Source organism: Marinomonas balearica (assembly GCF_004362145.1).
Taxonomy (GTDB): Bacteria; Pseudomonadota; Gammaproteobacteria; order Pseudomonadales; family Marinomonadaceae; genus Marinomonas; species Marinomonas balearica.
This window is the reverse complement of record NZ_SNXC01000013.1, coordinates 1-83,231: the sequence shown is the minus strand read 5'-3', so window position 1 is coordinate 83,231 and position 83,231 is coordinate 1. Positions and strand designations below refer to the sequence as shown.

Genomic DNA, 83,231 nt, shown 5'->3' with positions numbered 1-83,231 from the left:
CAATCTAGCGTCTTTGAATTTACGCGGGTGCGACTGGCTACAAAGCCTCGAGGGCTTATCACAGCTTAGCAATCTAGCGTCTTTGGGTTTAAGCGAGTGCCGCTCGCTACGAAGCCTCGAGGGCTTATCAGGACTTATATGGACGCTCCGGCTAGGTCAAGGCCGCACTTAACCGAATCACTCTTTTCAGGGTGATTTTTTACTCTCTTATTAACCGATCTTGATTTTTTTTAGCCAATCATCATGAATAAAGGGTCGTACTGACATATATCCGGCCTATTATGAAAACATCTTTTGGTTTGTTTTCTAGCCCTAATGAGATCCGTACTTAGCTGTCTTAAACACCCACTCGGCTTTAAAAACCTTGTCCTGACCAGACTATTGCTAAGTGCGGAAAACCCGCTTTTACATCATGTTTTCATCGACATAGGTAATATCATTTTCAGTTTATTAACTTCTATTTTCTTATCAGTGTTAAGCTGGGATCACTCGATAATCTTCATTTCTCTGAAGCAGTATCCATGCTAATCGAGCAAGACGATTAGCAATCGCCACGACGGCTTTGTTTTTTCCTCGACGCTCAACAATCTGTTGAATCCATACAGACAGTTTATCGGTTTTACCTTTTGTTCGGTGCAACAAGGTACGAGCACCGTGAATCAGTTGTTTTCGCAAATACCGGTTCCCTCGTTTCGTAATACCTCCAGTCTTAGATTTTTCTCCACTTGCATATTGCTTGGGTGTGATACCAAGCCAAACAGACAACTCTCTTGGAGTGCTGAACTGGCACGCGTTGCCTATGGCGGCAAACAAGGCTGTCGCATTGAGAACACCAATACCAGGTAGCGTCATTAATCGTTGGCACAAAGGATGATCTTGTGCGTAGTTTTTTAGTTCTTTTTCAATGGATAAACTTCGTCGACTCAGACTATCAAACTCCTCTTTAGCTTCCGCTAACTGTAATTTCATACGAGACGTTAATCGTGGTTCAGCGGGGTCAAGTAACTGGGAAGCATGCTGCTTAAATCCCGCTAATCCCATCGGAATAATGACGCCGTATTCGCTTAATAAGCCGCGTATCTGATTAACAACACTCGTACGACGAGCAATCAACTTATCTCGAATGCGATGTAAGGCTTGAATATCTTGTTGTTCGACCGTTTTTAGAGGAACGTATTTTAGATTAGGACGCCCCGAGGCTTCAGCAATCGCTAATGCATCATTACGATCATTTTTATTACCTCGTACAAAAGGTTTTACGTGTTGAGCCGGAATGAGGTGGACATTATGCCCCATGTCAGAAAAAACACGTGCCCAGTAATGGCTAGAATAACAGGCTTCCATAGCCACAACTGATGCTTGTTGATTGGCTAATAGACTTGATAACTTGGCGCGTGAGACTTGCTTGTTCTGAATAACGGTTCGATCAGGAGATAAAATGCACACCTGAAAAACATTTTTTGCTAGATCAATGGCAATGGTATTAAACTTGTTCATCTGGACGCTCCTTAGTATTAACTGTTGTTAGCACATACAGTTTGGCGCATTGACGCCGTAATGAGGAGCGTCCATCTCATCACCGCCTTAACGTATTTGGGTTTAAGCGGGTGCGACTCGTTACAAAGTCTTAGCCCAAAAAATACAAAAGATTTTCTTCTGGAATCACCACGCCTATCCATTCACGGTAATTTACCTGTAGAACAAATAACAAAAGAGTTAACTCAGTCTTTCGATCAGTATGCCGTTGAGAATTGGTATCACGACATTGCTACTCAAGGCCATTCCGCAGTAAAGTCTTTGAAAGTCATGTTGCTCGGTAACGGGCGAATAGGGAAAACACAGTTAGCAAGAAGGTTAAGAAACGAGCAATTTGACGAAAAGGTTCCCAGCACGCAGGGTATTCAACTGCATACTATCGACTGTACTAGCTTATTAGATCGCCCAGAACTGTCTATTCAAACATGGGACTTTGGTGGGCAAGATGTGTACCTAAGTACACACAACCTATTTATAGATAAACGAGCCGTTTATCTATTGTTATGGCACCCAGACACAGAAAATACCGAGCAAGTGACGTGCGAGCAGATTTTAATACGCAATAAGCCGCTGAGTTATTGGCTTGCTTACCTGAGATCCTTAGTCGGTAAAGATGCCAATATTTTACTTTGCCAAGCACAATGCGACACCCCCGATCTTGACTGCCAAGCGCCGATTCCATTTCCTAACCCTTTTACTCGTTTGCAAAGTACGCCCACTAGCGCAAAGACTGACGAGGGGCTAGAAACCTTCTTGCCATTATTTAAACGCCGGCTCGATTACCAAATACAACAAAATGGTGACGTTTGGCTACCGAACGGCTGGATTGCCGTTATAGATAAATTATCAGATCTAAGAGAGGGAGGCACAAAGCAGATAGCCTTTTCTGAATTTGAAACTCTGTGTAAAGATGACAAGATTTCTGTGCCACTCTCACTCGCCAATTATTTACACCAGTCTGGCTCCGTATTCTTTAAACAGGGTCACTTCAATAATGGAATTATTCTCGATCAAGAATGGGCGTTGCAAGGCGTGTATCTTTTACTGGATCGTAAAGAGGCATTACCCGATCTAAAAGATAGAAATGGAGAATTTTCGGCTTCAACATTGGAACGGTTACTTTGGAAAGATAACCAAGCCAAACAAGATCACTCATTGTTTTTAGACATGATGCAACAGTGTGACGTGTGTTTCGAAATCGATGAAGACCGTTATATTGCCCCCGATGCTTTACCAAATAAAAGCGATATAACCAATCAGATTAATGCAATTTGGCAAGATGCAGAGTCAGAAATCGAATTAGAAATACGCTACGACTTTCTTCATGACGCCACACAACGCAGTATATTAAGTAATATAGGCAGTAACGCGAAAAAGGGCGCTTGCTACTGGCGCTATGGTTGCTGTTACTACGACAGTGAACACAAAGTAAAAGTCGCTCTTGAATGCCACGAAGTGCCAGAATCGGGCTACACACAAGAAGACATAGATAATTTTCGACGCCCTGGACTTGTGAAAATATCCATTACTGGTGAGCACGCTCAAAAATATTTGAAACACCTTACAGAATCAATTATAGAAAGCCACCATTTTGGCAATAAACCGGAGGTAAAGTGGGTGAAAGGACATATATCTGAGGAACGCTCTGATACCGACTTCAAGTTGAGGGCGAACTCAAACGAAGAACCCTTTAGCCAGATAGGTTTGGCGGCTGAACCGCCAAAAACCAAACCAAGCGTTTACTTTTCATACGCTTGGGGCTCAGCAGGCGAAGAGCATCAGGATATTTGCGACGAGATTTACCAAAAGATAGACAGTGATCCTGCATTAGACGTTCATAGAGACAAAAACTCAATGAACCAAGGCGACAGTATTGATGCGTTTGAACGTTATATCGCTAGAGCTGATTTTATTGTGCTTTTGGTTAGCCATAAATCATTGTATTCCTCACACTGTATGAAAGAACTTGCTCATATGTATCATCAGTGTCAGCGACAGCAAAATGAATTTATCAGTAAAGTCATACCAGTGATTTTATCGGATGCAAAAATCGACACACTAAAAGAAAGGTTAACATTAGCCAAGCATTGGAAAAATGAATTCGACGAAACCAACGAACTTATTATGCAATTGGAAGCGTTATCGTCTGGCAAAGAGTCTGTTAGTGAGCTGGAAGAATTGAAACTTATTCAGACAAGTTGTGCGAATGTAACGGCATGGCTTAGCGATCTAGTGACTGAACGGCAAGCTGATTTACAGGTCGATAAAACGATTCAACTATTAGAGCGACGCATAAAAGAAGCGAATAAGACGTGAGTTTAGCCTCATAGAAAACAATAGCTCTCACAACAACAAAAATTATCGAAAATAAGAGCGTATTTTAAACAATCCCTGCTATAAGTAGCGTCGGGGCTGTCTTAACATAAGTGATAAATGCCTCTATGGACTAACAGTATGCTGAGTTGATAGACATATAGACTCTGAAACAAGTTCAGAGTGACAGGTATCACGCAGATGCTCACATTTCATTCAAGGGCTAATTGAAGGCCGTACAGGTCAAAGCGTTTAACGTATAGATACTTTTGACGCGTTTATAGCGTGATGACATATGCGGATTTAGAATGAGCTTGTGATGATCGGCTTGATAGCAAAGCAAGTGAATGAAAAAAGGTAAGACGACGCCAGACGTTAAGTTAAAGGAAGAGAGCATCAGCCAAATCATCTGCACGCTAATCTAGACGCAACAAACGACAGACTCTAGCACGCACACAGAGCAATAAACTCAAGTAGGCATCGTGACGTTGTTAACATTTGCCTAAGCAGACGTCAGCACATAAAAGACGACTAGATATCAATAAGTTAGTGAGAAACGAAGAAGATCATCCTATATATTGCTTATTACACTATTTCCGATAATCACATTTATCGGAAATAGTGTATGGAATTACGTGGCCTTCCTTTAGGCGTTCTATCCATCTTTTTCAATTCACTCAATCCAGTTGTCGAGTCTACTAAATGTGGATACCAAACGGTCACATTTCAATCAAATCTTCTAACTCATCTATCGATACAATCGCCTTTGATTTTTTCACAGCGCTTGTCGTTTTGATTACTCCCCGTAGTACCACGAAGTCTGTACATCCCCGTTTCTTCCAACACTCCGAAAAAGCGTTCTACCACTCCTCTAATTTCAGGAGTGCCTGAAGGACCGTCGTTAAACGCATAGTTTAGGTTTTGAATTAAGTTCTCCACCACAATTATAGATAAGTGTGGTGGAGCATTATCAAGAGAAATTTCATCAAAGACTGCCCAGCGTATCGACAATACCTGGTAGGAAAACCGCTCCAAATACATAATCGATTGGAAAGTCAGCTCCTTTGGAGCCCAAGGATGAATTTCATCCATATCTTCGTAAACAATAGACTTATCCAAAATAAGCGGGCTTTATAAAAGTCGCTTTGCATGTAGCGCATCACTGAACCACACCAGCTTCTTATCCAACAATCCACTTGTGAATTGCTGCTATGCCCTCCTCTGGCAGGACTGTTGTCACCACTTAAAATTTAACCAATTAGGGCGTTAAGGCTAATAATCATCTGATGATTCTAAGTTCACTAACTTAAAGGTTCGCAACATTATCACTAGACAATTTTCGTTAAGAATATTAAAACTTTAAATTGCACACCTAAATTGTATGCGTATAATTACGAACAAAGTTTGTTGATATCCACATACAAGGATAGTGCTAATGAGTTTTGAAAATGAATATACTCATAAATTCCCAGCTGTTAGAGGGATGCAATCTGGGAGACCCTGCTATATTGCAATGTGCCCTATGAGGTTAATTCCAAAACTGTTTCTCTTTGATGAGGATGTTGTCCCACCAGAGCTACGAGCACAGAGAAGATTGAACGACGCCCGAGTCCCTGATATTGCAAACTATCTTATTGATAATTCAGATAATTATACTTTATCAGCTATTACCGCTTCAGTGAATGGTGATACGCTGTTCGAGCCTATGGCAGATACAGGACCAGCAATAAATCTTGGATTATTATCTATCGATATGAATGCTCAAATTTTAGTCAATGATGGACAGCATCGAAGAGCGGCCATTGAAGTGGCTGTTAAAGAAGCTCATGAACTTGGCTACGATAATATCCCTGTTTTGTTCTTTATCGATGATGGTCTCAAACGTAGCCAACAAATGTTTGCAGATTTAAACAAACACGCTGTAAGGCCATCTGACTCCTTGAGCACGCTTTACGACCATCGAGAAGCGGCCTCAACTTTAGCACGCTACATTTATGACCACGTTCCATGTTTCAAAGCATTAACTGACCTAGAGCAGAACAGCCTCTCAAAACGAAGCAGTAAATTATTTACGCTTAGCGCTATTAAAATTGCATCGAAGACACTCCTTAAAAAAAGGTCAAAAGACAAGATAACAGCGGATGAAATGGTGTTAGCGGCTAGATATTGGGAGGCCGTATGCGTTAACATGCCCGACTGGAAAAGCGCCCTCAAAAAGTCCGTCACCACATGCGAACTGCGTGAGCAATATATCCATGCTCACGGTCTTGGTCTCGCTTCAATTGGGGCGGCCGGAGCTGACCTTTTACGGCAATATCCTGACAACTGGGAAGAGAAATTGGAAGCTCTTAAACATATAGATTGGAGCCGCTCAAATACCGCTATTTGGAAAGGCCGCGCAATGGACACTCGCGGAGTAATAAGCAAAACAAAAAACAATACCGTTTTGACAGCCAACATTATTCGACATGCGTTAGGAATTTCCTTAAACGCTGACGATCAACTGATAGAAGATCAATTCAACTCATGACACAACAGCGATCTACCATATTCTCCACTATTGATGAAATGCTGGAGTCCTCTGAATTTGCGGGTAGACCAGCTCTAGACCTTATCAGAGAAACCCAAGAACTGTATCTTGAAAATGATAAACCATGGGTCATCGGATACAGTGGTGGCAAAGACAGTACGACCGTACTTTCTTTAGTGTATGTTGCAGTAAGCAGGTTAGAAAAGTCCTTACGTACTAAACATATCTACGTAATTTCTTCTGACACCTTGGTCGAGACGCCGCTTGTGGTTGACATGGTCAATTCTTCTATACAAGCTATTAATGACAATGCTAAAGCACTCGACCTACCTTTTACTGGACATGTTGTATATCCAGATTGGGGAGAAACCTTCTGGGTGAATCTTTTAGGTAAAGGCTACCCAGCCCCAACACAAAATTTCCGTTGGTGTACTGAGCGAATGAAGATCGATCCTGTTAGTGATTTCATCACTGACAAGATTGCTAAATATGGTGAAGTCATCGTAGTACTGGGTGCTCGTAGTCAGGAAAGTGCTTCTCGTGCCCAGGTTATTGCTAAGCATAAAATTGATGGGTCTTCCCTATCTCGTCATAGTTCTTTGCCCGGCGCTTTTACCTATATGCCAATCGAAAACTGGACGTTTGACGAAGTGTGGATGTACTTGCTTAGTGCTCCAGCAGCATGGGGAGGTGATCATTATGAGCTGTTTGATTTATACAAAGACTCTAGTGCTGGCGAATGCCCTCTCGTTATCGATACTAATACACCGTCATGTGGTAACTCTCGATTTGGCTGTTGGACTTGTACAGTGGTAACCAAAGACCGTGCCATTGAGGGTCTAATTGAATCTGGTGAAACTTGGCTACAGAAGCTCAAAGATTTCCGCAATAAACTATATGTTACAACCAATCCTGCTGTTAAAGACCAGTATCGAAATTACAAACGTCGAACAGGTAAAGTTCAGTACGCTCGTGGATCAATCGACAACGAGAACATAACGGAACTGAAAACTATCCCTGGTCCTTATTGGTTAAGTGTTCGTAAAGAATGGATTGAGGAGCTTCTCACGATTGAGAAAAACCTTAACGATGAAGGCCACAAAATCGAACTTATCCGCCCAGAAGAATTGTTTGCCATTCGTAGGGAATGGATGTTCGATCCCAATGAGCCTGATTGGTCAGATGAGCTCCCCGCGATTTACCGAAGAGTATACGGTAAGGACCTAAACTGGCCTGATACTGACGGAGGATCATTCACTCAAGATGATGCAGAGCTACTCCAAAGCCTAAGTAAACAGTATAGAACGCCAGCTGAATTAGTCATGAAACTACTTGAGCTTGAAATGTCTATGGATGGCTTAGGTCGTCGTAAAGGCCTTTTCAATAAAATTGAAAGTATCTTGAAAAATGACTGGGGCACTCTAGAAGAAATACTAGCTCATAAAGAACAAGCAAAACCATCAACTTCCATTGCAAATGGAACAAGCTACGATGATCAATTAGATCAGCTCACTAAAGAATTAGAGGCACTCCAGTGATTTTTAAGAAGTTATATCTACAAGACTTTGGAGTGTTCGGCGGTGGTTTTGAGCGCAATACAATTGACTTACAACCACGAGAGAAAGACGGTTCTCTTCGCCCAATCATATTATTTGGCGGTCTTAATGGCGCAGGTAAGACAACAACACTAACAGCTGTACGTTTAGCGCTTTATGGCCGTCAAAGTCTTGGTAAAGCGATTACCACAACTCGCTATCATGATTTCCTAGCGGATTCTGTTCACAAATCACGCAATCAACTTCTAGCTCCTAATACAGCCGCAGTACAGCTGGACTTTGACTTTGGACGCCGCGGAGAAGTTATAGATTATACTATAAAACGTAGCTGGTCTAAAAATGGCAATAACATTATAGAGTTGTTAGAGATTTACCAAAATGGTGAACTGATAAAAGGCCTAACTGACGAGCAGAAACAAAGCTTTCTAAATGAGCTTATTCCGATTGGCGTAGCGGATCTGTTCTTCTTCGATGGTGAAAAAATTGCCGAGCTTGCTGAAGACGATAACAACGCTGTGCTGGCTGACGCGATCGACCGTCTTCTTGGCATTGATATCATTAACAGACTTAAAGCCGACCTTTCTGTTTACCTTCGTAACCAGAAAAAAGATAAGATGCCTGAAGATGTTCAAACTCAAATCAATGTCTTTGAAGCCATCTATAAAAAGCAGTACGGCTTGTATCAAGAAGCACTTTCAAATCTTGAGACCAAAAAGATTGTTCATACTGATTTAATGGCGAAAAAAGAACGCCAACTTCAAACAGTGAACGAGCTGGGTGGCGCTTGGGCAAGCTCCCGTCAGTCAGAGGAAGCTAAAGAAATTAAGCTAAGAGAAGAGAAGATCAACCTAATAAACCAAATTAAAGCGTTGTTAGCTGATGCGTCCCCTCTTAGTCTTGCTAAGGTACAAATCCAAGCTCTGATGCAACAGTTAAAAGCTGAGCAGCAGGCTAAGAAGGAGCGCCTAGTTGAAGACGAGCTTAACTCTCGAATTGAAGCAATCAAAAAATCTCTTTTGAGCAGCCTTGGTAATGACTACAAAGAAGAGATCGAAAGCTCATTTACAGCTCAAAAAATTCAACCCTCTTCTGCTGTAGAGATTATCCATGATATTTCTGATTCGGAGTTTAATCGCCTGCAGCATATCATTGATAATGTGGTACCAAAGCAGCAGGAAGAGCTAAAAACATTGAGCTCTCGCTTAGAAAAAATCGAAGGTGAGCTAGAAGCGATCGGTATCAATATTTCACGTGCTCCGGATGAGAAACGTATCGAAAGCTACGTTGCAGAGCTTAGCGAAACAAATAAGCAGATTGGCGCAATTGAAACAGAATTAGAACAGCATAAGAAAGAAGCAAAAAATGCTCTTAAGCTCGCAATGGACGCTCTTCGCAAACTTCGAGATCATGAGAAGCAATACAATGTAAGCTCTTCCGTTACTAAAGGTATATCACTGGCAGAAAATACAAGAGGCCTACTATCTCAATTTGCAGCGCAAACACGTAAACGTCGAATCGCAACATTAGAAAAAGAGTTCCTAAAGTCATTTAGCAAGCTTGCCCGCAAAGATGATTTACTAATTAAAGCTAGAATCAACTCAGAGACCTACTCAGTTACGCTACTGGACAATAATGGCAATGCCGTTGAGAAGCAAAAGCTGTCTGCAGGTGAAAAGCAGATTTTCGCCATCGCAATGCTAGAAGCCCTTGGCCGCACATCGGGTAAAGCCCTACCTATCATTATTGATACACCACTTGGACGATTAGACTCTAAGCACCGTAAGAACTTAGTAAGAAACTACTTCCCTACTGCCAGCCATCAAGTATTAATACTTTCGACGGATACTGAAGTAGACGAAGATTTCTATCAAGAGCTAGCACCGGATATTTCACACGCTTTTGAAGTTACATACGATCCTGAAGCAGGTTGTTCTTCATATAACGAAGGCTACTTTTGGCGCTCATAAGTGCCAAAAGTAAATCCACTTAGCCAATTAAGCATTACACTAGATAAAACGGAAACCAAGTCATGTTACCGCAGAAAATGAAAATCTCTGATAAAGCCTTTCGATCACTTAGTCGCCTACAAAACAACACAGGGCTAACAGTGAATATTGGCGCTCGCTTGGCCTTCTTCTCCTCTATTGAACGTGGCTATACCTGGCAAGGTGAAGAGATCGACGTAAAACAGCGTGAACTTGATAAGTACACGTGGCTTGGTGAGCATGTAAATCTTATTGAAATGCTACTAAAACAAAAATACCCAAACCTTGAAGAGAAAGACTACTACAAGGCTTGGGCGAGTCATATTGATGATGGAGCCATCACGATTGAGAATAAAACGAATATTTTTTCATTTTTTTAAAAAGCATCCTTGAAAAGCATATATTACGCACTATATGCTTTTCAAGCTTAATTATAGCAGTTTGGTAAATGAATGAACTATAAAACCTTAAAAATTAACTTTCATCACCCCAAATCTTAACAGCTATATCTTTATATATTTTCACACCTGTCTTAGTAGTTGCCTCAGCACTTTCAAAATAATCATCATTAAACTCTATACTACTTAGAATGGATATAAATCTCTGAGTATCAAAAGACAATATATCACCTCCTACCCTCAATTCATTTGATAATATTTTTTTCAAAAGTCTCATCATAGCAATAAGGCCTACTGTTTTATTCAAAACAGATACAGAGTTTTCCTTGCCCCAAGCCTTCGGCCATACATTATTAACAGCAGTAAAGAAGCAAAACACAATTCTCATTATATCCTTATCTTGACCATCAAAGAAAAGTTTTCTAAACGGAAAATTAACAAGGTCTTTCTCATCAAATCTATCTGGCTCATTTTTCTTGAAATTAAACATACTCCTTTCCTTACTCATAAGATAATTCCGATCATTTTGAGGAATAGGAGATATTAATTTCACTAAATTATCTACGAATGCAGCCTGAGTAAGGGGCTCACTTTCATTTCTTCTTGTTTTAACACCAAGTCTTTTGACTCTATGATAAAATGGACTATTATCTCTTAAATTTAAATAAACGGCAATCAAATGACTAGAGCGCCATGGGCTTCTTGATTTTGAAAGGGATTCCAAATCATAAACAAGACTTTTGTTAACCTTTGTCTGATTCTGATTAACCATTGCAAAGACTTTAGCTTGTAAAGACATGTCGGAGTTAACAAATATAGTTACAACTAATTCAAAAGGCTTTACTTCACCTTTGTAGTTTTCATAATTAAAATTATCATCATCAAATCCGGCCATCCTATGCTGACCATCTAATATGTTAGCAATATAGGGCTTTTTATCTTCAGGATATTCAATTTCTAATTTATTATTTGACCAAGTTACAGTGACTTTATCTTTATTATCTAGCTCTTTATCTAGCTCTTTATCTAGCTCTTTATCTAGCTCTTTATCTAGCTCTTCATCTAGCTCTTCATCATTAATAGAAACTATTATTGAGTTAGGAAAGGTTGCATCGACTGTAGAAATATAATCTTTTATTTCCTCAACACGAGAATCTTTAATTTTTCTCTGTATACCTAGGTATGACTCTATTCCATTCTCATCCACTTCCATCCTTCTAACATCAGCTTTAGAAATTTCGTATAATTTTTTCGCATCAATTTTACCTATATAAAAATCACCTATAGGCTGACTAACTTTAAAAGCATCTATTGATAAAATCATCTATCTAACTCCTCATCAAACTCTCTATAGGCTTCAAATTCATTTCTCTTGTAATTATCCATAGAGTCATTTGGAATATAGCTATCCGTAAAAATGCAGTAATACCATACAAAAAAAGTAGCGCAGATAATACTTATGTCTGCTGTTGTCGGATAATTAATTGAGCTTTCATGCAAATCAAGAGCAAACAGGTTTCTACCTAAAACCCCAGAATACATAAGTGCACCAGCTACCAAAATATAAAAGACAAGTAACAAAGATAAAAAATCAAAAAAATTCCCTTCAGGTTTTTTCGACCTAGATTTTTTGAAACTCATCATAAAAAAAGGAGCAATAAACGAAGAGCAATATAAAAACATAACCTCAGAGAAAACAAGGTTCGAAAACTCGTCAAAAAAACCTTTTTTATTCGCATATGCTGACACAGCGGAAGAGATTATCAGTGGAAGAAATGCAAAAAACAAACTTATAAATAAATTTACAATAACATCTAAGTGAGTTTTAAAAAAAGAAGAATATTTTTTGTGTTTTTTAATAAACTCTTTATAAAAATTAGCTTCTTTCATTTAATATTTCCCAAAACGCTAAATCTTTTATTTTTGAAACTTTCTTTTTACCATCAACGCACAAGCTATAGTGCTTCTCCAGCTTCTGGACCTCGGACATTATTCTGTCTTCATCATTCTTATGTTGAGTATTGAAGATCGCTTTAATTTCTTGTCCTTTTATCTTAGCTACATTATGTATCACCCAAGATAAGATCAGGGTTGAATAGTCATTGTCACCCGTCTTGAAATGCGTCAGCTCTTGCGTAGATAAAATAGTGCCTACACCAAACTCACGGCCTTCTTTAAGGATTTTCTTAAGACTGTCGAAGTCTTGAGACATAAAGTTGTCTGCCTCATCAACCAAGATCATTTTTGAAATTTGGCGATACTGACCATCGAGAATAGAGCTCCCCCGCTGATGCATCTGCGTGTAGAACAAGTCTAACGTGAGCGCCACGATTAGGTTTTGAATTTTCTCATCGTAACCCGATAAGTTGATGACTGTCACGCCGTCAACTAGATCGTATAAAGACTTTGTTTTGCTGCTATCTGACTCGAAGATTTCGAAGCTAACCAGGTCATCAAGCGCTGCGTAAAGAGAATCCTGCTCTACTTTTTCTTGGCTTTGAAATATTGACCAAACGTCCGCTAACGTAGGTGCCAGCTTATTCCAAGTGCTTTTGTCCCGCGCAATGATTCCTGCAGCTTCATACGCTTCATTGACAAGTGAACGCGCTTTGTTTTGCTGCTTTGGCCCTAAATTAAAGGCTTTAGATATGGTTGCTCGGAACAAGTTAGCTGTATGCATCGGTTGCATAGGGCTCTCGCCCACAATCGCAAACGGGTTAAAAGGCAGATGGAATAGATCGTATACCTTTGCTCCGGTCGCTTCGACAAAGTCATCTTTCACATAGTCCGCTTTGTAATCAAAAATAAGAATCCCAAATGGTTTACCGCCTACGTTCTTATGTTGATTCCGAACTAATTGTGTAATCAAAGACTTGGTGAATTGGGTTTTACCTGTTCCCATCGTACCGATGATACCAGTGTTGGTATTAAACAGTTTTGAGGTATCAGTTGGCTCCCAAATGACCTCTTGCTTGGTCGTGACATCAGTGCCAAAGATCACTTGTAATGGTCCGCTATTTTGCTCAGACTCTTCACTTTGGTCGATATCGCTTTCATCTTTTGAGCTATGGCTAGACTCATCTGAAGTACTTTCTAATGGGCTATTTTGAACAGGACTATCTGCTTCAATCTCCGTCTCGTATCCTGATGAGATCATATCTGGCTTGAGCAGATACTCATCAGGGATACATAGAGTTCCTTTAGTCGCGATCTGAGTTGCAAGCTCACTGTAAGGCTTATGTACAAGTCCATCCATCATCGACATAGGGATGTCGATTTCTAAGATGTTATCAATGACTTCGTATCGTTCAGAGAAACAGCTATCTGTATTCAGGTGGGCAACTACTAAACCGGCTGGGTAACCTGCAAGTTGGCCGATTTCATACTCACCTTGAAGCCATCTGACACGATCACCTTCGAAGGAATCAAAATAGTTTTCTTCAAAGACCTCATAAAGCTTGTATTTTTCAACTTGTAACAGCACTTGGCGAATAAAGAGACCTCGATATAGCTTACCCGCAAAGTTCTGCTGCCCAAGCATTTCTTCCATATAGCGCTTAAGTTCTGTTGCTTGGTTTCTTGCTTTAGAATAATCAGGACGGCTACCTGCTTTAGCTTCAACAGGAAGTAGATAGAGAGCCCCGTCTTTGAAACCTGCAAACAAGATATCATCTGAAATGGCGCCTTTTTTCAGGCCAAAGTTATGACGCGCAAAGTCAGAATCCGACATAGCTAAACCAATGTTACCCGCTACTCGAATCATTTCAGCGACTGACAATGGAACCCAGCAGATCTCAGACTGAGATAACATAACGCTAATGACTTTGTAGGAAGCAATGACACCTTTTTTACCCAGCTTTTCCGTTTCGCGATCATTGACCATTTGCAATAACCACTCACCATTAAATGCATTGAATTCGCGGATTAGGCTCTCACCCGCGGCACCCAAGACGTTTTTATAAAGCTGAGACTGCTTTGTTACGGTGATCGCATCGTAACCGGATGAACTCGTATATTGATCTGAATAGTGAATAAGGATGACATCCTGGCTCGCCTGAAAGAACTCAAGAGTAACTTTTGGATCAATAATCGTTGTCCAAACAGAACTATCATAAGAGCGCTCAAGCTGTGTCTTGACACTATCACTTACCGCGAGGCTAATTGCAGAACTATTACGGTAGCTATCATTACTTTTATGAGTAGGTTGCCACAACAGCCCAAAATAGCGCGCAATTTCTAAGTGGGATTTACCGACATAATCAACGCCCTCTAAACCAAAAGCAGTAAAGTAAGCTCCTTCATCAGAGCGAGAAGACTCACCATTTAATAAGCCGTCAGATGCGATACTGCTTACATGCTTATCAATGTTATTATCCCGCACATCCACTACCTGGTTATTCTTAAAGAATGTAAGGTGAGCGTAATGCTGTTCAGACACATTTTTATGCTGATACTTACTAAAAGATAAACGAGTTCGCAGTACATCAACGATCGTATCTGTATTACGTTTCGCCGCCCCTTTTTCTAAGGCATACCTTTCCTTGATGTCATCATAACTGCCCATCTCTGCAAAGATATCGAATTCAGTTTCTTGCTCTTCATCGTCATAGAGATTGACCTGAATGTAACGCCCATCCTCCAAGTACTCCATGTAGTACGTAAGAACGCCTTTAAAGAGCTCTTTGTTATCTGCATTATTAACAGAGTTAATTAATATAGGAGCCGTTGGGACGCTTTCAAATAGCTGTTTGAAGGTACACGTAAACTCTTCAATTTTGGTTTTGACCAGCTTATTGATGTAATCAAAACTGCTGTCTTCGCGAGGTACTATCTCAAGCCACAATGGGTTTTCATCGACTACCTGAGTGTAACTATAACCTTGGTGCTTATCGTAAAGGTGTGGCGCTAGGCCACGGGCATTAAGTCGCTTCAAGGTTACTTGAGGCAAGCCCTTAAAACTCAACTCTTCCCCATCTTTTAGAATGCTTTCAACAAGGTGTAATGTGTAAGACAAAACAAGCGGATGGAACGGCGTGAGATATTTCTTAACTCGGCTTCCTTGACTGTCACGAATGCTAGCTGTCCCTAAGCGCATTAAAAGCTTAGTTGCTTCGTTTAGGCTCTTATCAAACTCAAGGGAGCCTAAATACTGTTTGTAAGCCAATATAAAAGCTTTACCAAGCTGTAACGTTTTTGGCCCCCAACTGTCTAAGGATGGTAGAGTCTTTCGTTTGCCCTCTTTGAAGTTCTTCAGAAAATCCACATAGCTCAAATAAATCTCAGAAAGCTCACTAAACTCAGCTAACTCCGCTACAGAAGCTCCCTCTTTGCTGTCAGCATTCCAATCAATGGTTTCTTCTTCAATAATTGACCATTCAGTTCTTAAAAGCTGCTGACGTAAAAAGAGCTGTTTCGTCTCTTGGTTATCAAGAATCACTGAGTCTTTTGTTGGTTTGAATGTACCAAAGTACTCATCCTTGAATAGATTGCGTGTACGACTTACATCCATAAGTAAAGGCAGAATTAAAGACTCTTTAGCAGACTCACCTTCGACAATCACTTGAAGCTGCGTTGCACCACTCTTAAGAGTAAACTGAACTTCATCCGACTCATCATAGAGCTGCTGAAAGTCAATATCCCCTACGTCGGAGATATCAATTAGTTCACCGCTGTCTTTTAAAACATGCGTACTGGACAGCTCAGGGTTAGTAACTAACGTTTGCTGTTCCGCCTGAATAGTTAATGCTTGCTTTGAGCGATTCACCAAAAACACACTAAGCAGTTCGTCTAAGTAGAACGCAGCCTCAGGCAGAACCACACAGTGAAACTTATAACTCTCGCCACTCAGTTGACGCTTAAGACTAACTGTAAAAAACTGTGGGTGATCAGAACATTCACCAGTAATGGTAAGCGTTGTTTTCTTACCTTTTGGCTTATGAGTCAGAACCAGGGATTCATTCAACTTCTTAGGAAGAATATCAAACTCTTGTTTTTGAGTTGTATCCCCTTGAAAGCAGATATCAAATTCGTAATGGGGTTGATCCGCAGGTGTACGAATCAATAGATGTAAATCTCGAAGACCAGCACCACTATCTTTTTTTGAACGACTCTCTAAGTAGCAGCCTTTCGCTTTAAAGCGATCAAACTCTAAATTTTGTTTTTTTTGCTTTTCAATTTCTTTGTTATATTCATCAAAGGTCAGCTCTTTCCAAGCTTCTGAATCAATAAAATTCTTCTTGATAAAACTACTGCCAAATTGAGTTAATCGATCATCCAGTTCGGCTGAGTGATGTTCAATTTCGAATTCGATCTCAGACCTGAGCTTTTTATTCTCTTCAATACGTCGTTCAATTTGTCGAGCATTTGAAGAGCTGCTGTTCCCTTGCCAATCGTTCGTCAGCACCGGGTCATTGAACAAACCAAGTTCATCAAAACGCAGATCGCCATCCGTCATAGACTCATATAAGCTTCGATAACCAAAGATACTGGCGTTATCCGCTGCGATCATTTTAGACTGTATATCTAACAAGCACTTTGAAGTAACTTGATTGCCAACTTTGTCATCAATTAAAGTCGATAGCTGATTTTTGATCGACTCCGTCGACCAAATAGCACCTGGCTGTGCTAAGTCGTAGGTGCTGTTTGTGATCGTATCAAGTGCACTGTTGTGAATCATGATTAAAGCATATGAGTCTTCAACAACACTATCTCTTAACTTTGCTAAGTAGTTTTCGGAGTAACAGCCCTCTTCAACACTGCCTGATTCAGCGTGACCAGCTATGATAACTTTGACACCGTTTACTTCAAGGTAAGGCAGTAGTTGGTTGTCATCTGCTATTTGGTCATCAGAAACATCATTAAGAGCCTTCAAAAGCTTTTTAGTATTTTCTGGATCCATAGAACGAAATTGAAACCGCTCCCCTGATACAACCTTTCCATCCAGCCATGCCTTCAGGCTCTCAACTAAAAAGATCTCAAATTGTTTTTCTGACATAGACTGCATCTCCGCTGTCACTCATGCGATCGAGGTTTCCTACTCGCTCGTAAAACTCAATTAGGGCTTGTTGTGATTGCTGATCGAACCAAACACCACGCTTTTTAAATTCTTCAATTAATTTCTGAAACTGCAGCTTCTCTAAATTGCCAATAGCCAGATTCGTCAAAAGCAGCAAGTAATCCTGATTTATTATTAGAACCCGCCCACCACGACGACGGTTTTGTATAAAATGCCTAGCCACTTCATTTTCAAAAGCTAGGACAACCTTACGGTTAACGGTCAGCTGGCTTGAGCGCGGTTGAGTAAAAATCTCATCTGCTGTCTTTAGAATACTAGAGATAACATCTTCGATATCTGCTTGATCTAAGTTTAGAGGCTCTCTTTTTCTTGCATCCCTATACGCGTTTAAAAAGCTAGAGAAGCCAGCTAGATGCTCGGTTTTTAACTCATCATCACAAGAGTTCAAATACTCGTAATACATCCATAGTGGATAGCACATTGTTTCATCACTATCCTTCGCGTCAGGCTGATTGAAGTATTCAAGAGCAGAGAGATAAGGAAATAAATCCGCAACCCTATCAACTAAAGCGGGTAAGGCATCACGCACATGGGTACGCTCAGTACTTGCCCTTTCAGTATCCAAAATAAAAAATAGCGGCTTGCTAGAGGGCTGGACTCGCCAACTTTTAATATTAAGAGCCAATTGAGCACTGTATAGAAAGTTGTAGAGGTTTATAAAGCTCGACACATTTTGCATCAGATAATTTGGGTGATTACATAAGAATGTAAGATCGTCTGAGAATACTTCTGCAAGGAATGGTAAATAGTTGAAGACCTCATTCGATGGCTGTTGATCAATGACAAACGAAGAAAACTCTTCAACTAGCTCAGCTTCTAAAAAGTTATTACCTTTAGATTTGATGCTAGTTTGAGTCTGACGAGCATTGGCCATTCCACCAAGAACAGAACTAACGTGTTTAGTGTTGACTGAGCCTACCCCCTCTTTTTTTAGAAGCAGGAACTCTGGAGAAACCTGATACAAGCCTTTTACATCATTTTCAAAATACATTTCATGAAGCAAGGCCTCAAAATCAGAATCTCCAATCTTGTCACTAAGTCTTTGCTTAGAAGCATTTATAAATTTATCAATCGTCGCTTTGCTATCAACTCTCTTAGCTGTGATGATTGAAATTAAATGCCCAGCGATACACAAAGCATCAACATCAGACAGTCGATTACTTCTTTGCTGCCGAAACGTTAAGTAATGATTTACGAAATTTTTTTCTTTTATTTTCTGGCTTGCCAGCGCACTAAGATTTTCCTGAATTCCCATTAGTGTAAATCCTCTACTACAAACTCATCGTACTCTAGGCTAAGAGACCAATGGGTACTGTTATCTGCCTTATGAAAATTAAGTGAACTCGATTGCCCTGCAATGGCCGTGATGTCCTCGATTACTTCTTCTAATATCACCACCGAGTTTTTGTCATGGCGATTTGGACGGTATCCCCCCAGAACTCGCTCCGAAAGCTCAAGGAATGAAATGGTGACAGGAAAAGCCTGGATTTCTTCATCATCAATGCAAAGATATGCATTAAAAAAGTTGATTTTGTTTGATTGATCACCACTTATTCGTTTTGGATCCATCTTCAGGTCAACTTTAGATGAGATAACCACACCATTGCGCTCTGCAATGTAGATACCATCTTTGACTACCTTTGATACCAGTCGATTTGCAAACTTACGCAAGCTCTCGATTAGACTGTCTTTATAAAATTTACGTAGCATTTTCAGATCTGGCTTTTCAGCATGATGCATTTGCCAGATACGCACATACTCATCAAAAAGAGGCTGCTCAAAATCACTTTCAAACAAGCGATGGTAACCATTTCCGATATCAACTTTTCTCAATAGAAAGAATGCTCGGATCCAAGTCGAAGGCGTGTATTTATCAATCTCGATCTGGTACTGACCAACAAGTGATGCCTTAAAGCTTTCAAATGCTTCCTCTTTTACCGACAAAGATTGTTGCACTACAAATTCATCAATCCTCTTTGATCGGATTAAGCAAGGGTCAAACGAAGACAAGGAGCCAACTAACCCACCAGAATAAGCATTAAAGAGGTTATCAAAGATCGACTGACCACCTGCGATTAAGTGATAAATAAAATCAAGCAGTGAACGCGAGGAGAAGAACTGATCATACTTTAATCGTGCTTGAAGTAAGAGCTTAACAATTAGCTCTTGCACAGTACGTTCTTGGAGAACTCGGTAATTCTGATATTCGATCTTTGAGTGCTTTTTAGAATCGTTTACATAAGCCTGGTAAAGTGGGTTTTCAGCTGTAGACGATGTAACTCTTTCTAATAGCTGACTGATAAAGGAAGAGCCAACTTCACCTGCAGCTAAGCTAAATTTCGGATAGTCTTCAAAGCTAACAAATGAGAGGTGATTTACTTTTCGCTCACCATTGATAAATTTCTTTATCGCATCTTTTACAAGGTTATGCCGCCCTGCCCCAGAGTTAAGGTAATTAAACATCATACCAATGTTTATACCTATTACTAATGGCTTATCTGATACCGCATGACTGTCGAAGAGCTCATTTAATGCTTCGACAGCATTTTGATCCGGTTTGAAACTATGAGTTGCATCAAGGTGAAATTGATAGACCTTTGAATATTGATCGTAATATCGACGTAACAACTCGGATTTTCCATCTCCGCTCGAACCACAAAGAAAAACTATTCCTCGTCGTTCTTTTCCTTCCTCCAAGGCGTCTCGAAACTTTTGCTCTATTTCTGTTTCAATATGAAGGTAATCTTTAAACCTTTCAATGTTGGACGGCGCTTTTGACAACGTTATAACCGCAGATGCAGATGATCGAGATAGCGAACTTAATAATTCGTAGAACTCCATAAAAATCCTTCTTCTAATTGATTATTTTTGGCGTAATAGCATTAATTCAAGCGAACTAACTCACAAATCAACTACTGTAAGTATGCGTTTCCTTTGTTCGTCAGAGAGATTGTGGAAGGATTCAACTACCCTTGCTAGGTCATCATCTTCACAATATAGGAACGCGACAGGCACACCTAACGCATCACAAATTTTTTTCGCGGTATTGCCATCGGGCAAATGAGTTCCCTTTTCGTATTGATTCATCCGAGGACTGGCTACAGAGGGATCTAAGCCAGCCTCTATGCCAAGCTGTTTTTGGGACAATCCAATTTTGTTTCGCGCTTCTTTAAGCCTTTTAGTGAAAACGCTAATTTCCTTAGCCCTCTTCTAATAACATCGAGAACTAAGATTCTCTTAGCAAAGAAGCGATATGGATACTAAGGAGTTCTTAGTTAATTTCGCTTGTAGACAACCAAGTTCTTTAAACAAACGATTGACCTTGATGAAATGACGAAGCAAACGCAAAATAGATAAATTAAGTTTGAGTGTGGGAGATCAGAATTTGACAATCCCTACGCTATCAAATAAGTGACAATATAGGCAGATTTGGAGAATCTCTTAAAGACTGAAACTGATTGACGAAAAGTACAGGGGGCGAATATCTAACTTTCAATTAGTTCACGAATATTGTCTTGTCTACTAAAAACGCAACTTCGTACCATTTTTAGTGGGCAAACGTCGCTAGGTACCACATTTAGTGTAATTCTTAATGTGTTGTACCACATTTAGTGTAATTCTTAATGTGTTGTACCACATTTAGTGTAATTCTTAATGTGTTGTACCACATTTAGTGAAATTATTGTATCCACCTAATTTGGTACAAAATTAGGATCAATCGATTAAGATCAATAACTTAGGGATAAGAAGTTCGTACCACATTTAGTGGAACCGACATTTTTCAATTCACTCAAATCCAGTGCTTACTCAAACCCGCTAAGTCACATCCATTAAATTTTTTCTAAAATACTTTTGATGTTTGCTCAGGCCAACAAACAAGACAGACAAAGTACAACGAAGCCGCCCTTACGAAAACCAATGTTGTTCTTCGTACGAGCGTATCGTCCAGCCTCCCTCCTTTTTGTTGATCCTTAGCGGCTACGGACATATGCTTGAGAATCAAATCCTTGGACTGGATTGAACGGACTAAACTCGAATTTTGGCAATTAATAAGGAAAACGAATGGACTTACGCCAATATCAGCAATTTCTAAACGACCCTGTACGCCTACTAAGCCGTGGAAATGTTTCACAATTGCGTTTTAACGGTACTTTGTCGAATGTAAAAAACGCCGTCATGCGTGTTATCGATCAAGGCGGCACCTATCGAATACGCTACAAATACTCTAAAAGCCGTGTCACTCCTGTAACGATTAAATACGATGATACCGGCATCCCTCAAACCTCTGCCATTTGGGTCAGCCGAACGCCACCCAACGGTATCGGTGATTATCGTAAAGATCGTGCCTATTACCTCGAATGGGGTTCGAACAACGCTTACGCCATTGAATTAGGTGCTGAAGCGCAGCTTTTCTTTACCGCCGAATTGACTGGGTGTGGCATTCTTATCTTTTCCGCTGGCGAAAAATTAATTGTTGTTCATCAAAATATACAAGTTGACCCTATTCCACAGAATGCATTTCAAAAAATATTTGAATCCGATTCCGCTAAACAACAAAGAAACAGAGATCACTCCAATCTAGTACGAGTCCAGACACTCCATAAAGTCGCATTGGACATTGTCGATCAAATGCCATCTATCACACGCGGCGCACAAATAAGCGTAAAAGATTACGGAGACAAAGCACGCATTTTTGGAATCAAACGCCACGGCGCTTGGCGCTTGTACATCAACAAACCAAACGGGAATCGCGGTTACCAAACAGAATTAATTTACGAACAATAGTATGAAAGCATTGCGGCGAACAGACGTTTTTATTGGCATTCGCCGCAATAACCTACAAAGAGCATTATGGGGATCGATTCTAAAAAATACGTGGATGGCCTAAAGCGTAACTACATGCTGGTCTTCGTAGAAACTCACGCCTTTATTTACCAATTGAAACTTGTCTAGGTAGCGGTAAATTGTTGTAAAGGTCGTCGTCTGAACTTTTTCATCGTGGTCTCTTGTCGCTACGTCTTTAACAAACATAGAGCCAAGCGCCAGTTTTAATGGACTTACATCTAAAGGTTGAGGATCAAAATAGGCCTTCGCGTTTGCCTTAAGTTGATTTCGGTTCGTTGTTTGATAAATGGCGGCGTTAAGGAGATCCAGCGTGTATTCAGTACAGTTTTGTAATTCTGAATCAAATGGATTAGCAATGACTGAATAATTTTTGTTATGCAGCTTTTTGTCGTCGCCGTTGGCATACAGCTCGATCAGCCGTGTTTGAACTGTTTCATTAGGGATAATGATGCCAGCTTTTAGCGTATCTGCCCCCCAAAAAAAGTCGACAGGATAATCCATAACGAGCTGACTTTTATCTCTAGCGTTATCCAGTTGGTATAAGTTATGAATGGCATATCCCTGAACCGTTTCACCATCGTTCAATTTTATATCCGAATAAATTGCTACCGCCGTATGAGTGTAATTAATCCCCTTTGGCAGATCTTTTTCTGGGCGACCTACTCTTGCAATAATAAAAGCTCTTGCTTGCTGTGAGGCAGCATATTTTTCGACATTTTTTGCAAAGGTTACAACTCTATCAGCGGAAATCTGAGCGTTTTGATTTGATTGGCTTCCGGCCCATACCGTAACCGGCATAAAAGTAGACATCATGAGCGATGTAATAACAGCAATGACAAATTTCATATTCCATTCCCTAGGTTAATTATTGAACTGGAGTAGACCTAAAGATGTCAGGCGCTATTCCTTGGTGTTGTATCGACGATGTTGTATCAATGTTACTCTTGAATGGCTTGATCTGGCGAAGGCCCAGCAGTTATGGTTTTCTCGGTAATATTAAAAGCGCTGGGGATTTTATTATGTGCATTTAGAGTTGTTGCACCAACACGGGTGCTAGCCGCACCTACCGAACCTGCTACGGCTCCAGATACGAGTATTGGTGATGCCACCACCGCGCTAACTGGCTGCGCGACGGATGCAACACCATGGCTTGCACCAAGCGAAAGGTGTTTGCTTGCTTGAGTACTGTGATCGCTAGATGCATACGATGTCGAACAGACTACCGCGGTAAATAAAGCGACAATTGTAGAACGTTTAATTAACTTCATGATTGAAACTCCGTTTTTGTGTTTGGTGAGATAAAATCTAGAGCACAGTTGTGCGATGGTAAACTCAAACATGAAAAGTTGATAAATTTAAGACTAAAGGTATTATTTATCGATACTTTGCCAGCAGGAAGTGAAAATGAGCCAGATACATCAAATCAATCACACTTTGAAGTTGTTGCTTAAACAAAAGCAAATTACCTATAAGAACATTGCCGATCAATTGGAGATGAGTGAAGCCAGTATAAAGCGTATTTTTTCTACACAAAGTTTCACGTTAGATCGCTTAGAACAGATTTGCAGCATTCTTAAAATCACCCTTTCAGATCTCTTTATCTTGTCAGAAAAGCAAACTGAGAAAGTCAGTCAACTTACTCAAGAACAAGAGAATGAACTACTTGCCTCCCCTAAATTACTCGTGGCTGCAATTTGTGTGAGAGACAGTTGGTCTTTTCAGGAAATGATCGATTTTTACGACATATCGGAACACGAAGGGATTCAGCTCATGTCTAAACTGGACAAGCTGAAAGTCATTGAATTTCTCCCCAACAACCATTATCGCTCGCTCATAGCGCATGATTTTCGTTGGTTACCGGGTGGTCCGCTGGAAGCGTTTATCGAGCAAGAGATACTGTCGAGCTTCATGAAAGCAAAAAAAGGAGAAAAGTGGGATTATCGTTTGTATCTGAGTGGACGTTATTCAGAATCGTCTATCGAAATCATCAGACAAATGTTAGAAAAAGTCGCTTACAAAGCGTCGGCTCTAAATCAAGAAGACTCGGTTTTGCCTATGTCTAAAAGACAACGAACTGGCATGTTGTTCGCGATGAGACCGTGGGAGTCGGATTTTATTAAGTCGTTACAACGCGCTAAGCAATAGTTGATCAACTCACTTAATCGATGAATAATTTAGTAGTTTCTACTAAGGTCAAACTCAAAACTATATCTCATAAAAAAGTGCGGCAGTCCCTCAACACTTTCCCAATAGTAATGCCCGCTCTCCTAACTCAGTCGCATGGTTTTCTAAAAAAGGGTCGTCATTAATCGCCACACCATTAACGGTTTTAGTTGGTTTTACCATGCCTTTCATTTGCTGCACGATATGCCCTAACTCATGGGGCAAGTGGTGCTCTTGATTGGGGGCTAAATAAATATTCTCGCCCTGTGCATAGGCGTGGGCTTGCACACTTGCAGGCTCTGAAGCGTTATAAAATACCCGAACAGTAGACAGAGGTAAGCCGCTTAATCGCTCCATACCAATGCGTAAGCAGTAAGGCAAAGGGACGCCGTGATTCTCAGAATGATGACTTTCAAACTTAGGGTGGGCATTATTATGCAAGACATATTCATGCAGTTCTCTTTTTTGCGGCATTACCTTCATCTTGATTCCTTATTCCTATGAACTTGTATTTTTAAGTGTTCTCAATTTGTACTAATGATCATGCATTGAACTGTAATTGCGTTTATAGATAGAAACTCAGTTATTTGTAGTAAAAACACCGCTAATCACGCTAATTTTTATCAGATCGTTAATCCGTTTTTCATTCCACTTTTTGCTTCATTTTTCACTCTATTACTTACAGTCGAACTGCCTTTTATCTCTTCGTTTATTCCCCCGTGTCTTTCGTTTTTTTTGATGAGAAATGATTACCCCCTCCTCCGTATACTGCACGATATTAATTACGCCAATGACGAATAAAAAACAGCGAGCGATGCAATGGTCAATAACCATAGTGGAAGTAACAAAAACTTAGTCTCAGTGTTAGATAGGCAGTTTAGTTGTGAACATAATGATCAGCTTAGCGCTTTACCTAAGTATTTCCTTGTGGAACCGCAAAGCCCGTTGCGTCAGAAAAATATTCAAGGTGCCAGTGTTTCAGAGCTGACTGAGCAGGAAGAACATGAGGCGGGTGAGGCAAGCGTAGATAACATAAATCTAGATCGTAAAAACAGCGTTGCCACAGACAACCAGGCTCTTGTTTGTGAGGACACAAGTGATGAGGATCCACTTTGTGATGATATTTGCAATAAAAACAGCCCTACTGAGAAAAGTGAACCTTACGTTTCAAAAAATAAAACAAACAAAGTGCGCAGTCGACCCGGTGTAAGAAAGCGCTATCGACGTTGAGTCATAAAAGTAACGAACCCATCAAAAAACCACTGATAAAAGGAAAACAGAGAATGAATACACTGGATACCTTTTCACGGCCCTTGTATCGATACGGAGATTTTGTTCCTCGTACTTCGGCTGCGGATCAAATCGCCAACAATTCAGCACAGCCTTGCCAACGGATGGCGATAGACCAAACGGCGGTTGCAGAAACTCAAAATGGTTATGTTTTTGGTCGTTTGCGGGTGCAGTTTCCAACCGAATCCGTACAACGAGAATTTAACCGTATTGCCAGATTGCCTGGTGAAAAAGCGTTAGATGCTGCGAGCGCAAAGCAATTACTGTCAGATGACGTGAATTTTGATCTTGCTCATGATCTGGATTGGATATTAACCGTAGATGGAAAAGATTCATATTTAGTGCAAGCGCGCAGCGATATGGAACTTAAGCAAATGATACAAAGCTTGGTGATGACGCCGGGAGAAATTGCCTACCATGTTGTAACGGGGGTAATAGGTTCTGATGTAAGCCTTACAAATGGTCAAACACTGCCGACATTGCGCTGTGATTTTTTAATGGCATTTACCTTTAAAGAGTTCATTAATCGGATAGTTCAAGAAACAGGCATTGAAGAGACATTAGCGACGGATATGTTTGAAAAACTGCTGATCTTAAGCAATAACCCCGGACGGGAATTAACCGATATCGCGCTTAATTACAGCATGCTTAATTGCATGAGCGTGTATCAGTTTGCTGGCCAGTTAGCCGAGCACGGCAGTGACAGCAGTAAAAGTTATAACTTTATTGATGCCTTTGTCGTACCTGCGAAATTACAAGGTCAAAAGCAATTAGTGGATGTTATTTACAAATACAAGATGCGTGGTTCTGATCAAACGATATTACGAGCCTGTCAAATTGATGTGAGCCATGAGTATCCCTACTTAACGCGGCCTTTGGAACACTATTGCCCTAGTCCTTAAACAGCTCGCTGCTAATTATTAGTCTAAAAAGACACTCGTTCGAGTCGCTTGTTATTTAATAATGCTTCAACAGGAATAATTATGATTCAGGATCAAACAAACCCCAGCGATATAACTGTAGAGCCCAGTGAGATTGTGCATGTCGCTCAATCTGAAAGCTCTACCGCAACAAACAATACCGTGCAGAAAGTGCAAGATGGTGACACCGACAACCAGTCAGATCTACCAATTTCCACAGAAAAGACGACAGAGCAACATACTGAAGAAGCCCTCGAAGCTGAGCCCGAAACAGAGGCCATCGATACGCCCTCTTACCTTTACGCTTTGGGTCGTATTCAAGCACAGTTCCCTTCTTCCAGTGTGGAAAAGCTTTATAAGGAAGTGGCTTTCCAACAGTTTGGTCCTCATGCTGAGTCGAAAAGTCTATTTGAAGTATTGAGCATGCCAGAGCATCTTTTTCTAGCCAAAAAAATGTGTTGGGTGCTGAACATTGACGGTACAGATTGCTATGTATTGCATGCAAAAACGCCAGCATTATTAAACGCATTTATTAAAGCCTTGCAGCCGAATTCTACACAACAATTTGAGTATGTTATCGCTCAGTTAGGCGGTTATGCTTCCGACCATTTATGTGGCGGCCGCATCATGAGAATGGCCTATGTACATCAAATTCAAAGCTCGACAGTAGACGATTATTGTCAGGTCTTGAGCCAGCAAACTGATGTTGAATTGAGCAAAATAAAACCACTTTTTAACAGTATGTTGAAGTTTTGTCGGAACGAAGGCAATTTGCCTGCGCAGAGAGCACTCAATTACTTAAGCTTAAAATGCACCAGTTTATACAAGGTGTTTACTGCCCCAATGTTAGCGCACAACAAAGAAGGCATTGAGTTTGAACAAATCGAGGCGATCAGTGATGTGAGTAGCGGCGAACGACAGGTTATGACGTTGATTTTTTCTTACCTAAATCCTGATAGTAAACGTGTCGAAAAGCAGCACATCAATATTGATGTGACGGAACTCTACCCTTTTAGCTGTTCTGAATTAATTTTTGGTGAGCCTCAAAATTAGCAACGTTAAGCAGGAATCATATTATGTCGAATTTACAAAACACGATCTCTCAAAAAAGTATGCCAACTTCACCAAATAATACACTGCAATTAACGGCTCAAAGTGCGCCCAGTAATGAGCATAATCAAGCTGTAGCGCAGAGGATGAGCAGCGAGCCAGTGTATTGTTATGTCGCGGGTCTTATAAACCCTAAAGTCGAGAGTGACAGCATTGCACATGCGTTTAGGCAGTTAATCCAAGGGGGAAAAAGTACTCACTTAAGTAAAAATTTAAATGAGCCTCTGGAACTTACAGCAGAAAACCTCTACCCATTACTGTGTTTAAGTGAGAATCGTCATTTAGCACGCGAAATTGAATGGTTTTTGGACATAGATGGCGCAGATACGTACCAGCTCGTGCCTGCATCCGAAGCTTGTTTAAATGAATTGATTTCGAGCCTATCGCCAAAATCAGATCCATTAGATTTACACATCGCTGTAGGGAAATTAAGTGAAGAGCTTGTCGGGTTTCAAAAGCAGCCTAAATTACTCTGCGAACATATTATGTATAAACCGCGTAAGTTCTTAATGTCTGGTATCAATGAAGCTCTTAAAAAATATGCGCCTAATGATCCGTTTGAACCCAGTTTATTAACCCATAACGTAGTAGAGCCCATTTTATCCCATACCCATAATTTGGGAATTAATGATGCAGAACGAGCACTAAATTACGCATGTTGGAATTACCCTGACATTTACGCCGTCGCCTATAAAATGCTTAACGGTGGGTTTGATCATGATAGCCACGACCCACTAGGTTTTACGATTGAAGACGTTTTCTATGAGCCATATAAACTGCAAGGCCAACAACAAATCTATCAGATTGTTTTTGAGTTTAAAGGAAACTCAAGTGAGTTGCGCAGCCGTTGGTTTTGCCGCGTCGACGTAAGCATTGAATACCCGACCTTACAACAGGGAATGACGCGCTACTTTGGTTAGCAATCGATAGCATGAACAAAACATATCAGTATTGGAGTACGCATGGTCAATTTTAATGTAACACCTATCAAAAAGCCGTCTGTCGCGTTAAGCGATTTGCAATGGAATGCGAAAGATCTAACGACAGACATCGCTTGGTGTGAACAGATTATTAACGTGCGTTTAAACCTCTATTTTAATCAAGAAACCTCCTACAGCGGTGTTTCAGAAGTAATCGCCCCGAACGTTGCGTCATACAACTCCCCTTATGGGCTTTATTTGCAACAAGCCAACCTAACCTTTGTTGAGCGTCTTGCTCTTGTGTTGGCTTTATTGCCCGCTGTAAAACCCAGTGTGTTGGATGTATTTTTATATAAAAATGAGGCAACAGAACGCCCATATACTGAGTTTGGCTGTCAGGAGTTAGGTGGCTGTATTTATGCGACCGGTGAAACATTGGCATTTTTGATTGGTTGCGATGCGTTAGAAGATCGCTTCAATATTCAAAAGCAATTGTATCAGCAAGCTCAATCGGCCGCTTTTAAACTGTTGCAACTAAAAGGCGAATCTGACGATGTCTCATTGATGAAAATACCTTTTCAGGTAAAAGATGAATATTTGCATCTATTTACCATTTCAGAGCCTTATCGCCCTGATTTATCGCAAGACTTTCCTGCGAAACGGGTTGTATCAGGTAAACGATGGCAAGATCTTAACTTGCCCGACGCAACCATGGAGCAATTGGAAGATATTAGAGGTTGGATTAAACACGGTCATAAATTGAAACAAGATTGGGGGTTTGGCAATAAAATTCGTCCCGGCTATCGAGCTTTGTTTCACGGTCAGCCTGGAACGGGAAAAACCATGGCGGCGTGCTTGTTAGGGGAATCTACAGGGTCTGATGTTTACCAAGTCGATTTATCCTTAATCACCTCTAAGTACATTGGTGAAACCGAGAAAAACCTTGAAAAAGTATTCTCAATGGCTGAGGACAAATCATGGATTTTATTTTTTGATGAAGCCGATGCTTTGTTTGGTAAGCGAACTGAAAGCAACAGCGCAAATGACCAATTTGCAAACCAAAACGTTGCCTACTTGTTGCAACGAATAGAAGCTTTTAATGGTGTGGTCATCTTGGCTTCTAATTATAAGAACAACCTCGATGAAGCCTTTTTTCGGCGGTTTGAAGCGGTTGTTTATTTTAAACTGCCCGATGCAGCACAGCGTTTATCCCTTTGGAAATCCGGCTTTTCGGATAAATCATCGCTAGAAAGCTCCATAGACTTATCGCATATCGCTAAGGCTCATGAACTTTCTGCTGCCGCTATTATGAATGTGATTCGCTATACGTCGTTAAAGGCAGTCTGTGATGATCGCACTGTGATATTAGCGAAAGACATCAATGCCGGCATTCAGCAGCAGTTAGGGAATGATGAGCGAAATAATGCACTCAGCCGATTTTAAATAATTTGTATGCACTCTCTAAAGTAGCTCGTGTTCGTGTTCGTGTTCGTGTTGGATTACTTTACGACGTGAATTATTTTATGGAAGAAAAGCAAACTCTTTTAGTTCAACCTCAGTTTCCTTCTTGTCTCTCAAGGTTTTCCCCAGAGTAAGAAAATGTCTGCGTATAAGCAGCTTAAAATAATATCTAATGAGTTAACTCAGCCAATATATTTATAATAATTTATGACCTCTAAATATTGGATAAAATTTTTGCAATTCTAGAAACGTTATATTGCTTATTATCTGAAAGAGTTTTCATCCAAATCTGTAGCCTATTTATTCGTTCAGATTGTAAAACTCTTCTTTGATATAGCTTCGAATTCTGTATTAACTGCAATGGAGAGACGCCACACCCGGCCAAAAACCGAAGCGCCATTATTACACTAAAATTGCTCTGCTTGTCATTTTCATAACGACCTATAGTTCGATATTCCACTCCTAATAGCTCTGAAAGTTCTTGTTGTGAAATCTTATTTTCGGAGCGAAAGTGTTTCAACCCCTGTCCTACAATAGAATAATAGTAAGGAAGTTCTTGCCAAATTTGGCTATCTGTCGGCCAACTATCTATTTCTTCGTATTCTATAGGATTATCGGAATATTTTTGATTTAGCAAAGAAATAAACATTGCAAACTCTGCGCTTTGGCTTCGAGAAGAATATATTTGAATATCTAGCCATTTTCTTAAAGTGTTAGCAGGTGGGCAAAGATCACTATAACATCCTCCGGTAAATAATGCAGTAAAAGGAATTCCATAAATAAGAGTGAGTCGCATAGCTGCATGCATTCTCATCCAATCTTTTCCTTCTTCGTATTTTCGATATTGATGTATAGAGACACCTAGTTCAGATGCCATTTTTTCTCTTGTTAATCTTAATGATTGACGACAAGACCTTAAATTACTCGCAAAGTTCTTTTTTTCATCAACTTCCATCGTTGGAAAATCAAGGATAATTGGACGGAAGTCGAAGTGTGCTCCTTGACTACTATTCTTTTTCGCCATAACGATTCCTGAGGTCTCCATCCCATGTCTATACGCTATTAATACTACAGCCTATAAGAAGTGCCTGACAATAGAAATTTTAAATTTGGCCCTCACACCCCTCACCTCAAAACAAAACAAATGTCAACTCGATAAAGTTTATAAATTATATAGAAAAAGGATACTTTTTATTATTTCAATAGTTTTTAGTAGTAAGATAATGAAATAGTCGACTCTAAATTGAGTTGTCACCTAGATTGAGACGTTTTCATTAAAACAAGGAGCACACTATGAAATTAGATTATTCAAAGCTACTTAGAACAAAAAGCATTTCTATGACAGCGGTCACAGTAAATGATCAATTATAAATAAAAATAGAGGTGGCTTGAATAAAGCTACCTCTATTAATTTGGGGGTAAATATGATAGATCTTAGTTCAGAAAATTATAATATAGCGGAAAGAGTAGCCAGCCATCATGCTTTATTAAACCGATCTCTCGACTATTTAATTTCTGAAACAGGTCTTGATAAAAAAGTTGATACATCAAAAAAACCAAGCTGGTTGTCGTATGGTTACTATAACAAATGCATATATTCATTAGAACTAAATGATATAAAATTAGGAAAGAAATTCTTGGTAGATTCATTAGAAAATTACAAAGAATTTAAAAGTCTATCCATAAGCGAATTGAATTTTGACATTTCGTCAAAAAATAAAATTGAGTTAATTGAAAACGAACTGTTTTTGCATAAAGATAAAAGTATAGAAGTAGGGACGGTTCGTGAAAATCAAAAAGAAGAAAGAAAAAAGCTCTCGAGAGCTTTAATGATAATTGAAGAAATATCACCTAAGCTCCGCTTTGAATTAGAAAGCTATATAGATGAAATAATATTAACAGGTCATAGTGAGGGGAACTATATCAGATCAGCTGCAAGTTTTAATTTATTTGGTCTTATCTTGATTAATGCGAATAGAAAAAACTCAATCCTCTTCTATATTGAACATATTATTCATGAACTTTCTCATGTTGTTTTATATACTGCACAATCTTATGATGAGCTAACTCTAAACCCTGCTGAAGAGAAATATAAAGCCCCATATCGTGCCGATCTCAGACCTATGGATGGTCTGTATCATGCTTATTTTGTGATGTGTAGAATTATAAGCATTCTTTCAAAACTAGGTAAAGCAAATTTTTCACTTGATTTTGAAGAAGAACGAGAAAATAGGCTGCAATCTACTATTGATAAGTTTTATCAAACTCATAATATAATGAAAAAAAATGCAGTATTTACCCACTATGGAGAATTTCTTTTTAATCAATGTGCCAAACAAGTGCGTAACATCACTTAAAAAAGAGTTTTTATTATGAAAAACGGATTTTGGATCTTAAGGATAAGCGAAACATTATCCACTACGGCTAATAAAATGCTTATTAGCATTTTTATATGGTTTTCTATAAGTTACGTTTCTTCTCCTGATGAAGCTTCATCTATCTATGCTACATATTTCTTATCTAAGATAGTATTCGGTACAATATTGTCTCCGTTAGGCGACCGATTTGAAAAAAGAAAGTTGATTTTTTATGCCAACTCACTGGCTTTAGTCGGTTTTTTTATAGCCGTATACATGATTAATCAAAAAAATATCTATGTACCATTGTTCTATGCCATTGTGATATTTTTAGGGTGCTGCGATGCTATTTACCCACCACTTGCAAATGCGATACTTCCAGATATTGTTGAAAAAAAGAACTTGGATTTAGCATATCAATATACTTTTTTTTTACAATCTATAGGGTCTCTAATTGGTATTTCTGTAGGTATCATCTCATTAGATATGCTTGGTTTATACGTAGCGGTAGTTTTAGCAACCACTTTGTCCATCGTCTCTCAATTGATATTGTTATTTTTAAATGTAGCCAAAGAAAAGCCCATAATTAGGTCAGAATCTTTAACATATATGAGAGAAATAAAAGAGAGTTTTATTTTAACCTATAAATATAAATCTGAATTTTACTGGAACCTCGCGGCTTCTTTAGCAAATTTCATTGTCGCCCCTATTATCAGTATTGCCATTCCGTTTTTCGTCTCTCACATTCTTATGAAAGACGGGGGATATGTCGTTTTCTATGAGGTTTGTATCTCTTTTGGCGTAATCTTGGGGGCTTTATATGTACAAAAAAAATTAATTTATATTGGCGTTAAAAAAATGACTTTGGTGAAAAGCTCATTCTCATTTATGGGAATATCCATTTTGTTACTTGCATTATTTGATAACTATATTGTTTGGGGCGGAGCATTATTATTTTTGGGACTCTCTATTATTGTCTGTAATATTTGTGTCGAGTCTGTTCGTTCAATTGCTATCCCTAAACAATACCGTAGTCGATTACAAACGATCCATATACTGACAATACTGTCTTCTACTCCATTGGGTTTCTTATTAATGGGAAATTGGATTGAATCCTATTCATTGCAAAGCCTCCTTTTTGCTTTTGGCCTTATTTTATTAGTCGTCTCACAGTTCATTATTCATATACCCAAAATGGAACATCTATTATCCATGGAAGAAGACGAGCTTGAGGGGGCTTACGCAAGCTTATTTTGCCTTCCTAATGAAGCAGACAAAAGCATTAACTTGAAAGAAACCTAAGCTTGTTCTTGTGGTGAAGACCAGTGTCGCACTTATTATCTGAATTTAGGAATAATTAGCTTAATAACGATAATATTTATCTCACTATAGACTAAAGGCTAAGTTGACTGTAGTGAAGATGTACATAATGATAGCAATCGTATCGAAAGGATACATCTGTGTAGGACAATAAAAATAATACTGAGAAAATTCTCGGACACTTACAAGGAAACCAGTCATGCTCCGCATTCAAACGTTGGTTAAACAAACCTGTGTTGCCGCTGCCGTGTCAACACTTCTCGCTACCACTGCCACCTCCACTTTCGCTGCTGAAGATAAAATTCGTTGGAAAGTCCAAGCTGTATTTGGAACGCATCTCCCAGGATTAGGGGATCCCATCGTACATGTTGCTAAACAACTCAAAGCCGCGACCGACGGCCAAATACAATTTAAGGTCTATGAGCCGGGAAAAATTGTTCCTCCTTTTAGCATCACCGAGGCTGTCAGAAACCACCAACTCGATGCGGGTTATGCATGGCTAGGTTACGATCAAGGTCGAATTCCTGCTTCTGCTCTGTTATCCGCTGTCCCGTTTGGCATGGAACCTTGGGAATATTCCGCATGGTGGTATGAGGGTGAAGGTAAAAATTTAGCCGAAAACTTGTACGCCAAACACAATGTACACCCCGTATTGTGTAGCATTATTGGACCCGAGACTGCTGGCTGGTTCAAAAAAGAAGTCAATGCCATGGAAGACCTTCAAGGTCTTAAAATTCGCTTTGCGGGTTTAGGGGGGAAAGTCCTTCAAAAAGCAGGTGCGTCCGTAACCGTTCTGCCAAGCGGCGAAATTTTTCCTGCACTTGAAAAAGGCGCGATCGATGCAACGGAATTTTCCATGCCTGCGATAGATAAGATCATGGGCTTCGATAAAGTTGCGAAAAACAACTATTTCCCCGGTTGGCATCAAACCTTTACAGCCTCCCATTTAGTCATTAACAAAGATGTTTGGGATGACCTTGCCAGTTCCACTAAAGCAACCATTGATATGGCTTGCACAGCAAGTACATTCCGCGCGCTGACTCACGGCGAAGCGATCCAAGGTAAAGTCCTCACTGAGTTAAAAGAAAAAGGAATTAAAACTCAGACACTGAACTCAGAAATGCTTACCGGTCTGAAGAACATCACGAATCAAGTCATGTCAGAGCTTTCTGCACAAGACGAAGATTTTAAAAAGATCTACGATTCTCAACAGAGCTTTAGAGCAGAATATAAAGCGTGGCGTAAACTCGCGTACCTTCCTTTAGATCTTTAGTTTTCAAATCACTGGTTCCATTTCCATAAACGGCCTAGTTAACCGCTAGTAAACAACGAATAAGTTAAAGGGTAGTCATTAGAGGCGGGATTTTTCTTTCTCTAATGACCTAACTTCTGCGTTTTCTAACATGCCTAACGCCCTTGATGCTTATCCTAGCCGAGTGAAGTGATCTCTTTTCGTCACTTTGCACAGGAAATGGGCGAGGGAATATCAGTGTTATTTGGCCGTAATAATTCAGGAGGATATTATGCAACTCACCCCTAACGACAAGGCTGAAAATCTCAGCTCTAATAATGATTCAGACTCTCAGCCTTCTAGCTCTCTGTCATCAAACGCTCAATTGCCGGAAACTGCCCTTTCCAAGCAAATAGACGGCGTATTGAAAGCCATCGGCAATGCCGCTTCTTGGATTTGGATCCTACTTATGGGAATCATCATCCTCAATGTGTTTATGCGTTATGCCTTGGGTGAAGGCCGTATTGAATTTGAGGAACTTCAATGGCATTTCTACGCAGTTGGATGGCTTATTGGCCTGTCCTATTGTTTTGCTTATGATCAACACGTTCGAGTGGATTTGATACACGGTCATTTAAGTTTGCGAACCAAATCGTGGATTGAGCTGTTCGGAATATTACTTCTTCTCTTGCCGTTTACCTGTACGGTGATTTGGTATTCGGTTCCCTTTATTAGTTATTCATGGGAAATGCATGAAATTTCCTCCGCGCCCGGCGGTTTGCCTTACCGATGGGTGATCAAATCGAGTCTCTTAGTGGGCTTCGTTTTATTAGCACTGGCGACCATATCCCGTCTCTCTCGTGTGCTTGCTTTGCTTTTTCATCGTAAGCGATCTGACATTCAACCTACTTCAACCCATCCCTAGGAGAGATCATGGAAATCAACGAAGTTCTCGCTATCTCAATGTTTGCGACTTTTATTGTTTGTCTATTCAGCGGCTTTCCGGTTGCTTGGGTATTGGGCGGCATTGCGATCGTGTTCGCTGTTATCTCTATGGCAGCCGATTATTGGTTAGACGCTTTTATCGGTGTGGATTGGAATTATGTATCAATTACGGTTCAACGCATTTGGGCCGTGATGACAAACTGGGTGTTGGTTGCGTTACCCATGTTCGTCTTCATGGGATTGATGTTGGATCGATCCGGTGTTGCTGAAGATCTTATGGGCAATTTGGCGAGATTGTTTGGTAGAGTGCGCGGCGGCCTTGCCGTTACCGTAACCTTTGTTGGTCTTCTTTTAGCAGCATCAACCGGAATTATCGGTGCATCTGTCGTTTTGTTGGCGGTGCTCGGCATTCCAATGATGTTACGTGAAGGCTACAGTAAAGAACTCGCCTGTGGCACCGTTTGTTCAACGGGGACTCTAGGGATTTTAATTCCACCCAGCATTATGTTGGTAATGATGGGAGATCGTGTAGGCATTCCCGTCGGCGACTTGTTCCTCGGTGCCTTATTACCGGGGCTTTTACTGGCGGCAATGTATGTTGCTTATATCATGATCTATGCGTGGCTGAAGCCACATGCAGCGCCTGCGCCAAAAGACAGTGAAAGAGTAACATACGCTATTCTTTGGAACGTTTTTAAAGCCGTATTGCCTACTGCTGGTCTTATTCTTGCTGTGCTTGGTTCCATTTTCTTCGGTATTGCTACCCCTACAGAAGCATCTGGTGTCGGTGCATTTGGTGCAACGCTTTTAGCATTGAGCAAGAAACGGCTAAATGTAAAAGTGCTTCGTGAAGTCGGACGTGAAACTACTAAGACGACGGCCTTTATATTTGCCCTACTTCTCGGTGCAACCGCGTTTTCGTTGGTATTTCGGGGCTTAGGTGGGGATGAAATAATCGAAGGCGCTTTAACCAGCTTGCCGTTTGGCCCAACAGGTATCGTGATCACCATATTGTTTGTGACCTTTATTCTTGGATTTTTCTTAGATTGGATCGAGCTTACCTTAATAATCTTGCCATTAGTTGCTCCAGTCGTGTCAGGGTTAGGGTTTGATCTCGTGTGGTTTACGATATTGTTTGCCGTGTGTCTGCAAACCTCTTTCTTAACACCTCCGGTCGGCTTTGCGCTCTTTTATCTAAAAGGAGTTGCTCCTATCGGAATTCGCCTTGGCCATATTTACCGCGGTGTAATTCCGTTTATTTTAATTCAGCTACTTGGGCTCGCTATCGTTTTTTATTGGGAAGGCATTGTGACTTGGTTGCCTAAAATTGCTTATTAGGTATTAACCAAAAAGGCGACTCTAAGACAAAACTCAGGAGTCGCCCTTGTTGTATGTTCATTCGGCATTTATTCTTTTAATTTATAAAATGCAGTTATATAAGGTTTATTTATGAGCACGCAACGTCGGGAAAAAGGTTCAAATATTGCTCGTGTACTTGAGATCATTGAAGCCATTTCTAAGGCTGAACACCCTCTTAGCGCGGCGGATTTGTCCGTATTATTAAATATTCCTAAACCAAGCGTACACAGGCTGTTGCAACAGCTCGAATCCGAAGGTTTTCTACAAACCAATATGCGAGGTTTATTAGTACCTGCTGATCGCCTACATGACATTGCATTGGGGATTATCTATTCCAGTCGTTTTAAGGCTCAACGGCAAGCTATTTTACAACATTTGGCTGAGAAAATTGGCGAAACGTGCGGCCTTGCGATTCCAAGCGGCACCGATATGATTTACTACGACCGCGCACAAACCAACTGGCCGTTACAAATCCACTTACCCGTTGGTATTCACACGCCAATTTGCTGCACTGCCAGCGGTAAGCTTTATTTGAGCTCGCTCAGTAAAGAGCGTCGGCAGCGGATTCTTGGTTCGATTCCCATGAAACAGTACACTCGAAATACCAAAACGGATCCCGCTCGTCTAGAAAACGAATTGCTCTATATTCAAAAAACCGACATAGGAACCGATGACGAAGAGTTTATCGATGGCATGGTGGCGATCTCCGTTCCCGTAAAGGACAGTCAAGGACGTTTGATTGCATGTCTGTTCTGTCACGCTCCCGTTATACGCAAAAACCTCGACGAGCTGATGCATTTTATCCCTGAATTGCGTGCGGCTGCGGTTGAAGTAGGAAACCTTGCCGAAGAAGAAGACTAAAGCAAAAAACCTGCTGATGAATGCGTCACTTTCTCATGGCAAATTGTAGAGATTACTTTTGGAGTACTCTTTTGGGATTTGCATACATAATCCATCAAAGATTCCCCATCACTTCAGTAAAATGCTTCGTGAAGACAGATCAAGACATACCGGTTGCTTTACCCAGTGTTTCAATACTCCACTTATTGCCGGGGTCCCGGTGAACACAAGTCAGTGCTTTGGCTATCCTTGGATCAGAAAAGCCCTATAACCAGCCTTCTCTATCACTTTCGTAAGTTACGGCAAAGGTTCTAATAGCTTGAATTAGAGATAATTGTGCGGTTTGAGCGACGAGAGAATCAAAGCCCGATTGCTTTGGGTGCGCCTCTTTGAACAGAAAACTCACTATGAGATTTTGCAAAGTCGTGCCTGCAGTTAGAAGAGCCATTCGGGTATAAACCGGAATGGCTCTTTAGTTCGGTACAGCCCAGCAGTAAAGGGCTTAGGCGGTTTCGCGTTCGAACTTAAACCCTTTCATAATCTCTTTAAGGCTTTCTACTTCATCAATAAGGTCTTCACCCGATTTTGCGGTATAGATGGAGGTTTCTACATTCTGCTGAACCACTTGATCGATTTCTGTCACTTGACGATACGCGTCATTGACACCTGATGCTTGTTGCTCACTTGATTCTGCAATCCTTGAAACCAGCGATGAGGTTGATTCAATGCTTTTAATAATAGATTGAAGTGACTCGGAGGTCTTTTCAGCGATGCTTGCGCCATTTTCGGAATGTGCCTGAGCGGTGTTAATTAGCCTTGTCGTTTCTTCTGCTGCTTGCGTACTTCTAGAGGCTAACGTGCGCACCTCATCAGCGACGACAGCGAAACCACGACCTTGCTCCCCTGCTCGTGCGGCCTCGATTGCTGCGTTAAGCGCTAATAAATTCGTTTGCTCGGCAATTTCATCGATGTTGCGGATGAACTCAACAATGCTTTCGCTGGACTGTCGAATATCTCGCATTGCAGTTGTCATTTCTGCCATGTGCTTTTGACCTTCAGAAATCGCTGTTTCAGCGTCGATCACCAGTCGGTTTGCGTCTTTAGCGTCTGATGCATTCGAAGCTGTTTGTCGTGATACGTTATCTAAAAGCATGGATATGGATTCAACGCTGTCCTTTTGATGATGAGCACCTTTCGACAGAGATTGACTGGCACCAGACACTTGGTTGATCCCTAAAGCCAAGGTATCTCCCGCTTGCTGAACGTTTCTCAAAATACCCGTTAGTTGAATGTTCATATCCGACAGCGCTTTCCCCAGAACATCGTTCTCGGACGCTAATACTATGCTTGAGGATAAATCTCCGTTCGCAATTTTCTGAGCAAAAGCCGCTTTTTCTTTTAATGCGTCAACCATATCTTTTACGGAAGCATACAGGCTGTCGTCTCCTTCAGTTAAGTCACTCCATTCAAAGTCTAATTCTCCTCGAGAGACTTTTTGAACTATCTCGGTTACTTCGGTCGGGTCGCCTCCCAATCGACGCTGCGTTCGTCTAGTAATAACAAACGCGACCGCTAAACCTAATACGATAGCAGATACGACAAATGAACTAATCAGTATTTTTGCAATAGCGCTTTGCTGTTCAAGCACAGGGCCCATCGAGATTTGATCGTTGCGTAACGAGGCTTTTATTGCCGCGATAGCATCCGCTAAGAGAGGGTCAATACGCTCAAGTGTTTCTTTCACAACGCTATTACGAGCGATAATGACCTGCTCTAATCGACCAACATTTTCTCGGTAAACCTCCAGCTCCTTTCGTAGTTTTACGGTTTCTTCGATACGATTATCGTTATAGAGGTAATCTAAAAAATCAAAAAGAGTAACGTTTACGTCACCAAAGTCTTTTTTTCCTCGTTCGATGTCGTCTTGAACGCTGGTTTCTAAAAACTTAGATAAGTTTAAGCGCCCTGACATGAAGCTTTTCAGCGCTAAGGAAGCCAATCCAGACGCTTCGGAGTTCCCATTGATTTCCGTTTCTTGAATTAAAGAAGAAAGTGTTTCTTCAATATGAGAACCTGTTTTAGAGATTTCCCCATTTAACAATGAGTTACGTTCTTCAATTAATTGAGCGATACGATCAAACCCTGTTTCGTACTCTGATATGTGCGCATTTAAAGAATCAATAATGGCTAAACGTTCAGAATCCGTCATAACAGATTGTGCTTGAGACAGAACGGAGTTAGTTTCGTCGAGATACGTTTGAAAAGCTTCTTTGTCTTCATCATTGGAGCGAATAATGAAGTTTTTCATCTTCATCTGCATCATGAGGATATCGGCTTGTAACTGGCCTGTAATGGACGTCGTAGACGCTAACTGTTTGTAATCGTTAAACCCATCTTCCGCTTTTTCCATCGTAACGAATGATGTAACACCAACAATCACCAACAAAACTAGGACTATGCCAAACCCAAAATACAGAGAATTCTTAAAACTCATCGTTGCTCCTTAACCTAACTCGTGAGGAAGATTGCACTTTTTGCATTAAATTAATGCTATTAGCTCTATGTTACGTTCATGTAACTGACTATAAGTTATGTAATATTAGGTAAGATCGCAAGCCTTTTGGTATATACCAATAACTTAAATTTGGCTAAAGAATATGCGTACTTCCACGAACTGAGAATTATTGCTAACGCAATCCTATATTTATTGCGTATAACACGATAAAGCGAATCACTGTGCGATATGGAGTGATCGATAGGGAGTGAACGTGAAAGTAAAAGTAAGAAGGCTTAAGAGAGATATAAGCTTAAACTTAGCTCAAAATGGTGTCTAAGACTACAGCCCCCTCAAATAAAGGGCGAAGGGGCTGTATATAAGAATTACGCCGTAACAGCGTTGGTAGATGTTGAGACTCGTGGAGACCCAATAGGCAAAACAGCACGTCCGTATTCAGCGTTTAATATCTGAGCCATGGCAAAGTACATTGCACTCGCCCCGCAGAAAATCCCTTCAAATCCAGCAATCACACCGATTGTTTCGTTGCCAGTAAAATCTCGAATAGCAAGCAAAGCAAACAATACTGTTAAAGAGCCAAATACCACTTGTTTTGCAAAAGGATAGCGAAGCGAGCCGATGAACATAAACCCGGTAAAAATACCCCAAAGCAAAAGGTACCACCCCATGAACGATGCCGGGCTAGGAGCAAATCCCATTTTAGGCAATGCAATGAGGCCGACTAGTGTTAACCAGAAGAGTCCATATGAAGTAAATGCCGTCGTGCCAAAGGAATCACCACGCTTAAAACACATGATTCCCGCGATTACTTGGCTGATCCCGCCATAGAAAATACCCATGGCGAGTATCATAGAGTCTAAAGGAAAAAAACCTGCATTATGGATATTAAGCAAGACTGTAGTCATACCAAAACCCATTAATCCTAGTGGGGCTGGGTTGGCTAATTGCGTCGACATTTTAAGCACTACCTATTTAATAGAAGAATGATTGAAAAACGTGCGCAGTATAGAGACCCACACACCCTCAAACCAGCACTATTTAATTACAAAACGCCAACAGTAAAAGTCCTTTTTAGTCCGAGCAAGAATAAGCTCAAGGGCAAGCTCTAGAATTGGTGTTATCTTGTTATCAGCCTTGGGGGAAACATCCACTTTCAGGAATGGATTATTTGTCGGTAAAAGCCCGGCATTCAGAACTCCGCTCTCAACATAGAAACCAACATAGAAACAGACACCCACTTTATAAAATCAAGAAACACTTTCCAACCCTACAATCAAATCTATCGATTTAAACCCAGAAGCAAAACTGCCTTCCTTGGAAGTTCACGGTGAGCCGGAGACTATTCCCAATTTTCACGCAAGGAATGACCTCATACCGCTCACATTGCATGATCTTAGATCCTTTTAGGAGATGATGAAGCTTAAATTACGCGAGTAGCCTTGCGCACCGGCGGTTTGGTCTGGCTTTAGGATTAGAATATGAATATTCCTTTAAGCTCGCTTCCGCTCCTACGCTACTGCTTGAGTTTGATTCGAACTGAGTTGCAATCATCATCCAGTTTTCGTCAGAAATGCCTACTCTTTGTAAAATGGGCGAGAGTGATAAATCAATTGAACCTCTTTTATCCTCCCGAACAACGCGTCCGGCGACATATACCAAAGACATCCCTAGTTTAATCGCCTCATTTTGTACAGCTTATCGCTGAGACAGCTCTATAGCTGTCGTCAGCGTTAGGAGGGTTACACCTTTTTAAAGTGCGCATTACCAGGACGAGAGCCAAACCACCATGTTACCGCTGTCGTGGTTAAAAACATGACTTTATCTAACATATCGCGATACATAGACACCATGTCTTCTTTTTGGAGAAACATCGCTATGTCGCCGAGATAAGCACTGATGTGCAAGGCAATGTAGGTAGCAATAGTCAATAAATACAATGTGATCACGGGCCGCATCAGTCCACGAATTAACTCAGCGAACCGATTAGTTAATGGCTGATTCAGTCGCTGACTGGTTTCAAATGCACTTAATTCTTTTAGTTCAACCTCAGTGTCGTTTTTTTCTCTCTGAATTTCCAAGCCTTGTTCAGCCAACTTTAGCTGTATTTCGGATTCATGTCGCTGCAGCGTACTTTTTAGATGATACATTTCCTTTTCATGAGATAACGAAATTTCCATATTGCGTCGCTCTTCTTTTTTTGTTAACCAACTGCCGACTAAACCAACAATGGCGCCAATTCCAGAAGAAGAAAATACCCCAATGATCATATCTAACATAACGATTCCTAACGGTTGATGATTTTACTTAAAGACGCTGCTCTTCGCGATTTGTGACGCTTTAGTATGGCCAATCTACCGAGATCACGAAGCCATCATCCAGCCAAGGCAACGTAATCATCCCAACGCCCCAAGGCATTTTTTGCATCAACACATCCAGAGTGTGTTTTTCGACCGTAATTAGCGCTCCTGTTTCAGAAGTACTTACAATGCACTCGCGCCTTAAAAAGAGGCTTTGAAAAGACGCGATCGGCATGTTTTTTAGAACGTCCCATTGTGAAATAGCGGCTGTCAGTAGCCCCGTCAATTGCGCCTCATCATCCTCTGTTAACGTAAGGGGGGCTTCTACTACAGTATCCATTTCGTATCCGACAAGTAGGTTGGCGACACCAGAGTAACCTTCACATTCTTCTTGTTCACCTAGCAACCCTCGAAGAAGCGCATAGGCTTTATCTTGAGCCTCTGCGGAGGTAAATTGGAGTGTGTTTTTACTCGTCTCCTCCGCACTAGGCATAAGTAAATCCATTCGTTTAAAGAGCGTGGACAAAAACGGCCAAAGAATCAGTAATCCGGCATCATAACTTACCTGATCTTCCTCAATGATAGATGCCGATAACGTCTCGATCTTTTTATCTATGTGGCTGATGACTTCATTTATTTGCTTAGTATTTACTTTTAATAGCGCATCATTGTTGCTGGCGTTTTTGTCGTACTGAATAGACGTTGGTTTTTTTTCATTGGCCGACTCAGCATCTTGCATTCCACAGCTCGATTCCCCTCTCCTCTGCCCTGTCGGTTTCGGAAGTGGTAAAACAAATTGGGCCGGGTCAAATGCAAATCCTGTATCTAATGTTTCAATCTGTGTTGCTGTATTTGAATCTAGTGAATCTGCTGCAGTATTGGACACACTTCGTGAGGGTTCAGACAAAGTAGCAGAGTTATATGTGAGTTCAGGTAATACGTTGTTAATGGGGCCATAGTGTGAAATCCAATCTGACAACAAAGCAACCAGTGCATCAGACTTGTCGCTGCGCTGTATTTTTTCCCGCATAACTTGCTCCAACTGACACCAATTCATCACAAGCGCTTGTAAATAAACGCCCTTTGTCGACTCAGGTTGCAAGCAAAGTAGTCGATTAAATTGTACGTCCAAGCCAGCATACGTCGCGATCTCCAATAGCGCCGCCGAGGCAGCTTGTATGTCCATGCTTGACTCTCGCGTTGTGCCTAATCTAGCCTCTCTTTGAAACTCAACGCCGGAAATCTCTCCAATTGGATGGTACAGTTCATCACCTCTTTCTAACTGTTGGGCGATTAGATCAAAAAAGTACGCATCTTCGTCTATTTTTTGCATTAAATCGAGGAGATCAGTAGAGGTGTGAGTTGATACGCTCGTAACAGCGGTGTTGGAAAGGTTTACAGTGTCGGTAATACACTTGATCTCGCCCTGGTCGACTTTTTTAAGATCCACTTCTTCAGTAAAGGCTTTATCTGTACTGGCTGTCTCTAAGTCACCGAATTCTAAGCCACCTAATTGTAAATCAGTGCTCTTTTTTGCTTTCACAATTGTTTTACGCTGGCGTCGAGCGCTTTCAATAGATCGACGGACGGAAATCAAACTTTCGGTTAGATTGGTCGTTTCGCAGCTGTCTAACAGTCTTCTGAGTGAATCACAAAAAGCCAGGCGTTCTTCAATTTTTAAGGCGGGCAACAAAAACAGAATGTGACGGCCTAAATCAACACTTCCAAGCAATGGCGCGACGCCACTCTCTATATGCTTACATGCTTTTTCGAATTCATCGAATATTGCCAAAACATGGGCGGATTCATCTTCTTGAACCGAATTCCACTGCACCTCCAATTCTCCATAACGGCTTTTCAGTACGTCGATTACGGATGGAAGCAACAATGCGTCAGGGGCTTCCTTGAATTTATCAAGCATGTTTGTAGGTAAACGACGACCTTCTTTTTGACGTTCTAATACTTCCGGGAGGGAGTCAGTGTTACGCCCTTCCGCTTGCTCTAATATCGACTGACAGGCAGATTGAAATGTCTGATGTGCTTCGTCTAGCGTGTCGTCTCTCATCTGTTTGTCTTGTTGTTTTAGATCGACAAGCCCTTGATCGCCATCAAAACGACTCGATGTGAAAGCAAGCTTTAGTGCAGACAGTATGACAAATGAACGATAGCAATACTCTGATCGTGTCAAAGGCCATATGCTGCTTTGCCAATGCAACCTAAGCAGTGAAACTTGATATTTAAACGAATCCAGTTCACTGCTTAGTCGATCCTCGTTTGTTAAAAGTTGCTTTTCTATCGCGCAGAGAACTTTTAACCAGTTAGACGAATTACCCTGTTGTAACAAGGCATTCATGTTGACTCTGAGTGTTTTCCAAAAGGTGACTTGAGCAAGCACACTTTGCTTATGATCAAGGGAGAATTCGAGCTGAGGCTCGTTAGATAACCGCTGTCGCTCCTGTTTAATATCCGTGCCATCATGTTGAAGATCAATGGCATTTGTCTTTGAATATGTATCGTTTACGATTTTTTCGAGCACTAGATCCTCTTTCTGACGCGGCGTCTGGACTTGAGCCAAGGCCAACCAGGTTTGAGCAGCCCTTACAATCGTGTCAGACGGGCTTTTAAGAAACAAATAAGTAAGCTTCAAATTCTGCTCAGCCGTTATCGCGTTGCAACTTTTGGCGGTCATTAACGCAGCAAGACGTTTGCCTTTTTTAGTCACGTTTTCTCTATATAACAAAATCGTGTAGTGAACCGCGTATTTAATCCGGTCCACACTGCGCAACGCCTGTCGAATTAATTCATGGTCTCTCCCGTCAACAGGCTCACTTGTTACCAGCCGCCATAATGTCATAACAACTTTATCTTTATTTGACGCTTTGGTAAGTAATGCAATGAAACGCTGCCTCGCTAATGCATTATCAAGTATAGAAAACAGTCGACGCTTAAAAGCAGTATCATCGACAAAATCATGGGCTAATGCACCACTCGGCGTTCTAGCATGGTTGCCAATACTCGCGTGGGTAGTAACTGAATTTTCAGATTTTTTTTGCCAAGGATTGTTTTCTTGTAGGCGTTCAGACGGCCTACGCTGCATTAAATTATTAAGCAGAACTGTCATCATAGAATTCGCTAACTGTCCCGAATAAAGCGTTCCGTTCCAAAAACCTGAAGCAAGATACTCGAGGATCTGCTCTGGTAGTGTTGTGCCTGTTGATACCCTCTTTACATTACGTCTAATCATATCGTCACTCCTTTGTCGATTCTGAGAAAGCGGGCGCATCATTTCTCCAGTGGTTTGGAGACTTAATGCTGTTAACACACTAGAGGGCAGCTGTCCTTCATACATAGATTTAAACAGCGATACTGCGACACTCTGCGCAAAAAGCCGTGGTTCTTGTATCACTTCATCCACGTCCATATCAGGCATCGAGATTGCTCTCACCTGTACCGGACTTAATGGACGATCACTCATTGCCCCCACTTCGTTTTCTAACTGTTGAAACGCTTCTCGAACCAGTGTAGGAAGAAGTTCTAAAATGCTTTTAACCTCATTAACATGTTGCTGGTTACGCAGTGGCGCGACATTCAAATTTAAAGTGAGCGTATCAATTGACCTTGTCATCCTTTATTCCAGATCCCGTTTATATGTTCATTTCATACGAGACGTACCAATCGTTTTTTTGTGACAAAAAAAACGAAAAAGCCCAACCAGTTTGAAACTGATTGGGCTTTTATTGATCTAATAGATCAAGCTACATCAAAATAGCTGCGGGTATGCCATGCATTACTCGTTATTGTTGTGCCACACCGCGCTTCCATCGTCGATCCGACGGCCAACATAATCGCCTTTCCAATAGTATGACTCTCGTTGCGAGCCTGTAAGGTGATTAGACGCATAAATATGCGGCCCCTCTGCAGCAACGTTATTCAACCATTGCCCCTCGCACATCAAGTCTTCACAGAAGTAAGCACCACCGCCTTGACCTTGGTAGTCGTCCACAGAGCAATCAACAGCGGTCATACGAAGCAAAGGTGAGCGGTAAGCAGCTCCCCCTTTTAAGCTTGCACTACAGCCTTCCGCCAACACTTGAGAACCTCTAACGTAGGCCACGGCACCGCCGTGTTCCGCCTTACAATAGAATGCATGAATAGTAGAGCGTTCGACACCGTAAACCGCACCGCCCTCACTGCGATCAAAATCGCTTCCGCCACTTTGGGCTAACGCCTGGCAATGGTGAATATTGGTTGCTTCAATGTGGCTTGCCGTATAATTACTGCCCGACATAACCGCATAAATAGCGCCGCCTTTACCCCAAGTACGGTGGTTTTCTAAGCGACAATAGAATTTACAAAATTGTGCGTATTCTAGGTAGATGGCACCGCCATTACGCCCCATTTCCATGTTTCCACCATCGAAGGTGAAGCGCTCGAAGTGAACGTTCTCAACGGGTGTGTTAGCGTTGCCTTTCAACTCAAAACGACAGTTCGCATTGAGTTTGGCAATGATTGTCGAGTCTTCATTAAACCCGACAATGGACACACCACTTCTAACGCGCACTGAGTTTTTCAGAACATAAGGCTCAGTATTAAAGTTTTGGTTACCTAACGGCAAAAGCAAAACGGTCGTATTGGTATCAATAATGGTATTTTCACCACGGTTAAAAACATCATCAAAGTCCGCTTGCGAGCTTATCGTATACGTTTTTCCGCCTTGGCCAAACGGCACAACGACATTATCAATATACGCTTTAACAGCAGCCTGAGTCGGCACGAGGACATTGGCGGAATAATCACCTCCCATGCGCTCATCATCAGAGAACCCGGTAATTTTTGGTCCATTAGCAAGTTGAATACTGCTGTTTATAACCAGATCATTCCCCGAGATAGCTCCATTCGCCATCAATTCCGTTGCTCTCACGTCACTGCCAGCCATTAGGCTACCGCTGATCAACGCATCACCTGAAACATCGAGCTTCGCATCGGCGGAAGACTTACCTAGCGCCATGCTGCCGTTTCGATCAAGCGTCAGCAAAGGTTGACTAACGCCATTTCGACCCGACTTCTCAAAAATCATCGCGTCTAAGTCAGCGGGAACCTGAATGTGCTGCTTAGCCTTAGCAACGGTTACGCCAGAACTAATAGAACCTGCAATGAAAAGCGAACTATCCGTTTGGAGCGTTCCGCTAACCGCGACACCACCCTGAATATCGGCATCACCTTGCACACTCAGTGTACTTTCTAGTGTCGATGGTCCGGTAACATTAAGGGCTGCTGCGAGCGCAGTGTCGCCCGTTACACCAAGGCTGTTTTGCAATTTCGTCGCACCAAGAACAGTCAACTCTTCTTCGATGTCTGTTTTGTCTTCAATGTGTAAATCGCCACGAATCAGAACGTCAGAACCAAAGGTCGCTTTCTGGCTAACATCCAATTTACCGTGACCGTCGATGTTATTGTAGGCGACTAAGTTTCCTTCAACATACAATTCATTGTTGAGTTGGGTTTTGCCACTTATTTTTACTTCGCCATCAACATCCAATGTCGTTCTTGGTGTTGAGTTGCCAAGCCCAAGTTTACCATCGGTAAAAATTAAGCTTGGACTGGTCGCAGAATCAATGCGCAATGCTTCCTTGTAATTTGTGTCTGCAATATAGAGCTGTGCATTAGGCGTTAGTTCGGCATTAATGTCACTGGCACGACCAATAATCGTTTGATCTTTTAGTTTGGCTTTTTCTTTAACAACGAGGTCGGAATCAAACACAGCGTCCTGCGCGACATTCAAATAATTGTCGAGTGTTGTCGTTCCGAATACATATAAGTCGCCATTAAGCTCAGTGTCGCCTTTCACATCCAACGGCGCATTAGGTGAGACTGTACCAATACCTAATTTTCCCTGTCGCGCAACTAAGCTAGTGGTGTCTTCCCCAACAACATAATCCACTTGAAATGCCACTGTATCTTGCTTGTCCTCACTGATATGAATACGAGCCATAGGATCCGCAACGGAAAACGCAGCACTTTGAGAGAAATGAGCATGATCAACAAACTCACTCATCGTATGTGCGGTAAGCCTACCCTGCACATCCAGTGTTTTCGTAACCTTTGCGTCCCCATGCACATCGAGTGCCGCAGTGGGTGTATCTGAATTAATCGCAATCTGACCAGATTTAACGACAAGCGATGGTAAGCCTTTTTCCGACTGATCCACCCTAAAGGCCGTATGACCTTGTTCACTTTGACGGATATGGACATCTGTGGTCTGACTTTCTACCGGCGTATTAATGCTAACTTTACCGTTAACCGAACTGTCAGTCAGGTTCGACGTACCTGTGACGGTAAGAGATTCGCGCACTTTGACATGCTGTGCAGTGGTGATGCCATCTAGTTTTGTATCACCATCTACATGGAGCGCACCTTGCGGCTCTGTAACGTTAACCCCTATTTTGTCGTGGTGAAGGACTATCTGGCCTTCTTCGTCCACCTTTGAAACCGTAATCGCTGCGTCCGTCGATTGCTGCGAGACTAAAACCTTTGTATCCGTCGCCGTGAATACTTGATTAACACTCAGCGCACCGCTGATACTCGCGTCCCCTTTTACATCTAATCTGCATTCTGGTGACTCTACCCCTAGACCGAGTTTGCCGTCTTTTACCAACAGTGCTGGCATCGCGGCAGTTTGCCCATCTACTCGCAAACTAGCTTTCTCTGCATCATGAGCAAGGTGAACTTGAGCCTTAGGCTCATCGCCAGGCTCTATATTGATGCGGATATTTCCGTCTAGCTCAGCATCGTCAGCAACGCAAAGCGTACCACTGATTGACACACTCTCGTTAAATTGAGCACGATCATCAAATATACTTTCTGATGCGACATGTAAAGGCGCTTCAGGCTGATCTGTATGAATACCCACCCGCTCTGACGTTGCAATAATCAAAGTATGGCTGTCTTTCTCATTGTCATGTTTAACGTGTAAAGCGCTGCCATTGCCTTGTGTCGTCACATCAAGCGCAGTGGTGTCTGTTACATCTCCGGATTGGTGAACACGCAAGCTTTTCTCAACACTCGCGCCATCGTTTAGGCTTGTATTTGCATCAACGTCTAGCGTACCTTTGGCTGTCACCATGCCGTTTAGAGTCGTATCGCCATGCACTTTAAAGTCAATATTGGTTCTTTCGTACTCACCTATTGTGACTTTGTCATTCGTAACGAACAGCTGACGTTCTTGGAGTTTCGTTTCTAGTTTTAATGAAGGTTGCGCATCACTTTCACGAATATGCAGGCTGGCACTTGGGTTATGGTTGTCTTCTACCCCCAAGCCGATGCCAACCGAGGCACCATGTTTGGTGTCGCCTTTAACGACCAGAACTCGATCTAGCGTTGCAACACCCGATGTATTGAGTGTGTTCAGTTGAGTGTGATCCGTCGAGTTTAAAAGCCCGGATACTTCCGCTCCCGCCAACATGGTGGCCTTGTTTGACAGAGTCGATTCACCTGTTACATGCAGAGCTTGATTGACGTTCGTATTTTCAAGCGTAGACACCCCATTTACGTTCAAATCAACGTCAGTATTCACACCATTGCGACTGACGTCCAGAAGCTTACTATCGCCATCTCGAATAATCGTCGCAGTCTCTCCACTCAACGTGTGAATATCCAAACGCGCCATTGGACTTGCCGTTCCCACACCGACACGATTCTCAACCGATAGACTGTTTTCTGGAGACACCAGTGCCGACTGCCCGATGCTAACCGAACCGTCCACGTCCAAGGTGTTAAATGGCGACCCTGTTCCTATCCCCATATTGCCATCCGATGTAATCGCTATGGGGGTGTTATCGTTAGCTCGGTTATCCACTCGAAGCAAAGTGTCACTGTCGCCTTTATGATGGCGTATATGCAGCTTAGCCGTAGACTGCTCGCCAGATAGACCCAACGAGAGTTGACCCTTATCATCAAGGGCAAACTGAGTCACATCGTCCTTTTTAACCCGAATAGCGTCATCACCTTCTGCACACTCAATCAATAACTGAGCGTCACTTTCACCAATCACAACCCCCGCATTAATATGCATAGTATCGGCCTTTATCCCACCTTCAACCGTCAAAGCTGCGTCTTCGCTCGTCGCGTCTTTGGTGATGTTGGCAGCTCCCGTTAGGGTAGCTTTACCTTCAATGTGAGTAGACTTACTAAGAGTCAGCAGATCAGCACCTACATCAAGTGTATCGCCCACTTTAAGGGCTTCTGCGGTTAAATAAGAATCCCCAACACTGATATTGCCATCAACACTTACATTTGCTGCTGAGACAAGATCGGTAAAATTCGTCTTAGTCGCAACTTCAATACCCTCATCAACAGGATAACGAATAGGACCATCCATCTTATTAAATGAGGCATCAATCAGATTGGCAAAATCATTACCGGTAGGAGATTGATTATCAGCAAAACTGACTTTCAACTTGGCTGAAGTTTGGTTTTCTGTGGCGACACTGGTCGCAATTTCAGATTGCGCTTCATTATTGTTTTTTGGATTTTGATCATTCATGCTTATTCCTTAATGATGTTAGGGCTTTGGATTTGGATATTAAAGGTGCTCAAGCCGTCATTCGGCTTAATGACAGCAGTGCCAATCACTGATTTGGATTTTAGGAAGTCCAGTGGCTGGTAATGCACTCGAAAATTGTATTGCTCGGTTTCAGGGCTAGTCGGATTAATCACTGCACCACCAATCGGTGCAAGATATGAGTCGGGAGTGATATCAGTGTCTGCAGGAGAGACTAGAAAACAACGTAATGTATTTGATAAGGCGGCCAACCATTGTGTCGAATAAAGGTCATCAACACTGATTTCTTGCTCCCCATTTTTTACCGTAAAAGGGCACTTCATCATGGCGTTTAACCAAGCATAATAAAGTTGCTCAAAGTAATTCATTGTTTGCCGATCAAGGTAAATTACCTCAGCAGTGCAATGAACTGGTGTCTCTCGGGCAATGGCTCCTTCTAATAGGGTTTGAAAGTGCGAATTACGAAACCGTGTTGGCCAATCAGGAAGCACAAAAAAGACACTGCGTTTGACATCCGTCTCAGATACATCGCTGTCTAATAAGTTAGCTGCCCACAAAAGTGTCCCTTCTAGTACATACATGCCCTCCTTATTATTAATAGACAAGGGTAATACATTGGTTTTATTCACCCCTAAAAAGCGCAAAATTCGATGACCTAAAGCGGTCATATGGTTTTCTTTAGGGTTGGCTTTTAAGTAATTAAAACCACCACTTCTATAACGGCTTAATCTTGGGTAATCCAATAACAAGGAGGCCTTATCAACCACTTTCTTTAACTGAATCATACGCTTCAAAAAAGCCTTATCAGTCAATGTTGGCACTGCTAAGCCATGCTGTTCAGCACTGTTTTTTAACCTTGTCAGGTAAAAGCTCAAGACATCTTCATACTGGAGAAGGTTGGCATCGAGAGAGGTTTGGGCATAGCGTGCTAGCAAATGCGCCATGCCACGATTTAAACGCTCCAATAACGGCAGACTAAATGCACCTTCTGCAATCGGTTGGAAACCCGATTGAGAGTAATTGTGCCAATAATCACCTAATAGGTTTTCCATACCACTAATATCAGAAACGGGTTGACTCACATAGGTATTAGGTAGATGCGTAACAGCCTGCCAAAAAACTGATAACTCTTGCTCTTTCAGGGGTTCACTGGCTAGCATCTTGTCAAAAATACAGGCCAATGATTCAAATTGGCCTTGGGTAGGCAGGGCTAACAAGGTTTTTAAAACTTCTAGTTGCGCAAATTGATCCGCTAAGATTTGATCAAAAAGACTGAGAAAGCCCTTAAACTGCATTATTTTTGCCATTTCCTCTGTATCAATATTCCCATTAAGTCGTTCATCTACCAATTTATAGACGCTGGGAAATTCGTGCTGTAATGACACATAAGCACTCAACTCACGATACTTACCTTGCTGATAAAGCGTGAGATCCTTTAATTCAGACGCAGTAACCGCTTCATCACTGATTACAGCGGTCGTTAGGCCATCAAGAATGTCATCAATTTGAGCCTGATTAAGCGGATAAACCTGCCCATCTATCTCAATTTCAAGAGTGGTAAGTGTGGAAACTAAATCCAATGAAAACGACTTTGCAGACTCAGTTTCATCTAATACATATAGCCAATGCACACCGTTATCCTGAGTGTTTTCGTCCTCACTCGATTCAACTGAAGGCACAAATGTTAAGGTTTTAATTTCCTCAAGAGGCGTTATATCTGCAAGTGCAGCAATCAGATCTGAGGTAAACAAGGTATCAGGAAAATCCGCATTATCCAGTTCATGATTTGCGATAAAGCCTTGGTGCACTAAAGGGCCCTGCATAATCTCATCTGGAGTTAATCCCTGATCCATTAGTGCTTGTAAAGATTGCCTATTAACCCCGAGAGAGATGGCATCAGACAAACGGCGAAAAATGTCGACTAACGTTTCAACAGGGTCTTCTATGGGGGAGAATGCAAAAGCTAATTTAAGGGTAACCGGGTGTTTTTCGATAAAGTTCAGTTCAGCAATATCATCATTAACATTACGCTCTTGCAAAAAACGCTGTCGTATTTTGGCCGCTAAAGCAAGGCGCTTAGTATCTGTTGATATGTCATAACTATCATCTGTATCAATCGTTACACTGTATCGTCCTTGATCGTTTTGTTTTAGCGACGCTGAGCGAACCCCAGCAACATCCAGAATAAGGCGTTGATAATCCGCTAGGGTAACCGCATTGCTCGGTAAGATGTCTGGCGCCAACCAGAAAGGAGTTGCCTTTTTAATTTGCTGCTCATCAGGCCATGACATTAAATCCCGTATGGGAAACCCAAGTCGATAACTGAGATCAGAAATAACAAAGGCCAGTATCTCGAGCAAAGTGATACCTGGGTCTGTCGAATTATGATCCGTCCAAGTCTCTGGGGCATAAGCTTGAATGGCAGCGAGCGCTTGTTCCTGTAATAAAGAAAGGTTTTGCCCATCCTGCTCTCTGGGCGAACGGGAAATATAGGTCGTCGAGTTTGTCATAAGGCAATATCACCAAGGAGATAAAAAAGGAAAGAGATGGAAAAGTTTAAAAATCAAAGGCCTAACTTTCGGTTCTGAAGATTTCCGTTAAAAAATTTCTTATATAAAGAGAGTTAAGGCGTAGTCATTAAAGACACCCTGCCCCTTCTTCAAGGGGAGAGTGAAATAAAATCAGCATTTGAAACAAAGGAGGCAGCTCCTAGTTCACGGTAAAATCAAGCTCAATGCGCCATTTACCAACACCAGTCATAATCGCGACATCCTGATCTACCAGAATGATTTTTTGTGTTCTAGACGGTACTAGAATGGCACTCTCGCTCGAGGGTGTTATCACATTATTATCGCTATCGTATCGGGTTGTTATATCTCCCTTAGTAACCGCTGCTTTGAGGTAATGCACCACATCTACTGCATCGTCTTGCTCCAACATAGCTGCCAGAGCGGTTAGATGAATACTTTGCCTAAATTGCACAAGGTTGTTGCCCGCAACGTTTTGCCAAGGGGTGAGATAGTCAATCAACTTTTGGCTCAGACTAGAAACAACCGAATCAATATCAAACCCCGAATATATTTTCAGCGCCACATCAAAGGTGACTTCTTCATAAATCGGATCTCGAACCTTGATGTCTAAGTCAGGGGGACACACAGAAGCAATAAAAGTTTGAATACGATCATGCATATACAAGGGTAATTTCGGCTGTAAAATGCTGCTATCGTAATTAACCGGCACCAGCATTAATTCAATATCCGCAGCCCCTTTATCACTAGCCTGAGGTACATAACACCTAGCCAAATAGACTTCGGGAAATTGGTTTAACACCAAGTGTTCATAGTCCCATATGGTCAATGCACGTTGTTTATGCCTTAAGCGCTCGCTGGCCCGTATTGACAATTGCGTATCCGTCTCCTTAGCACTAGCACCAAAACTTGGCCAAGGCTGTAACACCTCACTGATTTGTGGATCAGCGGTTACTAAGTCCGAAATAGAAAGTGCAGGAAGAGGCTGAGTGAAGTGTGAGGCATCAATACCATCATCCACCAGCTCTGCTAATACCCCTTGGCAATAAACCCCTCTGATTTTGGAATAGGAAACGGGCTCATCATTACCGTTATAAATGGATAACTGTAACCAAAGCAGACCATCATCCAAGCCAGATAGAGTCGGCTCTAATTCAGGTAACTCAATCGACACTACTCCCGAATTTAATAATTGCTGAGTCGAATCCTCAAGGATGCGTGCTTCGCCAGATTTTGCGCCTAAAGCGCTACTGGGAATACCTTGAAAACCCTTTGTACTTAAATAGCGCCAATCGGCAAAATAATCATCACTGATGTTGGTTGCGTCAACCGGGTCAATTTGAAAGTACAACCTCACCTGAGATGGGGTAGATACATTCTTCAGTCCTAAATAAAGATAAGCGCTTTCTGCAATGGTAGGTAAAAAGGCAACATAGGAACCTTGAGGTATCGCAGGGCGACCAATGGGGTGTATTTGTTGCAATAACGGTGGCTCATGGGTTGATAATGCACTCATACTGATGGATGTCGAACTATGGTAAGACACCTTAATACTGTCGAGTTGAGGCGTATAAGGCGGCATTATCTGAGTTGTTTTTTGCTCACTATCACCCTGTAATATCTTGGCATTTTCATAGGCAATATATTGACTGACCTGACTATAATCCCCGTGACCAAAATCATTTTCAGACAGGGTCAAACCATAATATTTGGGCCATAAACTGGCTTTTTCTTGGGTAAAAGGTAAATCTTCCCACTCATAAAGGGCGCCATTTGCATAAGCCTCGGCATCATCCTTTATAAAGGTCATGGTACGCGAATCAAGGTTATTGACTATGTTACTATCGGTCTCAAAAATGGCCACGCTCGCTAATGCATCAATACTGTCTGAACGGCTTTGTAGCAGCAAAGGCATCACCCAGTTAGAGTTTTCATCCTCAAGCCGATTAACCCGATAGTCCTGATAAGCTTTATAATAATCAGCTAAAGGCTGAGGACGCCCTAACCAATTTAATGTCAAACAGGCCTTCGAAATTTGCTTAACTAATAACTCAGGATGAGTAAAAGTAAAACGATTACCAATCAAGGGCTGAAAGCCAAATGGCTCTATGGGCCCAGTGGTATCCAAAGCACCATTATGATTATCAGCAATGACGCCCTCCAATTCAGAAACCTCAATATCTATATGTAACTGATTAAAGATACGCTTGGATAACACATTTGCTTGGGTGTGTTTTTGAGCTTTGAGCATAAAGCGCAAATGAGGTAGAGGGCTAACACCCGAATCCAAATCCCCCTCTAAACCCGTAATAGCAGGAAACTGATCACTAAAAGTAAGCACTAAATCATAGTGTCTCCCCTGATCATCAACATTTGCTTGCATAGACCAAGCTGGTGCTTCCGGTGTCTCAAGACTGCTATCTAGAGCTTGTATATTCGTCCCAGTAGAGACAGCAATATCAAACCACTCATCCAAAAGCAACGGGGTAACTTCAGCATTTTCAGATCGTTCAAAAGCCAGTTTGATCACCCTTTTCCCACCAGATAAATACAAACAAGGGGACGCTAAGGTAAAGCCCACCTGACTAAAGCTTTGCTGTTCAGTTAACCCCTCGTTAACCTTTAGTTTATCACCAAAGGTTAAAGCCCCCTCCTCTGACAACGCCAAGCCATCATCTAAATGAATATGTCGAGTCAACACTCTTTGATCACTTTGAATGCCAGATAAAGTATCCATGCGCGCAACTTGGGCATGATTTATCACGGCATTGGCAAGTGTTTGGTATATAAGAGGTTCATCATTAACATCACTGCCCCCATTAAACCGAGTTCCAGCCGGCAATGTCATAGACTTTACGCTGTCACTTAAGCTCAGTACCAAATTCACCTGATCTAATGAAGCACCATTGGGTTTAAAACCTAAAACATCCTGGTAATAGTGCTGTTTGTGCAACTCGGTAAAATCAGTAAACTGCTGTTTTGGATAAGCCATCAAGGTAAAAAAGGCTAATAAAACCGCAATATCAGGACGACTGGCTAATTCAGTAATCGCATCGGTAACCCTATCCCCCTTTAATAAGGCTTCTAGTCCTAACGCTTCTATTTCAGTAGGAAGCGAACTAGACCAGTGATCCGTAACGAGATGTGTTTGTGTATCATAATATTGCACCTGCTTACTGGCTTCTCGTAGATAGCTCATCCACTGACTAAAGCTGCGTTCCTCAATAGCATAGTAGGACGCCGCCATGGCATCTAACTGACGCTTTGATTGAGTAACGCCAGCAGTGGCTCTTGAGAGCGTTTTTTTGGTAAAAATGTTGGCAATAGTCTCTGACATAATAGGTTCCTGATAGATGCCACTTACTTTGATAGGGTGTTAATGAATTGCTAAACTGGCCGATTGCCCTCCCATCACAATCGATAGGCATCACCAAATAGGTCGCATAATTGAGTAAAGAGGTGGCGCTGCTTTTAACGTTTACTTTCAAGGAGTGGGTAAAGAAAAGTCGTAGTTCTTTAAAAAAGGCTTAGAGCATTGTTTTAAATTTTTGACGGTTAAATTGAGACCTTTTTACAAAGTCGCGAGCAAAGCCAAGACGAGGAAAAAATAGACGAAAAAGCAGAGTTTATAAGTAATAAATGAGTATTGTGAGCCTATTTTAAACACTGTATTGACGGGCACAGCAGTTGTACAAAGGTCTTAAATCGACTTTTCAGCCAAATAGAAGGGGTACACCATATTATTACGGGCATTGGTTTGTTTTACTGTATAGACCAATGAAATATTGATCAGGCCGTCATATAAATCACTTAGATCATACTCAATATCATCAAGTCTGATTCTCGGCTCGAATTCCAAAATAGAAGAGGCAATTTCCTCTTTTAATTCCGTTAACATTAAGGGTGTTGCCTCGCCAAAAACAAAGCTAGCCAAACCGCTGCCCAATGTGGGGTTCATCGCCCGCTCACCCACTAGAGTATTAAGCAGGATATACACAGCTTGCTGTAATAACTCAGTATCATCCGTCATTTCTGGGCCGAGTTTTAAATTTGTAAACTGGGGCGGGAACTTCCACCCTAGACCCACCACTTCTTTTGCTGCCATTATTTAATCTCCGTTAACTTCGCTGTGATAGTGACATTACCGTCTTTGGCTATAATCGCTAAGTCTTCCTCCGCTTTCAAAACGGTTTCTTTTCCTAACAACACACTGCCTTCAGCAAGAGTAAGCATGTCTTTGTCTTTGTCTTTGTCTTTACTTTTTACAATAATCCCCTTGGCAGATGCGTTAAGCGAATAGGTCTCACCTAACGCCTTCAATTGAAGGCTTTCTTCACCCTTTGTCGTATCTGCAATCAGCGACATTTGCTTGTCATCCACCTTGACAAATAAACCACGTTTAAGGTTCGTTTCTCCATAATCAAAAGGGGGTTTATTAACCTTATTATGACAAGCTCCCATGATCATGGGGTAAGACGGGTTACCGTCAAGAAACGTCACCATGACTTCTGCACCTTTATCAGGTGGGAAAAAGAATCCTTCCTTTTCTCCTGCAAAAGGCGTTACTAGTCGTGCATTCAATGTATTTTTCCTATCAATAGCGGGGATAATCACTGACAAGGTATGAGGTAACTTTTCGTTCTTTTTTAATTTAGCGACTTTTGCCATAGTCGCAGGCATTTTTGGCACGCTTGCATTGTCATTGTATAGGGTCTTAGCTAGGGGCAAGCCAAACTCGATATCAATAAACCAATTCGAGCTGGTAAAACGATGCCGTATCCCGGTCACAAGGTTTTTATCAGCAAATTTTGTCCCGACGCCCTTCACCTTGAGTGAGCTCAACAATTTTAAATCAGCCACCTTCTTCATACTTTGTACGGAAGATAACGTCAACCAACCTTGGCTTTGATCAAGCAAACGAAAGTTAGCTTCGGCGTTGGCTCTGGCTTTTATCTGCTTCTTACTAAGGGGTGCTGCCATCGAAAGACTAAGAGCCTTGTGACTGTATAACGAGTCTGATTTTGCCCAAGCTTTTAGGTTTGCATTCGAAACTGCCTTGACATTATCTTCTGCCTTGACATTATCTTCTGCCTTGACATTATCTTCTGCCTTGACATTATCTTCTGCCTTTATATCTTCTGCCTCTATAGACTTTGACATATCTAAAAAATGACTAGAAATCAGTTCTACTCTAGACTGGGCATCAAATTGCATTTGGCAATCTATCACTTCGCGCAGAGCGAACGGCTCGGGCTCGGGCTCTGAATTAAATTTCAAAGTGGCTAGGTTGATCAGACTGTCTCCTTCTGGGGTCGGGCAAAAAACCGCACCATTTTCTATCATTCTGGCAAAGATAATTTGCCAAGGGGTTTGCTGAAATGCCGCAAATTGCGGGTGTGTAATTTCATTTTTATTAAGGTCGACGATATCGTTAAAAGCATATTGACTACCTAAGTCTGCCACGTCTTTAATAAGCTTGCCATCGTCTATTTCGGTGCTACTAATGAAATTTACGGGCCGCTCAAGTAATTTTACCGCCTCTCCTTTAGCCACAACGATTAATAGGGTATTACCCTTATTAATGACCACTTGGGTTTCTATCACTAAACCTGAAAAAATTAAATTTTTAGTATCATCAACACCCGCATATAAAGTGATCGTTTCTCCGGGAGAAAAATCATCCGAATCGGACATCGCAAAACTTTCTTTTGCACTGTCACCGTCGCGAATGGCAATGGTTAAATAAGGGATTTCATTTATCTGGTAGGCGCATTCAAAGTGATGCACTTCGTGCTCAAGGATCACCCTCTTTGCTTCGTGCTCAGGCGTCTCCCTCTCCCCTACCTTCAGTTTCAATCTCGCCATTATGGTCTCCTTGTTTCATGCAGGTTAAACAGCGATTACCTATCTAAAGGAGGGAATTCTACTGAGCCACCCACTTTAAGATGACGCACCGTATTTAGCCCGTTCGCTTCGGCGACCGAATGCACATAATCCGGCTCACCATAGGTTTTATTGACTTTATTCACCAATTTGTCGCCACCAAAAGTCTGATAAATATGGGTTAAATCCGGTGATGAGTAGCTAATTTGTTTATCAGATTGTGAAGCGCTTTTGCACTCCATGAACTTCAAATCAACCGTTGCTTTAATACGGTTACCTCGAGAGTCAACTATATCGTTGCTAATTTCCATGCTAGAGAGAAAACCACTAAACCCCGTATGAGGACCTTTGACCATGGGCATTTGCAATGGGGTAACACGAATGAAGCGTGGGCTATGCAGCTCGCCATCGATAGCAAACATGACTAACAGCTTTTTTATGATGCTATCCACGCTATCGGGGATAAGATTAGCGGGCAAAGCAAAGGCAGCTTCATTAGAGTAAGTCGTATCATCTAATAACAGTTTTATGTTCATTTGGGACGGCTCAGAATAATTGAACTTTACTATCGATCCACTCCCATTTGACGTTTTTAGTTGTTTTACGCAGTGTGAATAAGTACTTTTTAATGATTTCATATCATAAGGCACTTCCACGCTCCCTATTTCATGAGCGCGAGTGCAGACCTTGTCATCGTAGGATGTGATCTTCACTCGGGGGGATAATAATCGGGTCGGGTCATTCACAAAGGACATAGTTAGGGCCTCTTTTTCAAGCGGTCGTGCTCAATGGCACGATCTACATAACGTCGTATGGCATCAAATTCGCCGTGAATTTTACAATCCATCTCAGTATTCACACTTTTCAACTCACTTTCTAACTGAGTAATTCTTTGCATAGCACTTTCAAGCTTGGCTCCACTATCCAAATTCTCTGTCTTTTTATTCTGCTCATCACCTTGCACTTCATCCTTTGTGGTAAGTTTTGCATTCACTTCGACACGAGTTTCAGCGTCATCACTCATCAGTGACCTCCTTCTCATTCCTTCAATTAAAAGCCTTGGTTAGTTGCAAAGAGGTCCGGTAACAGGCTTTTTTACTTAATTATTTTTTAGTATCTTCTACCGCGGAATCGATGCACCTTCCACCGCACCCTCTATTTCTTCCTCAATCACATCACTAACTTCCTCAATCACATCACTAACTTCATCAATGACCTCATCTACTTCATCCTCTATGACCTCAACCCCCTCCTTGACCTTACTTACGACTGTCTCTTTAACCGTTTTCACCGCTTTTGATGCCTTGGCAGCCAGGTCATCAACAAAGGCAGGCTTGTCAACTGGCATATAAATGAGGCTGCTATAACTAAACTCCATGGTTTCAATCAAGACATCCTTCGCATCCCCATTCACACCGTCCCAGCTCCAACTACTCAAATAAGCATTATTAATCATCCAGCTGTTAATCGGTGTATCTTGCTCATCCAGCACAGAAACCAACAAATCTTTACTTAACATACGCGTGCCCCACACGCCACTTTGCACAAGTTGACTAATGACTAACGGGCTCGCATTTAACATCACACCTCGTTTTAAGGTTAAGGTTTGCTGAGGTAACTCAGATGCTAATGTGGTCATTTGACCTTCCCGGCTAATGGTACGTGACATTTTTAAGCCACTGACTTCTTTAAATCGAATATCAATAGGGTTAGGTACACCGGTGGAAAAAATCACTACCATAAAGCGGTAACCCACGATGGGGTAATCATTACTGGTACTCATGTGATCCCTCAAACATAACACTCTAAGATAGCCGCTTCGAATAAGATCAAAGCGGCTTGTAGTCTAAAAACTTAGTCTACCTTTTATTAATGAAAAACGACTTTCACATCGTCAGCCATTAGCTCAAGAGACTCAACACTGGCTTCATTCGAACCACCATTGATACTCGGTGCCGTCAACTTTTTCGGAAACGCATTAATAATGTTCCATGTCACCAACAAGGTATCACCGGTTTCATCGGTAAGGGAGACACTTAAATCACGTTTATCCACCATGTTTAGGCTAATAGAAGCAATCCAGTCATAAAACTGACTGCCTTTACGCACCAAGCCACGCTTCATCGTTATATTCACATCGGTTGGTTGACCAGGCATGTGCTTCTTACCTTTACCATCTTTATAGGTGATGGTTTCAACACCGACATCCAAACCTGAGACTTCTGTAAAAGGAATACTCTCTTCTCCAAAATCCACAATAAATCGGTAAACCGGAATAGGATACGTATCTGCAATCGTCTGAGCTGAATCAGCCATATAAAAACTCCAAAATTATATAAAAAATAAGTCACTAAAGAGCACCTCCTGTTCATAGAGGTGCATGGGGTAGGATCTAAAAATTAACCGTCTTGAGATTTATGCTGGAACGTCAGTTCAATGAACTCGGCAGGACGTGAAGGCGAAATACCAATTTTGATCTTCATCAAACCTTCCAAAATATCTTGCTGGGTCATACTTTCGCCCAAACCTACATTGACGAAGAAGGCCTCGGATTCAGAAGCGCCAGTTAATGCACCCTGCTGCCATAAACTACGCAGGTAGTTTTCTGTCATGGATTTAAGCTTTAACCAGGTAATGGGCGTATTTGGCTCAAAAACAGCAAAGGCGGTGGCCTTCATCAAGGTTTCTTCAACCATATTGAATAAGCGACGCACGTTAATATAACGCCATTCAAGGTCGTTACCCGCTAAGGTACGCGCCCCCCAGATCAGGTTACCTTTACCTGTAAAAGCACGAATTGCATTGATGGACTTACCCGCCGTGGCATCAACGTTAAGCGGCTCTTGCTGGCTATCATCAATTTTGATCATAGGTTCAAGCACTTGTTTTAATGCCACATTCGCTGGGGCTTTCCATACACCCCGCGAACCATCGACAGAAGCAATACAACCCGCTACCGCAGCACAAGGAGGTAGGATCAAATAGTTGCTACGCAATACCCCTTTGACGCTATTATAGGTGGCTGTATTCGACGCTTTAAGACTCGCTAAGGAAACAAGGTTACCTGCACCATCATTGACCATAGTCGTTGATTCATCATAACTGCGGGCAATAGCAGTGCGTAGATAAGGGTAATATGAGGCACCATACTTGAGGTCACCGACCACGTTACTGCGCATAGCAAGCGCATCACCCGCCTGGTTTGGCTCCAACAAACTGCCTTGCTGCACATCAATCAAGGCAAAACGATCTTTCAAATCACTCGCTTGCTGTAACGCGGTCGTGTGTATACCATAATGCTCCACCGCAGTTAATGTTACCGCTTCTGGAATCACAAATAAGGTCACTTCATCAATTTGAGCGATGGCTGCTAAACCATCTTCTAAATCACCTTTCTCGATGACTGTAGGTGTAAAAGTAACAGAGCCATCAGTTGCGGTAGTAGATGTTTCATAACCACCACAACTTACGACCCAGCAGGCACCGCCACCGTTAGCGAAATAATGCTGTATAGACTGATACAAAAAGAAGCTCGGCAAAGCATTACTATTGGCATCACTAATAAAGTATTCATCAGGCTCACCAACAACAGTGCTAACCTTGTTCTCGACTAGCAGTGATTCATAATACAGATCACCAAAAATCTCCTCATATTCCGCTAAGGTAGTAATACGGTAAGGCTTATTAATAATGCTTTTTGTTTCATCTTTTTTATCTGTAGTGATTTGGGTGTAACCAATAAACGCGGGAATAGACGTCGCCACTTCGGCTGCCGAGGTCGGTAATACTGACTCTTCTCGCATATAAACATTGGGGGTTTTGTATTGCGCCATTTTTAATACCTATTGTTAATAAAATGAAATGTGTAACCGCTCAAATTTCAATGTTCAGTTTTTAGTTTCTAAACAGACAGAATGTCATGGCTTCAAATGAAGATATGTGCCCGTTGGCAGTCCTGCTAAAGAATAAAATATGATGTGAAATGAGAAGGATTAGACGGTGCTAGATCACCTGAAACCGATTGACATCGCCTTCTACAACGGCTCCGCCAGGTCAGTCCCATGAACCAACCAGATTAAATATCGCTTATGCCACTAAGACGTTGCAGCCTAAGACTTTGTGAAAAGAATACGTGATTATCTTTCCTATCACTTCGTTAAACTATCTCATTGGAGGTAAGGAGTGAGAGATAAAAAGTAAGTAGTAAGGGAAAAAAGTAAGACAAAAACTAAGCCGAATAACTGAAAGCCGATGCCGAAAAGCAGCCAACTGAGGTATTCAGTGTGCCCTTTTCATTACGCACTTGGGCATAAAGGTAATAGTCACCCGGCTCCACCAAGCGCGGTACTCGCCTTAAGAACTTCACCATGTCATCATGTTCATAACCGGTTAAATGAAAATTTTGATTTTCCTTATATCCTATAGGGAAAGTAATCGAGACTGGCAGCTCGCCCACCCGTGTAAAAGCCGTTGCACGTTGTATCGGCGTATTCGAAGCCACCAAATAAAAATCTAACCAGACCCAACTACTAGGGTAGGTATTATTAGGATAATCCTCTGCAGCCAAATTTTCCAAAGCTATAGAACACTCTGTGAACAAGGAATTAGAACTATCATATATTACCTTCATCTCAGACACTCTAAGATTACCCGGCCCCTCATGATTAACTGGGAATTTTGAGAAATCGATGGTATCCCCTTCTTTACCCGCATAAACGTATTGCGCCTCATCAATCGTCGCCACGACCGCAAAGCCCTTGCCTGAACGCCTAGCAGGGTCACCAAAACTCGTATTATCAAAGGTGACTTGAGTGTCACCACTTTTAATTCTTGCTTGCACCGATTGGGTCACGTCTCGCGCTAAGCAGAGCTCATCATTGCCACCATAAATGGCAGAGTTTATCGTGATAGTCACGCTCATTAATTTCTCCTTTTAAATGGATTAAGAATCGATTAAGTCCTTTCTTAGGTAGTAAACTCAAAAAGTGATGAGACAAATAACGTTGATTGTTTAATTTATACGGATCGGTCGTGTCCATATGGTAGAGCCCTACATCCGCCCCCCATCGTTGACACTGTCAGGATTTGAGTTTCGTTTGTGTCGGTGTCAGGGTTATGGTAGCCCTCTCCGGTACGTGTTTGTCAGCCCCCACATTTGGGTATATCGCCGGCATAACGTCCACTTCACAAACTATTTTCCCTGCTAACACAGCAAACTCATTTCCCTTTTTAAGGGTTTTTGAAAGGGGGAGAGCCTCTATACTATATGATATAATCGCCCCATTTAGAAACGTACCATTCGTATATTTCGCACCTATCAACTTCTTATCCAGGAACTCCTTCACATCACTTTCAAACGCGATAGCATTTTTAGACTTAAGTTTGTTAGATGCCACAGGCAGCTTACCTAATAAAGGCGGATTCAGCTGTCCCTTATCAAGTTCCACCATTATTTGTACATTTGCTTCTACAGCCAGTTCCGACATTGTCTTTCCTTTTAATTGAGGTTGTTCAACTTTATCTAGTTAGAATGATGACTTAGGCAATTACTAGACAAAAGAGTTTTAGGAATTGGTCAACTCGCTAAATTCGCAATATTCTTAAGAATGACCTGCATGTCTTGTGAAATCGCTTTATCCTCTGCCATTCTTTCCCTCCAGTGTTGTGTAATAACACTCGCTGACCCACCATGACTGAGGTTAAAATAACGAGCAATCTCAATCACCTGTCCTACCACCTACTTCTGTCAAAATCCCATTTCATTTTCACGCCCACTAAACTCTTTTTTGGCCCCTTTATCACACGTGTTATTTCCGACTCTTCACAGTCATAATATGCCGCCACGCCACGCACCACACTTTTTATTCTCAACTCCGGTTGTAGCAGCCTTCCATTTTCAGAGGAAGGTAGACTTTGAAGCACGTGTCATACACCCTGAATTTAAAATCTATGCTGGCAAGTACCGCTGCGGTATTCCCCTTGTTATAAAAATCAACCAACTCACTTGTATGTCCTTGTAACACAAACAACTTATACTTCCTGGTATTTGTGCCTATGGTTCAGCATTTGGTAAGTATGATTAGTTTCTAGCCCAGCATCCCATTCGCGGTTATTGATAAAGGCAGGATAACTAGACCAAATATAATCAGCCAAATCATTCACCAGAGGGTGTTCATTTCTATTGGATTACACTGGATATGGCGACTTAGCTGAAGCAGATACCCATTCTTTACAACCAAAATAGCCTTATAACGACCACGAAATAGCGGCCCATCCCTGTGCTTGAGTTTGTTGTACCTTTGGGTATACACGCCATTAATAGACCGCATGATCCGCCCTAAATTAGCTTTAGGGGTTTCTATGAGTAGACAGTAATGGTTCACCATCAAACAGTAAGCATGAATGATGCAAGCTATCCAAAGCTTCACATTGGACCGTCTAGAACAAATCTGTGGCCTTCTTAAAATTACGCTTTCAGACCTATTTATTCTCTCTGAAAAGCAAACTGAAAAAGTCAGTCAGCTTACGCAAGAGCAAGAAAACGAGCTTCTCGCTTCTCCGAAGCTTCTAGTGGCAGCAATTTGTATAAGAGACAGCTGGTCGTTCCAAGAAATGATCGACTTCTATGACATCTCGGAACACGAAGGGATTCAGCTTATGTCCAAACTCGACAAGCTCAAAGTCATCGAATTTTTACCCAACAATCATTATCGCTCGCTCATAGCCCACGATTTTCGTTGGTTACCCGGTGGGCCGTTAGAAACCTTTATTGAGCACGAAGTGCTATCGAGCTTTATGAAGGCGAAAAAAGGAGAAGAATGGGATTATCGACTGTACTTAAGTGGTCGCTATTCAGAATCATCTATCGAAATTATCAGGCAAATGCTAGAAAAAGTCGCCTTTAAAGCATCGGCTCTAAACCAAGAAGACTCGGTTTTACCTATGTCTAAACGACAACGGACGGGCATGTTGTTCGCAATGAGACCATTGGACTCTGTCTTTATTAAATCACTGGAGCGTAAGAAGGGTTAAAGACGGGGCGCGGTTTCAGTTGCATTAGGTGTCTGTTATTCTGCTTCACTCAAAACAACGTATGAGAGAAGGATACTCCATGCCACGTCGACCTAGGATTTTTATTCCGGGAATGCCGGAACACATTATTCAGCGCGGCAATAACCGCCAACCGATTTTTGCCAGGGATGAAGTCTTTCGAGCTTATGCTCATTGGCTCAAAGAATACTCAGTGAAATTTGAAGTATCTATCTATGCTTCGGTATTTATGACCAATCATATACACCTATTATGTGCTGGAAGTTCAGAATACAGTATTTCAAAAATGATGCAGCCGCTAAGACGTCAATATTTATGTTCCTTCTTTGTCAGATACCAACGTACAGGTAATCTATGGGAAGGGCGATTTATGTCCTGCTTAGTTCAGGACGAAGGTTACCCGTTTCAGCTTTATCGATATATAGACCCCAACATCGTCAGGGCTGATATGGTAAATGATCCTGCGGATTGCTCCTGGTCGAGCTACCGCTGTAATTCATTTTGTATCGAAACTGGGTTTCGTACGCCGCATCCGTGTTAGACCGCCCTAGCCAGTTCAAAAGAGCGACGTCAGGAGAACTATGGAAGTCTTTTTAAGCATCATGTTTCCGGATCACTGCTTGCTGAAGTGCGCCTACTCCCCACCAAGGGCTTTCCTTTAGGAAACGACAGAGTCATAGATCAATACGATGCCCTCAGTGGTCTGTGCCAACGAAATGGCAAACGGGGACGGAAAAAGGCTGGTGCAAAACTTAGGTAGTCCCGCCAGGGTCTAGGCGGCCCCCATTCCGGTGCTAACCTTGTCCCGTTGTTATCTCCGTCTCCTCTTATTTACACCCGATATGTTTATTTATGTACGCAATCATAGGGTCCATTGTCCGTTGCATCGCTGCTAAGTTTGTAGTAATTGTTCTTGCAGTGGTGTGGAGTTCGTCGATAGTTGTTGTTTCTAAATCCGATTGTTCTATCATTTTATAGGTTTCAGTTAAGGTTACGAGCAGGTTTCCTACGCCTTCCAATTGCTTCAAATGTTGTGCTGCGGCTTTGGTACTCTTATAGGCCGCATATATTTTGCTAAGTCTAGTAAGTCTGCTGTCGTTCCCCTCCCCGATCGGAGTAAGTATTCCAATCGTTTGAATTAAGCCTTCCAGTCCGCGTGCTAGTTTTCCTACCTGGGATGTCGTCTTACACATTGTGCTAAGCACATCCTCTATGTCCGATCCCACATACTTAGAGTCGGTGATACTATAGATACTTTCCAGTAAAACAACTGCGCTAGAGGTTCCATGGAGCGAGGCCATTATCATCCTTGAACGTCTTTGTTTACTCAAAGCTTCTTCTATCGATGATAGGCTTTTTTCCAACTTTCTTTCGTTGGTCATTACTTTTGGCTTATTAATCTTGTTTAGAATTGTATCCCAGTCCTTATCATTTTGTTGGTCCTTCCAACATGCCATCAGGTGCGCCACCCCCGCATTAGCGGCAAGCCGGCCCATTTTACTTAGCCAAATCGTTTGGGCTTGGCCGCCAATATCGTACGCCCCTTGGAATGTCACTATTTGGTCTATAAATAATTTGCTTAGCTTCCCCGCTAGGGCACTCACCGAATTGATCTGCTGTTTTTTTTCAATTTCATATAGGTTTCGGTACATTGTTATTTGAGCCACCGTCTCGGTTTCATTTCCAAACCCTGCACGGCCCACTATGTGCCGAACGTTCCTGTTCGCTTGTGCCCCCACTCCAACTTCGTTCTTTTCTAAGTCGGGTCGTTCTATTTTCACCTCTATAGGAATTTTGTCTGTTATTCGCTCTATTGCATCATAGTGATGTAGATCGCCCGCTGAGCTAGTACTGTAAGCGGTAGTGGTCGTTTCGATATATGCATCCGCCATTTGAGTTGTCTTGTACACGGTTGCATCAAAATTTGGAGTAGTAAACTTACATAGTTTCAAATTAGTTAAGACACTAGATGTGAAGATTGGATTAGCTCCTAAATTTGCGTGTTCCTCGCGTAACACATTCGTGTCTTCACGCTTCATCCATACGTATTGATAGGTGTTGGGCTGCCTGCGTTCCTCCTTCGCAATCAATGATATTAGCGGGTGGTCGCCTTCCCTGTATTTAAGTGAATATTCTGTTAACTGACTTACTATTCTGGGTTTAACCTCAGCGTCACATATTCGTCTGGTGGCTGCTAATACGCCGTCGCCCCATTCAGATTCCGCGTCAATAATACCGAGTTTTTTAGCTAGTTTCGGTGTAGGTTTCAGGTCATCGTGTAAAAATGCTGAATAAGAAAGAGGTGGTAATGCGTCCGCGCGTATCACTGTTGTATTTGTTCGTTTTTTCGTTCCGGCAAGCAGGGGTGTTCTTCCAGGTTGTTGAACTCCGAGATTGACCTGTTGTTGGTGGAGAGGCTGTTCTTTGCTTCCGTTTATTTCATTCATGCGTAAAATCCATTGTTATTTAGTGTTTATATATGTGTTGATAACAAAGGTGATATAACTACAGGATCAAGTTGATCGTGTTAGTTACTTTTATCTAAAGTAAAGCGTATCCACCCGATATTTTCGGGTTAACACCTGTCCTATCTGACTAGCTAACCTGCGTTTTATAACGCTTGTTAGAATAATAGGGGTCAGAGTTAAATTAACCGCATTTCCCCAAGCGCCAGGCCATAGATCTCCTCCAGCCACTTAGTGCCATTTATTCGCTTAGCCATTTCGCTGGTAATCCCTTCTCGAATTACCTTAATTAAATCGATTTCTACCCCGCCTCTCGCCCAAGACAACCAACGTTTTATATACTCCGCGATACCCTCAGAAGGCGTACCTTGCTCATAAAGCTGCTGAAGTTTTGTAAGATGGTTACTTAAGCTCTTCCAAGATAGGGTGAGTTTTGTTTTTTGATTATTTGCTGACTGTTTTATTACCCGGTATCCAAGAAAATCGAATCCATCATCTTTGATTCTTCCTATATAGGTTTTAAAAGGATGCTTAGTTTGCTTCGCCAGCGTTAAGCATTGATTCATTAGTTTCACTGTCGTTCGCAGTTGGTTACGGGTTTTACATAGAATCAACCAGTCATCCATGTATCGGTAATATTTCAGCCCATGACGTTGAGTATATTCCCCAAGGGTTTTATCCATCTCTAACAGATAAATTGCGCCTAGTAGTGGTGACAGGGAGCTGCCTTTATTAATACCTGTGGTTACGGTATAGAGGTGTCCATTCACATCGTCTAAGCGGTTAAGCAGCGTTTCAATTAAATCAATGACTCGTGAATCGGCGATTAACTCTCTGAGTTGCTTAAGCAATACGCCGTGGTCAATGGTTGCATAGTAAGAGTCCACATCACTGCGGCAGACATACTGATAGTCGCTTACGTCGTCTTTTACCTGATTGACACACGCCTTTTGTCCTTTGCCTGCTAAGTGGTAGCAGTGAGGGCTAAGTTTTGGGCTAATCTTTTCCGTTAAAACAAGGGCGATGGCTTTTATGACCATCGCATCTTGGGCGTTCCACTGGCCGACACTTTCCCCTGCAACACTGAATGCTTTGCAGGGTGAAAACTGGTACTCGCCGTTGAGTAGCGCACTTTGAATGACTGGCTTAAGGCGCTGCCAATGAAAACGTAAATGCCATACGTCGTTGTTAGCATGTGTATGCTGGCGACGATGGCAAAGCCATTGGTAGGCTTTGTCGAGTACGGATGAAGATGCAATGAGTTCAAGCATATTATTTGATTACCGTAAGGTCATATGAGCCTCCCAGACTCTTCTTTGTAAGAAGGAGGCAAAGCGAAGCGATAAAACATTTCCTGTTCGACGCCTTCGCCTTTTGTTTCATTTGTCTGTATAAAGCCGTTGCGTTCAAGCACTTTTCTCGATGGGGTATTATGCACCCACGCGGAGGTGATTAGGTATGTTTTTCCTCGTTGCAGTAGATACTCGATGGCGAGTTTTACGGCGTGGGTTGCGAAACCTTGTTGTTGATAATCACAGCCAATCCAAAAAGACAGGTGGGCGCTTTGCTCTGGGAAGTCATCGGTCTCATTTTGTGATGCATCATCCTGACTAAAGTCGAACACCACAGCACCAACAAAACCCAGCTCTGGGTGTACTAGGGCAAAATGGGCTTTTGCCTGCTTGTTTACTTTTTTACAGTCGCCTTCTTTGCCTCCCTCTTCTTTACAGCCACCTTCTTGCTGCCAGTTAGGCCAAATGTGGTCCCTGAGTTCTGCTAACGAATCGAAGGTAATACCTCGCAAACGCTGGGCGATGTCTGTTCGGCGATACTGTAAATAGAATTCTGATAAATGATGTTCCCCTAAAGGTTGCAGGGTTAATCGCTTGGTATCATTTGCTTGGTTCAAGTGTGTCTCTTGGTCGTTATCAAACCCTCTATTATCAAAATCTCTATTGTCAAAACCTCTGTTATCAAAGCATGTGAGCGAAGAACAACGTGCTTGATAGGCACAAATATCGTCATTCAGGGTTTTAGCTTGTTCGTCTTCTGAGCTGAGTTCAAGGGCCAATTGAGTACAAGTTAAAGCCATCTTGATTTGCCCTGTAGCAAACTCAGCTAAGGCTAAATTATGCAAACAAGGGGTGTTGGGACCATCTATTTTCATAAGCGCGATAAAACAGGCTTTGGCTAATGGCCAATGGCCAAGGTCGATTGCTAATATACCTAATTTGAAAGTGAACTCATCACCCCGTCCTAATGGGGTATGTTGCATCCAAACCTTTGATAGAGCTTCACACCAGGGCAGACGTAGGTTGACTAACACGCCCGTTTCCAACAAACGCGGTAAAAAGAGTGCGCATAATGCGGGTTCGTACTGATGCGTACTTAAATAGGCCAGAATCTGCCTGTCATCAAGCACCTTAGTGGCACCCTGTAGACTGTTAATAATACGTTCTTGCTGACGATTCGTTTGCTCCAGTAACGGGGCAGCAATAAGGTTAAAATGCTGTTGATCCGTTTCATTTAGGCCACCCTCTTCTGTTAGTGCTCTGTTTGAGATACTGACCCAGGATGATACTGAGTTTATCTGATCTGTTTTTTGCACGGCGACTTGGGTATTTTTCAACGCGGCTATTATAGGCGCTAAAGCCAGTGGCATTGCCAGATTAGCATTTGGCTCATGCTTTAAAAGCTCGGTATCTTGAGCATCATTTACCCCATGCTGCTCTACTACTTCCTCTGTGATCAAGCAAAGTAACCCTTTATCGCAGCGATCCGCTAATTGATTCAGCAAGTTGCTCGCTTGAACAGGCAGATACAGTACTTGGCTGATTCCCTGACTCAATTGGTAATTTAGATAATCAAGATAAGGGGCGTGTAACGCATTTGAGGCTAACTGGCTTTCAACAAATTCATCAGGATTAATGTGATGCCAACGATAAGCTAAGGGTATTTGCGCTTGTGCTACAGCACTTCCTCGCTCACTTTCTTGCATTTCTTCTTTTGGCTTTTCCCTTCCCTTCTCTTTTAACTTCTGCTCTAGTACGCGCTCCTGCCAAGAGATCGGCAAGTTTGTGTGGGGGCTTGTTAATGAGCCTTGAGCCAAGCCCAGTTGTGCACTTTCTTCAGTAGGTTTAAGGCTAGCAACCTCAGCAAAGTACAGTTGATTGTAATGACAATGAACAAGCTGCTGGGGCAAACTCGATAGGACATGATGGGCAATAAGCGCAACGGGGTTAGCCGTAAAGTCAATGGCTAAGTCAGACTCGTTTTGTTCAATTAAGGCATTGACCTCATCAAAGCAAAGCCAATTTACTTTGCCTGATTCCTTATACGCTTGATAACTCGGGTGTGCCTGCATCAGGGTTATGTCATCTTGGTTATCACAGACAATGAGCAAACACAGGGGCATTTCATCAAACACCTCTTGCCCTAATTCCTGCTGTAACTGCGCTAACAATTTTAGACCAAATGCCCCTTTGTCTTGCATCATTTGCAGTATATGAATCGGGCTATTCAGGTCGAAACGCTCTTCTTCTAAACCAAGCAATAACCAGTTTATTAGAGATTCGCTATAGCTTTGCACCCAGGCATTTATCATGGCTGGTGGTGTTGGTTTCGGATTTTGCCAAAATGGAGCTTGCTCAAAGGGCACAAACTCAGATTCAAGCCGTTGTAAATCCGTTAATGGCGTATCAATCGGGCCGGTGGCTAAAGAAGCGATCGTTGAAGGAGGTACTTCTTTTATCGGAAAAGAACTGTTTTCAATAGCATTTTTCATCAAAGCCTCCTTATAATGTCAAATCAAACAAGCGATAGGCAACGACCTGATATTGGATAAAGGCACTGGTGCCATTATCATTGCCAATGGCACTAATTCGCCCTACCGTACCATCTGCAAAAACAACCGTTCCGCCGATAAAGTCGATACTCGATAAGTCAATCGATTGATTTGAGAACCAGTTTTTAGTGCCTATATTATTTGAGCCAAGTGTGATTGAATCATGGATATGAGATGACGTCGTTTGAACACTAACAAGGTCTTTCAGGTAGTTTTTTTCCTCCTGATTAGAGGCATACAAGGCCAATAAGGTAGTCCCTGTAATCGCACCATTTTGTGCTAGATCCTCTTGTTGCAAGACATATTGGCTCTGATTAAGCAGTTTTTCATTTGACCAATTTACTGAGTCAACTAAATGCCCAAGCCAAGAGGTTTGTGACTCGCTGATCAGGTAACGCTCTTGCGTTTCTGGGTTAAGCACTTTTCGGATATAGCCTAAATGGCTTTGAATCGAGCCAGAAGTAAGTGCCCAAGCATCATCTTGATAGGACCAGACCGCATTATTTTCTATATCGTAAATTTTATTCGTATCCAAGCCGCCCTTAAAAGACACATCTAAATAAGTGGAGTTAGGCTGAGAGTTAGTAATATAGCCGTACGCTTGTGCGCCTTTAAAGCGATGTAAATCTGGATCCGCATCCAAATCAACTTGAATTTTACTCGCAGGTAAGTAGCTGTCTATTTGATTCCAATGACTCACATAAAAAGTAACTATATTTTCTTGTCGCTGAACTTTCGCTCTGACTTTTCTATTATTCCAACCAGTTCCTACACCAACCGTATCCCCTACTCCAATATCAAATTCGCCTAGTAACTTATCTCCAGTACCAACTCCTATGTATCCAAAGTACACTCCGCAGCCAGTGCTATGTGGCGCTGTTCCCCCTGTATTCAAAACTAAAGTAAGGACATGGTTAGTCGAGCCTTCTCGAACAAATGCAGCCACCAAACCTATGGTGTCGTTATCACCATTGTCAGACGTCAAAGTTGCTTCAAAGGTATAGTTTTCAACTTTCTCTTCGGAGACAAAACCATTTGAAGGCGACACATTAAGAGGCATAACAACACTGTTTAAGCTTTCATCAAATGTCCAAGCTGTCGCATTGCTACTACTCTGATTGATAGCATCTTGCTTGTTCACGTAATATTCGTTGCCGTTAAAGCGACCCCAGGTATTAAACACATTCTGCATGGTTGGTGGGCTATAACTCGTCATTGCGGCGTTTGCATCAGCTTGGGTGCTGTATACAAAGGCTTCTAATTCAGGCAAAGGAGTGATATTGATATAAACAACACCTGTTTGCTGGCTTCCTACACCGCTTTGTACTTGATAATTAAATTCAGCTGGTTCGCTCGCTAGCCCTGTTGAGATAAAAGAAACAGACTGATTAGCGGCATCATAACTGACACTACCACCAACTGAATTACTGACTGAAGAAAAGGTAAGTCCGGTATTTGACGCATCTTCATCATTGAGCATCAGTTGATCCACACTTAATAAGAGGGTCTCCCCTTGCTGTAAACTAAAAGTATCAGGGTTACATACAACATCCGGCACAGAAACAACCTTCATGGTGACAAAAGCCGTTACCTGAAAGCCGATGCTATTTTCGACCAGTATGTCAAACCCTGTCGCAACCCCCACTTCCCCCGTGGAGGTGAATAAGATATTTACGCCGTCGATCAATACGGTTCCATTTTGAGGGTTTTGCACGGTAATCAGTTTTAGCGGCTGCGTTCCATTACTGTATTCATCAATACCACCAGCTAACAGGTTTGCTATAGGTATAAGTGTTTCGCGCTTGCTATAAACCTCAAAGGTTTTGTCCTCAAGAAGAATTGTCATGGCAGATAGACCATAAAACTCACTGATTGACAGTGATTCTGCCACTTCTTTGTCTAATTTATCGCTGAAATCACTGAGTGAGTAAGGTGATGTTCCACTGTATTCTAAAGCAATATCTTTAAGTGAAATCGCACCCTGTGTTGGCAATGTCATACTCGCCTCCTGTTATTTTTCAGTTGACGTCGTAAGCTCTGCTAACTGGTCTTGCAGATGCTCCACTTTGTTATTGAGCGCTTTGATGCTCTCTATCAATAGAGCTACCATATTGCCGTATGCTACGGACAGATAATCATCATTTTGATAAACGACTTCAGGAAAAGCCTGCTGTACTTGTTGAGCGATAACCCCTGCGAATCTTTGCTCTGTGTTCAGGTCTTTACGGGTAAAAGTCACACCTTCTAGTTGTAAAGTTCGCTCAAGAGCCTGATCTATGGGTTGGATATTTTCCTTCAATCGTTCGTCAGAAAACGCGGTAATATCATCGCTAGCAGTAATCGCACCCGTCACTTGTAGACCACTTTGTAAAAGCGTCGCGCCATCAACGGTCAAAGCCCCGCCAATTGATCCACCACTACTTTGTAGATAACGGGCATCACTCTCTACCTTGCTAAAACGTGCGTCATCACCACTGATTCTTGATGCTATTTCTGTCGCTAAATCTGATTCAATCTGGGTACTTCTATCATTATTTGAAATGACGTAGCTACCAAAGACTTGATCAGATTCGGTATCCACTTCATTGATTAGGGTAACGATTTCTGCAAAGGAGTCTTTATCGGCACTACTTGAATCTAAAATGGCATCGATACGATCTTTTTGTTCTGCAATAGCTTGATCAATGTTAGTTTCACTTTGTTTTAGCAACTCAGCAGTAACAGCCCTGTCATCGCGTGCATCAACAACATCTTGCGTTGTTGCTAAGCGTAAAATACCTCTGGCATTCACCGTACCATCAGGTAAGTTATTGACTGAAATTTTACCCTCTTTAAAAGCCTTTGGGTCTAGGTTATGGATGCTTTCACCATCACCTTCCAATGTTGCCGCTTTTAAATGGCCAGTTAAGGTTGAGCTCTGGCCAATAAAGCGAGAAGCATTAACATCTGCCGTGGCATTAAGGGTTTCAGCGTCCAATGTAACCAGGGTGGCTTGCGTTACTTTAAAACTTGATTGCGTTGGGACTTCTTGGTCTTCATCTAATATGGCATCTAAATCAATAAGCTTAGGAAGACGAGCATTGTCCAAGGTGCCATCGCTGATATTATCGGCATTGAGTTTATTTAACTGGGCGCCTTCCCCTATAAACTCGCCAGAGAATTGATTAGCTTCAACGGTGTCAGCCAGTAAATTATTATCTAGAATACCTGTCACCAAGGTACTGGCATTAGTAGCGGCATCAATCAGTTCTTCAAAGTCATTTGCGGTTGGTGTCATGCCTAATTTAAATTTGTTGTAGAGGATATCTCTAATACTGTTATCTGAGCTCATTTTGCTACCTTTTAAAAAGTTAAGTGAAGAAATGGATAGTTAGTTAGCCAATATTTAGGGGCTACAGGGCCAAGGTTCCCGAGTACCGCCTTCGTAAGGTTGGGCAAGTTTTTGGTGGATCATGTACAGTCCATAATTCACTGCCGTGCCGTGTTTTTCGTAGAGTGGCACAAACCAAAGTTTGCCGTTTATTCTTCCTGCGTATTTGGATTTTGCCGGGTCTAAGTCAGTCACTTTAAGCAATGGGCTGTTACTGAGTAGCTTCTGCGCGTGGGACTTGGCTTTTTGGCCTAACGTAATTTCACAGTCGGTAATTGTTTTCCCCGCTTTTTTTCCACGTCGTGATTCTGGAGTATCTATGCCTTCAATACGAAGATTGACTTCTTTAAACAGACCAGGATAAATCTCAAGACGGAGTTTCATTGTGTCACCATCAATCACCCTAATCAGGGTGGCCTTATATACGGTGGCTAGAGGTTTGGCCTCAGCAGGGCTGGTAAGGACCCATAATGAAAAAATCGCAATAAAGAAAATTGAAATAGGCTGTAGTCTGAACATATTTACTCCTTATAAAGGTCAGGCAGGCTTCGCCGGGTCTGTCACATGTTGTTTACAAACGGTTTAATTAGAAGACGCAGCTAGGTCTAGTTTGTGAAAGAAAAAGTGGTTACAAAAAACAATGGGGAAATTTGATAGAAAAATGCGATTCGCTTTGTGAAGAAAGGCAGCTTGGTACACAGCGCGGTACTTTAGCGGTATGAGTCTCGGCTTTGTATGGGGCTTGAGTTTAGTAGGCTTATTTTTTCTTAGCAGCTGGATGAGACCAATGTTCTAGTTTTTCTATACGCGTTTCAAAAGACGTATGTTGATGAGTGAGTATATGAACTTTCTCTTGTAGCTCTGACACCTCAATTGAGCTCGCTCCCCCCCCACCTATTTGTCTGGATTCCGCTTCTATCCGAACTGCATGAGCGGACATAATCCGGTTTATGGGGGTGGTGATGTCTAGACCAATTTGCCGTATTGCGAAGCTCATCACTAATATCACTGCACACACGGCTAACGCCCATCTTGGGACGGCTTCCATTGAGCGCTTTTGGATGTCATTGTTAAGGTTTGAAGTGCGTGTACTACGACGCTTTGGGGTAGTTTTCTTTTCCATGGGAGTATCCTCCATAGGTTTCTAACATGTTGAGAGTTGGGTATAACGTTGAGGGGAGTCGATTAACTGTGAGTTAAATAACTAGAAGTTAGATAACAGGAAGGCATCTTAAAGAGTCTCTTTAGGAATACGTCCCCATTATTCTGACGAAAACGATCAGGTGCCTTCGGGATTTGGCGCTGTATTCGAGGTCGCTCGTTCAATTTCGGTGACAATCGGTAAAGTGCGTTCGTTACGAACATCAATGGGAACGGACAAAGAAAGCATGATACAAGGCTTAGGCGTTGCTCCCATTGCTTGCCACACTTGGCCGCTGACCTTATCTGCATATTCGCTCCCAAAGAGTGTCATTCTCACGCCGTAAAGCGCTGCTTCATAGCGAGGACTGTCAAGCTCCACACCTGGGAAGAAGTCACTTGCTCCGAGCCCACTTAGTAAATACCCTAACATAAGGTGTTCAATCTCGGCGCCGTTCGTTTTGTCCCGACTCCATACGGTTAGCATGTAGCTGATATCAACAAATCGAGGCTCATACTGACGAATACGTTGCGTTTTTTCTTTGTTTAGCTGAGATCGAGGTGGCTCACTTTGTCGACGTTTTTTATCCTCATCTACGCCGATTAGGTAGCAATTGACCATAGGAGAGGCGCCAAGTGATGCGATGAAATCTTTGTCCGGCGCAAGGAAACTTACGCCGATGTCGTCCTCTTCTTCTGCTTGTAATATGTGATTAATAAGCAGGTTTTTTAAGTCCTGCTGAATGTTGCTGAGCGCTAGCGCGTCCATAAAATGCTCCCGTAGTTTCGTTTATTCTGTGGCTATTTCAACCAGTCTGATATACGTTTTGAGGTCAAGAATCCGGCGCTTTGTTTGTCAAACTCTCGACGTAGTGCTTTTGCGAGAATGACCTGATCAATCTCTGTTTTTTGATCCATTAATGCCAGTAAACAAGCCCGTTCGGCGACGTTTCGAATTTGCGACGGGGACAACTCAAAGTCCGCAGATAATGAATTCAAGTCTATTGCGTTAGTGAGCTTCAATGAGCCTTGCCACACGTTATTCCATAAGGTTTTTCGTGTCGCCTTATCAGGGAGTGAAAATTCCGTAACGGTCGTAAATCGTCTTAAAAATGCGTCGTCTATATTGGCTTTGAAGTTGGTGCTGAGTAGCAAAATACCATGATAGCTTTCCATTCTTTGAAGTAAGTAACTGACGCCCATATTTGCGTTTTTATCTTGACTCGATTCGACTTCACTGCGCTTTGCGAAGATGGCGTCGGCTTCATCAAATAGAAGCACGGCTTGTTGACGCTCCGCTTGATCAAAAAGTTTTGATAAATGCTTTTCTGTCTCGCCAATCCATTTGCTGGCTACGTTTGATAGATTCACTTTATAGAGGGGTAACCCAAGCTCTCCTGCTATTGCTTCCGCTGCCATGGTTTTCCCTGTCCCCGGAGGGCCCCAAAACAGTGCTTGAGTACCGGAAAGAAACGTGACGGATTCTTTTGTCATTTCTTTACGAAAGCGCATCCTAGCCATTATTTCGTCAAGCTGTTCGGTCACCTCTTTTTTCAGAACCATGTCTTTCATGGTTATTCTAGGAAGTGAAAAACGGGCTAAGCCTTTTGTTTTAGAGTCGACGCTGTAAAGACAAGTCTGTTGAAGACTTTTGTAGCTTATTCCATCAGTACTTTCCTTTTGTACTTTTTCGAAAGCGCTCAGCATTTGATAGCTCACAAGCGGATAACGTTCTACTAATTGTGAAATTTCGCTTTCGGTCAGAGCATTCGGACAACCTTCTGCAACACACAACTCACGCCATGCAGCCATTTTTCTCTCTTGGTTTGGAAGTGGTCGATAATAGTATGCGTGTTTCGATTCCCATTCTTTAACCCAAAGAGTCTGTTCGCTGCTTTCACTTTCCTCTAGAGGATTACAAAATACGATAATATGAAGTGTTTTAATCAGGTATTCTGCCAAGCTTCGTAACGACGAGGATGTTACACAGTCTGAAATCAACGAAGGCCAAAAAACCGCTTGGATAGCGGGCATGTTTTCAAGCTGCGCCTTTAAAATCGCTTTTTGCAGCTGCGCCGCAGCGTCAGGGTTCGTTATTGGGGTACGTACGAGCCATAAATCCCCCAGCTGCAAGCCTTGTTGCTTTAGATTCAAGGTTAGATTATGAACGAACGCTAGTGTCTCTTCTTGTTGATCTATTTCTACAATATTGAGCAAGGCAGAAGGCACGACGAATTCACCTTCATACATTGCTGCCGTAGCCGGAGAAGCTGCATCAATAACTCGATTTAAATAGCCATCTATTACATTTTCTCTAGCAAAATGATCTACGTTTCGCTGTGTCGTTATGTATTCAAACAGTGGTTCAGAGACCATTAACGACTGCACCATTGGTGTCACTGGGTTAGCACAAATTAATAGCTGCGCTTTTACTAGTTCGCTGGAAGGCATAACCAACATAGGGAAATCGGAGGGCGTTTCATCACTGTATTCATCGACTGATAAATAGAGCGCTCGCTTCGCACTGATTCCCCCTCCCTGCTCGTACCAACTCAGCTTTGAATAAACCGCGAGCAAATCGGGCTCAAGTTGAAATAAATACACAATTGCCAATAAAGACACCGCATGATTCGATAAGGCAAAACTTTCCTGCAACAATTGCCATTTAGTTTGATCGGTTAACGCATCTAAGCGATCGAAATGCGTATCTCTGGCACTCAGTACATCGGTTTTAGTCGCTTGCGCATCGTTTAGGGTCTCTCCTAATCGATAACAGGCGGCGGCCAACGCCTGCTCCGCTTCCATCTGAGCTATCTCCATGGACATAATTCTATGACTCCCTCATTTGTGCGGCTAACTCATCCGCGCGATGCCCCACTTGCTCTGCCCATAATGAATCAAGCATTTCGTGCTCGACAAGCTCTAGGTCGTGCCTCTTTAATGCTGCTAACATATTTTTAAACGTTAACAAACCTCCTACACCAAGGTTAAAAGCCATATTGATCAGAACCATTTTGCGATTTTCTGGTAGGTCTGATATCCAAGGCAAGTGGTTCTCTAGCTGGCTCTGCACTTCGTCAATGTCGTTACTAAGCAGATAAAGTGCCTCGTCGACATTGATTCCGTTATCCATTAAGTTTCGACCCACACCAATGGTCAATTTTCCTGCAGAACACAAATATGGCGTGGTTTTCATTCCTTCATGGCGTATTAGTTGTTCGCTTAATTCGAGTTTCGCGTTTTCAGATAGCAAGCTCATCAGTATGCTCCAGTTTCATTAAGTAGGCTTCGGGAAGGGTAATCAGCATGGACTGATTGAGATGGTTCACTTCAATGGCAACACGGTTCTTACCATTGATTTGGGTCAAGGTTCCTTGCATGCCTGCTAGCGGCCCAGCGATAATATCGACCCGCTCTCCAACGATAAACCGAGTCGCGACCGACTTGGCATCGGAGTGGAATGCGATAATGGACTTGATCATACCGATTTGCTTTTCGGGGATAACTGCAGGGTATCCACCAAAGCTCACAAAGTGAGAAAAACCATACACCGTTTTAATTTTGTGAAGTTCGTCTATTGAGCAACGAACAAACACATAAGACTTAAACAGCGGCTCCTGAATGGTTTTTTTTCGATCACTCCAAATTCGAGTCTCTGTTGCGAGCGGCAAAAAAACGTCATTTTGCCGATCAAGTAGACGCTGGGCAACTTTTTTCTCAGCATTAGGTTTAGTGTAAATTACATACCAATTGTACTCATTCATAGGAAATCTCTTAGATATAGCTCCACTGTGTGACCCACACAATTTTTTAATTTATATAATCTTAAGACGTAGAAAAAATATATTTGTGAAAACTTATGCAGCCATTAGCCGTAATTCTTTCCGGGCAAGCTGTACTCGTTTTCTGATATTCTCGGGCGTGGTTTCTAAGATATTGGCTATTTCTGAATACTCCATTTCATCGATAAACCGGTATTTAATTGCAAGTTTAAATTCGGTCTTCATTCCATCAAGTGCTTTATATAAACACTCAAGTTGGCTTTCCCTTTCTATTTGTTCTTCTAATTCCTCCGACTCGTATTCGGAGAAGTAATATTGATTAGGATCTTCTGTTATTTGCGTATATAAATTATTCTGTTTTTTGTGCTCCCTATGTATATCGATACAAATATTATGAGTTACCTTGCAGAACCACGAGAAAGGGCTGCGTATCTCGCTATGCTGCTTGAGATAGTAGTTGTGAGTTTTCTCAACAGCCTGAGATAAAGCGTCATCCACCAGAGCATGATTGCCGTTTAGCCATCTTAAGCAACAACTTCTTAATCGAGGTTGATGCTCGAACCATAACGCCCAAAATTGATTACTCTCTGTATTTTTTGAGTTATAAACACTGTACTTATTAAGCATGGCTTTTTCTTCCTTGTGACGATACAAGAAAGACGAAAACCAACCTAATTTGTGAAAACTATTTAAATTAAAAAAACAATCAACCAGGTTATTTAAGAATAGACTTATATTAATACAGTAATTCATACGTATAATAAGGGGTGTGAAAAAATCTCTTCGACACTCCAGTTTTATACAATATTTCATGCGAATAAATACCTGCGAAAACCAATTCACATAGGCATACATAATATAAAGATGAGAAATATGAAATTCTTAAAAAACCTACCACTGGTATAAAACATCCTAATCTACGAGGACAGTCTATGATACGGGGCGCTAAATGCCTATTACAGTTTGTTACACGAACAGCGTAAGTTAGAATTAAGAGGAGAGAAACGCGTCGAGCTGGTCCCTATTTTATAAACTTAACCCTAAATTCAGATAATAAGTGCGACACTGCAAGACAGGTGTAGAAGAAGCCAACTGCTGAAGTTGGTACACTTCTTTTCACCACAAAAACAAGCAGTACAAACATGAAGTATCAGCAGTTGACCGAAGGGAAACGATACCAGATTTCCGCTCTTTTAGAACAACAAATGTCAGTGTCAGATATCGCTAATGCCATTAAGTGTCATAAAGCCACGGTTTATCGTGAATTAAAGCGTAACAGGCAAGCAAAACACTATTGCCCTAAGGAACCTGCGAATAAGTCGGCAACATGAGACAATCACACCAACTTAAGCCGACTAAGATTCCTAATCAACCATGAACCAACTCTCCTTCGCAGATACCGAATTTACCAGCAAACGCCGTAAAACCCGTAAAGAACTTTTTCTGGGTCGAATGGATGAGTTGATTCCATGGCAAAAACTCGAAGCTCAAATAGAGCCCTTTTACCCGAAAGCAGGTAACGGGCGACGTCCTTACCCGCTTGCGACTATGTTACGCATTCACTTTATGCAAAACTGGTACAACATGAGTGATCCCGCGATGGAAGATGCTCTGTATGAGATAACCTCTATGCGTTTATTTGC

At 41.9% G+C, this 83,231-nt stretch carries 63 protein-coding genes and 1 pseudogene; 22 read left to right on the top strand and 42 right to left on the bottom strand.

Features of this window, described 5'->3' with window-relative positions; translation table 11 throughout:
* Positions 1-474: 474 nt before the first annotated feature.
* Positions 475-1,497, bottom strand: a complete 1,023-nt coding sequence (locus tag DFP79_RS12300) for an IS110 family RNA-guided transposase (RefSeq protein WP_133504242.1) — start codon at positions 1,495-1,497, stop codon at positions 475-477.
* Positions 1,498-1,557: 60 nt separating this feature from the next.
* Here DFP79_RS12300 and DFP79_RS12295 point away from each other — a divergent pair, with 60 nt between their 5' ends.
* Entirely contained in the window at positions 1,558-3,852 is a 2,295-nt protein-coding gene (locus DFP79_RS12295; RefSeq protein ID WP_133504241.1) for a COR domain-containing protein, read from the top strand.
* Positions 3,853-4,593: 741 nt separating this feature from the next.
* Here the strand turns inward: DFP79_RS12295 and DFP79_RS12290 are convergent.
* Entirely contained in the window at positions 4,594-4,968 is a 375-nt protein-coding gene (locus DFP79_RS12290) for a hypothetical protein (protein WP_133504240.1), read from the bottom strand.
* 316 nt (positions 4,969-5,284) lie between these two features.
* Between DFP79_RS12290 and dndB the strand changes: the two genes are divergently transcribed.
* The 4 genes from dndB to dndE all read left to right on the top strand — a co-directional run bounded on the left by dndB (position 5,285) and on the right by dndE (position 10,300).
* Entirely contained in the window at positions 5,285-6,379 is a 1,095-nt protein-coding gene (gene dndB, locus DFP79_RS12285) for a DNA sulfur modification protein DndB (protein WP_133504239.1), read from the top strand.
* Positions 6,376-7,917 (top strand): DNA phosphorothioation system sulfurtransferase DndC, encoded by a 1,542-nt coding sequence (gene dndC, locus DFP79_RS12280; RefSeq protein ID WP_133504238.1) that lies wholly within the window; start codon positions 6,376-6,378, stop codon positions 7,915-7,917. Before dndB ends, dndC begins: the two co-directional genes overlap by 4 nt.
* Positions 7,914-9,902, top strand: a complete 1,989-nt coding sequence (gene dndD, locus DFP79_RS12275) for a DNA sulfur modification protein DndD (RefSeq protein WP_133504237.1) — start codon at positions 7,914-7,916, stop codon at positions 9,900-9,902. Before dndC ends, dndD begins: the two co-directional genes overlap by 4 nt.
* Before the next feature lie 62 nt (positions 9,903-9,964).
* Positions 9,965-10,300, top strand: a complete 336-nt coding sequence (gene dndE, locus DFP79_RS12270; protein ID WP_133504236.1) for a DNA sulfur modification protein DndE — start codon at positions 9,965-9,967, stop codon at positions 10,298-10,300.
* A 94-nt stretch (positions 10,301-10,394) separates the two neighbouring features.
* Here dndE and DFP79_RS12265 read toward each other — a convergent pair whose 3' ends face one another.
* From DFP79_RS12265 to DFP79_RS18195, 6 genes are read right to left on the bottom strand one after another with little or no spacing between them, the layout of a single operon-like run.
* Positions 10,395-11,642, bottom strand: coding sequence for a DGQHR domain-containing protein (locus DFP79_RS12265; protein WP_133504235.1), 1,248 nt, complete (start codon positions 11,640-11,642; stop codon positions 10,395-10,397).
* Positions 11,639-12,208, bottom strand: a complete 570-nt coding sequence (locus DFP79_RS12260) for a hypothetical protein (protein ID WP_133504234.1) — start codon at positions 12,206-12,208, stop codon at positions 11,639-11,641. Before DFP79_RS12260 ends, DFP79_RS12265 begins: the two co-directional genes overlap by 4 nt.
* Complete coding sequence (gene dptH / locus DFP79_RS12255) at positions 12,195-17,312, bottom strand: DNA phosphorothioation-dependent restriction protein DptH (RefSeq protein WP_133504233.1); 5,118 nt, start codon at positions 17,310-17,312, stop codon at positions 12,195-12,197. Before dptH ends, DFP79_RS12260 begins: the two co-directional genes overlap by 14 nt.
* The gene (gene dptG / locus DFP79_RS12250; protein ID WP_133504232.1) at positions 17,293-18,648 is read right to left on the bottom strand and encodes a DNA phosphorothioation-dependent restriction protein DptG; all 1,356 of its coding nucleotides are present in this window, start codon (positions 18,646-18,648) and stop codon (positions 17,293-17,295) included. The genes dptH and dptG overlap by 20 nt, the downstream gene beginning before the upstream one ends.
* Complete coding sequence (gene dptF, locus DFP79_RS12245; RefSeq protein ID WP_133504231.1) at positions 18,648-20,234, bottom strand: DNA phosphorothioation-dependent restriction protein DptF; 1,587 nt, start codon at positions 20,232-20,234, stop codon at positions 18,648-18,650. The genes dptG and dptF overlap by 1 nt, the downstream gene beginning before the upstream one ends.
* A 60-nt stretch (positions 20,235-20,294) precedes the next feature.
* Positions 20,295-20,588 (bottom strand): helix-turn-helix domain-containing protein, encoded by a 294-nt coding sequence (locus DFP79_RS18195; protein ID WP_133504473.1) that lies wholly within the window; start codon positions 20,586-20,588, stop codon positions 20,295-20,297.
* 867 nt (positions 20,589-21,455) lie between these two features.
* Between DFP79_RS18195 and DFP79_RS12235 the strand changes: the two genes are divergently transcribed.
* Positions 21,456-22,178, top strand: coding sequence for a hypothetical protein (locus DFP79_RS12235; RefSeq protein WP_133504230.1), 723 nt, complete (start codon positions 21,456-21,458; stop codon positions 22,176-22,178).
* Between the two features lie 99 nt (positions 22,179-22,277).
* Here the strand turns inward: DFP79_RS12235 and DFP79_RS12230 are convergent, their stop codons facing one another.
* Complete coding sequence (locus DFP79_RS12230) at positions 22,278-23,084, bottom strand: DUF2145 domain-containing protein (RefSeq protein WP_133504229.1); 807 nt, start codon at positions 23,082-23,084, stop codon at positions 22,278-22,280.
* Positions 23,085-23,176: 92 nt separating this feature from the next.
* Positions 23,177-23,506: a hypothetical protein gene (locus DFP79_RS12225; RefSeq protein ID WP_133504228.1), complete on the bottom strand. Its 330-nt coding sequence runs from the start codon at positions 23,504-23,506 to the stop codon at positions 23,177-23,179.
* 136 nt (positions 23,507-23,642) lie between these two features.
* On the opposite strand from DFP79_RS12225, the gene DFP79_RS12220 reads away from it, so the two are divergent.
* Positions 23,643-24,383, top strand: a complete 741-nt coding sequence (locus DFP79_RS12220) for a helix-turn-helix domain-containing protein (protein ID WP_133504227.1) — start codon at positions 23,643-23,645, stop codon at positions 24,381-24,383.
* A gap of 90 nt (positions 24,384-24,473) precedes the next feature.
* Here the strand turns inward: DFP79_RS12220 and DFP79_RS12215 are convergent, their stop codons facing one another.
* Positions 24,474-24,884 carry an eCIS core domain-containing protein gene (locus DFP79_RS12215; protein WP_133504226.1) on the bottom strand — a complete coding sequence of 137 codons (411 nt, stop codon included), beginning with the start codon at positions 24,882-24,884 and terminating at the stop codon, positions 24,474-24,476.
* A 336-nt stretch (positions 24,885-25,220) separates the two neighbouring features.
* Between DFP79_RS12215 and DFP79_RS12210 the strand changes: the two genes are divergently transcribed.
* From DFP79_RS12210 to DFP79_RS12190, 5 genes are all read left to right on the top strand, one after another.
* Positions 25,221-25,631 carry a hypothetical protein gene (locus DFP79_RS12210; RefSeq protein ID WP_133504225.1) on the top strand — a complete coding sequence of 137 codons (411 nt, stop codon included), beginning with the start codon at positions 25,221-25,223 and terminating at the stop codon, positions 25,629-25,631.
* A 53-nt stretch (positions 25,632-25,684) separates the two neighbouring features.
* The gene (locus DFP79_RS12205) at positions 25,685-26,593 is read left to right on the top strand and encodes a cyanobactin maturation protease PatG family protein (protein ID WP_133504224.1); all 909 of its coding nucleotides are present in this window, start codon (positions 25,685-25,687) and stop codon (positions 26,591-26,593) included.
* Between the two features lie 81 nt (positions 26,594-26,674).
* Positions 26,675-27,664: a cyanobactin maturation protease PatG family protein gene (locus tag DFP79_RS12200; RefSeq protein ID WP_133504223.1), complete on the top strand. Its 990-nt coding sequence runs from the start codon at positions 26,675-26,677 to the stop codon at positions 27,662-27,664.
* Positions 27,665-27,687: 23 nt separating this feature from the next.
* Positions 27,688-28,641: a cyanobactin maturation protease PatG family protein gene (locus DFP79_RS12195; RefSeq protein WP_133504222.1), complete on the top strand. Its 954-nt coding sequence runs from the start codon at positions 27,688-27,690 to the stop codon at positions 28,639-28,641.
* A gap of 42 nt (positions 28,642-28,683) precedes the next feature.
* Positions 28,684-30,084 carry an ATP-binding protein gene (locus DFP79_RS12190; protein ID WP_133504221.1) on the top strand — a complete coding sequence of 467 codons (1,401 nt, stop codon included), beginning with the start codon at positions 28,684-28,686 and terminating at the stop codon, positions 30,082-30,084.
* Between the two features lie 232 nt (positions 30,085-30,316).
* Here the strand turns inward: DFP79_RS12190 and DFP79_RS12185 are convergent, their stop codons facing one another.
* The gene (locus tag DFP79_RS12185; RefSeq protein WP_166637700.1) at positions 30,317-31,126 is read right to left on the bottom strand and encodes a helix-turn-helix transcriptional regulator; all 810 of its coding nucleotides are present in this window, start codon (positions 31,124-31,126) and stop codon (positions 30,317-30,319) included.
* Between the two features lie 400 nt (positions 31,127-31,526).
* Between DFP79_RS12185 and DFP79_RS12180 the strand changes: the two genes are divergently transcribed.
* The 6 genes from DFP79_RS12180 (at position 31,527) to DFP79_RS12155 (ending at position 38,175) form a co-directional block, all read left to right on the top strand.
* Positions 31,527-32,459, top strand: a complete 933-nt coding sequence (locus DFP79_RS12180; RefSeq protein ID WP_166637699.1) for an aKG-HExxH-type peptide beta-hydroxylase — start codon at positions 31,527-31,529, stop codon at positions 32,457-32,459.
* 15 nt (positions 32,460-32,474) lie between these two features.
* Positions 32,475-33,761, top strand: coding sequence for an MFS transporter (locus DFP79_RS12175; protein ID WP_133504218.1), 1,287 nt, complete (start codon positions 32,475-32,477; stop codon positions 33,759-33,761).
* 217 nt (positions 33,762-33,978) lie between these two features.
* On the top strand, positions 33,979-35,052 hold the full coding sequence (locus DFP79_RS12170) for a TRAP transporter substrate-binding protein (RefSeq protein WP_133504217.1): 1,074 nt from the start codon (positions 33,979-33,981) through the stop codon (positions 35,050-35,052).
* Positions 35,053-35,302: 250 nt separating this feature from the next.
* Positions 35,303-35,935 (top strand): TRAP transporter small permease subunit, encoded by a 633-nt coding sequence (locus DFP79_RS12165; protein ID WP_133504216.1) that lies wholly within the window; start codon positions 35,303-35,305, stop codon positions 35,933-35,935.
* Between the two features lie 8 nt (positions 35,936-35,943).
* On the top strand, positions 35,944-37,293 hold the full coding sequence (locus DFP79_RS12160; RefSeq protein ID WP_133504215.1) for a TRAP transporter large permease: 1,350 nt from the start codon (positions 35,944-35,946) through the stop codon (positions 37,291-37,293).
* 111 nt (positions 37,294-37,404) lie between these two features.
* Positions 37,405-38,175, top strand: a complete 771-nt coding sequence (locus tag DFP79_RS12155; protein ID WP_133504214.1) for an IclR family transcriptional regulator — start codon at positions 37,405-37,407, stop codon at positions 38,173-38,175.
* Between the two features lie 244 nt (positions 38,176-38,419).
* Here DFP79_RS12155 and DFP79_RS18080 read toward each other — a convergent pair whose 3' ends face one another.
* From DFP79_RS18080 to DFP79_RS12065, 18 genes are all read right to left on the bottom strand, one after another.
* Positions 38,420-38,602, bottom strand: coding sequence for a hypothetical protein (locus DFP79_RS18080; RefSeq protein ID WP_243730266.1), 183 nt, complete (start codon positions 38,600-38,602; stop codon positions 38,420-38,422).
* Between the two features lie 54 nt (positions 38,603-38,656).
* Positions 38,657-40,648 (bottom strand): methyl-accepting chemotaxis protein, encoded by a 1,992-nt coding sequence (locus DFP79_RS12145; protein WP_133504213.1) that lies wholly within the window; start codon positions 40,646-40,648, stop codon positions 38,657-38,659.
* A 386-nt stretch (positions 40,649-41,034) separates the two neighbouring features.
* Positions 41,035-41,625, bottom strand: coding sequence for an acetate uptake transporter (locus DFP79_RS12140; RefSeq protein WP_133504212.1), 591 nt, complete (start codon positions 41,623-41,625; stop codon positions 41,035-41,037).
* A gap of 469 nt (positions 41,626-42,094) precedes the next feature.
* Entirely contained in the window at positions 42,095-42,334 is a 240-nt protein-coding gene (locus tag DFP79_RS12135; protein ID WP_243730265.1) for a hypothetical protein, read from the bottom strand.
* 74 nt (positions 42,335-42,408) lie between these two features.
* Complete coding sequence (locus DFP79_RS18075; RefSeq protein WP_243730264.1) at positions 42,409-42,945, bottom strand: hypothetical protein; 537 nt, start codon at positions 42,943-42,945, stop codon at positions 42,409-42,411.
* Positions 42,946-43,006: 61 nt separating this feature from the next.
* A complete protein-coding gene (locus tag DFP79_RS12125) occupies positions 43,007-46,591 on the bottom strand; it encodes a contractile injection system tape measure protein (protein WP_133504211.1) in 3,585 nt (1,194 codons plus the stop codon).
* A gap of 162 nt (positions 46,592-46,753) precedes the next feature.
* Complete coding sequence (locus DFP79_RS12120; protein ID WP_133504210.1) at positions 46,754-51,508, bottom strand: hypothetical protein; 4,755 nt, start codon at positions 51,506-51,508, stop codon at positions 46,754-46,756.
* A 2-nt stretch (positions 51,509-51,510) separates the two neighbouring features.
* Positions 51,511-54,036, bottom strand: a complete 2,526-nt coding sequence (locus DFP79_RS12115) for a hypothetical protein (protein WP_133504209.1) — start codon at positions 54,034-54,036, stop codon at positions 51,511-51,513.
* Positions 54,037-54,235: 199 nt separating this feature from the next.
* Complete coding sequence (locus DFP79_RS12110) at positions 54,236-57,391, bottom strand: baseplate J/gp47 family protein (RefSeq protein ID WP_133504208.1); 3,156 nt, start codon at positions 57,389-57,391, stop codon at positions 54,236-54,238.
* A gap of 363 nt (positions 57,392-57,754) precedes the next feature.
* On the bottom strand, positions 57,755-58,159 hold the full coding sequence (locus DFP79_RS12105; RefSeq protein WP_133504207.1) for a GPW/gp25 family protein: 405 nt from the start codon (positions 58,157-58,159) through the stop codon (positions 57,755-57,757).
* Positions 58,159-59,919: a phage baseplate assembly protein V gene (locus DFP79_RS12100; protein ID WP_133504206.1), complete on the bottom strand. Its 1,761-nt coding sequence runs from the start codon at positions 59,917-59,919 to the stop codon at positions 58,159-58,161. The genes DFP79_RS12105 and DFP79_RS12100 overlap by 1 nt, the downstream gene beginning before the upstream one ends.
* A gap of 35 nt (positions 59,920-59,954) precedes the next feature.
* Complete coding sequence (locus DFP79_RS12095) at positions 59,955-60,692, bottom strand: CIS tube protein (protein ID WP_243730263.1); 738 nt, start codon at positions 60,690-60,692, stop codon at positions 59,955-59,957.
* A gap of 2 nt (positions 60,693-60,694) precedes the next feature.
* Positions 60,695-60,961, bottom strand: a complete 267-nt coding sequence (locus DFP79_RS12090) for a hypothetical protein (protein WP_133504204.1) — start codon at positions 60,959-60,961, stop codon at positions 60,695-60,697.
* Positions 60,962-61,057: 96 nt separating this feature from the next.
* The gene (locus tag DFP79_RS12085) at positions 61,058-61,720 is read right to left on the bottom strand and encodes a phage tail protein (RefSeq protein ID WP_133504203.1); all 663 of its coding nucleotides are present in this window, start codon (positions 61,718-61,720) and stop codon (positions 61,058-61,060) included.
* Positions 61,721-61,806: 86 nt separating this feature from the next.
* Positions 61,807-62,253 carry a phage tail protein gene (locus tag DFP79_RS12080; RefSeq protein ID WP_133504202.1) on the bottom strand — a complete coding sequence of 149 codons (447 nt, stop codon included), beginning with the start codon at positions 62,251-62,253 and terminating at the stop codon, positions 61,807-61,809.
* 83 nt (positions 62,254-62,336) lie between these two features.
* Positions 62,337-63,770, bottom strand: a complete 1,434-nt coding sequence (locus tag DFP79_RS12075; RefSeq protein ID WP_133504201.1) for a phage tail sheath family protein — start codon at positions 63,768-63,770, stop codon at positions 62,337-62,339.
* A gap of 395 nt (positions 63,771-64,165) precedes the next feature.
* Positions 64,166-64,858: a hypothetical protein gene (locus tag DFP79_RS12070; RefSeq protein WP_133504200.1), complete on the bottom strand. Its 693-nt coding sequence runs from the start codon at positions 64,856-64,858 to the stop codon at positions 64,166-64,168.
* Between the two features lie 157 nt (positions 64,859-65,015).
* Positions 65,016-65,423 carry a hypothetical protein gene (locus DFP79_RS12065; protein ID WP_133504199.1) on the bottom strand — a complete coding sequence of 136 codons (408 nt, stop codon included), beginning with the start codon at positions 65,421-65,423 and terminating at the stop codon, positions 65,016-65,018.
* A 916-nt stretch (positions 65,424-66,339) separates the two neighbouring features.
* Between DFP79_RS12065 and DFP79_RS12055 the strand changes: the two genes are divergently transcribed.
* Together DFP79_RS12055 and DFP79_RS12050 are read left to right on the top strand one after the other, a co-directional pair.
* Positions 66,340-66,969: an XRE family transcriptional regulator gene (locus tag DFP79_RS12055; RefSeq protein WP_133504198.1), complete on the top strand. Its 630-nt coding sequence runs from the start codon at positions 66,340-66,342 to the stop codon at positions 66,967-66,969.
* Positions 66,970-67,048: 79 nt separating this feature from the next.
* The gene (locus DFP79_RS12050; RefSeq protein ID WP_208111433.1) at positions 67,049-67,528 is read left to right on the top strand and encodes a transposase; all 480 of its coding nucleotides are present in this window, start codon (positions 67,049-67,051) and stop codon (positions 67,526-67,528) included.
* A gap of 286 nt (positions 67,529-67,814) precedes the next feature.
* On the opposite strand, the gene DFP79_RS12045 is transcribed toward DFP79_RS12050, so the two are convergent.
* The 12 genes from DFP79_RS12045 to DFP79_RS11990 form a co-directional block, all read right to left on the bottom strand.
* Positions 67,815-69,434, bottom strand: a complete 1,620-nt coding sequence (locus DFP79_RS12045; RefSeq protein WP_133504197.1) for a hypothetical protein — start codon at positions 69,432-69,434, stop codon at positions 67,815-67,817.
* Positions 69,435-69,631: 197 nt separating this feature from the next.
* Complete coding sequence (locus DFP79_RS12040; RefSeq protein WP_133504196.1) at positions 69,632-70,723, bottom strand: reverse transcriptase/maturase family protein; 1,092 nt, start codon at positions 70,721-70,723, stop codon at positions 69,632-69,634.
* A gap of 20 nt (positions 70,724-70,743) precedes the next feature.
* Positions 70,744-73,236: a GNAT family N-acetyltransferase gene (locus DFP79_RS12035; RefSeq protein ID WP_133504195.1), complete on the bottom strand. Its 2,493-nt coding sequence runs from the start codon at positions 73,234-73,236 to the stop codon at positions 70,744-70,746.
* A 10-nt stretch (positions 73,237-73,246) separates the two neighbouring features.
* A complete protein-coding gene (locus DFP79_RS12030) occupies positions 73,247-75,295 on the bottom strand; it encodes an Ig-like domain-containing protein (RefSeq protein WP_133504194.1) in 2,049 nt (682 codons plus the stop codon).
* Positions 75,296-75,307: 12 nt separating this feature from the next.
* Positions 75,308-76,627 carry a tail fiber domain-containing protein gene (locus tag DFP79_RS12025; RefSeq protein WP_133504193.1) on the bottom strand — a complete coding sequence of 440 codons (1,320 nt, stop codon included), beginning with the start codon at positions 76,625-76,627 and terminating at the stop codon, positions 75,308-75,310.
* Positions 76,628-76,681: 54 nt separating this feature from the next.
* Positions 76,682-77,185: a thermonuclease family protein gene (locus DFP79_RS12020; RefSeq protein ID WP_133504192.1), complete on the bottom strand. Its 504-nt coding sequence runs from the start codon at positions 77,183-77,185 to the stop codon at positions 76,682-76,684.
* A gap of 238 nt (positions 77,186-77,423) precedes the next feature.
* The gene (locus DFP79_RS12015; protein WP_133504191.1) at positions 77,424-77,789 is read right to left on the bottom strand and encodes a hypothetical protein; all 366 of its coding nucleotides are present in this window, start codon (positions 77,787-77,789) and stop codon (positions 77,424-77,426) included.
* Positions 77,790-77,945: 156 nt separating this feature from the next.
* A complete protein-coding gene (locus tag DFP79_RS12010) occupies positions 77,946-78,575 on the bottom strand; it encodes a Pvc16 family protein (RefSeq protein ID WP_133504190.1) in 630 nt (209 codons plus the stop codon).
* Positions 78,576-78,607: 32 nt separating this feature from the next.
* The gene (locus DFP79_RS12005; RefSeq protein ID WP_133504189.1) at positions 78,608-80,632 is read right to left on the bottom strand and encodes an ATP-binding protein; all 2,025 of its coding nucleotides are present in this window, start codon (positions 80,630-80,632) and stop codon (positions 78,608-78,610) included.
* 4 nt (positions 80,633-80,636) lie between these two features.
* Positions 80,637-81,065, bottom strand: a complete 429-nt coding sequence (locus DFP79_RS12000) for a glycoside hydrolase family protein (RefSeq protein ID WP_133504188.1) — start codon at positions 81,063-81,065, stop codon at positions 80,637-80,639.
* Positions 81,049-81,570: a transcription termination/antitermination protein NusG gene (gene nusG, locus DFP79_RS11995; protein WP_133504187.1), complete on the bottom strand. Its 522-nt coding sequence runs from the start codon at positions 81,568-81,570 to the stop codon at positions 81,049-81,051. Before nusG ends, DFP79_RS12000 begins: the two co-directional genes overlap by 17 nt.
* A gap of 93 nt (positions 81,571-81,663) precedes the next feature.
* A complete protein-coding gene (locus DFP79_RS11990; protein WP_166637698.1) occupies positions 81,664-82,215 on the bottom strand; it encodes an RNA polymerase sigma factor in 552 nt (183 codons plus the stop codon).
* A 515-nt stretch (positions 82,216-82,730) separates the two neighbouring features.
* On the opposite strand from DFP79_RS11990, the pseudogene DFP79_RS11985 reads away from it, so the two are divergent.
* Both DFP79_RS11985 and DFP79_RS11980 read left to right on the top strand, forming a co-directional pair.
* Positions 82,731-82,889 (top strand): annotated as a pseudogene (locus tag DFP79_RS11985) (helix-turn-helix domain-containing protein); the annotation flags it as partial.
* A gap of 73 nt (positions 82,890-82,962) precedes the next feature.
* Positions 82,963-83,231, top strand: a 269-nt coding sequence (locus tag DFP79_RS11980; RefSeq protein ID WP_133504185.1) for a transposase, incomplete at its 3' end; no start/stop codon positions are given.

Coding starts and splice junctions, on each gene's coding strand:
- DFP79_RS12300 (WP_133504242.1), bottom strand. CDS start 1,497: ATGAACAAGTTTAATACCATTGCCATTGATCTAGCAAAAAATGTTTTT.
- DFP79_RS12295 (WP_133504241.1), top strand. CDS start 1,558: ATGAGGAGCGTCCATCTCATCACCGCCTTAACGTATTTGGGTTTAAGC.
- dndB (WP_133504239.1), top strand. CDS start 5,285: ATGAGTTTTGAAAATGAATATACTCATAAATTCCCAGCTGTTAGAGGG.
- dndC (WP_133504238.1), top strand. CDS start 6,376: ATGACACAACAGCGATCTACCATATTCTCCACTATTGATGAAATGCTG.
- dndE (WP_133504236.1), top strand. CDS start 9,965: ATGTTACCGCAGAAAATGAAAATCTCTGATAAAGCCTTTCGATCACTT.
- DFP79_RS12265 (WP_133504235.1), bottom strand. CDS start 11,642: ATGATTTTATCAATAGATGCTTTTAAAGTTAGTCAGCCTATAGGTGAT.
- DFP79_RS12260 (WP_133504234.1), bottom strand. CDS start 12,208: ATGAAAGAAGCTAATTTTTATAAAGAGTTTATTAAAAAACACAAAAAA.
- dptH (WP_133504233.1), bottom strand. CDS start 17,312: ATGTCAGAAAAACAATTTGAGATCTTTTTAGTTGAGAGCCTGAAGGCA.
- dptG (WP_133504232.1), bottom strand. CDS start 18,648: ATGGGAATTCAGGAAAATCTTAGTGCGCTGGCAAGCCAGAAAATAAAA.
- dptF (WP_133504231.1), bottom strand. CDS start 20,234: ATGGAGTTCTACGAATTATTAAGTTCGCTATCTCGATCATCTGCATCT.
- DFP79_RS12235 (WP_133504230.1), top strand. CDS start 21,456: ATGGACTTACGCCAATATCAGCAATTTCTAAACGACCCTGTACGCCTA.
- DFP79_RS12230 (WP_133504229.1), bottom strand. CDS start 23,084: ATGAAATTTGTCATTGCTGTTATTACATCGCTCATGATGTCTACTTTT.
- DFP79_RS12225 (WP_133504228.1), bottom strand. CDS start 23,506: ATGAAGTTAATTAAACGTTCTACAATTGTCGCTTTATTTACCGCGGTA.
- DFP79_RS12220 (WP_133504227.1), top strand. CDS start 23,643: ATGAGCCAGATACATCAAATCAATCACACTTTGAAGTTGTTGCTTAAA.
- DFP79_RS12215 (WP_133504226.1), bottom strand. CDS start 24,884: ATGAAGGTAATGCCGCAAAAAAGAGAACTGCATGAATATGTCTTGCAT.
- DFP79_RS12210 (WP_133504225.1), top strand. CDS start 25,221: ATGGTCAATAACCATAGTGGAAGTAACAAAAACTTAGTCTCAGTGTTA.
- DFP79_RS12205 (WP_133504224.1), top strand. CDS start 25,685: ATGAATACACTGGATACCTTTTCACGGCCCTTGTATCGATACGGAGAT.
- DFP79_RS12200 (WP_133504223.1), top strand. CDS start 26,675: ATGATTCAGGATCAAACAAACCCCAGCGATATAACTGTAGAGCCCAGT.
- DFP79_RS12195 (WP_133504222.1), top strand. CDS start 27,688: ATGTCGAATTTACAAAACACGATCTCTCAAAAAAGTATGCCAACTTCA.
- DFP79_RS12190 (WP_133504221.1), top strand. CDS start 28,684: ATGGTCAATTTTAATGTAACACCTATCAAAAAGCCGTCTGTCGCGTTA.
- DFP79_RS12185 (WP_166637700.1), bottom strand. CDS start 31,126: ATGGCGAAAAAGAATAGTAGTCAAGGAGCACACTTCGACTTCCGTCCA.
- DFP79_RS12180 (WP_166637699.1), top strand. CDS start 31,527: ATGATAGATCTTAGTTCAGAAAATTATAATATAGCGGAAAGAGTAGCC.
- DFP79_RS12175 (WP_133504218.1), top strand. CDS start 32,475: ATGAAAAACGGATTTTGGATCTTAAGGATAAGCGAAACATTATCCACT.
- DFP79_RS12170 (WP_133504217.1), top strand. CDS start 33,979: ATGCTCCGCATTCAAACGTTGGTTAAACAAACCTGTGTTGCCGCTGCC.
- DFP79_RS12165 (WP_133504216.1), top strand. CDS start 35,303: ATGCAACTCACCCCTAACGACAAGGCTGAAAATCTCAGCTCTAATAAT.
- DFP79_RS12160 (WP_133504215.1), top strand. CDS start 35,944: ATGGAAATCAACGAAGTTCTCGCTATCTCAATGTTTGCGACTTTTATT.
- DFP79_RS12155 (WP_133504214.1), top strand. CDS start 37,405: ATGAGCACGCAACGTCGGGAAAAAGGTTCAAATATTGCTCGTGTACTT.
- DFP79_RS18080 (WP_243730266.1), bottom strand. CDS start 38,602: ATGGCTCTTCTAACTGCAGGCACGACTTTGCAAAATCTCATAGTGAGT.
- DFP79_RS12145 (WP_133504213.1), bottom strand. CDS start 40,648: ATGAGTTTTAAGAATTCTCTGTATTTTGGGTTTGGCATAGTCCTAGTT.
- DFP79_RS12140 (WP_133504212.1), bottom strand. CDS start 41,625: ATGTCGACGCAATTAGCCAACCCAGCCCCACTAGGATTAATGGGTTTT.
- DFP79_RS12135 (WP_243730265.1), bottom strand. CDS start 42,334: ATGTCTTTGGTATATGTCGCCGGACGCGTTGTTCGGGAGGATAAAAGA.
- DFP79_RS18075 (WP_243730264.1), bottom strand. CDS start 42,945: ATGTTAGATATGATCATTGGGGTATTTTCTTCTTCTGGAATTGGCGCC.
- DFP79_RS12125 (WP_133504211.1), bottom strand. CDS start 46,591: ATGACAAGGTCAATTGATACGCTCACTTTAAATTTGAATGTCGCGCCA.
- DFP79_RS12120 (WP_133504210.1), bottom strand. CDS start 51,508: ATGAATGATCAAAATCCAAAAAACAATAATGAAGCGCAATCTGAAATT.
- DFP79_RS12115 (WP_133504209.1), bottom strand. CDS start 54,036: ATGACAAACTCGACGACCTATATTTCCCGTTCGCCCAGAGAGCAGGAT.
- DFP79_RS12110 (WP_133504208.1), bottom strand. CDS start 57,391: ATGTCAGAGACTATTGCCAACATTTTTACCAAAAAAACGCTCTCAAGA.
- DFP79_RS12105 (WP_133504207.1), bottom strand. CDS start 58,159: ATGGCAGCAAAAGAAGTGGTGGGTCTAGGGTGGAAGTTCCCGCCCCAG.
- DFP79_RS12100 (WP_133504206.1), bottom strand. CDS start 59,919: ATGGCGAGATTGAAACTGAAGGTAGGGGAGAGGGAGACGCCTGAGCAC.
- DFP79_RS12095 (WP_243730263.1), bottom strand. CDS start 60,692: ATGTCCTTTGTGAATGACCCGACCCGATTATTATCCCCCCGAGTGAAG.
- DFP79_RS12090 (WP_133504204.1), bottom strand. CDS start 60,961: ATGAGTGATGACGCTGAAACTCGTGTCGAAGTGAATGCAAAACTTACC.
- DFP79_RS12085 (WP_133504203.1), bottom strand. CDS start 61,720: ATGAGTACCAGTAATGATTACCCCATCGTGGGTTACCGCTTTATGGTA.
- DFP79_RS12080 (WP_133504202.1), bottom strand. CDS start 62,253: ATGGCTGATTCAGCTCAGACGATTGCAGATACGTATCCTATTCCGGTT.
- DFP79_RS12075 (WP_133504201.1), bottom strand. CDS start 63,770: ATGGCGCAATACAAAACCCCCAATGTTTATATGCGAGAAGAGTCAGTA.
- DFP79_RS12070 (WP_133504200.1), bottom strand. CDS start 64,858: ATGAGCGTGACTATCACGATAAACTCTGCCATTTATGGTGGCAATGAT.
- DFP79_RS12065 (WP_133504199.1), bottom strand. CDS start 65,423: ATGTCGGAACTGGCTGTAGAAGCAAATGTACAAATAATGGTGGAACTT.
- DFP79_RS12055 (WP_133504198.1), top strand. CDS start 66,340: ATGATGCAAGCTATCCAAAGCTTCACATTGGACCGTCTAGAACAAATC.
- DFP79_RS12050 (WP_208111433.1), top strand. CDS start 67,049: ATGCCACGTCGACCTAGGATTTTTATTCCGGGAATGCCGGAACACATT.
- DFP79_RS12045 (WP_133504197.1), bottom strand. CDS start 69,434: ATGAATGAAATAAACGGAAGCAAAGAACAGCCTCTCCACCAACAACAG.
- DFP79_RS12040 (WP_133504196.1), bottom strand. CDS start 70,723: ATGCTTGAACTCATTGCATCTTCATCCGTACTCGACAAAGCCTACCAA.
- DFP79_RS12035 (WP_133504195.1), bottom strand. CDS start 73,236: ATGAAAAATGCTATTGAAAACAGTTCTTTTCCGATAAAAGAAGTACCT.
- DFP79_RS12030 (WP_133504194.1), bottom strand. CDS start 75,295: ATGACATTGCCAACACAGGGTGCGATTTCACTTAAAGATATTGCTTTA.
- DFP79_RS12025 (WP_133504193.1), bottom strand. CDS start 76,627: ATGAGCTCAGATAACAGTATTAGAGATATCCTCTACAACAAATTTAAA.
- DFP79_RS12020 (WP_133504192.1), bottom strand. CDS start 77,185: ATGTTCAGACTACAGCCTATTTCAATTTTCTTTATTGCGATTTTTTCA.
- DFP79_RS12015 (WP_133504191.1), bottom strand. CDS start 77,789: ATGGAAAAGAAAACTACCCCAAAGCGTCGTAGTACACGCACTTCAAAC.
- DFP79_RS12010 (WP_133504190.1), bottom strand. CDS start 78,575: ATGGACGCGCTAGCGCTCAGCAACATTCAGCAGGACTTAAAAAACCTG.
- DFP79_RS12005 (WP_133504189.1), bottom strand. CDS start 80,632: ATGTCCATGGAGATAGCTCAGATGGAAGCGGAGCAGGCGTTGGCCGCC.
- DFP79_RS12000 (WP_133504188.1), bottom strand. CDS start 81,065: ATGAGCTTGCTATCTGAAAACGCGAAACTCGAATTAAGCGAACAACTA.
- nusG (WP_133504187.1), bottom strand. CDS start 81,570: ATGAATGAGTACAATTGGTATGTAATTTACACTAAACCTAATGCTGAG.
- DFP79_RS11990 (WP_166637698.1), bottom strand. CDS start 82,215: ATGCTTAATAAGTACAGTGTTTATAACTCAAAAAATACAGAGAGTAAT.